Origin of the sequence: Streptomyces sp. NPDC088730 (assembly GCF_044751215.1) — a bacterium.
In the GTDB taxonomy this organism is placed as follows: domain Bacteria; phylum Actinomycetota; class Actinomycetes; order Streptomycetales; family Streptomycetaceae; genus Streptomyces.
In genome coordinates this window covers 189702-305044 of record NZ_JBIVLK010000008.1, presented here as the reverse complement: position 1 = coordinate 305044, position 115343 = coordinate 189702, and the positions used below count along the sequence as shown (strand labels likewise).

Genomic DNA, 115343 nt, shown 5'->3' with positions numbered 1-115343 from the left:
GGGCACCCAGCGCGAGCCGTACGACGTTGACGGCCCGTCCGTAGTCGAAGGCGGCCAGCGTGTCGACCCGTTCGTCGGCGCCGAGGGCGCCGTCCGCGCGGAGCCTGCCCTCGTACGTGACGGCCAGCCGCAGTGCCTCCTGGGCCTCGGCTGCCTCGGCCGGCGCGGGCCGGCGGCGCGTCAGCGCGGCGGACCACTCCGGGACGGTGGGGGTCCGGCCCAGACGCACCGCGAGGGTGCTGCGGACCTGGAGCACAGACTCGTAGGTACGGCCGACGAGCCGGGTGGTCAGCAGTGCTTCGAGAGTCTTCCGGTAGGCCGCGCGGTCCAGCACTCCCCAGGGATTGCGAAGCCGGGCGCGATCCGTCGAGTACCCCTGATAGGTGGCTCCCAGTTCGTTCCAGACGAGGCCGTTGTGTACGGCGAGATGGGCGCCGAGGGCCAGTCCGTGCGCGAGCGGGCCGTGCAGCGGGCCGGCCCCGGGGACCGGCCATGGGCCTTCTGCCACGCCCGGCGACGCCCCGGGCCGGCCGCGACAGTGACGGCATAGGGCGTACCCGGATTGATGACCAGCCACCGCACCCCGTCCGGCCAGCGGCGCCTGAGCCCGTCGAGGTCGATCGTCTCGGACACCCATTCCGGGTGCCAGGACGGCAGCGTGCCGGAGGTATGCGCGGTGACACACATCCGGCCCGGCGTCACGGGATCCGGGTGTGCGGTGAGGAGGGGAGCGTAGCCGGGAATGTCCGCGTGCAGCCGGGCGACGAGCACGTAGAGCGTGCTCCGGGCCAGGGCGTCCAGCATCGCGTCCCGGTCGCCGGCCGCCGCCGTCTCGTGGAGCAGCCGCTCGGTCCCGGTGGGCGGCCCCCACCCGGACAGCCGCACCCCTGCCCCGGGCACCCCGGTCTCCGTCGTTCCCGTTCCCCTCGTCACGTCCGGATCCTACGGAACGCCTCCGGCGGCCGGCGGGGTGAGGTGGGAATTGCCCGCTGCGCGCGGCGGGTTCCGCAGACTCAGTCCCTTGGTCGTGAGCCGGAGCAGCCGCCTCGCCGAGGCCGTGGGGTCGGGGTGATGTTCTGTGGCCATCGCGAAGCCGACGGCCAGTGTGATCAGGTCGGCCGCTGTGACATCCGGGTCCATGGCGCCGTCCCGCGCGGCGTCACCCAGTAGCGGTCCAGCTGCCTCCTGGAGCGTCGTCGAGCAGCTGTTGTCGTGCACGGACCCGTCGTAGGCGAGTGCGACCGCCAGTCCGCGGGCTCGCACGCAGTAGGCGACGACCTCATCGAACCATTCCATCAGAACGGCATACCGGTCGCCGCCGGGGCTGTCCGCCAGCTCGCGGGCGTGCGCCGCGAGGGCGTCGACCCGTTCACGGGAGACCGCCTCCAGCAGCGCCAGGCGTGAGGGGAAGTGCCGGCGCACCGTGGCCGAGCCGACTCCCGCGGTGCGCGCGATCTGCTCGAAGGACGCGTCGGCGCCATGTGCGGCGACCTCCTCCTCCGCCACCGCGAGGATGCGCAGGTAGTTGCGCCGGGCGTCGGCGCGCTGTCCGGGCATGGCGGCGGTCTCCAGATTTCGTTCCACTAAACGGCGGGGTCTGCCATATTGTAGCCAACACGAAACGGCGACCCCCGCCGTTTATCCTCCCGGGAGTGACCATGCCGATCTCATCCGCAGCACCCGTGCTCGTCGCCGGCGCCACCGGCAAACAGGGGGGCGCTACCGCACGCGCCCTGCTCGCCGCGGGAACTCCCGTCCGTGCCCTGGTGCGTGACGCCACGGCGGCGCGGGCCCGAGCGGTCGAGGAGCTGGGGGCCGAACTGGTCACCGGCGACCTCGACGACCGTGCGTCCCTGGCCCGCGCCGCCGCGGGCGCCCGTGCGGTGTTCTCCGTGCAGATGCCCGCCCTGACCGCGGACGGCTTCGACTTCGACGGGGAGGTGACTCAGGCGCGCAACCTCATCGAGGCCTCCCGCGAGGCCGGCGTGCCGCACTTCGTCCACACCTCCGTGACCGGGGCCGGACAGCACGTCGAGACCCCTGGCTGGGCCGAGGGCCGCTGGGCCTCGATGGAGGGGACCCTGGGGGCCAAAGCCGCGATCCAGGAACTGGTCCGGGCGGCGGGCTTCCCGCACTGGACACTCCTCAAGCCGGGCTTCTTCATGGAGAACTTCCTGCCCTCCAGCGCCTTCCTGTTCCCCCGCGGCATCGAAGGGGGCCTGGTCAGCGTCCTGAACCCCGATACCCGCCTGTCCCTGGTCGCGGTCGACGACATCGGAGCCGCGGCCGCGGCAGCCGTCGCCGACCCGGACACCTTCGACAAGGTCGAACTGGAGCTGGCCAGCGACCACCTGTCGATGACACAGATCGCCGGGGTCCTCTCCCGGGCCCTGGGCACGCGCCTGACGGCACCGGACATGACCGAGGCACAGGCCCGGGCGGCCGGGATGCCCGGATCGGGCGCCACTCACGAGTACCTCAACGTGGCCGAACAGCCGGGCCGCCCCCAGTACGCCCGGGACCTCGGCATCCCCCTCACCACCTTCGAGACCTGGGCCCGCACCTACATGAGCCCCACCGCGTAGGTCACGGAACACCCTGTGGCGGATCCGCCCCGAGGTCCGGGCCGCAGCACCTGCCCGGCAGTCCGCGATCGTCGCCTTCCGCCCGGCCGGGACCGGAACGGGCCGTACACGTGGGATTCCTGACGGCAACCCGGAGGAAACACTCCGTCCCTACGGTCTCTCCTACGCCGGTCATGGCTGCGAACGGCCGGCGTGCGTGGAGGGGCTCCGGCCCCCGGCGCTAACCAGCCGTCTTCCGCCGAGCTTTCAGGGAGGAACGATGGCTGTGTCCACGCATGCCGTCGCGCCCGCGCCGCCGGGCCCGCACCCCGTCGATGTCCGGCCGCCGCTGCGCCGGCTGGTGCCGCTGAGCCTGCAGCATCTGCTGGTCGCGTACGCGGGCATGGCGACGATGCCGTTGCTCGTGGGCACCGCGCTCGATCTGCCCGAGGACCGGATACGGCTGCTCATCAGTGCCAATCTGCTGGTGAGCGGGCTCGCCACGCTGTTGCAGTCGCTCGGTGTGATGCGGGTCGGGGCCCGGCTGCCGATCGTGATGGGCTCGACGTTCACGGCGATCACGCCGGCCGTGCTGATCGGCGGGGAACACGGGCTCGCCGCGGTGTTCGGGGCGACGATCGTGTCAGGGCTGGTGACGTTGGCCGTCGCGCCGTGGTTCGGTCGGTGGCTGCACCTGTTTCCGCCGCTGGTGACCGGGACCGTGATCGCCGTGATCGGCTTCTCGCTGGTGCCGTCGGCGGCCGGGCTCGTCGCCGGCGGCCACGGCGCCCCGGGTGGTCGCGGGCTGGCCCTGGCGGCGGTGACCGTGGCTCTCGTGGTGCTGGTGGAGCGGCTCGCGCCGCCCGCCCTGGCCCGGTTCTCCGTGCTCGTCGCCCTGGCCGCGGGGACCGTGCTCGCGGTGCCGCTGGGGCTGTTCGACGGATCGGCCGTCGCGGACGCGCACACGGTGACGGTGCCGGACCCGACCGCCTTCGGAGCGCCCGCGTTCGTCGTCCCGGCGATCGTCGCGATGCTCGTCGTACAGCTCGTGAACATGGTCGAGTCCGTCGGTGACACACTCGCCGTCGGGCAGATCGTCGGACGCGGCGACGACGCGCCCACCGTCGTGCGGGCCCTGCGCGCGGACGGGGTGGCGACCGCGGTGTCGGGAGCGCTGGCCTCGTTCCCTGTCGTGACGTTCGGGCAGTCGGTGGGTCTGGTCAGCGTCACGCGGGTGCGCAGCCGCCATGTCGTCGCGCTGTCGGGCGCGTTGATGGTGGTGCTCGCGTTCGTACCGGTTCTCGGCGCGGCCGTCGCCGCCGTGCCGGGCCCGGTCCTCGGCGGGGTCTCGCTGGTCATGTTCGGCATGGTCGGCGCGGTGGGTCTGCGCGTCCTGGCGCGGGCGGACCTCACAGACTCCCGCAACCTGCTGACCGCGGCGCTCGCCTTCGGGCTCGGGATGATCCCGGTCGGCGCTCCGGACTTCTACGCGCCACTCCCCTCGTTCGCCCGCACGGTCCTGGACAGCGGCATCGCCGTCACCGGCATCGTCGCCTTCGCCCTGAACCTGTTGTTCCACCACACGCCCCGGTTCCGGAAGGACGACACCCGATGACGACATCCGGCATCGACACGATCACCGACGTCACCGTCTTCAGCGAGGGCCGCTGGCGGACCGGCACGGACGTCCACCTGGCCGGGGGGCGGATCAGCGCTCTCGTACCGGCGGGTGAACTCCCCCGGGGGGAGAGGGTTCTGGAGGGGTCCGGCGGACATCTCGTCCCCGGCCTGGTGAACACCCACACACACCTCTTCCAGGCGGGTCTGCGCGGCATCGGCGAGGGACTGCCGCTGCTCGCGTGGCTCAGCGCCCTGGGCGAGGAGGCGGCCCTGCTCACCCCCGAGCGGGCCTACGCGACCGCGGCGGCCGCCGCCGCCGAGGCGCTGCGCAGCGGTACCACCACCCTCGTCGAGCACATGTGGCCGCACCCGTCGCCGGGGGTGCACGACGCGGTCCTGCGGGCGCTGCGCGACAGCGGGATACGGGCCGTGCTGTGCCGGGGCGTCGCGGACCGGGCGGACAGCGGCCGCGCATGGGGCTTCGACCCGCGGCTGATGCAGCCGCTGGAGGAAGCGCTCGCGCACACGGACGAGCTGATCGCGGCGGCGCGTGGCAGCCGGGTCGGGGTGGGTGTCGCCGTACCCAACCCGCGGTGTCTGACGCCCGAGGGGATGGCCGCGGTGCGCGCGTACGCCGACGAGCGCGGCCTGCCCGTCTCGTTGCACCTCCTGGAGACGACGACGGACGACACGATGTGCCGCGAGCACACGGGGGCCGGCGCCGTGGAGTATCTGGAGCGGGCCGGGTTCCTGTGGGACCGGCTGCTCGCCGTGCACTGCGTGGAGCTCGACGCGCCGGGCCGCGCGACGCTCGCCCGGCACGGCGTCGGCGTCTCGTACAACCCGCTCAGCAACATGCGCCTGGGCAGCGGGATCGCTCCGGTGCCGGAGATGCTGGCCGCCGGGCTACGGGTCGGGCTCGGCGTCGACGGCGCCGCGAGCAACGACACCCAGGACATGATGGAGGCCCTGCGCATCGGCGCCTATCTGCAGCGTGCCGCGCACCGCAAGGCGGACCTGCTCGGGTTCCCGGAGATGTTCTCGCTGGCCTGGAACGGGGCGAACCACGTGCTCGGCCTGGAGGAGCGCCCGGACGGCGTGCGCGCCGGCATGCAGGCCGACCTCGTCCTCCACCGCTTCGGCAGGGACTACGCCTGCCTTCCGGTACGTGATCCGGGGGCCACGCTGCTGACGTGTGCGGGCAGCCGGACCGTGGCAGCGGTCATGGTCGACGGCGAGGTCCTGGTGCGGGACGGCGAGCATGTCCGGCTCTCAGCGGCCCAGTTGGCGGCCGGGCTGAGCTTTACGGCGGCGTAACACCGTGGTCCCCGGCGGAAACACCCGCCGGGCAGGCTGAACACATCGCGTGCGGGCCCCGGGGCAACGGGGCCCGCACCAGCCCACGGCGCCGGACCCGCGAAGGGGTCCGCCGCGACCGTGCCCGCGGGCCTCTGAGCGTCCGCGGTGGGGAGTGCAGGGGCGGTGACTGCATCCCGGAAACCCACGATCGCTTCGAGGAGCGACACCGCGATGACTGACACGACTGAGACGGCTGAAGCGACCGCTGAGACAGCAGAGACGACCGCGTCGACGGCGAGGGCCGAACCGGCTGAGACGGCTGAATCGAGCGGGACGGCTGGGACGACCTACAGTCTGGCCGAGCTGTCCAGGGAGACACGCATGGGCGGTGCCGGGACGGAGACCTCCGGCCGGGAGATCCGCAGGATCGACCTCAGCGACTTCGACAGCCGCAAGGCCGAGATCACCGAACAGCTGTGGACCGCCGCCACCGATATCGGCTTCTTCCAGCTCGTGCACCACGGCATCGGACAGGACGCCGTGGAAGGGGCGTTCGCCGATGCCGAGCGGTTCTTTGCCCTGCCGGAGGAGACCAAGGCCCGGCACGCCCTGAAGAAGGGACTCAACTCGGGCTGGGAGTCCATGACCCAGATCCGTCCGTCGGTCGGGACGCCGGACCAGAAGGAGTCGTACCAGCTGACCCGGCCGCACATGGACGGGCTGTGGCCGGACGAGGCGCTGCCCGGCTTCCGGGAGCGCTCGCTCGCCTTCGAGGCGCGGTGCAGGGAACTGGCGATGCGCGTGCTGTCCTGCTTCGCCGACAGGCTGGGCCTGCCCGACGGGTTCTTCACGCGCGCCCACGACCCGGCCAGTGATCAGTACCAGTCGACGCTGCGCATGCTGCACTACTTCGCGGTCCCCGAGGACGTCGTGATCCCGGCGGACGTCTGGCGCGCGGGTGCGCACACGGACTTCGACTGTCTGACGCTGCTGTTCCAGCGCGACGGGCAGGGCGGGCTCCAGGTGTGCCCGGGCAAGGAGGCCGAGGCACAGGAGTGGACGCCGGTCGAACCGGCCGACACCGTGATCACCTGCAACATCGGGGACATGCTGACGCGGTGGAGCGACGACCGGCTGCCGTCCAACTTCCACCGGGTCAAGTCGCCCGGCCCCGGCGACGACCGGTCGGCCCGCCACAGCATCGCGTTCTTCGCGCAGGCCGACCGTGACGTGGTGATCCAGGGGCCCGCGGGCCGCTACCCGGCGATCACCGCCGCGGACTACATCCAGCAGCGCATAGCCGCCAACTTCGCACGCTAGAGGGGAGGGTGACGTGACGGTGTCCACCAGAAGCAGCGGTCCCGGACGGCTCGCGGTGCTCGGTCTGCAACATGTGATCGTGATGTACACCGGGTGTGTGACGGTGCCGCTGGTGTTCGGCGCGGCGGCCGGTCTCGACGCGGCGACGGTCGCCGTGCTGATCAACGCCGACCTGCTCGTCGCGGGCATCGTCACGATCATCCAGGGAGCCGGGGTCGGCCGGATCCTGGGGGTGCGGATGCCGGTGATGGCGGGCGCGGCGTTCACGGCGGTGACGCCGATGATCCTCATAGCCGGGGAGTACGGACTGCAGGCGGTGTACGGGTCGATGCTGGCGGCGGGGGTCTTCGGCCTGCTGGCGGCCTATCCGTTCGCGAAGGCGGTGCGCTTCTTCCCGCCGCTGGTGAGCGGGGTCGTGATCACGGTGGTGGGGCTCGCGCTGATCGGCGTCGGGGTGAACCTGATCGTCGGCGGCGATCCGAAGGCCGCCGACCACGCCGCGCCCTCGCGGCTCGCACTCGCCGCCTTCGTCGTGATCGTGATCCTCCTCGTCGCCCGCTTCGGCCGTGGCTTCCTCGCCCGGACCGGCGTCCTGCTCGGCGTGCTGGCGGGGACGGCGGTCGCGGTGCCGTTCGGCTTGGTGGACGTCTCGGCCGCGCGTACGGCGGACTGGATCGGGGTCAGCGCTCCCTTCCACTTCGGAGCGCCGCGGTTCCCCGCGGTCGCGGTGCTCTCCATGTGCGTCGTGATGCTCGTCCTCTTCGCGGAGTCGACGGCGGATCTCCTCGCGGTCGCGGAGCTGACCGGCAGGAGGCTGACAACCGCGGACATGGCACGCGGCCTGGCGGCGGACGGCCTCTCCGGTGTCCTGGGCGGCGTCATGAACGCCTTTCTGGACACGGTGTTCGCGCAGAACGTCGGGCTGGTGACGATGACGAAGGTCCGCAGCCGGCACGTCGCCACCGTGGCGGGATGCCTGCTGCTGGTGCTCGGGCTGATCCCCAAACTGGGCGCGCTGGTCGCCGGGTTGCCGGAGCCGGTGGTCGGTGCGGCGGGCCTGGTGATGTTCGCGACGGTCGCCACCGTCGGCATCGGCACGCTCCGCGCGGTGGACTTCGACGGCACGCACAACCTGCTGATCGTGGCCGTGTCGATCGGTGCCGGCATGGCCCCGGAGGTGGCCCCCGATCTGTACAGCAGGCTTCCGGAAGGGGTGGGGATCGTGCTGGGCTCGCCGGTGACGAGCGCGACGCTGGTGGCGTTCGGACTGAACCTGGCGTTCAACGGACGGGGACCGGCGCACTTCCGGCGCGCGGAACCGGTCGACGTGCCGGCCTGAATCCGTGCCCGGACCGATGCCGCAATCACCTCGGGCTCCCGCTCGGGCGACCTGCCGCGGCACGGCGAACTCGGCGGCGGTGAACCGGAAACGCACGTCGCCTCCGACCTTTCAGCTGGACCGCCCTGTCGGCCAAGGACTGCGTCGACGTGCGGGTGCGGATGACGACGATCGACGAAGCGCGTGACGGACCGCCGCCGGCCGCGATCGGCTTCCGGTGCCGGCCGGAGCCGTGGAACCGCGTCGAGGTGCCGAACGGCCACCGTTGCCGCGAGCTCGTCTTCGCACCGCCCGTCGGTGCCCGCTCGTGCACCGTCCATCTCCGCCCTCAGCCGGCGGAGCTCAACAGGCCCGGCGGGTCGACCACGCCGAACCCGGCCGCGGGTGGACCGTCCTTGAGCGTCACCCAGTCCGGACGGCGAGCCTTGAGCGTCAGCGCCCCGGCCCGCGGATCGGCAAGGCCGATCTTCTCCGCCCCGCAGGGCGAAGACCCAGGCAGCGACCGCGTCGGCGCGCATGACGTCCACCACAACGGCCACGGAAGGGACTTCGAACAGTCCCGCGGTACGGCGACATGGGCGTCCATCCGTTCATGATCGCGCAGGTATCCGGTCACCGTTCAAAGCACAACATTTCTTGCGTCATCTCCGTCGATATTTTCGCAATGTGCGCGCACTATTGCCGACGCGTAACCGTGTCGTTACGATCCCCGCAGCGGAATCCTGACCCACCGGCTTCCCAACTAGCCCTGGGACAGCTGTAGTTGACCTAGTCGAGGAGATTCCTGATGGGCGTCACACGCCGGACATTCATGCAAGCGGTGATCGCGGTCACGGCCGTGGGCGCGGCAGGGGGCACGCAGACCGCCCTGGCCGGGGCCGCGGTGGCCGCCGGCAGTCCGCCCGGCGACGTGGTGGGGAAGGTCACCGTCGGTTATCAGGGCTGGTTCGCCTGTACCGGCGACGGCGCCCCGATCAACGGCTGGTGGCACTGGACCCAGGACTGGGGCCGGCCGCCGTCCCCGTCGAACACCGGCACCAAGTGCTGGCCCGACATGCGGGAGTACACGCACAGCTACCCCACGGCCTACGCCAACCTCGGCAACGGGCAGCCGGCGGCGCTGTTCTCCTCCTACGACCAGCAGACCGTCGACACCCACTTCCAGTGGATGCGGCAGTACGGCATCGACACGGCCGCGCTGCAGCGTTTCAACCCGACCGGCGGCGAGGGCCCGACCCGCGACGCGATGGCCGTCAAGGTGCGCTCCGCCGCCGAGGCGCACGACGTGAAGTACTACGTGATGTACGACGTCACCGGCTGGACCGGCATGCGGTCGGAGATCAAGGCCGACTGGACCAACAAGATGAAGGCCCACACCGCCTCGCCCCAGTACGCCACCCAGAACGGGCTGCCGGTGGTGTGCATCTGGGGCTTCGGCTTCAACGACGAGAACCACCCGTTCTCCACCGATGCCTGCCTGGACGTCATCAACTGGTTCAAGGCCCAGGGCTGTTACGTCATCGGCGGCGTGCCGCGCGAATGGCGTACGGGTGGCGCGGGAACGCGCACCGGGTACACGGACGTCTACCACGCCTTCCACATGATCTCCCCGTGGATGGTCGGCGCGATCGGCAACGCCGGCGACTCCGACAACGCCTACTCCACCTACACCGTCGGCGACGAGGCGGACTGCGCGGCGCACCACATCGACTACCAGCCGTGCGTGCTGCCCGGCGATGTGTCCGGCCGGCAGCGCGCGCACGGCGACTTCATGTGGCGGCAGTTCTACAACATGTGCCGGGCCGGGGTGCAGGGCATCTACATATCGATGTTCGACGAGTACAACGAGGGCAACCAGATCGCCAAGACCGCCGAGACCCAGGCGTGGGTTCCGACGGGCTCCGGGTTCCTGGCGCTGGACGAGGACGGCACCGCCTGTTCGTCCGACTACTACCTGAGACTGACCGGCGACGGCGGCCGGATGCTGAAGGGCGAGATCGCCCTCACCCCGGTCCGGCCCACCCCGCCGACAACCCCGGGCGGATCCGACACCACCGCGCCCACCGCCCCGGCGAGGCTGCGGGTCACCGACCGCAGCAGCAATTCGGTGACGCTGGCCTGGGACGCGGCGACCGACAACGTCGGTGTCACCGGCTACCGCGTGCTGCGGGTGGACGGCCAGTCGGGCACCCAGGTGGGCGCCGCCACCGGCACCTCGTTCACCGTCACCGGGCTCGCCCCGGCCACGGATTACGTCTTCCACGTGGTCGCGCTCGACGCGGCCGGCGGCGTCTCGCTCCCGTCGAACCGGGTCACCGCCACGACCGCGGCGGGCGGCGGCACCACGGACCTGGCCCTGCGCCGGCCGACCGCGGAGAGCGGTCACACCCAGGGCTACGGCTCCGGCAACGCGGTGGACGATGACCCGAACAGCTACTGGGAGTCCGCGAACAACTCCTTCCCGCAGTGGATCCAGGTCGATCTCGGCGCCGCGACCACCGTCCGGCGGATCGTGCTCACCCTGCCGCCGTCCAGCGCCTGGGGCGCCCGTTCCCAGACGGTCTCGGTCCATGGCGGCATCGACAGCGGCGCCTCCGGTCAACTGCTCGCCGCGGCGGACCACCGCTTCGACCCGGCGAGCGGCAACACCGCGACCCTCACCCTGCCGGCGAGCTCACCCATCCGGTACGTACGGCTGACCTTCACGGCCAACACCGGCTGGCCGGCCGCCCAGCTCTCCGGCCTCAAGGTCTACGCGGCCTGAGCCACCGGGGCGGGGCCCGGGGACCCCTCTACGCTGTACGGGCCGACCACGACCGCGGCCCGTACAGCACCTACTATCGGATCCCATGATCGTATGGCTCAACGGCACCCACGGTGCGGGCAAGACGACGACCAGCGCCCTCGTGCAGCAGCTGATCCCGGACTCACGGGTGTTCGACGCCGAGCAGGTCGGCGGAATGCTCATGGACATCAAACCCGGGCTGCCCTGGACGGGCAACTTCCAGGACTGGCCGCCGTGGCGGCCGCTCGTCGTCGAGACCGCCCGCCACGTGCTCGCATACACCGGCGGCACCCTGGTGGTGCCCATGACGGTCCTGGTCGAGCCGTACTGGCGCGAGATCAGCACGGGCCTCGCCCACCATGGCATTCCGGTAAGGCACTTCGTCCTCCACGCCGATCAGGACACCCTCCGCGGGCGCATCGAGGGCGACGCCCATCTCGGCCCCTCCACCTTCCGCCTCAAGTACCTGGAGCCCTACGCGGAGGCGGCCCGCACGTGGCTCCACAGCGAGGCCGAGGTCGTCGACACCACGCGGCTCACCCCCGCCCAGTCCGCCCAGCAGATCGCGGAGGCCGTCAACGGCTGAGGACAGGCGGCAGGCGGCAGGCGGCAGGCGGCAGGCGGCAGGCGGCAGGCGGCAGGCCATGCGGTCACAACGGGGCGGCAGGGGGCAACGGGCAACGGGCAACGGGCAACGGGCAACGGGCAACAAAATAATTTTGCAGGTTCTGCATTTTTGCCTACTATGCAAGATGTGCCGACCAAGAAGCCCTCCGTCTCCGGGTCTCCCGAGCGCAAGAAGCCGTCCTCGCCGGGGCTCCGGGAGCGCAAGAAGCGGGCGACGCGCAACGCCCTCGCGGAAGCAGCCGTACGCCTGGCCGCCGAGCACGGCGTGGAGAACGTCACGGTCGAGGCGATCAGTGAGGCCGCCGGGGTATCGCCCCGGACGTTCTTCAACTACTTCCCCAGCCACGACGACGCGTTCGTGCTGATCGACGAGGCGGTGGGCGAGCGGATCAGGGAGGCCGTGCGCCTCGCCCCGGCCGATCGTCCGCCGCTCGACGTGATACGCGACGCGCTCACCGACGAGCTCGGCGGGTTCGAGCAGCGCAAGGAGTTCTGGGCCCTCCAGGCCAAGGTCTTCCAGCGTTCCCCCCACCTCATCCAGCGCGGCCTGCAGGCCCAGGTGGCGGACCAACGGGCCCTGGCCGCCGCCATCGCCGACTGGCTCGACACCGGGACCGGGGCCGCCGACGCGGCCCCGGATTCGGCGGGTGCTCCGGCCGGGCCCCGTACGGCGGCCGACAGCCTCTTCCCCCAACTGCTCGCCGCGATCGCCCAGACCGCTGTGCGGGTCGCCATCGAGCACTGGTGCGACCACCCCGGAAAGGTGGAACTCGCGGACACCTTCCAGGAGGTGTTCGTCCAGCTCGCCCAAGGCCTGCCGCGGCCGTCCGGGTAGCCGCCGCGCCTCCCACCGGTACGGCCGCCCCCCTCTCCTCACCATCGACCTCTGTTCTGCCCCAGCACCGAAGAAGGACACCGTGACCGCAATCGAGGCGCCCGAAGAGGCGCCTTCCTCCATGTCCAACCGGCAGATACTCCAAGCGATGTCCGGCCTGATGGCAGGCATGTTCGTCGCCATCCTCGCCGGTACCGTCGTCGCCAACGCGCTGCCGCGCATCATCGCGGACCTCGGCGCCAGCCAGTCCGCGTACACCTGGGTGGTGACGTCCGAACTCCTCGCGATGACGGCGACCGTGCCGCTCTGGGGCAAGCTCGCGGACCTGTTCAACCAGAAGCTGCTGCTCCAGCTCTCGCTCGGCCTGTTCGTGGTCGGTTCGCTGGTGGCCGGATTCTCGCAGGACGTCAACACACTGATCGTCAGCCGTGTCATCCAGGGCATCGGCGCCGGTGGCCTCACCGCGCTCGCCCAGATCGTGATGGCGGCCATCATCCCGCCGCGCAGGCTGGGCAAGTACGCGGGCATCTTCGGCGCCGTCTTCGCCGTCGGCACGGTCGCCGGTCCGCTGATCGGCGGTGTCCTCGTGGACACCTCGTGGCTCGGCTGGCGTTGGTGCTTCTTCGTCGGTGTGCCGTTCGCACTGGCCGGAATCCTGCTGCTCCAGCGCACTCTGAAGCTGCCGACCGTACGCCGCCAGGTCAGGATCGACTGGCTGGGCGCCTTCCTGATCGTCGCCGGCGTCTGCGCGCTGCTGATCTGGACCTCGCTCGCCGGCAACAACTTCGACTGGGCGTCCTGGCAGACCGCCGCCCTGGTGATCACCGGCGTGGTGCTGCTGACCGCCGCGGTCTTCGTGGAGTCGCGGGCGGCCGAGCCGATCATCCCGCTGGAGATCTTCCGCAACCGCACCGTCACCCTGACCACCCTGGGCAGCTTCTTCGTCGGCATCGCGATGTTCGCCGGAACGGTGTTCCTGTCGCAGTACTTCCAGATCTCCCTGGGCAAGTCACCGACCGTCGCGGGCTTCATGAGCCTTCCGCTGATCGGCGGTCTGCTGGTGTCCTCGACCGTCGCCGGGCAGATCATCGCCGCGACCGGCAAGTGGAAGCGGTACCTCGTCGCGGGCGCCGTCATCATGACGGCCGGGCTCGGCATGCTGTCGACCATCGACGCCGACACGCACTTCGGACTCCTCAGCCTCTACATGGCGTTCATGGGCATCGGCGTCGGCATGCTGATGCAGAACCTGGTGCTCGCCGCCCAGAACGACGTACCCGCGCACGAACTGGGCGCGGCCACGTCCGTACTGTCCTTCTTCCGCAGCCTCGGCGGCACCGTCGGGACCAGCGTGCTCGGCGCGGTGCTCGCCAACCGGGTCGCGAGCGAGATGACCAAGGGCCTCGCGGAGAACGGCCTCCCGGCGCCGGCCGGTGGCCACGGCAGTGCCGTACCGGACATGACCACGCTGCCCGAGCCGATGAAGAACATCGTCGAGCACGCCTACGGAGTCGCCACCGGCGACCTCTTCCTCATCGCCACGCCCTTCGCCTTCCTCGGCCTGCTGGCGGTGCTCTTCATCAGGGAGAAGCCCCTCAAGACCACCAGCGGCATGGAGCGGCTGGCCGCGGAGGCGGCCCCCGGTCCCGAGGACCAGGAAGCGCGCCCGCTGCTCCCCGAGCCTCCCGCTCCCCGGCAGGGAGAGGCGGGGGAGCCCGAAACGACCAGGCACTGACGGGGCACCCTGTGCCAGGATGCACGGCATGTCCGGTCGCGCACTGAGCTTCGGAACGATTGCGGAAGCGTACGAACGGTTCCGGCCGGGGTATCCCGTGGAACTGTTCGACGTGGTGATGGCGTACGCCGGTCAGCCGGTCTCCACCGCCCTGGAGATCGGCGCCGGGACCGGCAAGGCGACCCGCGTGCTGGCCCGGCGGGGGGTCTCGGTCACGGCGACCGATCCTGACGCGGCCATGCTCGCCGAGCTGCGCAAGCACGTACCGCCGGGCGTCAGGACGGCACGGGCCGCCTTCGAGGAGCTGCGGCCGGACGGGAGATTCGGACTCGTCTACGCGGCAGCGGCGTTGCACTGGACGGATCCGGCGGGCCGGTGGTCCCGCGTGGCCGGGCTGCTGGAGCCGGGCGGCGTTTTCGCCTCGTTCGGCAGGCCGGTGGGACTGGCCGACCCGGCAGTCGAGGAGGCCGTCCGCGCGGCACGGGCGCCGTTCCTGGAGAGCGACGGTGTCCCGTCCCCGGACGGGACACCTCAGGGGCACGACATGCAGTGGCCGGGCACTGAACTCCAACGGTCCGAGTGGTTCGACGGGGTTCAGCAGTCCGTGCTCGAAAGCCGCCTGACGATGAGTGCGGACGACTTCGTCGGATACCTCTCGACCGTTTCGGCCTACATCGTCCTGCCGCAGCCGCAGCGGGCGCAGGTTTTCCGCCGGATCCTGCGCGTTCTGCCCGGGACGGTCGAGCTCTCCGCCGACATCGTCGTCCATCTCGCCCGTCGGCGGACCGAGGTGTAGCGCGGGGGCTGCGGCGCCGGGAACGGGTCCCCCGCGCCGTAGCCCCCGCGCTCGCGCTCCCGCGCCGCCGCGCGGGACGGGGTGGGCTACTCTCCGGTCCGGGTTCCCCCGGCGTTCACCCGCACCCCGTTGACGGTCAGCGTCCCGTCGTGGTGCGCGGTGACCTTCGCGGTCATCGCACCCGCGAGATCGATCCGCTGCCAGCTGCCCCCGTCGCCCTGCTCGTCCAGGGCCGAGCCCGAGGGGATCTGGGTAGCGGCGAGTACCGTGCGCCGCTGGACGCCGGTGAGCTTCGGGTGCGACGTGCGCAGCAGGTCCTCCGCCCCGTCCGGAACGGCGGGCGGCAGTCCCTCGGCGCCGATGTGCGGGAACCCGTAGGTCATCCGCTGCTTGTACACCTGGAGCGCCTCGTCCGTGGGGAGGTACGGCGTCCCCCGTCCGGCGCACCGTGTGAGCGACTCGCCCGCTCCGGTCTCACGGCACTTCTGTACGAGGACGGCTCGCAGCTCGGTCTTCGCCTGCTCCAGGAGTGTGCGGAACTCCGGGTCGGACCAGCGCAGCTGGGCGGTCTTCTCGCCGACGATCCGTCCTCCCATGATGTCGGTCGGGTAGTGGAAGGACAGCAGGATGCGGTTGTCGCCGTACTCGGAGGCGCGCGCCAGGATCTGCGGTGCCAGTTCGGGCAGCAGGGTGGCGAGGACGATGCCCTGGGCGTAGCCGTGGCTGGTGTGCCCGCTCGGGAAGGAGCCGTCGTCCGCGAGACCGGCGTAGCCGCCGGGGCTGTCCCACGGCTTGATGAGTCCCTGGTCGTCCGTGAACCCCATCCGGACGAAGGGGCGCTTGTACCGGTAGTTGTTCTTGGCTGTCTGGTACCAGTCGGCCGGCGAGTCCGGGGTGTGTTCGACCCGGCCGGACAGCAGCGCCTCGGTCTTGGGGAGTTCGCCGTTCTTCAGCGACTGCTCGTACAGCCGGCCGAGGGTCGTGCCCAGCCCGTCCGCCATGGTCCGGTAGGGACTGTTCGCACCGTCCACGAGTGCCTTGTGGACCTGGGGGTCTGCGGGGCCCGAGGGGGCGTTGTTGATGTCGATGACCGTCCGGTCGTCGATCGCGGTCAGTTCCTCGTACGTCGTTCCCTTGGGCAGGACCTCGTTGGCCCCCATGACCGACGGCTCGTTCCGGGCGGCGTCGAACGAGCGCAGCAGCCAGGTGAAGTAGTCACCGCCGCCGGGTGCGGCGGGCTGGGTGTCGGAGGCGTACGAGGTTCCCAGCTGCTCTTCGGTGAAGGGCAGGGAACCGGTGGTCTGCGTGAGCGGGCCGGGCCCGAAGTAGACGTCCGAGCTGGTGCTGTTGCACTGATGGATCTCGACGGCCAGCGTGTTGGTCCCCGGGCGCAGGGCGGAGGCCGGTACGCCGAAGCGCGCGGTGGCCGGGTCGCCCTCGCCCGGGGTCCCGTCCGGGGTCTCGTACTGGAGGTTCTTCGTGATCTCTCCGTCGCCGTGGCCGGCGATGCGCCTGCCGTTGAGGTAGACGGTGACGGTGTCGTCGTAGACGACCGTGCCGACGAGTCCGCTGATCGCGTCCAGGGAGGCCCGGTCCATCGAGAAGGAGGTACGGAAGAAGTACGCCTCGGTACTGTCACCCGCGTCCTTGCGGAGCCTGAGCTTCGTACGGACTGGGAAGCCGGCCCCGAGGTCGGTGCCGTCGTTCTTCGCGCCGAAGGGACCGGCGGCCGTCTGCCAGGGAACGTCCCCCGCGTCGAAGCCGGTCCGGGTCCACGCCGTGCGGTCCTCGTTGCCGCGCGCAGGGTCGACGTCCGGGGTGTCGAGGTAGCTCCAGCCGGCCGAGGCGTCGACGACGGCCTTGCCGATGCTGACGTCGTCGATCCAGCCCCTGGGCCCGGGGCCCGGCTTGGCGTGCGCGTCGTCGTAGCGGAGCAGGATGTCGCTGACGTGCTTCCCGGCGAGCGCGCCGAGGCCGGCCGAGACGGTGTTCCACTCCCCCGGGGTCAGCTTCCCGTTCGCCGTCCGCACCTCGCGGGTGCGGGGGCGGCGACCGTCCGGATCGGTGTAGCGGACGTCGAGCGCGACGTGGGCGGAGGCGGCGTCGTCCGGGCGGACGGCGTAGCTGAGCCGCGACCCGCGCACCAGGGGGACGTCGAGGCCGGAGCGCAGGACGACGGTGGAGGAGGCCGGTCCGGGGGCGAGGACCCGGCCCGCGTACCGCAGCGCGGCCGAGCCGTCCGCCGCTCCGACGGAGTCGGCGTTCTCGACCGCGACCCCGAGACCGGCGGCCGTGGATCCCGCGGAACTGCGCAGGGTCCAGTCGGCGAGCTGGAGCTTCGAGCGGTCGTCGGTCGAACCCTGGCACCGGTCGGCGCAGTTGTCTGTGACGCGGAGCTGGTAGTGGCGGTACGCGTGCGGGGCGGTGACCGGATAGAAGTCGGTCTGGCCACGGGCGCCGAAGCGCTGTTCCTTCCGCTGGTCCAGGACGTGCCACGAGGAGTCGTCCGCGTCCGTCGCGGCGGAGTCGCTGTCGCTGCCGAGCACGGTCCACGCGGCCGGGTCGCGGGGCGGCGCGTCGTTCGCGGAGGTGAGCGAGTAGCCGGTGACAGCCGCCGGGGCGCGCAGGGTGTAGATCGCGTACACGGGCTCCGCCTCGGTGGGCCGTCCGCTGTCGCGGGCGTACCACTTGGTGCCGGAGTCCTGATCGGAGAGGCTGTTGACGCCTTCCCGCGCGCTCGTGTCGTTGGGGTGGCCGGACCGTACGTCGCGCACGGTGGTGGTGACCTCGGTGGTCTCGCCGCGCAGGTTACGCGCCTGGCCTCGGGCTGGGAAGCCTGCGGGCCGGGGTGTCCCGGGCTCGTAGGAGGTGGCCCAGTAACCGCCCGCCTCCGGGGCCACTTCGGCCGGTCGGGCCGAAGTGGCGGAGGTGGCCGCGGCGGCCGGGCCCGTCCCCGCCACGAGTGACGCCGCCACGAGCACGGCTACGACCACGCCAGCGCCCGCGTCCCGCCCACGTCTGCTGAACACCCGCACGACTCGCCTCTTCTCTGCGGACAACGTTGTCACCTGCCGAGCCTGAGGGTCTGGCAGGAGGCATGTCAACGCTCAGGAGACCGCGTGTCGTGTTCGCACCGCCGGGGTGGAACGGCGGACGGACCGGGCGCCCGCCGCAGACGGTCAGGGCGCGGTACCGGCCGAACCGGCCTGTCCCGGCAGTCGGCCGGAAGCCGCCGTGGCGGTGGCAGATGCCGTGGCCGCGGTGAGCGCGGTACGGCTGGACCAGGTCAGGGCCGCTGTTGCGGTCAGCGCGAGCAGCGGGACGGCGAAGCCGGTTCGTGCGCCCGCACCGTCGACGAGCCGGCCGACCGCCGCCGCGGAGACCGCGATCCCGGCCGCGCACGCGGAGTTCGTCCAGGTAAGGGCCTGGGTGAGGACCGGCCTGTCCATCACCGACTCGACGAGCGTCGCGGAGACGATGACGCACGGAGCGACGCCGGCGCCGGGCAGCAGGAGGGCGAGGCCGAGCTGCCAGGGGGAATCGGCCAGCATCGGCAGCAGCGAGGCGCAGGCCAGGAAGGCCAGGAGCAGGGGCAGCCGGCGGCCGGGCGGGGTGCGCCGGTGGCAGCGCCCGTAGACCAGACCGGCCGGCAGGCTCGCCGCGCTCATCAGCCCGTACAGGAACCCGGCCGCCGAAGCGGCGTGGTGGACGGCGGCGAAGGCACTCACCGAGACCTGCATCGAGCCGAAGAAGACGCCGAGGGCCGTATTGACCGCCAGCAGCGTGCCGAAGTTCCGGGTCCACAGCCGGCCCGGTCCCCGGTCGGCCCCGACGCCCCGGACCGCCCTCGCGGCGGGGGCCGGGGCCGTACGGCGCGTCGCCGCGAAGGCGAGTCCGGCCCCGACGACGAGCGCACCCGCCAGCGCCGTACCCGCGGCGGGGTGCAGCCGGGTCGCCGCCAGCACCGCGAGGGCGGGCCCGAGGAGGAAGGCGGCATCGTTGCTCATCGTTTCGAGTGCGAAGGCCGGGGCGAGTTCGGCTCTGCCGTGCAGCAGGGCCGACCAGCGGGCGGCCGAGAGCGCACCGATCTGCGGGACGGTCGCCCCGGCGGCCAGACCGGCGGCCGTCAGCGGCAGCGCCGGGGCGCCCGTCAGGGCCAGCACGACCAGGGCGGTGATCGCTCCGGCATGGGCGCACAGGAGGGGGACGAGGACGCGCGGCTGTCCGAACCGGTCCATGAGACGGGCCGCCTGCGGACCCACCAGGCTCTCCGCCACGGCGAAGGATCCGGTGACCAGGCCGGCCACCGCGAAGGACCCGGTCTCGGTGTGGACCAGCCAGACGATGCCGAGCCCGGCCATGGCCACCCCGACCCGGGCGGGGGCCGCGGCCAGGAAGAAGGCCGCCGCTCCGGGGGTCCGCAGGGCCGAGCGGTAGGAGGCGGTTCCCGGCCCGGCCGCCCCCCGGTCGTGAAGCGCCCGCACGGGACGGGGGAACCATGTGGTGCGAGGGAATCGTGTGGCGCGGCGGAACCATGCCGCGCGAGGGAAACGAGTGACGCGAGGCAGACAGGCGGGGCGAGGGAAGCGTGTGGTGCGACGACGGAACCAATGCCGCGATGTCACGGCGAACCTTCCGCTGCGCGGTGGGACGGTCCGGGGCAGCGGCACCCTTCGAGGGAACCGTCCCCAGCCGCCAGGAGTCGTCCATGGTGACGCGGACGGGACGGATTCACGGTCCGCGTCGGCGTCGGCTCCAGCGCCGGCAGAAATATGAGTAATGAGATCGGGAAGTGGAGATCGCTCAGCCGATCCCGCACGGCACGACACTAGCCGCGATGCCGGGCGCGGAGAAGACCGCTCGGGGCCGCTGTTGCGCCGCGTGCGTGGTCGGACGACAGCGACCCGTGCGGGATACACATACCGGCGGCGGCGCCGTGGTAGCCCTGGGAGCACCCCCGTGAGGGTGAGACCGGAGGCAGGAGCCCTCCGCGACCGCGGTCCTGACGGAGGATCACCCGCGGGGCCGCCGAGCACAGCAGGGAAGGTTCATGATGCGTACCATCCGGAAGATCGCCGTCACCATCGCCGCCGCCGCACTGTTGGGCGCCACGAGCGGAACATCGGCGCAGGCCACGTCCGTGGCGGCCGCCGGCACCGCACCCTCCGCATGCCGTCCGGCCAACCACCTCGCGAAGATCGTCGGCGCGTCCAGCAGCGCGGGGCACCGCCACTACCGCGTGACCCTCACCGCGCCGCGCGGCTACGACCCGTGCCGGCTCGCGGGTTCGCCCACCGATGTGCGGTTCTCCGACCACGGCGCGGAGAGCGGGATCACCGCCGGCCGCTACGGCAGCCAGCGGACCGCGGTGACCTTCGGTCCGGGGCACCCGGTGCACTTCGACATCCAGGTTCCCAGCAACGACCCCGGCGCCCCCGCGGACGAGGCGTCCTTCACGCTCCGGGCTCCGGACGGGGAGATCCCCGGCACGTCCGTGGCCGACGGCAAGCTCAGGGTGGCGGCCGGCACTCTCGTCGGTCCGGTGCGGAGCGGCGCCTGAGGCCCTTCCCGTGACCTCGGTGCCTGTGCCCTCGCCGCCCGCGGTGAGGGCACAGCTCTTCGCGCCGTCCTCTCCCCCGCCGACGGAGAACCGGCAAGGGGCTGGACCGAGTCGACTCGCGCACCACCCGTGACCAGCGAACGCACCCGCACGGCTCCGCTAGCATGTTCGAACTCGCGACGAGCGTCCCCATCGCTCGCCATTCACCGGACAGTCGGGCTTTTCGGTGTGAAGAGTGACTTACTCAACCAACATCTAACAAATCGGCCAAACAATTGATACCTATAGTATCGCGGGTGTTTTCGCGAATAACGAGCAGAACCACGACTACCCCGTGGCGTCGGCCAAGAGCGATACTGTGGGGCACGGCGGCCGTGGCGACCCTCGGATTCCTGGTCGCGCTGGAGATCGCCGCACGTCATTACGGCCTGCCGGGGCCGATAACCACCCAGGCCCAAGAGGTCATAGTCGCCCCCCAGTCGGGCTTCCTGCTCTACGCCAGCATGGCGTTGATGATGGTGGTGCTCACCTGGCGGGAACGGTTCATCGCGATGGGTACCGCGATAGGAATCGACCTCGTCATCCTGCTGGTGCGTTGGGCGGCCGACGCCAGGGTGACCCATGGCCACCCCTTCGGCAACGGGGCGTTGTGGGTGATCGTGGGTTGCGGAGTCATCGCCGTGACACGCCGCACGGGCCAGGAACGCATCCTGCTGCTGAAGGGCGTCGGCCTCGGTCTGCTGCTGGTGACGGGCCGCAAGACCGGTGACACCTGGCTGCTCATCACTTCGAAGACGCGCCCGGCCGTGCTCGACCAGTACGTCGCGACCGCCGATCACGCACTGGGCAACCCCTCATGGCTGGTGGGCCGGATGGTCCAGGCCACCGGCCCGGTCGGAGACCGCTTCCTCGACTCCGTCTACACCCAGCTCGCGGTCGCCGCGGTCGTCGTCGCGCTCTACCAGCTGCGCAATGTGGCGGCCGACCGCCGCTTCCCCGGCCACCATCTGGTGCGCACCTTCCTGGTCATAGGCCTCCTCGGACCCGGCATATACGTGCTCTTCCCGGTGGTCGGGCCGGTCTTCGCCTACGGTGCCGACGGCGGACACTGGGCGGTGTCCAACCTGTGGCCGAACACGATGCCGCAGATCACCGCGCCGAGCCACATGCCGTTCGACGAGATCACCCCGCGCAACTGCATGCCCAGCCTGCACACGGCTTGGGCCACCTGCATCTTCATCCACTCCCGCAAGGGCCCCCGGGCGCTCCGGTACGCGGGCACGTTCTGGCTGCTCGCCACACTCTGCGCGACGCTGGGCTTCGGATACCACTACGGCGCGGACATCATCGCGGGCGTGGTGTTCACGCTCACGATCGAGGCGGGTCTGCGCACGTTCGACCGCGGCTGGGACCGGTCGGGGGTCAAGCTGGTCGCCTACGGTGTCGCCGTCTTCACCGTGCTCCTGCTGTCGTACCGCTATCTGTCGATGCCGATGGCCCACCATCCCTGGGTGTTCGGCCCGCTTCTCCTCCTGGCGATGGCCTCGGTGATCCACGGCTACGTGCGGACCACCGAACAGTGGGAACCGAAGACCGCCCCGGCGCGGCAGCCCGAGCCAGTGCCGGAACCGGTCTGAGACCGGCGGGCGGTCCGGTGGATTCCGTCCCGGCCGGGACGGAATCCACCGGACCGCCCGCAACGAGGCGCATGCCCCTGCCGCCCGACGCTCCCGGATAGCCTGCGCCCGTGGAGACCGAACTGAACACTGACGACTGGCTGGCGGACACACGGGCGTCCTACGACACCGTGGCCGACAGCTACGCGGACCAGGTGCGGAACCTGCTGGACGACACGCCTGAAGAACGCGCCGTACTGGCGCTGTTCGCCGCCCGGGTGCGCGAGAACGGCGCAGGCCCGGTCGCGGACGTGGGGTGCGGGCCGGGAAGGATCACAGCTCACCTGCACGGACTGGGCGTGGACGCGTTCGGGATCGACCTGTCCCCCGGAATGATCGAGGTGGCCCGGCGTGACCACCCGGGCCTGCGGTTCGAACCCGGGTCCATGACGGAGCTCGGTCTCACCGATCGCTCGGTGGCCGGGCTGATCGCCTGGTACTCGCTCATCCACGTCCCCGACGAGGAGATCGGTCCGGTCCTGGCGCACTTCCACCGCGTACTGAGGCCCGGTGGCCCACTGCTGCTCAGCTTCCACGTCGGAGACGAGCGGAAGCTGAAGACGCAGGGGTACGGCGGCCACCCGATGAAGGTGTACGTCCATCGACGCCGACCGGACCAGCTGGCCGCCCGGCTCGACGACGCCGGATTCGATGTCGAGGCACAGCGCACGCTCACCTCGGCCGAGAGCAGGCTCGGGGGCCTCCTCCTCGCGCGCCGGCGGCCCGGCACCCCGTAGCGGAACTCCCGCAGCTCCGGGCAAGTCGGAAGGATCCGTTGATGGATCAACTCCCCTCCTCTAATGTCTCGTTCAACGACCGGCCGTCCTCGGCCGGGAGTGCGCCACATGGAGCCCAGCCGCCCCGAGGGGCGGCCCGGAGAAGGGAGATCCACCATGGTCAAGCACTACATCAAGTACGCGTTCAGCACGCTCACGGCGGCGATGTTCGCCAGCATGGTCTGACGGATCAGCCCCGGCCTGGACCGGGATTCCAGTCCCGGTCCAGGCGTCAGGAGGCTCACTTGTTCGCGACCGCGCTCAGCCAGCTCCGGTACGGCGCGGCGATTCTGCGCAACCGCCGCATCCGCCCGCACGACCTGGAGCGCATCGCCCGGGACCTGGTCGCGACCCTCGCGGAGTTCGGGGAGCCGGGCGCGGACTCGGCCCTGCTGCCCGGCCAGGCAGGGGCCGTCGACCCCGCCGTGCGGCGGACCGTGACCGAGCGCAGCCTGCGGGCCACGGCGCGGGCCGCGGCCCGGCACACGGCGTACTACCGCCGGACGTTCGACAGCCTGGCGCTCGACCCGGGCACCCTCACGCCGGAGACCTGGGACCAGGTGCCGGTGACACCGAAGGCGGCCCTGCGCGGCCTGCCGGCCGCCTTCGTGTCCGCCGTCTCCGCTCCCGCGCTGATGGCGCTCACCACGGGCACCAGCGGCACCCCCACCACGGTCTGGTACTCCCGGGCCGAGGTGGAGATCGCGGTGGCCATGAGCACGGTCTCGGCCGTCCTCGGCCTGGGCCTGCGCCCTCGCCACACCCTCGCGTACGCGGGGTGCTCCCGGGCCACCCTGCCCCTGCTCAACGTGGAGGAGTCGGTGACCCGGATCGGCGCCTCCTTCGTCCAGATCGGCACCGTGGACCCGGCGGTGGCGCTGGACCGGCTGGCCGCCCCGCTCGGGCTGCGCGGCAAGGCCCCGCAGATCACCCACCTGACCGTCTCCGCGTCGTACCTCTCCGCCCTCGTCGAGGAGGCGGAACGGGGCGGCCGGCTGCCGTCCGACTTCGGCCTGGAGTCCATCGGGGTAGGCGGCGAGGTGCTCTCCGAGCCGCTGAGGGAGCGCGCGTCGGCGGCGCTGGGCGCGAAGATCTCCACCTCGTACATGATGACCGAGACCGTGCCCTCGGGCGGGACACCGTGCACCGAGGGACATCTGCACCACACCACCGAGTTCGGGCATCTGGAGATACTCGACCCCGTGACCCACGCGCCGACGCCACCGGGCGACGTCGGCATCATCGTGCAGACCCCGTACGTGCCCTACCGGGACTGCACCCTGCTCCTGCGGTACGCGACGGGCGACCTGGTCCGCCTCCCCGGGAGCGCGCCGGAGTGCGAACTGGCCCATCTGCCCGCGACCTCGCCGGTGCTCGGCCGCTGGACGGGTCCGCTGAGCCGCGAGATCACCACCTGGTCGGTGCTGAACCTGCTGGAGGCGGAGCCGGACATCCCGCTGCCCGCGCGCTACGCCCTGGTCGACGAGGCCCCGGGCCCGCGACTCCACGTCCTGGTCCGCCGGCTGCCCGCAGCCGGTCTGCTCGGCCGGCTGGAGGACCGGGCCACGGCGGCGGGCCTCGCGCTGGACGCCGTGGTGCTCCACGACGACCCGGCCGCGATGCCACGGACCGGTCCGGTCCGCGCCGATCTGCGTGAGCGCACCTTCGAGTCGGTGCGCCCCGCGGTGCTGCGGGCCGTGAGTCCGGCATGAGCACCGTCGCCCTGGTGGGCCTCAACGTCTGCGTCGCCGCCATCACCGCGGCCGGCGCCGCCTACTTCGGCCGGGTCCGGATGCCCCGCCCGCCGGTCGGCCGGTACGAACTGCCGGACGTCGCGGTGGTGTCCGCCGTGGTCGTGGCCGCTCCCCTGGTCTATCTGGAACTGCCCCGTGCCGCGGTGGCCGTCGTGTTCGGTCTGGTGCTCTGCGCGGCGCTCCAGTTCACCCTCGCGCCCCTCTTCGGCGGGGGCCGGGCCTGGGTGGCCGCGCTGGGCCCGGTCGCGGCCACCGCCGGATGCGCGTTCGCGGACAGGACCCTCGCCGTGCTGGTGCTCACCGATGTGCTGCTCGCGATCGCCGTCGTGGGGGTGGCCAACATGTGGGCGCAGAGCGGCATGCGCTCCGCCCACGCCGCGTGGTTCGCGGGCGCCCTCGCCTGCTACGACCTGGTGGCGACGGGGCTCACCTCGGTCATGGACCGGTTCGCCGTCCAGGTGATGGGGCTGCCGTTCGCCCCGTTGCTGGCCGTCACCCGGGGCGATCCGCCCGTGGCGCTCGGGCTGGGCGACCTGTTGCTCCTGGTGCTCTTCCCACTCGTGGCGCTGAAGGCCTTCGGACGGGCCGCAGGCCTCCTGGCGGCCGGAATCGGCCTGGCGGTGTCGGCGACGGTCAGTGTGCTGTTCGCCCTCGGGACGCTGACCGGGGCGTTTCCCCTGCTCACGGCGCTCGGCCCGCTGATCGTGCTCCAGCATGTGCTGTGGGTACGGGCCCGGGGAGCGGAGCGGACCGTCGCCGAGTGGCGCTCGGGAACCCCGGTGGCGGCGGCCGCCGCCGCGCCCACAGGACCCGACCCGGAATTGCTCAAGGCCCTCGAACCCGCCGATCCGGAGGGGCTGGGGTCCGCCGTGCCCGAAGGCGGCTGGCTCGCGGTCCTCGACGGCCGGGTGGTGGGGGCCGGGGCGTCGCCGGGCCGGGCACGCGGGGACGCACGGCTCCGCGGCTGTGCGTCGGTGCCCGTGGTGCGGCAGAGGTGACCCGGTCCGCTCCGGGCCGCCAGGGGCTGTGGGCTGTGGGCTGTGGGCGGCGCGGGCGGGCGGCCGCGGCCGGTTACGTACTCTTGAGGCATGCGCATGCGCCCCACTCTGAGCTGGGCCCCCACAGAGGACCTGCCGCCCGCCACCACCGACCTGGAGCCGGTCACCGATGCGCTGGGCGCCGGCGGTGTGCTGGTGCTCAGCGGGGCCGGGATCTCCACGGAGTCGGGCATCCCCGACTACCGGGGCGAGGGCGGAAGCCTGAGCCGGCACACCCCGATGACCTACCAGGACTTCACGGCGAGCGCCCAGGCCCGGCGCCGGTACTGGGCCCGCAGCCATCTCGGCTGGCGCACCTTCGGCCGCGCCCGGCCCAACGCCGGGCACCGGGCGGTGGCCGCGTTCGGGCGGCAGGGCCTGCTCTCGGGGGTGATCACCCAGAACGTCGACGGTCTGCACCAGGCCGCCGGCAGCGAGGACGTGGTGGAACTCCACGGCAGCCTGGACCGGGTCGTCTGCCTTTCCTGCAGCACGCTCGGCTCACGCCGCGATCTCGCGCGGCGGCTGGAGGAGGCCAACCCGGGCTTCCGGCCGGTGGCCGCCGCGATCAACCCGGACGGCGACGCCGACCTCACCGACGAGCAGGTCGGGGACTTCCGCGTGGTGCCCTGCACGGTCTGCGGCGGCATCCTCAAACCGGATGTGGTGTTCTTCGGCGAGACCGTGCCGCCCCGCCGGGTCGAGCACTGCCGCGAACTGGTCGGAGCGGCGTCCTCGCTGCTGGTCCTGGGCTCTTCGCTGACGGTGATGTCCGGGCTCCGGTTCGTCCGCCAGGCCGCCCGGGCCGGACTGCCCGTGCTGATCGTCAACCGGGACCCGACCCGGGGCGACCGGCTTGCCGTCACCCGCGTCGCGCTCCCGCTGGGAACGGCCCTCACCGCCGTGGCCGGCCGGCTCGGCGTCCCCGTCGACGACGCCGCGGCGGCCCCTCGCGAACCCGCCACCGAAGGAGACCCATGTCCCGGACGAGCCGCTCCCCCTTCCTCCTCGCCGGACTGATGGCCGGAGCCGGAGCCATCCATCTCGCGGTGCCGAAGGTGTTCGACGGGACCGTTCCGAGGATCCTGCCCGGTGCGCCGCGTGCGTGGACGTACGGGAGCGGGGTGGTCGAGTTCGCGCTCGCCGCCGGGCTCGTCCACCCGCGGACGCGGTCCGTGGCGGCCCGGGCGACCGCCGGGTTCTTCGTCGCCGTCTTCCCCGCCAACGTCCAGATGGCCCTCGACGCGTGGCACTCCCCCGCCCTGCCGAAGGCCGCGGCCCTCGGCCGGTTGCCCCTGCAGATTCCCCTGGTCATGTGGGCCCGCAAGGTCGCCCGTGCCGAGGGCGCTTCATCTCACTGACACAGCCCGGCGGTGCGCCGGATCAGCGGATCTCGGTGACCCGGTGCTCCTTGAGCTTCGCGCAGTTGGAGTTGTCCACCGACACGTACACGTTGCCGATGCTGCCGCTCCAGCTCACGCAGTGGCCCTTGCCGTAGACGTAGGCGGGCCCGGCGTACGAGGTGTAGTTGCCCTCGTCACCGGCCCACTCGTCGGTGTCGGAGACGTAGATGGACGTGGACATGCTTTTCGCCGTGCCCGGGTTGGCGCGGATGGTCGCGACGCAGTTCTTGCCGTTCGCGGAGTTGTACGTCAGGTAGACGGTGCCCTGCGAGCCGATGGGCGCCGAGTTCACGGTCTTGTAGGCACTGCCGCAGACCCCCTGCGGTGTGACGTTCGGCGCGGCCGAGGCGGCCGTGCCGAGCACGACGGTGGTGCCCAGAGTCAGCGTGGCCAACGCCCCGACAGTCGCGACATTACGTACGATTCGCATATATCCCCCTTGTGGTTCCGAGAGCGGATTACTCCCACTTGATGTGACCCTCGAACGACAAGGATGGTTGTGCCGGATGCACCCCGAGATGCCAAAGCACTGGCGACCGGCACCACTTGGAGAAAGTTCCGCCGGGGCCGGGCCGTTTCCGCAGCTCACCGCAGCGCGAATAGGTCTATACCACTAATGAACCGGAAAACTATTTACCAGCCGCACCGCCCTGTGGCTCACTATGTCGTGTTCGCGTCACGTGGACGCGCGTAGATCCTCTGCCTCTCTCCCCCCACCAAGCAGGAGGAATCCATGCTCCCCCGCCGTCTCTCCCTCACATCCGCGCAGCGGAGACTCTCCGTGGCCGGTGTCCTCGGCGTGAGCGCCGCGCTGACGCTCAGCCTGATGTCGGGCACCGCCGCCTCGGCGCCGCTGCCCTCCGACAGCACCGTGCCACTGGGCAAGGGCTACATGGGCGTGGGCTACGTCCAGGACAGCAAGGACTTCAAGCCGGACACCCGGCAGCTGGGCCTCGAAGCGGCACCCGACGCGAACCTCCTGGCGAACCCCGTCGGAATGGACGTCTCCAGCTACCAGGGCAGCATCAACTGGACCTCGGTCCGGGGCGCGGGCATCGAGTTCGCCTGGATGAAGGCGACCGAGGGCACCACCTACAAGGACCCGACGTTCAGCACGAACTACCTGGGCGCGTACAACGCCGGGGTGATCCGGGGCGCGTACCACTACGGGCGGCCCGACGTCTCCGGTGGCGCGGCGCAGGCGAACTTCTTCGCCGACAACGGTGGCGCCTGGTCCCGCGACAACCTGACACTTCCCGGTGTACTGGACATCGAGGGCACCTGCTACGGCAAGACTCCCGCCGCGATGCAGTCCTGGATCCTCGACTTCTACAACACGTACAAGGCCCGCACCGGCCGCGACGTCGTCATCTACACCAGCCCGAGCTGGTGGAACTCGTGCACCGGCGGCTGGAGCGGCATGTCCGCCAGGAGTCCGCTGTGGGTGGCCCACTGGACGTCCGCGGGCAGCCCGAGCATCCCGACGGGCTTCCCCTTCTGGACCGTCTGGCAGTACACGTCGACCGGCTCGGTGAGCGGCATCTCCGGCAACGTGGACCGCGACCGTTTCAGCGGTGACCGCTCCCGCCTGCTGGCCCTGGCCAACAACACCCCGTGACAGCGGGCCCCGGGGCGCGGTGACCGCGGGAACGGTGACCGCCCCCGGGGCCACGGCACGACCGGCACCGGGCGCAACGACATTCCGCGAAGGAGAGATTCATGAGCTCGACACCACGGCCCCTCAGCAGGCGCGGCGCTCTGCTCGCCGGAACGGCGGCCCTGGCCGGCGGGCTGGGGCTGGCGGGCCGTACGGAAGCGGCGGTACGCGTGCCGCAGGGAGCACGCTCCCCCTTCGCCGCCCTGACCCCGGCACAGCGCGCCGGGCAGTGCGTCATCCACTCCTACCCCGGGCTCACCCCTCCGGCCCGGCTGATGGACGCGATCAGCGAGGGGCGCACGGCCGGGGTGATCTTCTTCACGGAGAACATCAAGAGCCTGAGCCAGATCGAGGGCGTCATCCAGGACCTGAACGCGGCGCACGCCGACGCCCCGGTGAGCGCCCCGCTGCTCCTGATGACCGACCAGGAGGGCGGCCTGGTGCGCCGCCTGCCGGGTGAGCCGGTGTGGTCCGCGAAGGACGTCGGTGCCTCGACGGATCCGGAGGGGCAGGCGGAGTTCACCGGGAGCGGGGCGGGCATGAACCTCGCGGGTGTCGGCATGAACGTCAACCTGGCTCCCGTGCTCGACGTGTACCGCACGCCGGGCGACTTCACCGACCGGTACGAGCGGTCCTACAGCGAGGACCCGGAGGCGGTGGCGTCCTGCGGATCGGCCTTCATCACCGCGCAGCAGGCCGCCGGGGTAGCGGCCACCGCCAAGCACTTCCCGGGGCTGGGCCCCGCCTCCGCGAACCAGAACACCGATCTGGGCCCCGTCACCCTCACCACGTCGGCGGCGACGCTCCGGGGCGTCGACGAGGCGCCCTACCGGGCGGCGGTCTCCGCCGGGACCAAGCTCGTCATGCTGTCCTGGGCCGTCTATCCGGCGCTGGACGCGGACCGGCCAGCGGGCCTGTCCCCCACCGTGATCGGCGAACTGCGGACCCGGCTCGGCTTCCGGGGCGTGACCGTCACCGACGCGCTGGAGGCCGGGGCCCTCAAGGCCTACGGCTCCACGGCGGAGCGCAGCGTACTGGCAGCCGCGGCCGGCATGGACCTGATCCTGTGCTCGGCCCGGGACGCCGCTCAGGGGGACGCCGCGGTGACCGCACTGAGCGAGGCGCTGACGGCGGGCACCCTCGACGGGGCAGCCTTCGACGCGGGCGTGAAGCGCGTCAACGCGCTGCGCGGCGGCCTGGCCTGAGCTCCGGCCCGGCGGCGGAAGGCGCGGCCGCTATCGGTTCGATCACGCCAAGGTCCGGCCAGCGACCAGTAATACGGTCACCTGATAGCTTAAGCCGAATCGCAGGCCGGAACGGAGGTACGAGGGGCGGGTCCGACCCCGACCCGGGCAAGGACACCCCTCAGATCACGATGCTGCAAGTACACAAGCTTGAGCGCTACAAGGACGATCAGGGAAACGAGATCGTCTATGACGGTGAGATCCGTGACGCCAAGATCGATATCCGGTTCAAGGGATCGAACAACAGGCTTGTCATCAGCCCCAAGGCTGACGTCAGGGACCTGCTCGTCACCTTCACCGGAGACAACGGCCAGATCGACATCGAGCAGACCACGAAGAAGCGCGCCGGTCTCCGCTTCGAGCTGCGCTGCGGACACGAGTCCCGGATCCGGGTCGGCGAGAACGTGGGCTGTGCCGGCCGCACCTTCCTCTCGGCCGTCGAGGGCGTCTCCGTGACGATCGGTGCCGACGTGATGTTCGCCAAGAACATCGAGGTGCGCGGCGACGACACCCACCCGATCTTCGACGTGCACACCGAGAAGCGGATGAACCCGTCGCAGTCGATCGTGGTGGGCGAGCACGTCTGGATCGCGAAGCACGCGGTCGTGATGGGCGGTGTCACCATCGGCAACGGCTCGGTGATCGGCTTCCGGTCCATCGTCACCTCGTCCATACCCAACAACTGCATCGCGGTGGGAGCACCGGCGCGGGTGGTGCGGCGGGACATCGCCTGGGAGCGTCCCGAGGTCGTCTCGCGCCGCCCGAACGAGCTGTATCCGCGCAAGGGCGAGAAGTCCGCGCAGTACTGGAACCCCACCGTCGAGGACGACGTCCCGGCGAAGCCGGTGATCCGGCAGCAGCCCAAGGCGCAGCGGCGGGGGCTCGCCCGGATCCTTCCGGCTCCGGTGCGACGGCTGGCCAGGAAGTTCCGCTCCGCCTGAGGCGCCGGCCCGAGGCGTCGGGGACACCACGCGAAACGCCTCGGGCCCGGACTTCCGTCCGGGCCCGAGGCGTTTCGCGTACGGGCGATGCCCGGTTTCGCTACTGGGCCGGGGCGCTCGACTCCAGGTGCGTCACCATGCGGTTCAGCCCGGTCGGCAGATCGACCACCGCGCTCCAGCCGAGTGCGGCGAGCCGCGCGCTGTCCAGGCCCTGCTTCTTGGTCAGGCTGTAGGCGCGCGCGTCGGACTCGTTGGTGAACCGGAGCTGCTGCCCGCGCTCCGGGCGCACCTCGGTGAACAGCTCGGCCAGCCGCCGGATCGAGACCAGCCCGGCCGGGTCCGCGACGTTGTAGGCCACCTGGTCGCCACGGAGCAGGGCGTAGAACAGACCCGCGATGGCGTCGGCCACGTAGGTGTAGGTCCGTACGCCGGAGCCGTCGCTGTTGAGCACGATGTCCTTGCCGGCCACCACGTTCGCCGCGAAGTCGGCCTGCACGCGCCCGTCGTCGAGCGCCATCCCCGGACCGTAGACGTGACCGAACCGGACGGCGCGGCTGTCGATGCCGTACTGCGCCTGGTAGGTCGCGCAGATCGTCTCCGCGGCGCGCTTGCCCTCGGCGTAGCAGGCCCTCGGGTTGAGGATGTCGAAGCCGCCGTAGCTCTGCTCGTCGATCAGCTCGGTCTCCGGGGCCTGGGCCCCGTAGACCTCCGCGGAGGACATCAGGACGAATCCGCGGCTGGCCTTCTCCACACAGAGGTCGAGCAGGTTGAAGGTGCCGAGCAGATTCGCCTTGATCGTCATGACCGGCTGGCTGCCGTGCAGGGCGGGCCGCGCCGCGCTCGCACCGTGGATCACGTAGTCGACCGGGCCGGGCAGTTCGAGCGGAACCGACACGTCCTGGACGACCAGGTTGAAGTCCGGGCGGTCCAGTACGTCCGCGAGCAGCCGCCTGGCCTTCTCCTCGTTGCGCACCAGGCCGTGCACGGTGATGCCCGCGCCGTGCCGGTCGTTCAGTGCGAGCAGCGTGTAGACGACGTACGACGGCAGCATGCCGCTCGCGCCGGTGACCAGCACGGTGCGGCCGGACAGCTCACCCCACGGCAGGTCGCGGTCAAGGATCTCGTCGAGGTCGTGCGCCACGACCGGACTGGAAACGGTGGTCAATGGAATCACGTACCTACGATCTGCTGGTTTTCGAGGATCTCGAAGAACGTCCGGCACAGGTAGAAGTCCTCGGACGTCGTGATCTTGATGTTCGAGCGGGGGCCGACGACCCGGTAAATCTTGCGCCCGTAGCGGTGCATGAGGGAGCAGGAGTCGATGGTGTCGTGCTCGCCCTCCTCGACCGCCCGGTCGTACAGCGAGAGGATCTCCCCGAGCCGGAAGCTCTGCGGGGCCTGCGCGGCGTAGATGTGGTCGCGCGGGATCACGTCGTCGATGTGGTCGTACTCACTCGACACCACGGTCTCGTTGAACTTGGTGCAGGTGATGGCCGAGCCGTGCTCACGGACCGTCTCGATGTTGGCGGTGATCAACTTGGCGTCGATCAGCGGCCGCACGCCGTCGTGCACGAGCACGACGGTGTCCGCGGGGCACTCCGCGGCGACGGTCCTGAGCGCGTTGTGCCGCGACTCCTGACCGGTCCGGCCGCCGTCGATGACCCACTTGACCTTCTGGATCTCGTACCGCTTGAGGAGCTTCTCCATCAGTTCGCGGTACTCGGGGAGTATCGCGATGGCTATGGCGTCTATCTCCGGGTGCGCCTCGAAGTGCTCAAGGGTGTGGATGATGATCGGCTTGCCGTGGATCTCCAGGAACTGCTTCGGGAGAGCACGGCTGTTCATCCTCGACCCAATGCCGCCGGCGAAAAGCAGGGCAACGTTCACAGGTCATTCCTCCGACTGGTCGCTGAGCGGCTGGTCGCCCACTGCGGTGTTGTCCGGGACAGTTTCCAGCCACTGGGGGTGGCCGCCCGTTTCGCGGCCTCCGTGATCGCCGACCACAAGCCAGTCGATCACGCGGTCCGCCGAGTTGGTGTCGACGTAGTCGAAGTTCTCCCGCCGGAACTCCTCGACCTTGGAGAGGTCGAAGTCCTCGTCCTGCAGGGCCTTGAGCAGGTCGTCGAAGGTCACGCAGATGGTGCCGGGGGCGACGCTGTCGTAGTCGCGGTGGAACCCGCGGATCACCGAGTACGTGTCCTTGTCGTACGCGTAGAACAGGATCGGCTTGTCGAGCAGGGTGTACTCGTAGATGACCGACGAGTAGTCGGTGATCAGCACGTCGGTCACGTGCAGGAGGTCGTTCGTGTCGGGGAAGGACGCGAAGTCGATCAGCCGGTCCGTGTACTCCTCGGGGATCGGCGGGGCCTCCGAGATGAAGTGGTGCATCCGGAAGAGCACGACGTACTTGTCGCCGCAGACCTCATGGAGCTTCTCGAAGTCGATGCGGTCGTAGTCGTAGTGCGCGTCGCTGATGCTCTTCCCGCGGAAGGTCGGCGCGAACAGCACGATCTTCTTGCCCCGGAACTGCGGGTAGGAGGCGAAGAAGTCGTCCGTGACCTTCTGGGAGTGCTCCTCGTTGAGGAACGTGTCGATGCGGGGAAGGCCGGTCGGCACGACCGCCGACTCCTCGACGCCGAACGCCTCGGCGTACACCGGCACCAGGTGCTTGGACCCGGTGATGACGTAGGTGTACTTGCGGTGGGCGTTGGAAAGCTTCGGCGAGCCGTACTTTCCGAACCGGCTGTAACCGACCGCCTTGAAACCGCTTCCCGCGTGCCAGAGCTGAATTATCTTGGTTTCCGGCGAAATGGTCAGGTTGCCGAGAAGCCCGAAGTAGTCGTCCATCAGGACGGTGTCCGACGTCGCGAGCAGGTAGATGAGGCGGAGCGTGCTCCACTTGTTCGCGGTCGACGGTATTCGGAACGAGTGATTGAACTTGTACTTCTTGTCCAGGTCCCGTTCGATCATCCGGTCGTGGACGCGCGCCAGGTTGCCACCCAGGCCGGTGCGCATCTCGGAGGCGAAGAGAATCTTGTTTCCGCGCGGCGGATTCACCCGGCGAGCTGCCCAGTAGAAACGGTTGGCGAGCTTGCGTCGCCGGGCCCGCGGCAGCACCTTCAGTGCTATTCGCTTGCCCATGGGCTTCTTCGTCTTGCTCTTCTTGCCGCCGCCACCACCGCGGAACAACTGGTACGTCCGCATGAGGAACTCGGGGTTCTCGTCATCGTCGGAAAGACCGAACGAAATCACGTAGACCGAGCGATTGCGGTCGTAGAGGAAGACGCGGGAACTCACATCGAGCCGGTCCGTCGCCTTGAGGTCGAACGTCGCCCCCGGCAGGTGTTCGTCACCGAGCACCGGAACGATCCGCCACGTGCCGTTGGGCACTTGGCGCCGGTTCTCGAAGTTGGTGACGTTGATATCCAAGCGGTGCTGTTCGGCGCCGATTTGCCGAGAGTTAACCGGGAATTCGCGCCCATTGTCAACAATCAGGAAGCTGAGAGCACTAGCATCTCCAGTAAAGTCGGCTACCTCCACAACGAGACTGAGGTGCACACGCTCCCAGGAAATCGTCGCTATTGAGCAACGCGCCATCGTCGTCCTTCCAATTTGTGAACCGTTACGCCTTCTACGAGGCATGTGCGACGGCCACAGAGCCTGCCAGCGCCAGGTGAGACGATTGCCGGAGCATAGCTTACCGAGTCACACGAGCCCCAAGCCGGGACGGGGGCCGTCGCCGGGCGCTTGCGGTCGAGCGCGCCCTTGGGCCCTCCCGCGGAACGTGATCCAGCCGGAGCCAGGAGCGCCGGTAAGCCTGTCTGCCACTCCATGCGAAGCCCCGTCGAACCGGGTGGGCCTGTGGTGCGCACGTACTAGGACGCATGAGCGGCTGGTCCGGTTGCACCAGGAGAGGACGCCGTCGCGGGACGATGACCGGCGGGGCACCGGAGGGAACGGTGGGAAGCGCGCTCGACGACGGATGGTGGCCGCGGCGGCCAGTATCATGATCAGCGTGTTCGCCGGGTTCATCGGGACGAGCAGCCCGGCCGTCCAGACGACGGGCGTCGGCGGCCGCCGACGTGCTCCTGACCGGACGCCTGGCCCGCGCCGCTCCCGGCAGCGGCCTCCCGTGACCGGTGGCGGGCGGCCGGGCTGCCTGAGTGCCCGTCAGCATAGGATGTCCTCCACGAACTGTCCGGACGGGCGAGGGGTGGGGACCGAAGGTGTTCGGGGGCAGGAAGACAGCAGAGGGCGGGCTGCCGAGGATCCCGAGGGGCGTGGATCCACGGCGAGCCCGTGCTCTGGCGGTTCCGGCCGAGGCCCAGGTGGACGCGCGCATGTTCATGCGGGGCGGCGACAGGATGCGGGCGCTCAAGGTGATCGTGGACGCGACGGGCTGCGACCTGCGCGGGGCCCGGGACATCAGGTACGCGCTCGGCTACGACATCGAGGTGCCGACACCGCGCTGAGCGGCGCCCGTGCGGTCAGCCGGCGGCCGGCCGCTCCTGTGGAGCGAGGTGCTGCCACAGGAAGGTGTGCATCAGGGCGCTGTTGTGGGCGGCCTGCTCGTTGTCGCCGGCGCCCGCGTGGCCGCCGCCGGTGTTCTCGTGGAGCAGGACGCGGTGTCCGAGTTCGCGCAGCCGCGCCGCCGCCTTGCGGGCGTGGCCGGGGTGGACGCGGTCGTCTCGGGTCGAGGTCGTCAGGAGCACCGGCGGGTAGGCCCGGTCCGCGCCGAGCCGGTGGTACGGGGAGAGCTCGCGCAGGTGGGGGCGGTCGGCCTCGTCGTCCGGGTCGCCGTACTCGGCGATCCACGACGCGCCGGCGAGCAGCTCGTGGAAGCGGAGCATGTCCAGCAGCGGTACCTGGGCGACGATCGCGCCGAACAGCTGTGGGCTGCGGGTGAGCATCGCGCCCATGAGCAGTCCGCCGTTGCTGCCACCCGCCGCGCCCAGCATGGCCGGGGTGGTGATGCCCCGCGCCACCAGGTCCGCGGCGACGGCCTCGAAGTCCTCGAAGGCCCGTGAGCGGTTCGCGCCGAGTGCGGCCCGGTGCCAGGCGGGTCCGTACTCGCCGCCGCCCCGGATGTTCGCGATCACGTGGGTGCCGCCCCGTTCCAGCCACGCGAGGCCGGTCGACGCGCCGTAGAACGGGGTGAGGGAGACCTCGAAGCCTCCGTATCCGTAGAGCAGGGCGGGGCCGGGGGCCGCGCCGGGGGCCGAGCGGTCGGGGCCGATCACGAAGTACGGCACCCTCGTCCCGTCCTCGGAGACCGCGAAGTACTGCTCCGCCGTGAGGCCCGCCGTGCCGAAGCGGGCCGGGGCCTGCCTGAGGATCTCCGAACCGGCGCCGATCTCGCCGTGGTACAGGGTGGACGGCTGCAGGAATCCCGACACGTCGAGGAAGTACTCGTCGGAGACGTCCGGGTCCGTGTCGACGACGCTGACGGCGGAGAGCGGGGGAACGTCGGCGAGCGGGCCGCGGGCCCAGCCGCCCGGTGCCGGCGTGAGCACCTCGATGCGGGTACTGACGTCGCGCATCGTCTCCAGGATCAGGTGGTGCCTGGTCCAGGAGTGTCCGGCCAGGGCGGTTCGCCCGTCCGGGGTGAACAGCACCTCCGCGGTGCGGTCGCCCGCCAGGAACGCGTCGAAGCCGAACGCCAGCAGGGACCCCGCCGGGTGTCCGAGCCAGCCGGATTTGAGGCTCACGACCAGATACTCGCGATGGGCGTAGGCGTGGGCGTCGTCCGGCACCTCGATCCTGACGAGTGAGCCGTCGGCGGTCAGGAGGTGCGTCTCGCTGTGGTGGAAGTCCAGCGACCGGAAGACGAAGTCCCGCTCGAAGCCGGGGGTGCTGTCGTGCCAGCCCCCGGCCGACACGTCCTGCGGCCGGCCCTCGAACACCGGGGTGGCGTCCTCGGCCGGTGTGCCGCGCCGCCATCTGCGTACCGTCCGCGGATAGCCGGAGTCGGTCAGTGAACCGGGACCGAAGTCGGTTCCGATGAAGACGGTGTCGGCGTCGATCCACCCGATGCGCGTCTTCGCCTCCGCCACCTGGAAGCCGTCCTCGACGAAGGTCCGGGTGGTGAGGTCGAACTCCCGGACCACGACGGCGTCACCGCCGTCGCGCGACAGGCAGACCAGGGCCCGGTCGTATGCGGGGTGCCGGACCCGTGCGCCGGACCACACCCATTTCTCGCCCTCCGCGGCGGCCAGCGCGTCGATGTCGAGGACGGCCTCCCACTCGGGGGCGTCCTTGCGGTACTGCTCCAGCGTCGTACGCCGCCACAGGCCGCGCGGATGCGCGGCGTCCCGCCAGAAGTTGTAGAGGAACGCTCCGCGACGGACGGTGTACGGGATGCGGTCCGAGGCGTCGAGCACCTCCCGCAGCCTCTCCTTCAGGGTGGCGAACCCCGCGTCGGCGGCCAGTGCGGCCGCCGTCTCGGCGTTCCGTTCCGCCACCCACGCGAGCGCGGCCTCGCTCTCGATGTCTTCCAGCCACAGGTACGGGTCTTTTTCGATCACACCCCGAATTGTGCGGGTCCGGGACGTGCGGCGGGACCACATCCCCCGATGCCCCCGGGGATCACCAGTCGTGGACGGTCCCGTCGTGGAGGCGGTTGACCGGCAGATACGCCTGGGCGTACGGGTGGGCCGCCGCCAGTTCCTCGTCCAGCTCGACCCCGATGCCGGGGGTCTCGCCCGGGTGCAGGTGCCCGTCCGCGAAGGTGTAGGCGTGGCGGAACACCTCGTGGGTGAGGGGGGTGTGGCCGGAGTACTCCTGGATGCCGAAGTTGTGGACGGCCAGATCGAGGTGGACGGCGGCGGCCATGCCGACCGGGGAGATGTCCTCCGGTCCGTGCACGGCGCTCTTGATCTGGTACTGGGCGGCGAAGTCGAAGAGCTTGCGCAGCGGTGTGACGCCGCCGAAGTGGGTGACCGCGGACCGCACGTAGTCGATCAGCTGCTCGGTGATCAGTGCCTGGTAGTCGTGCACCGTGTTGAAGACCTCGCCGATGGCCAGGGGCGTGGTGGTGCTGCGGCGCACCAGGCGCAGCGCCTCCTGGTTCTCGGCGGGTGTGCAGTCCTCCAGCCAGAACGGCCGGTAGGGCTCCAGGTCCTTGCCGAGCCGGGCGGCCTGAACCGGGGTGAGGCGGTGGTGGGCGTCGTGCAGGAGCGGCAGTGCGGGGCCGAATTCGGCGCGTACCGCGTCGAAGACGGCGGGCATGTGGCGCAGGTACGCCTCGGTGTCCCAGTCCTCCACCAGGGGGCGCGCCTGCTGGTGGAGGACCTGCGAACCCCTCTCGTCGGTGTCGGTCACTCCGTAGACGGCCTTGAGGCCGGGAATGCCGGACTGGATGCGGATGGCGGGGTAGCCCTCGGCGAGCCTGGCCCGTACGGAGTCGAGGAGTTCGGGGATGTCCCGGCCGTTGGCGTGGCCGTAGGTGCGGACGCGTTCGCGGCTCGCGCCGCCCAGCAGCTGGTAGAGCGGGAGTCCCGCGGCCTTGGCCTTGATGTCCCACAGCGCCACGTCGACGGCGGCGATGGCGGCCATCGTCACCGGTCCCCGGCGCCAGTAGGCACCCCGGTAGAGCGACTGCCAGGTGTCCTCGATCCGGTGCGGGTCGAGGCCGATGAGCAGCGGCGCGACGTGGTCGGTGAGGTAGCTGACGACGGCGAGTTCCCTGCCGTTCAAGGTGGCGTCCCCCAGGCCGGTGAGGCCTTCGTCGGTGGTCAGCTTCAGGGTGACGAAATTGCGGCCTGGGCTGGTGACGACGACCTTGGCGTCGACGATCTTCATGCGTGTGTTCCCTTTCCGGATGCCGGGTCCACCACCTGGACTTGGTGGTCCAACTGGTAGGACCAGTTGGTTCGGACGGGACCGTAACAGCGGGAAGGGCCCATCGGCCAGCCCCTGGAGGAAACCCGTGAGGGAGGCTATGTGCCGGTTCTGCTGCCGTCGCGGCGGCCCTCGGCCTGCCCCAGCAGCGTCTCGATGTGGTTGCGTGCCATGGTGTCGACCCGCAGGTCGAGATCCGCCCCGTAGGTACGCAGCCCGAGCAGCAGGTGTTCCCGCATCCGCGCGCAGGCGAGGTCCACGTCCCGCGCCTCGACCGCTTCGAGGATCTCCGGGTGGTGCGGCACCCCGGGTTCGCCGATCGACGGGTCGGAGTTCGAGCGGAGCATCATCTCGAACATCATCCCGCTGATCGAGGACAGCATGATCCGCAGAACCGGGTTCTTGCTCGCCACCGCGATGGCGTCGTGGAAGTCCATGTCGGCTTGGGCCTTGACGACGACGTCGGCCGCCGCTTCCAGGGCGTCCCGTGCGGACCGCATGGCCGCGAGGTCCTCCTCCGTCGCCCGGCCGGCCGCCAGCCGGACCATCTCCACCTCAAGCGGGATCCGCGCCTCGATGAGCTGCCGGACGGTCGGGCGGCCTGCCCGGTACAGCGCGTCGTACCCCCTGGCCTGCCCGGAGGACTGCTCCCGGACGAAGGAACCCCGCCCCGGGGCCACTTCGATCAGATGCTGGGCCTCCAGCCGCCGCAGCACCTCGCGCACCACGTTCCGGCTGGAGCCGAACTGAGCGGCGAGCTCGCGCTCCGAGGGGAGCTTCGTCCCGACGGCGATCTCTCCGGACCTGATGTCGTGTTCCAGCTGACGGGCGATGCGCTCCGTCAGGAGTCCGCGCCGGGCGGGGTCCGCGGCCGGGCCGGGCCGCTCGGAACCGGACGGGGAGGAGGGGGCGGACGGCTGCATGTCGGCAGCGTACAGGCCGGTCACGGCCCGTACCCGCCCCTTGACCCGGCCGCGTGCGGTGCCGGGCGCACGGCTTCGCGGACGTGTGCGGCGAGCCCGGCCGGGATGCTCAGAAGCCGCCCGCCGCGGTCCGCTCGGCCAGCTTCTGGAACTCGCCCAGGTCGTAGTTGGCCAGGACCGAGTCGAGGTTGGTGAAGGCTCCCAGGCGCTCCACGAAGCCCTGGGGATCGTATTCGATCTGCAGAGCCACCCGGCTCGTCGAGTCGTCCAGCCGGTGGAAGGTGACGACACCGGCGTGGTGGACGCCCTCCGTCGTCTTCCAGGCGATCCGGTCCTCCGGGACGACTTCGGTGAGTTCGGCGACGAAGACCTTGTCGGCCCCGGGCAGCGCCAGCTGCCAGGCGAAGCGGCTCTCGTCCAGCGGATCGACGCGCTGGACATGGCTCAAGAACCTGGGCCACCGCTCCACATCGCGCCACAGGGCCCAGCTGATGGCCACCGGGGCCTTGATGTCGACGGTCTCGACGATCGAGGAGGACATGAGGTCTCCTTAACAGTTTCGGCAGGTCGGCAGGGTGCCGGATCCGTACGTGTGCGGACTCGCGTCCGGACGTCGTCCCAGGTACCCCGGTGCAGCCTCGGCACACCCGGACCGCGCCGGGCCCGCCGGGAATCAGGCGCGTTCCCGCCGTGTTCGCCCAACAGCCCAGCGGCACAACAGCCGGTTGCACGGCCCTGCTTCGTCCGGGAGAGCCCACCCCATGCCAGAACCAGAGATCGACGCCATCGTCTTCGACGTGCTCGGCACGCTCGTCGACGAACCCGCCGGAATCCGCGCGGGCATCCATCGGCTCGACCCGTCGCTGGACGATGCCGGGGCCGAGCGCCTGCTGTCGCTGTGGCAGCGGCACACCGACCGCGAGCAGCGCCGCGTCCTCGACGGCACCGGCCCTATCTGCCCAGCGACGCCCTGGACCGGGAGGCCGCCCGGCTCGTCGCCGGCGCGGCCGGTGTCGATGATCCGGCTGCTGTGGAGGCGCTGGCACTGTCCGGCACCAGACTGCCGCCCTGGCCCGATTCCCTGGCAGCCCTGGCCGGGCTCGCGGAGCGGTACCCGCTGATCGGGCTCTCCAACGCGAGCCGGACGGCCCTGCTCGGACTCAACGCCCATGCGGGACTGCGCTGGCACCAGGCCCTGTCCGCCGAGGAGGCCCGGACCTACAAGCCGGACCCCGAGGTCTACCGGCTGGCCGTCAGCGTCTCCGAACGGGCGCCGGAGCGGCTGCTCATGGTCGCCGCCCACGCGTGGGACCTGCGCGGTGCGCAGGCGCTGGGCCTGCGCACCGCCTATGTCGCCCGTCCCGTCGGCGATCCGCCCGCCGGCTCCGACCGGTTCGATCTGTATGCCGAGGGCCTGGCCGGTCTGGCGGAACAGCTCGGCGTCGGCTGAACGGGCGCCGAGGGCCCGGTGACGGTCCGTACCGGGCGGAGCCGCGTCGGCGCCGGTTCAGCTGCGCTGGAAGAACTCCACCTCCGCCAGAGCCAGGTGTCGGCCCTTGGTCAGGCCGGCCGGCGAGCTCAGCACGAGACGCACCGTCTTCACGTCGCTGATCCCGGTGGACACCTGCTGGGAGCCCGGTTTGTCGCTGAGGGTGATCTGCTTCGTGTGCTTCTCGCCGTCCTGCGTCGTCATCTCCAGGTCCACCCGGAGCGCGCGCCCCTGCCGGGCGTACTCCTCCGGAGACTTGGACGCCCCGTTGGTGATGAGCAGGTCGACCAGCCGGAACGGCTTGCCGAAGGTGTACGTGACCGAGGCCTTGGGGCCGGGTGCGCCCCAGTAGCGGTTGTTCAGCCCGTCCGTGGTGTTCTTCGCCGGGTGCCGGGGAATCTCCGCGCTGGCTGCGATCGCGACCGGGGTCACCGCCTTGGGCTTGCCCATCTTGTCCTTGGTGTCCTCGATCAGGGCGCGGCCGGCCGGCAGCAGCAGGAAGCCGCCCGCGCACAGGGCCAGCAGCACGGCCAGGATCACCAGCCCCCGGACCACCCGGCCCGAACTCGCCCGCGCCCGGCGGCGGAACGGCCAGACGGTCCGCCACCACGGCAGCGGCGCGGGCTTCTCCTCGGGGTGCAGCGGAGCGGCGCAGCGCCGGCAGAACCGGCGGCCCGGCAGGTTGGGCGTTCCGCAGGCCGGGCAGGGCACCCCCGCCGCCTCCTCCGGGGCCGCCACGGGCCGCACGACGGGGCGTGGGGCCACCGGCTTGGCGGGGAGTACGGGCAGCACGGGGTCCTGCGCCGGCGCCTCGGGGGCGGGTGCGGCCGGGGCGGGGCTCGGCGCGGGTGCAGGGGCGGGGGCGGGGGGTGTGGCTGCGGGTGGACGCGTGGCGCTGGGTGCGGGGGCGGGGGGCGAGGGGGTCGCGCCCGGTGCGGCGGCGGTCTGCGCCGGAGTGGGTTCCTCGGGGGCCGGGGCGGTCAGCCGCTCCGGTGGAGCCTGGGTGTTCGCGGGCGGCGTGCTCGGGGCCGGTTCGGTCTCGGACCAGCCCAGGTACGCGCCGCAGTTGCCGCAGAAGTCGTCCGCTGAACCGTTGGACGCCCCGCAGGTGGGACACGCGCGCATGGCGTCACCTTCCTTCATCGGCGGGCGGGCCGGGCAGGACCTCCACCCGGCAGACGGTGTGCACCGGGCACATGGCCCGGACGATCTCGTTGACCCGGTCCACGTCCACCACCGGCTCGCGGCCCGGCCACACCCGGACCAGGATCCCGGCGGAGGGTTCCGGCGGCAGTCCGGCACCGGCGGTGCGCGACCACGTCGCGCCGCCGTCCCCGGTGATCGCGGCATGCACGCCGAGCCCGAGCCGCAGCCCCTCCACCAGGCCGCGTGCGGTACCGCGCCAGCGGTGCAGCTCCACCGCCCGGACCACCGCCTCCCGGCGCAGTTCCACGGGCCAGCGCGGATCGTCGACCGCACCCACCCACGATGCCAGCCAGGCCACGAAGTCGGCCGGGGCCACCCGGGGGTCGAAGTAGGAGGGCAGGTTGTCGAGCGTCGCGAACACCGGGGCGAGCACGGTGTCGAGCCCTTCGGTGAAGCGCTGCGCGAAGTCGTCGTCGGCGTACAGGGCGGGAAGCTGCCCGCCGATCGGATACCTGCTGGGCAGACCGGGTACGGCCGCGCGGCTCATCCCCGTACCTCCGGTTCGATGGCGGTGACGACCACCTGGTGCTGGTACGAGAAGACCAGCGCGCCGGCCGCCACGTCGATGCGGTCGGCGGGCGCACCCCGGCGCCCTGTCGTCGGGTCGGCGGCGAACAGCCGGATCTCCTCCACCAGCGCGTTGCCGGTGGCGCGTTGCAGCACGCCGAACACCTCGCCGTACTGCACCGGACGCCCGAACGGCCACCCCGTGCCGTCGGGACCGCCGTGCAGGGGGTTCAGGAGCCGGAACAGCGCGTCGAGCGCCGCTTCGCGCACCCGGTCGGTGTCGCCCGGCGCCGCCGCGAGCCTGGCCACGACGGTGACGCCCTGGTAGACCGGCGGCTCCACCACGAGGCGGGTGCCGATCAGCCGTCGCTCGTCGAGACTCGCGGTGATCGCCCGGAGTACCTGGTCCGACGGGATCAGCTGCTCGAACCTGAGCCGGTCGCCCTCGTCGGCCACCGCGTCCGGTACGACCAGGACCCGGACCGCGCCCGCGCCGTCCCCTGCCGGCATGCAGCGCACCCGGCGTACCGAGGGCGCCGCCCGGCGGCTGATGATCTCGTAGTCCTCCGCGGTCACCGCGCGTTCCTGCATCCGCAGCGCGTCCGGTGCCCGGAGCTTCGCGTTGGCGACGGTCTCACCGGCGACCCCGCCGCGCGCCGCCTCCCGGTTGGTGACCCGCGCCACGTACGGCACGGAACTGCGCAGCACGGAGATCACGCCGCGTGCGACATTGCCCGCCGGGCCGCCTCCGGTGCGGTAGCGGGCCACCCGCAGCTGGGCGCCCTTGGGCGGTACGGCGCCGCACTGGCGCAGCGTGCCGTCCGGCTCGCGCAGCACCGGGGGGAAGGTGAACTCGCCGGTGGTGGCGTCCACCCGGACGTGCTGGTCGGCGGGGCCGGAGCGGCCGAAGTGCTCGACCACCTCCCAGCGGCGCCACCCCTCGGCGGACGACACCTCCACCACCGGGGGTTCGCCGTCGAGAAGGACCGGCGGGCGGCCGAGCCGGAACGTCTGCCCGGCGACCCCCTCCGAGGTGCCGAGCGGTACGTCGGTCACCGTCTCCGCGTGCTCGGCGTACATGGTGCCGCCCACGGTGAACACCGCCGCCTCGCGCACGGTCGGTGACTCCGAGTAGAACGGCTGGCCCGGTTCGGGCTCGGTGACGCGGCAGCGCAGCCAGCCGGCCCTGGTCCCGCCGATCACCGACGCGGTGTGCCCGGCCGGTACGTGGACGATGACCTCGCCGGGACGGTTCAGTCCGCCGGTGGTGTCCGTGCCGGTCTCGCAGGCGCGCCAGCCGCCGCCGTCCCACGCCTCCCACACCAGCGGGGGCTGGCGCGGGTCCACCCCGATGCCCTCCACCCTGCTGTCCACGCGGACGGCGACCACACAGCGCGGCACCGGCGCCGGCAGGCCGAACAGCAGCGCGTCGCCCGGCTCCGGTGTCGCCTGGAAGCAGGGCACGTCGAGCCCTTCGGCCAGCGTCCTGGTCCGGTCGCTCTGCTCACCGGTCCGGGGCGAGGTGACGAGTTTCATCAACTCGCTCGGGACGATGTGGAGTTCGTCGGTGGTGGTGAACACCACGGCTTCCTCGGTCTCGCCGCGCACGGTGGTCACCTCGGTGCCGGCGGGGAGCGTCACCGTTTCCGGCTGCGGCGCCGACAGCCAGAAGTCGACATCGGCTCCGGCGGCGGCCGGCGGGAACAGGCAGATGCCCAGGAGGTCGAGGAACGCGGTGTAGTTCTTGTCCGGGACGCGGTTCAGCCGGTACAGCAGCTGGTCCACGAGATAGGCGAACGTCTCGATCAGGGTGACGCCCGGGTCGGAGACGTTGTGGTCGGTCCACTCCGGGGCGCGCTGCTGCACGTACCGCTTCGCCTCGTCGACGAGTTGCTGGAACCGCCGGTCGTCCAGGTTGGGGAAGTCCAGAGCCATCAGTCCGCGACCGATTCCTCGGTCTCCTCCTCGGAGGGGATCGTGTAGAAGGGAAAGACCAGGTTGCGCCGGTCGTTGGTGGAACGCACGGTGTAACGCACGTCGATGTAGAGGGTGCCGTCCTCGACGGCGTCGAAGGCGACCACCACGTCGTCCACCGCGATGCGCGGCTCCCACCGTTCGAGGGCCTCGCGGGTCTGCTGCGCGATGCGGCCGGCGGTGGCGCCGTTGCCGGGGGCGAAGACGTAGTCGTGGATGCCGCAGCCGAACTCGGGACGCATGGGACGCTCGCCGGGCGCGGTCCCGAGCACCAGCCGGATCGCCTCCTCGATCTCCCGGTCGCGTTCGACCATGGCGATCCCGCCGGTCGGCCCGACGCGCAGCGGGAACGCCCAGCCGCGCCCGATGAACCGCTCACTCATCACATGCCCCCGATGCGGACGTTCTGGGCGCCGGTCAGGATGTTCCCGGAACACGCCGTGCGGTCCCCCGCCCGCGCGGCCGGCAGCCCGCCGATCAGTACCGTGCCCGTGGCGAGCGCGGCCGGGTCGGGAAGGATGACGTTGGCCGGCCCCAGCAGCGCGTGCGGGGCTATCGGACACGTGTGGAGACTGCCGACGACGGCGGCGGGACGGCCGCCGATCAGCACCCGCATCACCGCGGCGGCGGCTCCGGGCGGCGGAGTGGCGATCACACCGCCGTGGCTGGTGGGGTCGCCGGTACGGGCTGCGGCTGGCATGCAGCACTCCTTGCGGAAGGTCCTGGGCCCGGAGGCCGGTCCCGGATTCGGTCGGGTGGGTCGGGTACTGCGAGTGCGCGAGTGCCGCGGCGGGGCGGGGCATGGGGTGGGCCCTCAGTTGATCCGGATCAGCCGGGCCTTGAGGACGCCCAGCAGACCGCCGTCGACGGTGACATCCGTCGTGCCGTTGACCTGTACGGAACGGCCCCCGATCCGCACTCCGTCGGTGCCGTCGATGTCCACCTGTCTGCCTCGCACGTTCACCTTGCCCAGCTTCGCGTCCAGTGTGATGCCGTCCTTGTCGAGCACCACGGAGGTGAGGGGGCGGCCGCGCCCCGCGTACACGGTCAGCTCGATCCGGTCCCGGCGGTCGTCGAGCCGTACTTCGAGGCGCTCGTCGGCGGTCAGCAGCCGCAGTCCGGACGGGCCCGGCGCCCGCGCGTCCAGCAGTTCCACCCGGTGCCCGGAACGCGACACCACCGAGCGCCGGTTGACCTTTCCACTGGTCCGGTCGATCAGCGGGACATCATGGGGCGACGGCTGGTCCACGCCGTTGTACAGCCCTCCGATGACGTACGGGCTGTCCAGCAGGCCCTGTTCGAACCCGACCAGGACCTCGTCGTTGACCTCCGCGCTCATCACCCCGCCGCCGCCGACGCCGCCCCACTGCACGGCGCGCACCCAGTCGGTGACGTAACTCTCGTCCAGCCAGGGGAACTTCAGCCGGACCGCGCCACGCTCCGCACCGTCCGGCTCGCGCACGTCCGTCACCACGCCGATCGCCAGCCCCGGCATCCGGGGACCACGGTCCGGCCCGCCGGTCACCAGGCCCGTCAGGGAGCGGTCCGGGCCCGCGCCGACCCAGACGGTGGTGCGGTAGCCCTCGTGCGGCTCCAGGACGTGCTGGACGGCGGTCGCCGTGTACCGGCCGGAGAACGCCTGGCCGACGTTGCCGAGGGCCACGGGCTTGCCGGCCCGCAGCCGTGGATTGCCCTCGGCCACCGCCTCCAGTTCCCCGAATCCCGCGCTGACCCTGGCGGCCGTCGCGTCCGCGACCGCCGTCGTCTCGGCCTGGGTACGGTACGGGGTGTCCGTGACGGTCAGTTTCGCCTTGCCGAACCGGGCACTCGCCGACGGGCTCAGCCCCGGCACCGCCGTGTCGCTGATCACCGACGGGTTCCGCGCCACCAAGGGCCGCTTCGTCCTGACGTCCCAGCCGCGCACCTCGACCGATGCCGCGCTGTCCGCCGCCGTCAGCGAGGCCCGCAGCGCGAGGAGGTTCCGGCCGTACTCAAGCACCATCGGGTTCTTGGTCGCCGAGGTCGACGGCGCGGGCGCGCCGGACGCCTTCTGCGGCCGGGTGAACTGGAGCAGGCCCTTGTCGTCGACGCGCACCTGAGCCCCGCTCTCCCCCGCCAGGTACTGCAGGAAGTCCCAGTCGGACACGTTGGCCTGCGAGAGCTGCTGGTAGGTGACCGGCGCGGCCTGCACGGTCCCGCAGGCCAACCCGGCTCCGGCGGCCACCTTGCGGACGATCGCGGCCGCCGTCATGTTCCGGTACGCCACCACCTTGCGGCCCCGTTGCAGCCGGTGCGCCTTGGAGTACCCGCGCACCACCGTGAACGAACCCGTACGGTCCGCGTCCAGCTCCAGGGCCGTCACCTCGCCGTCGAACAGCCGCTCCCGCGCCTGCCCGGAGGCGGTCACCACCGAGACCCGCAGCGGGGTGCCGATGGTGATGCCGGTGGCCTGGAGGAACTCGTGATCGGGGTCCCGGAAGGTGAGCACCGCCGCGTCGGGCAGGCCCACGCTCTCGTCCACCACACAGCTCACCAGCTGGGCGGCCCAGACCTTGGGGAGCTCGGCGGGCGTCTCCACGACGGGGTCCGCCGCGAACGACCGGCTGCCCTGTGCCTCGGTTGTGCTCACCGTTCCTCCTCACTGTCCGTGTCCAGGAGCGCCGGAACCACCAGTTCGGTGCCGGGCGCGAGCGCCATGGGGTCGTCGATTCCGTTCGCCTCCGCGATGACCCGCCAGGCCGTCGGGTCGCCGTACTCCCGCCAGGCCAGCATGGCGAGGCTGTCCCCCGCCACGAGCGTGTGCGTACTGCGGGCGGTGCGCGCGCCGGACGTCGGGTTCTGACCCGCCGTGTCGACGCTCGCCTCCTCGATGGACAGCGCGCAGGTGGCCCGCAGCGGCTTTCCGTCCACATCGAACAGGGTGTAACTCACCGACAGGCTGGACAGCACCCCGTCGAACGCGGTCGTCCGCGCGGTGCCCCATTCGAACCGGACCCACGGACTGGCCGGTTTCTTGCGGCCCAGGCTGGCCGGTGTCGGCACGCACGCCTTCATCAGCTTCTCCACCGCCTGCTCCACCGAGTTGTCATGAGTGGCGGTGGCGTCCAGGAACACTTCGAGGCTCAGCGTGCGGGGTCCGCTCCCGACGAACTCGGGCAGCGCCGACTGCCCGGCCATCCGGGACGGGGAGCGCCGCCACTCGGTGGTCTTGCGCAGCTCCAGGGTGGAGGGGTTGAACTGGAGGTCGAGCTGCGCGACCGTCCCACCGGGTTTCGCGCCGACCGAGGCCGGGGGCTCCTTCAGGGTCAGCTGGGCTCTGGCCCGGCTGGAGCGCACCGCTGGCGACATGCCTGGAGTTCCTTTCCGGTGCGGATACGAGGGTGAGGGCTGGGTCGGAATCCGGGACCGATTCCGGGTCCGAATCCGGGTCCGGAGGCCGGTCGGGGTCAGGAGGGGCGGAGTCCCTGGTGGGCGATCTCCAGGGTCTCCACCGCTGCCTCCGACTTGGCCGGGTCGAAGGACGGTCCCTGCCAGCGGACCGGAACGATCCCGAAGACCTGCCAGCTGATGATCCTGGTCAGGTCCGGTTTCAGCGCCACGATCTCGCCGTCCTTGGGCTCCACCCGGCGCAGAGTCTCGTCGAGCCAGCGGCCGATCTTCGCCGTGTCGGTGGTGACCGGCCTGGTGAGCGTGATGTTCGACCAGCTCACGCGTCCGGGCAGTTGCCAGGTGAAGCCGTTGTTGCCGCCTTCGGCGTAGCTCTCCATCTCCACCTCCGCGCCCATGCCTGAGCAGGTGTGGAAGGCCCCGAGGTCGTTCCCGGCGATCGCGAGCCGGAAGAACACGCTGGTCGCGAAGATGCTGTCTGTCATTGCTCGGTCATCCGTTCCGTGCTCTCAGCGGCGTCCGTCGTAGGGACGGCCCGTTCGGTCCCGGCCACGCCGTAGTTCGGTGCGCAGCAGCCGTGCCATGGGGTCGAGCAGGCGGCGCGCCAGTTCGTCCAGTTCGGTCCCCGAGCCCTGCGGCAGTCCGGCGTGCCCGGCCGCGCCGCTGCCGGTGGCGGATGATCTCGTGCCCGACCTCCGCGACTCCGCCTCGGCCGGGGCAGCATGGGGTGCGGCGGCGTTGGAGGCGGATCCGTTCGGTACGGGGCCGTTGGGAACGGAGCCGTCGCCCGCGCCGGTGACCTCGCGCTGGACCGGGGGCGCCGGGCCCGTCGGCCGGGTGGACCTCGGCCGGACCACGGGGACGGCGCCTGCGGGCGCCCGTGCCGGAGCCGGCGCGCCCGCGGGGCGGCCCGCGAGCGACTGCGCCTGCGGAGCGGTCACCGGCAGGGGCCGTACGGTTACGGGCCGCCCTGCCGGTGCGGCGCTTGCCGGAACCGGGCCCGCCGGTACCGCTTCCCCGGCCGCTCCCCGGCCGAGTGGCGCGGGCCTGACAACCGGGACGCGCTGGACGGACTCCGGAACGGCATTGCTCCGCACGCCGCGCCCCGCCGACCCTGTGCGGGCGCCGCCGGAGCGTCCGGTGGCAGCGCGCTGGACCTGCGGCCCGGCAGGGCCCGTCGCGGACGGAACCCGCGACGGCTGCCCCGAGCCACCGCGATGCGGGGCCGGTGCGCCGGGCCAGCGCGCCGCCACCACGGGACGGCCGCCGGGGCGGGCGGCCACAGGGGCAGCCACTCCTTCCGGTGCCCGGGTGCTCAGGCTGAGCGGGCGCGCGGCGAGCAGCGAGAGGGTGCGGGGCTGTGCCGGGGCGGAATCTGCTCCGGCGCGGGCCGCGGTGAAGGGGGGCGGGCCGATGGTGCTCATGGCCGGGGCCCTTGTGGTTCCCGTGGCTCTTGAGGCTCCTTTGGTTTCTGAGGTTCCTGAGGTTCCTGAGGTGCTCGCGGTGGTGCGCGAGGTGCTTGTAGTGCCCGACGTACTTGTGGGGCTTGCAGTGCCTCTAGGGCTTGTCGAGCTTGTAGGGCTTGTAGTGCTCAGGCCGCCTGCGGCATTTGTGGTGCCTGCGGTGCTCGCGTTACCTGGTGCAGTGGCACGGGCGACGACGACCGGGTCCGGGGCGGCGGGGCCGCTGTCCCCGGGCCGCTGCCGGCCGGAGACCGGGATGCCGGAGCCTGGGGTACCGGGCCCCGCAGTGCCGGACCCGGAACCGCCCGGGGGCGTATCGGAGCGCCGCCCGTTCGCTGCGGAGGCCCCCAGGAGCGGCGCGTCCTCTGTGTGTCCCCGGTTCCCGTCCTCCGTGGGACGCACCGGAGTTGCGCCGGGCCTACTGTCCTGGCGGGCCGGCGCACGCTGGATGCCGGGGCCGGGAGTTGTACGGAGAGAACGGGCACCGGGCCCGGTTGCGCCCGGCAGGCCTGCGGTGGGCGGCAGTTCGGACAACGGCGCGCCCAGACCGCCGCGCGCACGGGCCCCTGGACGAGGCCCCGGAGTCGCACGGTCCGAAGCCGTCCGGCCCGACGTCGAACCGCCCGAAGTCGCACGGTCTGAAGTCGTGCGGCCCGAAGTCGCACGGTCCGGAGTCTCCGCCCGCTTCGTGGGGGCGCTCGGAGTGCTGGGGGCCGGGGTGCCGGCCGCGGTCTCCGCGTGGTGCTGGACCACGGGCAGCGCCGGACCGGGCGTCGAGGCGGTACGGGCGGCCGGCGGAACAGCCTTGGCTTCGGCCGCCAACGGTGTCGCCGTGGAGGGTAGTTCACTCATCGGCGCGCCGAGGGGCGCGCGACTGGCGGCCCGCTGTACGGGCGGCGCCGGGCGTGACCCCGACGCTTCCTGCACGGGTGCGGTGGAGTCGGGTCCCGGCGCGTCGGGGGTGGCCCGGTCACCGGTTCCCTGAGCGGCGACGGGGCGCAGGGCCGGAAGCCGGCGCACCGGTCCGGCCGGGCGCCGGGCGACGGTCGGCAACGGCCCGACAGGGCGGGTGCGTACGGCCTCGCGGGGCACCTCGGCCCTCGGGGCACGGGATGGCTCCGGGGCACGGGATGCCGCCGGCTCGCCGCCTCCCCGCTCGGGCTGGGACCCCGGCGCCCCGGTCGCGGCGCGCTGGACGGCCGGGCCGGACGACGTACGGCTGCCGGAACCGGCGCTCGGCCGGGGAGCGCGCAGCCGGTCGGGCTGTGAGGCACCGGACGGTGTCCGCGAGGCGCGTCCACCGGCAGCGGGCCGGGCCGGGCCGGCGGCCGTACCCGGGACCACGGATACGCGTCGTACCAGTGGGATGTGCGGAGCGGACGCCGCCCGGCCGGTGCCGGTGTCCGTGGGGGTCACGACCGGGCCGGCCGCCGGGTCCACTGCCCGCTGGACCGGCGGGTGCGGCGGAAGGAGCGTGGCGGGGGAATCCGCAGACGTGATGCCACGGGTGGCGCGGGGCGTCCCGCCCGAGCGGCGCCCCCTCGGCCCGCCGTCGCCGCCGGGACGGGCCGCAGCGGGCGCCGGTCCGGAACCCGTCCCCAACGTCCCCGTACCCGTCCCCACCGTTCCCGTCCCCGTCCCCGTTCCCGATGCTGCTCCCGGACGCGTCCGGCGCGAGACCTGCGGTGTCCGGGCGGTGGGCGTCCGCGTACCGCCGTCCGCGCTTCCCGGGTTCGGGGCGTCGGCTCGGGGCGTGACGCTCTCCGCGCTGTTCGGCTCCTGCGTGCGCAGGGCGCGGAGCAGCAGAGGGCCCCGGCCGGTGCGGGTGGGCTGCGGAGCGGCGGGTGGTGTGACTCCGCGCACCAGACCGGCCGGGGCGGTGGGCAGCAGGGCGTGGCCGAGTCCGGCGTCGAACGACGGGTTCTGCCAGGCCGCGAGGCCGTCGCGGAAGGCGAGGCCGTCACTGACCCCGAGCGGGGCGCGGGCCACGGTCAGCTGCGGCGGCGGGGTGCGGCGCCAGCCGCCGTCCCAGTCGCCGGGCACCGAGGGAGCCGGACCGGCGGAGGGAGCCTGACCGCCGGCCGCGCCCCGGTCCCGGCCGTCGCCGGAAGGCCCGCCCGGTCCGGCGCGCTCCGTGGCCGGGGGGCGGCCAGCGGTGTCGGGTCCGGCAGTCCGGCGGCGCAGCCTGTCCCGCCATGCCATGCGCTCAACCGCCTTCGTTCACACGGGTGTTGATACGGGCTATCTCGGATACCCACTCCTGGCGCTCGCCGTGCGTCAGGTCGAGGATCTCCTCGCGTTGCCAGTGGAAGTGGTAGGCGATGTACGCGATCTCCTCCCGGAGCCGGGGAAGGGCGTACGTCACGATTCCCCCAGGCGCCCACCCGAGAGGTCGACCTCGAAGCCGCCCTCGCAGTGCGGGCAGGTCACCGCCGCCCGCGTGTGGCCCTCGCTGTTGACGCGGCGGTAGAAGTCCTGGAGGAACGCCACGTCGGTGGCGTACATCCGCTCCACCACCCCGGCGTGCACATCGGTGATCGCGCCTAGCCGGGTGATCACCTGGCTGAGCAGCACCACGCTCAGGTACGCCGGGTTCTCCTTGACCCGCAGGTCGATCTGGGGCCGCAGCTCGTCACGGGCGGTCGCCAGGCGCATCGAGCCGTGCCGGTGCACCGTGCCCGCCTCGTCCACGTACCCACGCGGGAGCTCGAACTCGAACTCGGTGCGCAGACTGTGGTCCTCCCGGGGCGCCGGGGCCGGAGCGGGGGCGGGAGCTGCCGCCGCCTGCTCCGGCACCGGGGCGGGCTCCGTCGCCTGGAGGATCTCCTCCAGGTTGCCCGCGGACACCGTACGACGCCTCATTCGACGACGATCTCCTCGAAGACGATCGTGACGGACTCGGTGGCCGCGGCGGACTCGCCCGCCTTGAGCGACGGGCCCTCCCACTTCGAGGCCCAGCCCTGCATCAGCTGGATGCGCCGGACCGTGCTGCCCTCGGAGTCCTTGATCTCGATGGTGAGGTTCTGCCGCGCGGCGTCCACGGCACCCTTGTTCAGGGTCTCCTTGATCCACGAGGTGAACTCACTGCTCTGGTCGAGTCCCCGGGTGATCGTGACCTCGCCGGCCTGCCGGGCGCCGGGCTGCTTGCGGATGATCTGCTTGCCCTCCGCGCTGACCTGACGGACCTCGACGACCTCCTCCTCGACGGTCAGCCCGCTGATCTCCTGAATCGACTCGACCAGGTAGCCGCCGAGCTGCACGCCGAAGACGTGGGTGGAAAGAGCATCGCCCTCTGCCATGGCTGTCTGTCACCTTTCTTTGCTGACCCGCGGGTCACTCGTCGATGAGGCTGGTGGTGTCGGAGAACTGGGCCAGCCGGAACACCACGAACTCCGCGGGCTTGACCGGCGAGACGCCGATCTCACAGATGACCCGGCCCTGGTCGATGGATTCCTGCGGGTTGTTGTCGCGGTCGCACCGCACGTAGAAAGCCTCTTCGGCGGTGCGGCCGAACAGCGCGCCCCTGCGCCACTCCTCGGTGAGGAACGCGGTGACGTTGCGCCGGATGCTCGACCACAGCCGGTCGTCGTTCGGCTCGAATACCACCCACTGGGTGCCCAGGAGGATGGACTCCTCCAGGTAGTTGAAGAGCCGGCGCACGTTCAGGTAGCGCCATGCCGGGTCGGAGGAGAGGGTGCGGGCGCCCCACACCCGGACGCCCCGGCCGGAGAAGGCGCGCACGCAGTTCACGCCGATCGGGTTCAGCAGGTCCTGCTCGCCCTTGCTGAGCCGGAGTTCCAGATCCACCGCGCCGCGGACCACCTCGTTGGCGGGCGCCTTGTGCACGCCGCGCTCGGCGTCGCTGCGCGCCCACACACCGGCGATGTGACCGCTGGGCGGGACCGTGGTGTTGCGACCGGCGGCCGGGTCGAAGACCCGCACCCACGGGTAGTAGAGGGTGGCGTAACGGGAGTCGTAGCCCGCCTCGTCGTTGCGCCAGGTGCGCACCTGCTGGGCGGAGAGTCCGGGCGGGGTGTCCAGGATGGCCACCCGGTCGCCCATCTGCTCGCAGTGCGCGATCACGGCGAGCTGTACCGTCCGTACGCCCTCCGCGTCGATGTCGCCGCGCTGGTGGGCGCTCATCAGGTCGGGCACCGAGACCATGGTGATCTCGTCGATGGCCTCCAGGCCGCCGAAGCCGGTACGGGCGGCGGCGTCGCCGACGTACTCGGACGCGTCGAGGCGTGCCACCTCGCCGGAGCCGGACGCGGCGGGCGGGGCCGGGGCGTCGGGCACCGCCAGGGTCTGGGCGGCGGGCTTGCTCTGGGCGGCGTTGCGCTGCTCGGTGACCGCGATCAGGGTGGAGGAACGCGTCTGGGTGACGAGGTATCCCTTGACGTTCTTGCGGGTCGAGGCCTCGTAGGTCTCCGCGACCTTGTCGCCCTGGCGCACCAGGACCTTGAAGCGGTCCTCCGGCGGGTTCTCGCCGTCCGCCTCGGCGATCTCGACCGATACTCCGGAGACGCCCGGCCTGGCCGCGATCAGGAAGCCGCCGAGTTCGACCGGCTCGGCCGCCGCCGGCTGTGACCCCCGGGCGCCGTCGGCCTGGGAGGCGCCCTCGGCGGGTCCGCCGATCCGGACCACGTACGCGGCGCCCCCGCCGTTGGCGAAGTACCCGTAGACCGCGTGGGGCAGGTAGGTGCCCTCCGCGAACCCGCCGAACAGCTGGGTGTACTGGTCCCAGGAGGTCACCAGCGTCGGTGCGTGGAACGGTCCGTTGTGGGCGAACCCCACGAACGCGGCGACGGCGGTGCCGACCCCTTCGATCGGTCGGGCACCGGACTGCACCTCCTCCACGTACACACCCGGGGTGAGGTACGTCGGCATACTCGCTCCTTCGCGTCCTTACGGGTCACCTGTGTCCAGGCCGAGTCTTCGCTGCCGGCCCGGCACTGCGACAGGGACTCGCGGACCTGGCCGGGGGCAAGGCCGCTGCCTTTCCGGGACGCTCCGCGCTGACCGTCCGGGCCAGGTGACAGGCGGTGGGCGGCGACGGCCCCGCCCACCGCCGTACGCGCCTCAGGCGCCGGCGGCCTCGGTCATGTACGGGCCGAACTCGCCCTCCAGGACCAGCCGTCCGAGCTTCCGGTACTCCTGCACGACCGCGGTCACCACCTGGCGCATGGTGAGCGGGCTGCCGGACTCCGCCGCCAGGTACGCCGCGGTCACCGCGCAGGCCCGGATCGAGCCGCCGGCCAGTTCGAAGCGGTCCGCGCAGAAGCCGAGGTCCAGGTCGTCGGCCCGGGGCAGCCGGTCGCCCAGACAGCGGTCCCAGAGGGCGAGGCGCTGGCCGGAGTCGGGCACCGGGAAGTCCGCGACCACGTCCAGCCGGCGGGTGAACGCCTCGTCCAGGTTGGCCCGCAGATTGGTGGTCAGCACGGCGATGCCGTCGAACGACTCCATGCGCTGGAGCAGGTACGCCGACTCGATGTTGGCGTGCCGGTCATGGGCGTCCTTCACCTCGGAGCGCTTGCCGAAGATCGCGTCGGCCTCGTCGAAGAGCAGGACCGCGTTGACTGCGGAGGCCTCGGTGAAGATCCGCTCCAGGTTCTTCTCGGTCTCCCCGACGTACTTGTCGACGACCGTGGACAGGTCCACCACGTACAGGTCCATGCCGAGGTCGGCGGCGACCACCTCGGCGGACATGGTCTTGCCTGTGCCCGACTCGCCCGCGAACAGCGCGATCACGCCGCGCCCCCGGCCGCCGCCGGGCCGCATCCCCCACTGCCCCAGCACCTGCTCCCGGTGGCGGGCGCGCAGCGCGAGTTCGCGCAGCCGCCGGCGGGTGAGCGGCGGGAGGACCAGGTCGTCCCAGCCGACGCCCGGCTCGACCCGGCGGGCCAGCCGGTCGAGCCCCGCGCCGTTCTGGGCGCGTACGGCGCTCTGCAGGTCCTCGGGGCGGACCGGTCCGCCGGCCAGGGCGGCGGTGCGCACCGCCGCGTCCGCGGCGCGGCGCAACTGTCCGGAGTCCAGCCGGTGCGCGGCGACCGCCCTGGCGAGCGCCTCGGCGTCGCCGGTCACGGGGCCTTCGCCGGCGGCCCGGTCCAGGGCGTGCCGCCAGCGCGCGGCCTGCCGTTCGGGAGACGGCGCCGGCACGGTCAGGACGACCGGGGCGTCGGCCGCCCACGCCGGGTCCCAGCCGGTGGCGCCGTGCGTGAACAGCGGGGTTCCCCGCAGCGCCGCACACAACGCCACCAGTGTCCGGGCCCGTTCGGCGGGCTCGGCGGGCAGCGCCTCCACCGGTCCGAGGACGACCCCGGAGCCGGTCAGGCGGGCTTCGCGGGCGATCACCCCGGCGAGTTCCGGCAGTTCGCCGGAGCGCCGGGCGAGCGCCGCCGCGTCCAGGACGAGCGGGCGCAGCCCGGCCGCGCGCAGCGCGGCGGTGGCCAGGCCCTCGGCGTCGCCGCCCCGGCTGCGCAGGTGGACCAGGCCGGTGCCGCTGCCGGCGGCGGCCGCGGCCCGCTGGACCTCCGCGGCTTCCGCGGTCGGGTCCTCAGCGGTCTCACCGAGCACCCCGGCGAGCCGGGCGTCGGGGTGCGCGTTGCCCAGGAGATGCCCGGACACCCGGTCGGGGACCGCCAGGACGCGGGAGAGCGGCGGCCGTTCCGGCTCGGTGACCAGGATCAGGCCGCCCTCGACGAGCGGCGCTCCGGGGGCGAGCCGGAACCGGGCGGCCGCCGCGCCGGCCAGCCCGCACAGCTCCAGGGCGAGCCCGACCGTGGGACGCCGGCGCGTCAGGTCGTCGTTGAGGTAGCCGTAGAACCGTTCGAACCGGGCGTCCAGGTCAGGCGCCACCGCGATCAGGAGCAGGTCCAGGTCCAGCGGGGACAGGCCGAACCGCACGGCGAGGCCTTCGAGCACCGACCCGGGGGCCGGCTGCCAGGGTTCCGGGGCCGGTGGGCCGAGGCCGCCCGGCTCGTCCAGGATGCGGGTGATCGCCTCGGGGGTGAAGTACTGGCCCCGGTACGGGTCGTCGGGATCGGGGTCGGCGGCGCGGCGGTCCTCCACCGCGCGCCGCACCCGCTCCTCGACGAGGCGGAGCCGCGCCCAGAGCTGGGCCTCCTCGGTATCCGGCGGGGCGGCGGGGCGGCCGTCGCGCCGGATGTCCGGCCGGGCGCCGTGGTTCGCGGGCTCGGGGCCGGGCCCGGCGAGGACAGCGGGTTCGGCGGTGTGGGTCACGGCTGGCGGCCCCCTCGGCGGCGGCGCGCGGGGGCGGGCCGCCGTTCGCGCGGTCCGGCGAAGCCGTCCGGTCCGGCCTCGCTCGTCCCGGTATAGCGCAGCCGCCGTCCCGGCACCGCTTCGCCGTCCTCGCTCCGGGCGGCGGAGCGCACCACGAGCCCCTCGGTGACCGGCGGCGCGACGACGGTGCTCACTCCGGCGAGCGGTGCCCGCACCAGTACCCCGAGCGAGGCCTTCAGCTCGCCGCCGAGCGCCGACCACACGTCAGAGGCGGCCGGTGCGTCGAGTCTGCCCCCGGCGGTGTCCAGGCTGACGGTGAGGCCGAGTTCGGCGAGTGTGCCGGTGAGCAGCCGGGCGGGCAGCGTGTCGGTGGCCACCAGGCAGGCGAGCACCTGCGAGAGCAGCCGGTGCTCGTCCTGCGGACGGCTCGCCCACGCCGTGACCAGGTAGGTCAGCTCGAACCAGCGCGGCGGGGTGCGGCGGGCGACCAGGTGCCCGTCCGCGTCGTACACCTCGCCGGCGCCGCTGCCGCGCCGGGTGGCGTCCTCCCTGATGTCGTACAGGAAGACGCAGACGGTGGGGGCGTTGCGGCGTGCCGCCCAGTCGTTGGTGGGGGCGTCGAAGACCACTTCGACGCCCGACGCCTCCAGTCCGGACTCGCCGAGCAGGCGGCGCATCGCCTCGTCGACCTCGTGGATCACCGGCGGGTCATCTCGCCGGGCGGCTGCCAGTTGCCGATGACCACCAGGAAGTCGGTCTTCACGGCTGAGAACCCGGGTCCCCTGGCCGTGATGACGCGCGGTCCGGTCTCGTCCTTGGCGAGGATGAGCAGCTGGCCGATGAACGTGCCGTCGGGCTGCGGGACGGTCGGCGCCGCCGCCGCGGTGATGCCCGGCTTCCAGGTGAACCGCACCGGCGCTCCCGGCGGGAAGTCCTTGCCGCGCACCGAGGTGACGAAGCCGGGCTTGCCGATCGGGGGCACCGCGACGATGCGCGGCTGGAGGATGCGCAGTGGCTGCCTGGCGGTGTTGTCGCTCCTGTCGGCGTCGGTGCCGGTGGTGGTGAGCAGGCCGGTGACGCTGCTCCTCAGGGCCTTGTCGGGACTGAGGACGACGCGGACGACGGTGCTGGCGCCCGGGGTCAGGTCCGGCAGCGCGCACACCCAGGAGCGGTCGCAGCCGGCCGGCGGTCCGCTGTTCGGGATGCCCCGGGGCAGGCCGACCTTCAGCCGCAGCCCGGTCGCCAGCGCCTCACGGCCGTTGCGCACGGTGTACGTCACGACGACGCGTCCGCCGACGTAGCCGGGGTTGGGCTGCGCCGTGACGCGCACCGCGGGTCCGGCGGCGGGCTCGGGCGGCGCCGGGGGCACGGTGGGTGGCCCGGTGGTGGGGGGCGGCTCGGTGGTGGGCGGCTCGGTGGTGGGCGGCGCGCGGGTGGGTGTCGGCGGTTGCGGTGTCGTCGTCGGGGGCGGGGTGTCCTCGCGCACCGGCACCACGGTCCGGACGGCGTTGTCGCTGGGCTGCGGGTCCTGTACGGCGCCGGTGACCGACCAGTCGAACGGCGCGTCGCCGGGGGTGACCCCGACGAGGGTGACACTCACCCGGACCGTGGCACCGGGCCGCACCACTCCGACGTCGCACTGGAGGGAGGCGGCGTCGCAGGTGCCCCCGGGCCAGGTCAGCCCGGTGATCCGGGCACCGGGCGGTGGGGCGATGGTCAGCCGGGTGCCCGGGGAGGCGGCGGGGCCGTTGTTCACCACGTCGACGGGGATCGTCCTGGAGCGGCCGACGGCCACCGCCGGGACGTTGCCGGGTGCGTGCACCGCGAGGTCCACGGACTGCTGGACGCTGGGTTCCTTCTGCCGTCCCGGAAGACCGGTGGTGAGCGGGCTGAGGGCGCAGGTCGCGACGTCCAGGAGGTAGAGCTTCTCCGGGCTGTTGGCCGGGAGCGCCTCACGGGAGCTGATGACCAGGCCCGTGCCGTCGGCCGTCCAGGCCGCGTCGCGCGGCTGGAACGGGCCGGTGAGCGAGGTGTCCGGGAGCTCCTGGCGGCAGCCGTCGGGAACGTTGTGGGCGGCCTCGGGCAGCAGCACCTGGCAGCCGCCGTCGGCGAGGGAGGTCAGCAGGATGCCGTTGCGCTGGTCGGTCAGGCCGCCGCCGTTCTTCCGGTTGAAGGCGATGCCGAGTCCGTCCGGGGAGAACGCCGGGCTGTCGTCGATGACCTCGCAGTCCCCCGGGCAGGCCGTGGCGCTCAGGTCGCGCTGCGCGGCCAGGTCGTTCACCGGGACGGTCCAGATGTGCTTGTTGCCGCCGCCCCCGTTGATCACCTGGTTGCGGGTGAAGGCCAGCGTCGTGCCGTCGGAGGACCAGGTGGGCTGGGCGTCGCCGCCCTGGGGCTGCCCGGCCGGCGCGGTGATCCGGTCGCGGATCTCGCCGCTCGCGACATCCGCGATCAGGATGCTGCTGGGTCCCGCCGCGTCGCCGACGCCGCCCGGCGAAGTCCGGGTGAAGGCCAGGTACTTGCCGTCCGGGGAGAACGTCGGGTCGGTGTCCCAGTCGTCCGGCCCGCGTCCGCCGAGTTTCATGTACGCCTCGTGGGTGCCGTCGGCATCCGCCATCCAGATCCGTTCGATCCGGTGCTCCGGGGGCCCCTCGAAGCGGGTCAGCACGATCCTGCGGCCGTCGGGCGTGTAGTTCTGCCGCTCGGTCCACGGGTCCCCCGTGGCCGGCCGGAAGAGCGGGTCGTGCGTGGGATCGGTGTCGGTGTCGGCGGCCGGGTCCTCGTTGAGGATCGTCAGGCCCAGGTCGCGGGGGTCGGAACCGTCCGACCGGGCGTCCTGGAGCGTCACCTCGTGCGGGCCGGCGGCGGAGATCCGCTCGACCACCACACCGCCGTCCTGGACCGTGCCGGTCCAGGTGGGCGATTCGACCTCGCGGTCCTCGCTGAGCTCCAGTTCGGGTGTGTCGGCGGAGTGCGCGGCCACCCGGAACACGTGGTCCCAGTCGCCCTCGCAGTCGCAGGTGCGGTCCGGGCTCAGGAACAGCACGCCGTCCCCGTCGGGCAGCCACGCTGCCCCGTGGGTACGCCACTGCGCCTGTACACCAGCCAGCAGCGGCCCGTCGGTGCGCCCATCCGTCACCCGCAGCCGGGGTCCCGGCGGTCCGGCGGCGGTGTACGCGATCAGGTCGCGGTGCGCGGGGTCACCGACCGGGTTCCAGGCCGGCTCGGTGGCCGCGCCGTTGGCCGGGTCCGTGACCCGGGTGCCGGCGCCGCCCGCCAGGGGCCGTACGTAGATCTGCATGCCGGCCGCCGGCTCGTTGCCGCCGGAGTACGCCAGGCGCTGCCCGTCCGGGGAGACCGTCGGGCACTCCTCGTCCCAGGGGGTGTCGGTGAGCCGGGTGAGGCCGGTGCCGTCGGTGCGCACCATCCACAGGTCGCGCTGCTTGCCGCCGTCCGCGCCCCCGGGCTCGGCGGAGTCGAACACGACGGACCTGCCGTCCGGGGTCAGCTGGGGGTGCCCGGCGTACCGGCCGCTGGTCAGTTTGCGCACCGAACCGTCGGCAGTCCGCAGGTAGACCTGTGGTGCCTTCTCGTCGCGGCGGCTCGCGAAGACCATCTGGTCCCCGAGCGCGGACGGCTGGAGGTCGAAGTGGGCCGGGCCCTCGCCGAACAGCGGGGCGCTGTGGGTGTCGCTCTCCACCCGGCCGAGGCTGCGGTGCCGGGTGCCGGCGTAGGCGATCCGGGTGGCCGCGGCGTCGGCCGCCTGCGGCCTGGGGTCGGCGCTGCCCTCCCCGGCGGCCGTCGTCACCGCGAGCAGGGGGATCAGGAGCAGCAACGACGCCCCGAGTCTTCCCGGGCGGAACCGCCCACCGGGGCCGGCGGTGCGCATCACGGTCCACCTCGCTGTCTGGTGCGGTTTCGGGCTTTCCCCCGCCACCCTGCCGGGTCCTCGTGCGGTGCGGCAGGGCGGCGGGGACGTACCCGGGGGAAACGTGCGGTGCGCTTTCGGGCAGTTCCGCGGTGCCCGGCCGCCGTCAGATCAGCCCGTTGCGCAGTGCGTAGCCGACCGCGTGGGCCCGGTTGCGCAGTTGCAGCCGCGTGATGATCTCGTGCAGGACGTTCTTGACGGTCCGTTCGGAGTAGGCGGTCTTGCGGGCTATCTCCACGGTGTCCAGGCCTTCCGACACCAGGCGCAGCATGTCCGCCTCGCGCGTGGTCAGCGTGGACAGCGAGAGGCTCCGCGGGTCGAGTGCGGAGCGCTGGAGGCTGCCCACATGGGTGAGCAGCTTGCCCAGCAGGTCTCCGGGGAGCACGCCCTCGCCGTTGGCTATCGCCAGGACCAGGTGGAGAAGCTGGTCCTGGCCGGCGTCGGCGCGCCGCAGCACCGCGGAGACGCCGCACTCTATGACGCGTTGCAGCGCGCCCGCGCCGAGGGTGCCGACCACGAGGCCGGTGCGGGTGGCGGTGTTGTGCCGCAGCCGGTGCAGCAGGGCCGCCACGTCGTCGTCGACGCTGTCGACGACGACCAGCGACACCTGGGCCCGGTCCGCCGCCTCGTCGTCGAGCAGGCTGACCTCCGGCCGTCGGCGTAACTGCTGGACGACGCCGACGTGCAGGACCGGGTCGGCGGCGTACACGGCGACGGTCACCTGGTCCACCCGGTCGGTTGGGGAGGTCCGGTGCACGGCCGGCGCCTGGGCGGAGAGACGTGGTGCGGTGACGGACACGGCCGGACGGTACTGCTCTGGGCAGGTCATGGGCAGGGTTCCTGTTTCATGAGTCCGTGGGCAGAGGGTTCGTGAGGAAAGAGGTCGTTCGGTGAGGGTTCGTGAGCAGAGGAAATGCGGAGGGTTCGTGAGGAGTGCTCCATGGGCAGAAGGACGTGGGAGCGGCGGGACGTGAGAGCGGACCAACAGCCGTCACGGACGCGGGCGGCAGGCCCGCGAGGTAGACCGTACGGATCAACAGCTCACCGGTTCAGTGGAGTTGGTCTTGACCCCCCGGGCAGCGCGACTGCCCGGTTCTTGCCCTCGCGCTCCTCGCGGGTGACGTGCCGCGGTTCTACCGTGACGGTGTGACGCCTTCTGCAGCCCCTTCCGGCCCCAGCGCGCCCGGCCTCGACATCCCGGCGGTGACCGTGGCGCCGGGCAGCACCGCCACCACCAGCCTGACCGTCCGCAACGACAGCGACATCGTCGAGGCGTACAGCCTGGAGGTCGTCGGGGACTGCGCCCCCTGGGCCACCGTGGAACCCCCACGGGTCTCCCTCTATCCGGGCACGTCCGAGACGGTGACGATCCGACTGGATCCGCCGCGTTCGCCGGAGACCCGGCCCGGTGACATTCCGCTCGGCGTGCGCGTGCTGCCGGCCGAGCACCCCGAGTCGGTGCGGGTGCCGGAAACCACCGTGCACGTCGAGGAGTTCCGCGAGCTGCACACCGAGCTGGCGCCGCGGCGGCGCCGGGGCTGGCTGCGCGGCCGCTACCGGCTCGCGGTCCGCAACCTGGGCAACGCCCCGGCGCAGGTGGGCTTCGCCCCGGGCCAGGCGGGCGAGGAGCTGCGGTTCACGTTCACCCCCGCGAAGCCGAAGCTGGAGCCCGGCGAGACGGCGGAGATCCGGCTGCGGGTCCGCACGGGCAAGCCGGTGTGGTTCGGCTCCCCGGTGGTGTGGCCGTTCACCGTGGACGCGGCGGAGACCGCGGAGACCGCCGACGCCGCGCCCCAGGCGGAGGTACGGCGCGACGAGACCGCCCTCCGGCCGCCCCTGAACGCCGAGTTCGTCCAGATCCCGATTTTCCCGAAGTGGCTGCTGGCCGTGCTCGCGGCACTGCTCGCGCTGCTCCTCGCCTGGTTCACCCTGGTCCGTCCGGCGGTGCGCAGCGCGGCGAAGGAGGCCGCCACGAAGGAGGTCCAGGCGCGCCCCAATCCGGGCGGGGCGCAGGACAGCCAGTCGCCGGGCACCGGCTCGGGCGGCGAGAAGGGCGATCCGTCCGGCGGCGGCCAGGGTGCGCAGCCGGGGGCGAGCCCCGGGGCCACGCCGGGCGCGGGCGGCGACGGGACCTCGGCGGGCGGAGGCGGCGGCCAGCAGAGTTCGGCCACCATCGACCTGAAGACATCCGGCGGGACGAGCAACGCCGGTACGTACAAGGTGCCCGAGGACCATGTCTTCGGGATCACGGACATCGTCGTCGCCAACTTCCAGGGCGACGAGGGGGTGCTCACGATTACGTTCGGCAAGCGGAAGATCACCACGATCGCGCTGGAGACCTTCCGCAACCAGGACTACCACTGGGTCACCCCTATCAAGATCACCGAGAACGAGACCGTGACCGTCAACGTGACCTGTGCGAAGCCGGGCACTCCGGCCACCGGGCGTCGGGCGCAGGAGTGCCACGAAGTCCTGAACGTGAGCGGTGTGCTCAGCCCCGTCAAGCAATGAAACAGGCCTTCCGGGACAATATCGACCAGTGCGATGCCGTTCGAAACGGTAGATTTATCGTTTCGTCTGAAAATCGACACCGCGCCTGGCCGAAGACCGCGGGTCTCCGGGAGGCCGGGACGGCGTCGCGGGACGACGTAAGCAGTGGCCATCCGCTCGCTGCCACCCGTCACCGCACATGATCCGTTCCTCGGCGGGCGGTGCCGGTGCCTCGGTATCCCGCACCCGGAACGACCTGTGCGGATCGCAAACTGGCCGACTTTCGCCGTGACATCGCGTGCGTCCCGGGCCGGAGACCGGGAGCGGGAACGCAAGCGCTTCGACTCCGCGGGTCCGGCGCGTCGAGATGATTCGGCTCGCCGGCAACGGGCAGGCGCTCCGCACGGCGTGGCTGATGGCCCGCGGCCGGACGGACCGGGATATGTGCGTGCCCCTCGGCCGGCCGTCCGCGCCGCCCTCACGCGGCACGAGGGCGGCGCGCCCGCTCACCGCGCCGTGCACCGCGATCCCGATGAAGGCAGAGGAAGAGAAATGCCCCGGTCACTGCCACAGAACCTTTACCTGCTCTGCTACACCGTGGACGACGAGAAGTTCGAGCTCACCAACCTCCAGGGGCGCGGCCAGCTGCTGCGCGCCGGTGCGCTCACCCAGCTGGCCCTCGACGGGCTGCTCAACGCCGAGGGAGGGAAGGTCGTCCGGCGGGCCGCGACGCCGCCGGGCGATCTCTTCCTCGCCGGGGTGTGGCGCGACCTGCCCACGGAGAAGCCGAAGCGCTGGCTCCAGTACGTGCACAACAAGGCTCACACCGCCGAGAAGCCGGTCCGCGAGCAGCTTGCCGGGACGGGCGCCGTCACGGTCCACCACGAGAAGCGGCTGGGCCTGGTGCCCGTCGACCGCGTCGTCGTCAACGAACCGCAGCAGGTGCGCGCCCTTCAGGAGCGGGTTCGCGACGCCGTACTGCTCGGCGTCGATCCGGTGTCGGTCCCGGTGGACGAGCTGACCATGGCCGTGTTCGCGGCCGAGGCCGAGGTGTCCACCGTGTTCACCGGCAAGGAGCGCCGCGAGCACAAGCAGGCGCTCAAGCGGTTCGCCGCGCAGTACGACGGCATCGTTCCCGGCTTGCGCGCGGCACTGCGGGACTCGTACCTGTCGAGCCGGGCGGTCGGCGGCGGCTGGGGAAGCTGAGCGCCGCAACCCCGGGTGGGTGCGGTCTGCCGGCTGCAGGCACCGGCAGACCGCCGGTCCAGCTCCGGCTCACGCATGGAGGTTGTCGAGCCGGCACGGGACCCGCGCAGCGGACGACGGGGCCACCGAAGGAGTTCCGGCTCCTCGGCCCGCTGTCCGAATCCGATGGTCTCGGCTCCGGACGGCGGTCCCGTGCGGTGGCTGGGTCCCGTTGACGGGTCCGGTGCACGTGTGGGGGTGACGCACGCTCGGGGCCGGATCCCGCTGGATCGCCGGCCCGGCCCCGAGCGGCTGAGGCGGACCTCTCGCCGTGAGCCCCGCTCCGTCAGTCATTCGGAGCCGCGGGGCCGCCGGATTGGAACCGGCGCGGACCGGGCACCGGCCTACCCGGAAGGCCGGGGCCGGTGCCCGGCCACCCGCGCGTCCTACGCGTGCCCGTGGGTGCCGGTGAGCGTGGCGTACACGACTACGTTGTCGGAGTAGTGGCTGTCGTCCTCGGAGTAGTCGCCGCCACAGGTGATCAGGCGGAGCCCGGCGTGGTCGAGGTTGCGGTAGACCTCGACGGTGGGGAAGCGGTCCTTGGGGTAGAGAGCGGTCCGGTCGACGGTGAAATCGGCGGTCCGCCCGTCCGCGCGCCGGACGCTGATCCGGTCGCCGGGGCCGAGCCTGCCGAGCCCGAAGAACACCCCCGGGGCCCCGTTCCAGGTGACATGCCCCGCGATCACGGCGGGCCCCACGGCCCCGGGAGTGGCCCCTGGCCGGTACCAGCCGGCCCTGTCCGGGTCCCGGGGGGTCTCCATGGCCCGGTCCTCGCCGAGCCCGAGCTCCTCCAGGGTGGAGGTCACCTTGAGCGAGGGGATCGTGATGCTGACGGGCCGGGACGCGGGCAGCGCCGCGGTGTGCGGTTTCCCGGACGGTGCCGCGCTCTCTGCCCCCTCCCGCCTCGCCGGGGGCTGTTGGGCGGTGACCGGACCCCCCTTCTCCGCGGCAGGGGGTGGAGCGGGCTGCTGCCGGCTGGTTCCCAGGGCCAGCAGCAGCCCACCGGTCAGCAGCAGGGCGGCGGCGAGGGCGACGAGCGTGACGTCGCGCCGCCGGGCCCTCGTGCGGCGCGCGCCTTCGTCCGGTGTCCCGTCCATCGCTTCACCTGTCCCTGCGTCCGGCCGTTACGGGGCGTCCGGCGGAGCGTCCGCCGGTGCGGAACACCTCAGCTGCCGTGCCGGGCGTCCGCCGTGCGCGTGCGGCGCCGTACGACGAACAGTCCGCCCGCCGCGAGAACGGCCGCGCCGCCCGCCGCGAACAGGCCGGGCGACTCCACGCCCGCCGTGCTCCCGCCACCGGTCTCGACGCCACCCGCCGGCATGGAGCCGACGGCGGCGCCCTCGACCATGCCGCAGCTCGCCGGAGCGGTGGCCTCCTGCGGCAGCTTCGGGTCGAGTTCGCTCTTCCCCTTTCCGAAGTCGTACTTGGCGTTGCCGTTCGGGTCGATGCCGTGCTGGACGACGTGCAGGTCCTTGATGTGCTCGACGACGGCGTGCGAGACGGGGATCGTCCGGGAGTAGCTCAGCTTCCCGTCCTTGTCCGCGACGGGCATCCGGTCGACGGCGAGGCCACTGTCCTTGGACGTGTCGCCCTTGGTGGTCAGGGAGATGTTGATGTCCCCGTACACCGGCAGTCCCTCGGCCGTGCTGACGATGCCGTCACCGTCCTTGTCCGCGCTCATGTCGGGGCAGCTGAAGTCGTGGCCGTCGGTAGAACCATGGATGTGCTGCGCGTGCGGCTGACCGGGCACCAGCCCCTCGGCCTCGATCTTCACGGTGAGCTTGTCGCCCTCCACGCTCACCAGGGCCGTGCCGCTCGCGCCGGAGTTGTTCAACTGGTTCAGATCGATCTGGTACGTGTCACCGCCGGCGGCTTTCGTCGTGCTGCCGGCGGCATGGCCGTCGTGCGCCAGGGCGGGCACGGCAGCGCAGAGCGTGAGCGCGGCGGGCACGGCCAGCAGGGCGGTGAGACGGGTTGAACGGCGGGCATTCACGAAGACGCATCCCCTTCCGGCGGTTCCGGTCGGAACCGAAACCGCGTTCGGTCGCTGATGTCGTCTATTCGGTGCCGTCGGAGTAGCGGATTGGTCCGGGCCGTCGCCCGTGGCCGAACCGCCGGCGATCACCGCCAATGATCCGGCACATCGAACGTGTTATCGACACATGGGGGTGTCGAACGCGGGCACACGGGCTGCACCCGCACTTCACCCAATCGAAAAGGGAGTCCCGACCATGCTGGGAATCGTCGCAGCCGTGCTCTTCTTCATCGCCTTCCTGATCAACGCCGCCGACATCGCGACGAACGACGTCTTCTCCTCGGTGAATGTGATGCTGCTCGGCCTCACGGCCCTGGCCCTGCACGTGGGCGGCATCGGCACCGGATGGGGGCGTGGCAGTTCGCGCAGGCGTTGACGCGAGGGCCGGGATCGTCACGGGCTGACCGCGCCGGAGCTCCGGCCGCCGGCGCGGTCAGCCCGTGACGATCCCGGCGACGAGGTTGATGGTCGTGGCCAGGATGCAGGCTCCGAAGACGTACGACAGCAGGCAGTGCCGGAGGGCGACCGCGCGGATCCGGGAACTGGAGACGTCGGTGTCGGAGACCTGGTACGTCATACCGAGGTGGTAACTGAAGTAGAGGAAGTCGCTGTACCGCGGCGGGTCGTCGGTGTTGAAGTCGATCCCGCCCTCCGGCGCCAGGTAGTAGATGCAGGCGTACCGGGTGGTGTACATCAGGTGCAGCGCCGCCCAGGCCATGAACACTCCGCAGAGCGCCGTGAAAGCTGCGGCATGGTTCAGACCCGGGTCGCCCACCAGAAGCAGCGCCACGATGCCGACGAGACCGGACACGGACGACCCGACGACCGCGAGTTCCTCGACGACGGGCCGGAACTCCTCGCGCCGGGCGTTGTGACGGGTGGCCGCGGCCGTCATGGGCCACAGGGCGATCCACCCCGCCACCACGAAGGCCGTCTCCGCCGCCGCGATCGCGGCGAGGACGCCGAGCTGCGCATGGGTCAGTACGGCTGTGACCACGCCGGCCGCCGCTCCGACGACCGCCGCCCCGGCGAGCCGGGGAACGGCGGAAAGCACCAGCCGATCGCTCATGGGGACCTCGGGAGGGCTGCCTCGGCAGCGCGGTCAAGGGGGCTCTTTTGAGGCTATCCGCGTCTGAGCCGGGCGGCGGACCGACAGACCCGGCGAATCCGGCAACCGCCCCGGACGCCGGGTGGCGCGCCCTTGCCGGCCCGCATACTTTGCCCATAAGTAATGTTCTGCACCTGTTTGCCCGAATGGCGGAAGGTCAATAGTCATGAGCCCCCACCGTGACGGTCCGGAACGCCTGGAGCCCGGCATGGGCCCCGCCCCCGAAGCGGCTCCGGCATTCCGCCCCTACCGCCACCCCGCCGCCGGCTGGGGAGCGGCGAAGAGCGTGAGCCAGTTGCTGCTGCGCGAGGGAGCGCTCGTGGACGGCCCGCGGGCGATCAAGCGGATGAACCATGAGGACGGCGGGTTCGACTGCCCGGGATGCGCCTGGCCCGACGACACCAAAGGCCTGCATCTGGACATCTGCGAGAACGGGATCAAGCACGTCACCTGGGAAATGACCCGCAAGCGGGTCGGGCGCGAGTTCTTCGCCGCCCATTCGGTGACCGAGCTCTCCGAGTGGAGCGACCACGACCTGGAGAACCAGGGCCGGCTCACCGAGCCGATGGTCTACGACCCCGGGACGGACCACTACGTCCCGATCAGCTGGCAGGACGCGTTCGAGGTCGTCGGCAGTGCCCTGCGCGGGCTGGACGACCCCGACCAGGCCTCGTTCTACACCTCCGGCCGCCTCGGCAACGAGGCCACGTTCCTCTACCAGCTCATGGCCCGTGAACTGGGCACGAACAACCTGCCGGACTGTTCCAACATGTGTCACGAAGCCAGCGGACGCGCCCTGCACGCCTCGCTCGGCACGGGCAAGGGGACCGTCGACCTCCAGGACTGGGAGAGCGCCGACGCCCTGTTCATCCTCGGGGTCAACGCGGCCTCCAACGCGCCCAGGATGCTCACCGCACTGGCCGGGGCCTACCGCCGCGGCGCCCAGATCGTACACGTCAACCCGATGGTCGAGGCCGCCGCCACCCGGACCATCGTGCCCCACGACTTCAAGGACATGGCCCTCTTCAAGGCGACCCGGACCAGCACCCTGAACCTGCAGCCCCGCATCGGCGGCGACATGGCTCTCCTGCGGGGCATGGCGAAGGCGGTCCTGGAGCAGTCCGCATCCGACCCCAGGGCGCTGGACCGGGTGTTCATCGACCGCCACACCACCGGCTTCGAGGACTACCGCGCCCTGTGCGAGGCCACGCCGTGGAGCGAGATCGAAGACCAGTCCGGGCTGGGCCGCGCCGAGATCCTGAAGGCCGCACGCGTGTACAGCGAGGCCGACCGCTCCATCGTCAGCTGGTGTCTCGGGCTGACCCAGCACGAACACGGCGTCGACACCGTCCGGGAGATCGTCAACCTCCTTCTGCTGCGGGGCAATCTGGGGCGCGAGGGCGCCGGCCCCTCCCCCGTGCGGGGCCACAGCAATGTCCAGGGCAATCGCACCTGCGGGATCGATCACCGCCCCACCGACGCGTTCCTCGACCGCCTCGCGGCGGCCTGCGGCATCGAACCGCCCCGTGAGCACGGCCTGGACACCGTCCGCACCATCCCGGCGATGCACAGCGGTGACGTGAAGGTGTTCGTCGCCATGGGCGGCAACTTCGCCCTCGCCGCACCGGACACCCCCTACACCTGCGCGGCCCTGCGCTCCTGCGAGCTGACCGTGCAGGTGAGCACCAAACTGAACCGCAGCCACGTCGTCCACGGCCGGCGAGCCCTCATCCTCCCGTGCCTCGGCCGCACCGAGAAGGACCACCAGCGCAAGGGCGTCCAGAGCACATCCGTCGAGGACTCGATGAGCATGGTCCACCTGTCGGTCGGCATGAAGCGCCCCGCCTCACCGCACCTGCTCTCCGAACCGGCCATCGTCGCCGGCATGGCGCGCGCGGCCCTCCCGGACAGCGCCACGCCCTGGGAGTGGTACATCGAGGACTACGACCGCATCCGGGACACCATGGCCGAGGCGCTCGAAGGCTTCGAGGACTTCAACCGCCGGGTGCGGCTGCCCCTCGGATTCCGGATCATGCAGCCCGCCCGCGAGCTGGTCTTCCTCACGCCGTCCGGACGCGCCGAGTTCTCCACCGCCGCCCTGCCCGACGTCATCCCCGCCCCCGGCACCCTGGCGCTCGGCACGATGCGGTCCCACGACCAGTGGAACACCACGGTCTACTCCGACGACGACCGCTACCGCGGGGTCAAGAACCTGCGCACGCTCGTCTTCATGAACCGGGCCGACATGCGCGAACGCGGGATCGCGGACATGGGCCCGGTGGACATCGCCAGCACCGCCAGGGACGGCGGCAGGCGGACCCTCAACGGCTACCTCGCCATCCCCTACGACATCCCACGCGGCTGCGCGGCCGGCTACATGCCCGAGATGAACGTGCTCTGCGCACTCAGCGACTACAGCACCCAGAGCGATCAGCCGATCATGAAACACGTCAAGGTCACCATCGAGCCCGCGGCCTGAGCGAGGTCGTGGGCGTCTCCCCCACCGGGCCCGCCGTCAGCGGCCGCGACGGCTCCGTCCCGGACCGCGCGACCACGGAGGCCGCCACCCGCGAGGCGAACGTCAGCATCTCCGCGGCCCTGTCGCGCGACAGCCGTACGGCGCCGCCGGCTCGGAACGCCCCGGCCTCGCCGAGCCAGTTGAGCATCCCGGCCATGAACGCGTCGCCCGCGCCGATCGTGTTGACCACTTCGACCCGCACCGCGGACACCGACACCCGCCCCACGTCCGGGACGAACGCGGTGCTGCCCGCCGCGCCCCGGGTGAGGACCACCAGCCGGTTCTCCGCGGCCAGCAGGCCGCAGGTCTCCTCCGGGGACGCGCCGGGCCAGAGCGCGGCCACGTCCTCGTCGCTGACCTTCAGGATCCGGGCCCGTCCGCACAGCTCCCGCAGCCGGCGCACGGCGGACGCGCGGTCGAGCGTCCGGTCCTCGCGCACGTTCGGATCGACCACCAGGACGGAGTGCTCGGCCCCGGCCCGCGCGGTCGCGGCCACCGCCCCGGCGGCGGGCGCGACGACCGCGGCGAGCCCGCCCGCGTACACGGCGCCGAATCGGCCCGCCTCCGCCGTACGGTCCGGCAGCCGGAAGGTGGCGGTGTCCGCCAGGTGGAAGTGGTAGCCGGTGCCGTCGGGGCCCGGGTCCGCCACGGCAAGCGCGGTGGGCAGCTCCGAGCGGGCGCACAGATCCAGTCGCGTACCCGCGGAGACCAGCCGGTCCTCGATCAACCGGGCGAATCCGTCGCCGCCGAGCCCGCCGGCGAACCAGCTGGGGGTGCCGAGCAGGGCCAGCCCGGCGGCGACGTTGGCGGGTGCGCCGCCGGGCTGGGCCCGGTGCGTCCGCGGATCGTCCGCGGACGGCACCAGGTCGATGAGGGCCTCGCCCATCACCAGGACGGCATCGGGGCCACCGGTCACGGCTCGACCACGATCTTGCGGCCCAGGCCCGCCTTGAACCGCTCCAGCGCCTCCGGGTACTGCTCCAGCGGCAGCCGGTCGCTGATGAAGACCGCCGGGTCGATGACTCCCCCGGCGAACAGTGCGGCGGCGCGCTCGTAGCTGTGCAGCACGGCCATCGAGCCGGTGATCGTGATCTCCTGGTTGTAGATCCGGTACGGCTCGATGACGGCTTTCGTCGCGTAGTCCGCGACGCCGAACTGGAGGAAGGTGCCGCCCTTGGCGACCCGGCCGAGGCCGTCCTGGATGGCGCCCGCGTTCCCGGTGGCGTCGACGACCACGTCCCAGCCCCGCACCGTCTCCAGTTCGTCCGCCGAGGCGGCGGAGCGTGAGACACCGAGCCTGACGGCGGTGGTCAGCCGGTCCGGGTTGACGTCCAGGATGTCGACGGAGGCCGCGCCGGTGCGTTTGGCGAGCTCCAGCATCATCAGTCCCATGGTGCCGGAGCCGTAGATGAGCACCTTGGCTCCCAGCGTGGAGCTGAGCACGTCGTAACCGCGTACGGCGCAGGAGAGCGGTTCGATCAGCGCCGCGGTGGCCACGTCGACGTGGTCCGGGAGCTTCACGCAGTTCGCCACGGGAGCGACGGCGAACTCGGCGGCACCGCCGGGCTTGCTGACCCCGATCGCGTTCCAGTTGTCGCAGAGGTTTCCGCGCCCGCTGCGGCAGTAGTGGCACTCGTGGCAGTGCAGCGACGGATCGACGGCGACCTTGTCGCCGACGGCCAGCTCGGTCACCTCGGAGCCGGTCTCCACGATCTCGCCGGCGAACTCGTGGCCGGGGATGATCGGCAGCGCGGGTGCGAACTCGCCCTGAAGGATGTGCAGATCGGTGCCGCAGAGTCCGCAGGCCCGGACGGCGACGACGACGTCCCGGGGACCGGGGGTAGGGTCGGGGACGGTCTCGACCGACACCTTGCCGATGGACTCGATGATCGCAGCCCTCATTTGACAGCTCCAAGAGAAAGGCCCTGGACGAGCTTGTCCTGGGCGGCGAAGCCGGCGGCGAGCACCGGCAGGGACACGACGACGGAGGCGGCGCACAGCTGGGCGAGGAAGAGCCCCTGGCTGGTGACGAGGCTCGTCAGGAAGACGGGTGCGGTCTGGGCCGTCACCCCGGTGAGCACCCGGGCGAAGAGCAGCTCGTTCCAGCTGAAGATGAAGCAGATGAGGGAGGTGGCCGCGATTCCGGGTGCGGCGACCGGCGCCACCACCCTGGTCAGCACGGTCGGCAGCCGGGCACCGTCGACCTGGGCGGCCTCGATGATGGAGACCGGCACGTCCGCCAGGAAGGACTGCATCATCCATACCGCGATCGGGAGGTTCATCGACGTGTAGAGGATGACGAGGAACCAGATGTTGTCCAGCATGCCGGTGTTCTTCGCGAACAGGTACACCGGCAGCAGCCCGGCGACGACCGGCAGCATCTTCGTGGACAGGAAGAAGAACATCACGTCCGTCCACTTCTCCACTCGCTTGATGGAGAGCGCGTACGCGGCGGGGAGCGCGAGTACGAGCACGAAGAGCGTGGAGAAGACCGATGCCGTCACGGAGTTGATCAGCGGCGGCCAGGGGCTCGCCCCACCGCCGGCGCCGAAGAACACCCGGTAGCCGTCGAGGGTGAGGGGCGCGGCGAGCGACGGCGGGTTGGTCGCGGCGTCGGCCTCCGAGTGGAAGGAGGTGAGCAGCATCCAGAGCGCGGGTGCGCAGAAGACGATGCCGACGATCCAGGCGACGAGTCCGAGGGCGGTGGAGCGCCGCCTGCCCCGGCGCGCCGTGCGCGCGTGCTCCGCGCGGCCCGGCCGGGCGGTGGGCGCGGCGGTCAGGGTGCTGCTCATGTCCGGTTCGCCTCCTCGCTGAAGAGGGACGAGACCACACGCAGGGCGAAGGTGGCGACGACGATGGTGCCGATCACCACGACCACGCCCGCGGCGGACGCCAGTCCGTATTCATGGGCTTGGTAGAAGGTCTGGTAGATCGTGTAGGGGAGGTTGGCCGTGCCGAGTCCGCCGGCGGTGATGGTGAACACCGCGTCGAAGTTCTGCACGATATAGATCGAGCCGAGCAGTACGCCGAGTTCCAGGTAGCGGCGCAGGTGCGGCAGGGTCAGGAAGCAGAACATCTGCCAGGCGTTCGCGCCGTCCAGCCGGGCGGCCTCCAGCTGTTCGGCGGACCGGCTCTGCAGCCCGGCGAGCAGGATGAGCATCATGAACGGGGTCCACTGCCAGACGAGCGCGGTGGCGACCGCGGCCAGCGGCATGTCGGAGATCCAGTCGGGCTGCGCGGGGCTGTCGGCGCCGAACAGTCCGGTGAACCAGGCCCAGGCCCCGTTCAGCAGCCCGTACTCCGGGTTGTACAGGACGTGTTTCCACATCAGCGCCGCCGAGACGGGCACCAGCAGGAAGGGCGTGATCAGCAGGGTCCGGACGAATCCCCGGCCGGTGAACCTGCGGTCGAGCAGCAGGGCGAGAAGGAGTCCGAGCACGACACTGACGATCACCACACTCGCCGTGAGCAGGATGGTGGTGACCACCGAGTCGCGCAGGCTCGGGTCGCTGAACACCTCCTTGTAGTTGGCGAACGCGCTGAAGCTGCGCTGGTCGGGCGAGAGCGAGTTCCAGTCGAAGAACGAGACCACCACGGTTGCCACGAAGGGCAGTTGGGTCACGGCGATCAGGAAGACCAGGGCGGGGAGCAGCGGGGCGCGGGTGGCCCAGACGCGCGCCCGGCCGGGGGGCTTCCCGGTCCTGCGGGGCGGGGCGGCGGCGTCCGGCGCGCCGGGGAGTGAGCTGTCCGGGGTGGATACGGAGGCGCTCACCGCTGCTCCTTGCCGACCTTCTCGGCAAGCGTCTGCGAGGTCTTGAGGGCGTCGGACACCGACTGGCGGCCGGCGATGGCGGCGCTGATCTCCTGCGAGACCTTGGTGCCGAGGTCGGTGAACTCCGGGATGTCGACGAACTGGATGCCGACGGTCGGCCTCGGCTGGGTGCCGGGGTCGCGGGGGTTCGCGCCGGCGATGGCCTGCCGGGTGACGCTCGCGAACGCCGCGGCGTCCTTCAGGTAGTCCTGGTTGGAGTACGTGGAGGCGCGCTTGCCGGCGGGCACGTCGGGCCAGCCGACCTTCTCGCCGACGAGGTTCTCGTACCCCTTGCCGGAGGCCCAGGAGATGAACTTCCAGGCGCTGTCGGTCTTCTTGGAGGCCTTCTGCATGCCCCAGGCCCAGGTGTAGAGCCAGCCCGAGGTGTCGGTCTTCTCGACGGGCGCGGCCACGTATCCGACCTTGCCCCTGACCGGGGAGCCGGAGGCCTCCAGTGATCCGGCGCCCGCGGTGGCGTCGTACCACATGGCCGTCTTGCCCTGCGTCATGTTGTTGAGGCACTCGGCGTAGCCGGACTGGGGCGCACCCGCCTCGCCGTGCTTTCTCACCAGGTCGACGTAGAACTGGACGGCCTTCTTGAACTCGGGTGTGTCAAGCTTCGCGTTCCAGTCCTTGTCGAACCAGGTACCGCCCATGGTGTTGACGACGGTGGTGAGCGGGGCGATGACCTCGCCCCAGCCCGGCAGACCGCGCAGGCAGATGCCCTTCATGCCGCTCCTGGCGCCGTCCGCCTTGGCCGCCAGGTCCGCGACCTGCTGCCAGGTGGGCTTGGCGGGCATCTTCAGGTTCTTCTCCGCGAAGACGTCCTTGCGGTACATGAGGAAGGACGACTCGCCGTAGAACGGCTCCGCGTAGAGCTTGCCGTCCTCCGCGGTGAGTGATTCCCGGAGCGGCTTGAGGATGTCTCCCTGGTCGAACGCCTTGTCCTTGGACGCGTACGAGTCGAGCGGGTGCAGCCAGCCGTTCTTCGCGTAGAACGGCACTTCGAAGTTGCTGATGGTGGCCACGTCGTACTGGCCCGCCTGGTTGGAGAAGTCCTGGGTGATCTTGTCGCGTACGTCGTTCTCCGGCAGCACCGTGAAGTGGACCTCGATGCCGGTCTCCTTCGTGAAGTTGGCCGCGGTGAGCTTCTGCAGCTGGACCATCTGCGGGTTGTTCACCATGAGTACGTTGATCGACTCGCTGTCGCCGGACGAGCTGCCGCCGCCCGCGCCGCTGCACCCGGCGAGCAGCGCCGTGAGGGCGGCGCCCGTACCCAGACGCACGCTCAGCCTGCTTCGGTGTTGCTGGAGGTGGGGCATGTGGTTCTCCTGATCACTCGTCATCGAGGGACTGCTTGCAATGTGTAAGGGGCATGTCAGCCATCGCGGCTGACGGACGCCGGGCGGGGCGGTCGGGCCGGGCCGGAGGGTCCGTCAGGCGCGGATGACCTGCGGGCCGAGACGCGAGTAGCGCTGCGCCTCCGCCGAGGCCAGCCCCGTATCGGTGACGATGGACTCGAAGTCACCGACCTCGGCGAAACGGCAGAAGCTCACGGCGCCGAACTTGGTGTGGATTCCGGCGAAGACCCGGCGCCGGCTGCTGCGCATGGCCTGGGCCTTCACCTCGCTCACGGCCGGGTCGGGCGTGGTCAGCCCGTACTCGCGGGAGATCCCGTTCGCCCCGACGTACGCCAGGTCGATGACGAATCCCGCGAGCATCCGGGTCGTCCAGTGGTCGACGGTGGCCATCGTGGAACCGCGCAGCCGGCCGCCGAGGAGCAGCACGGTGGTCTTCTCCGCGTCCGCGAGGGCGGTCGCCACGGCGAGGGACGCGGTGACCACGGTCAGGGGCCGGTCCCTGGGCAGTGCCTCGGCGACGAGCATGGGGGTGTAGCCCTCGTCGACGAAGACCGTCTCCGCGTCACCGAGCAGGTCGGCCGCGGCCGCCGCGATCCTGGACTTCTGGGGCACCAGACGGCTGGTACGGGCGGCCAGCGTCGTCTCGAAGCCCGCGCTCTCCACCGGGTAGGCGCCGCCGTGGGTCCGGCGCACCAGACCGTGTTCCTCCAGGATGTGCAGATCACGCCGGACGGTCTCCTTGGCCACCTGAAGCGTGCCGGCCAGTGCGGTGACGTCCACCGACCCTTCGCGTCTGGCAATCTTGAGGATCTCTCGTCGGCGCTCGTCGGTGTCCACGACACACTTCCCTGCGTTCGCTGCGACTCAGGCCCCGTTCGGGCTCATGAGACGTTTGTACAAGCAAGGGACCCACGGCGACCAGGCTCTTCACCACCTCACCTGTGCCCGTTCGTGCCCGTTTCGCCGAGGCCGTACCGGCTGGTCAGACCGCACGGACCGGCCGCCCCCGGCCGGACTGCTGCCCGATCGAGGTCCGGCGCGCGCCCGAACGGCGCCCGTGGCGGTCGGCACTCCCTCGCCGGGACCCCGGGCCGCTGCCCGTTTCCCTCGGCGGGGCACGCTGCCCGGTCCGGGAACGGTCAGAGGACCGGAGGACGGCCCAGCCGCGTCATGCGCCACACGGTGCGCCACTTCATCGGCTCGCGCGGCCCGCACGGTGTCCGCAGCCCCTCGGCGAAACCGCCCCACCAGGCCCGCAGACCGGCGGCCGAGCGCGTTCGTGCCATGGTCAGGGTGATCCAGACCCCGAGGTAGACGGGGATCAGCGTGGCCGGGAGACGGCGCCGGGCCAGCCACACCCGGTTGCGGGCGGTGAAGCGGTAGTGGGTCGCGTGCCGGGCCGGGGAGGTCCTCGGATGCTGGAGAACGAGTGCGGGCTCGTACCGGATCGTCCAGCCCGCGTCGAGGGCGCGCCAGGCGAGGTCGGACTCCTCGTGGCCGAAGAAGAACTCCGCCGGCCAGTGGCCGATCCCGTCGAGCATCGGCATCGAGAAGGCGTGTCCGCCGCCGAGGAAGGCGGTCACCGGACCGCCCCTCATCGGGTCGTCGGCGCGCAGCCGGGGCACCCAGCGACGCTCCGTCACCCCGTTCTCGTCGGCGACCCGGAACCCGACGACGCCGAGCCCGGGGTCGTTCGCGAACAGCTGCTGGACCCGGCGGAACACGTCTGCGGCGATGAGCAGCCCGTCGTCGTCCAGTTCGATGACGACGTCCACGTCTCCCGACTCGCTCAACGCCCTGAGCCCGACGTTGCGGCCACCGGGGCAGCCCAGGTTCTCCTCCAGCGGGATCCTGGTCACGTCCGCCGTGATGCCGGTGAGGGGCGTCGCGTTGCCGACCAGGACCACTCTCGCCGCGGGCACGTCCTGCTTCTCCACCGAGGCGAGCAGGGCGGCCAGCTCGATGGGGCGAGTGCCCATCGTGACGACGACGACTCCGAGGCGCGGCATTGGCATGGCGGTCTGCTCCAGCGGTCGATGAGGATGCCGATGCTAGTGCCGGGCCGGGCAGGACGCGGACGGCCGGCTACCCGAGCGCCCCGATGGCGCCGAGCGCGGTCTTCGCGGCCGCGGCGATCAGGGCGTCGTCGCGTTCGGCGTCCTTCGCGTCGCGGCGGGAGAGGACGGCCAGGGTGATGGGGGCGGCGCCGGGGGGCCAGATAACGGCGATGTCGTTCCGGGTGCCGTAGCCGCCCGTGCCCGTCTTGTCGCCCACCTGCCAGTGGTCCGGCACACCCGCCCGGATGGTGTTGTCGCCTGTGGTGTTGCGCCTGAGCAGGTCGGTCAGTACGGCCCGCCTGTCCGCGGGGAGGGTGTCGCCGAGCACGTACGCGCGCAGCCCGGTGGCGAGGGCGCGGGGTGTGCTGGTGTCCCGGAGGTCGCCCGGGGTGGCGTCGCTGAGCGCGGTCTCGTAGCGGTCGCAGCGGGTGACGTCGTCACCGAGTGCGCGGAGGGCGTCCTGGAGGGCGCGGGGGGAACCCAGCTCGTGGAAGAGGAGGTTGGCCGCGGTGTTGTCGCTGTACCGGATGGCCGCGTCGGACAGCTCGCGCAGGGTCATCCCGGTGGCGACGTGCCGCTCGGTGACCGGTGAGGCGCTGACGAGATCGTCCCGGCCGTAGCGCACGAGCCGGTCCATCTGCCGGAGCGAGTTCTTGTCCAGTACGGCGCCGACGAGCAGCGCCTTGCAGGTGGACGCGTAGGCGAATCGCTCATCGGGCCGGTGGGTGACGGTCCGGCCGGTGCCCGTGTCGAGCGCGTGGACGCCGAGGCGGGCGTCGAACTTCCGCTCCAGGTCGCGGAAGGCCCGCGCGGTACGGGGATCGGCCGGGGGCGACGACGAGACCGACGACCTGGCGGAGCCGGACGGCTTCGGTGAGGCCTCCGGGCCGTTCGTGCAGCCGACGAGGGGCAGGGCGGCCAGTCCGGTCAGAACGGCACGGCGGGACAGCGAAGTTCGAGTGTGCATGGCATACGGGCTCTCTGTTCCGATGGGACGTGTCCGTCCCGAATTCAAATCCGCCGCCGCACCGCATGTCGAATACCATCTCGGCATCGCCCCCATTCACATGCCATATCACCGCACGCCAGGAGGTACGGAGTGCTCACCGAACGGCACCTGGAAATCTTCGTGGCCCTGGCGGAGGAGGAGCACTTCGGTGCCGCGGCCCAGCGCGTGGGCATGACCCAGCCGCCGCTGTCGCAGGGCCTGCGCAGGCTTGAGGCGCTGCTCGGGGTCCGCCTCTTCGACCGTGAGCGAGGGGTGTTCCTCACCGAGGAGGGGGCCCTGCTGCTTCCGCACGCCCGCCGCGCTCTGGCGGCGTTCGCGGAGCTCCGTGAGACCGGTGCCCGTCAGCGGGCCGATGGCCGGCGGCTGCGGATCGGGCTGGCCCCGGAGGTGCCCGCGCCGCTGGCCGCGGAGGTGGCGGCGGCGCCGGTCCGGGCAGGCGAGCGCGCCAGGATCGGCATGGTGACGGCGTCAACGGCCGCGCTGCTCGGTGACGTCGCGGCCGGACGGGTCGACATCGCCGTGATCCGGCACCCGTCCGTGCTGCACGGCCTCGCCGCGGGCCGGGTGATCCTGCTGCCGACCTGGGTGCTGTCCCCCGCCGGGGCGGGCGGAACCGGCGGGACGGCGGCGTCACGTCTGCCGGTCGCGGTGCGCCCGCGGTCCGAGGCGCCCGCCGCCCATGACCTGTTCATCGACACCTTGGCCAGCCGGGGCCGCCGCGTGGAGACCGTGGTGGTGTCCGACGAGCGCGCCGGGCTCGCCCTCGTGGCGGCGGGTCAGGCGGTGCTTGTGACGGCGGACGACGCGCTGACGGCGTCCGGTGTGGAGCGCCGCACGGCGACAGACCCGCCGCTCCCCCTGCGGCTGCGGGTGGCGTGGGATCCGCGGCGCCCGGGTGCGCGGGAGACCGCCGGGACGGCGCAGCTGCTGGAGGACGCCCTGGCCCGGAAGGTGGCACCGTGAGCCGGCCCCGGCACGGCGGTGGTGTGGAGCGCGCCCTCCGCGAGATGTTCGACGACGCGGGCGTCCGGGGCTGGCTGCACGTGGCGGAACTGCACCGCCCGTCGTCCCGCGTGGTCATCGATCCCGGCGAACAGCTGCCGCTGGGCTCGGTCTACAAGGTGCCGCTGATGGCCGCCTTCTGCCGCCTCGCGGACACGGGACGGATCGACCCGCGCCACCGGGTGACCCTGGACTCCGCCGACCGGGTCCCCGGCCCCACCGGCATCTCCGTCCTGAACGACCCCGTCACCATGTCACTGCGCGATCTGGTGACGCTGATGATGACCGTCTCCGACAACACCGCGGCCGCGGCCGTCCTGCGGGCGGTCGGCGCCGAGGTGGTGGACGCCGTCTGCCGCGACCTGGGCATGCCGGACACCCGTGTCCACGGCGGTGTCGTCGCCACGTTCAGCAGGCTCGTCGCGGAGACGGGGGCGCCTTCCCTGGACGCGGCCCTGGCCCGTGTGGCGGACAACGACACCGTGGTGCCGGCAGGTGTGTACGACCCGGCCTTCAAGGCGTCCGGCACACCGGCGGACATGGCCCGGCTCCTGCGGGCGATCTGGACGGACCGGGCCGCTTCCGCCGAAGGGTGCGCGTTCATGCGCGAGGTCATGCGCAGGCAGCCGTGGACGCACCGGCTCGCCTCCGGCTTTCCCTACGACGACGTCACCGTCTACGGCAAGACCGGCACCTTCGGCTCGCTCCGCCACGAAGCCGGCGTCGTCGAACTCGCCGACGGCAGCACCTACACCGCGGTGGTGTTCACCCAGGCGGCGAGGGCAGACAGCAGGCTGCCGCGCGCCGACGCCGTGATCGGTGCCGCGGCACGGGCCGCCGTGGAGGAACTACGGGGGCATCAGGGCACCTGACGGCGGCTGCCGGCGCCGGCTCTCACCTCTTGCGCCATTCCTCGGCCAGCAGCTCGTACGAGCGCACCCGGTCCGCGTGTCCGTGGGTGATCGTGGTGATCAGCAACTCGTCGGCCCCGGTGGCCTCCTGAAGCTGTGCCAACTGGTCCGCGACCCGGTCCGGGGAGCCGACGAACTGGGTGTCGAGGCGGTCCTGGACCAGGGCACGGTCCGCCTCCGTCCAGATGTGGGCGCGGGCCTCGTCCGGCGTGGGGAACTCGATGGCACCCTCGGCCGAACGGATGCTGCGGACCCAGGCACCGTAGCCGGTGGCCAGTTCGCGGGCGGTCCCGTCGTCCTCCGCGACCACGACGTCGGCGGACACGCTGACGTAGGGCTCGGCGAGGACGTCGGAGGGCCGGAACGCGGCGCGGTACCCCTCTGTCGCCTCCAGCACGGTGGCGGGGCTGACGTGGTAGTTGGCCGCGAACCGCAGCCCGGACCGGCCCGCGACCTGGGCGCTCTGCCCGCCGCTGCTGCCCAGGATCCACAGCTCCACCTCGGCGCCCTCCCCCGGAACGGCATGGGCCTCGATGCCGTCCTCGGAACGGTAGGTGCCCGCCAGCAGTGCCAGGATGTCGTCGATCTGCTCGCCGTAGTCCTGCGATTCGGCGTGCGGCTGCTGGAGCAGCTTGCGCTGGAGCGCGACGCGGGGTGAGCCGAGCAGGTGCTCGAAGGAGAACCGGGGCGGGATCCGGAGGCCGTTGGGCGTGCGTCCGCCGGCCACCGGGGTCGCGGACGGCCGCGGGGCGGCGCCGCCGGGCGGGCGTCCGCCGGAGCGGCCGAGGCCCAGGTCCAGCCGGCCGGGATGCAGCGCGTCGATCAGGCCGAACTCCTCGACCGTGGACAGGGCGGTGCGGTGGCCGAGCTGGACGGCGCCCGCTCCGAGCCGGATCGACGTGGTGGCGGAGGCCGTGAGGGCGAGGACGACCGCGGGCGAGGTACCGGCCACGCCCGGGTTGAGGTGGTGCTCGGCGAACCAGTACCGGGCGTACCCGAGGCTCTCGGCCCGCCGGGCCAGGTTGATGGAGTTCCGGAGTGCCTCGGAGGCGGTGGACCCGGAGGAGACGGGGACCAGGTCGAGGACCCCGAGGGGAATGTCGGACATGACGCGAAGGCTCCTCAGCGGTCGGCGGGAACGGGTGCGGGCTCGTCCAGGACGGGGCCCCAGGCGAACGGCGGATCGGGGATGTCCCGGCGCAGCACGGGTGCGACGTCCGACTGGAAGAGCGCGAGCGAGTCACGGTGCTGAGCGTCCGTCAGCCCGCCCGCGTCCGCGTGCAGGTGGAGGACCGTGTGGCCGAACTGCTCGTGGTAGCGGTGCACCTTCTCGATGATCTGCTGCGGACTGCCGATCAGCGCCGAGCTGCGCTCCACGAAGTCCTCCAGGGTGGTGAACACCGGTTCCAGGCCCAGCTGTTTCTGGAAGGCGAGGTTTCCCTCGAACACCGGCCGGTAGGCGGCGAGCGCCTCCTGCGAGGTCCGGGCCGCATAGATGCCGGCCGTTCCCGCGCCCACCGCGATGTCCGCCGGATCGTGACCGTGGTGCTCCCATCGTTCGCGGTAGTAGCGGATCAACTCGGCGTAGGGCTCTATGGTGTTGGTGACGTTGGCGGAGAAGAGCGGATCGCCGTAGCGGGCGGCGAGATCGACCGACTCCCGGCTGGTCGCGCTGCCGTGCCAGACCCGGACCGGCTGCTGAAGCGGCCGGGGCCAGACCTCCGCGTCCTTGAGTTCCGGACGGAAGCGGGTGGCGGCGGTGACCTTGTCCTGGCGCCAGATCTGCCGGAACACCTCGTAGCTCTCGGCGTTGCGGTCCCACTGGTCCTCGGGGGTGACCTGGAACAGGTCCCGCTGGGCGGCGCCGTTGCCCTTGCCGATGATCAGTTCAAGCCGTCCGCCGGAGAGATGGTCCAGCGTCGCGTAGTCCTCGTAGGCGCGCACCGGGTCGAGGAGGCTGAGCGTCGTGACGGCCGTGAACAGCCGGATCCGGGAGGTGAGGGCGGCTATGTGACTGAGCACGACCGGTGGCGAGGACGAGATGAAGGGCCGCTCGTGCCGCTCCCCCACGCCGAAGCCGTCGAAGCCCAGTTCCTCCGCGAGGAGCGCGTTGTCGAGCACTTCGCGGAAGCGCTCGGCGGTCGGCTTCCGCACGCCGGTCACCGGGTGCGGGCCGTGCACGATCAGGGTGATGGCGAGGAACTTCATGACGCCTCACGCCCCTCGCGGGCCTCGTCGGGGTGGTCCAGGCCGAGGTGGTCGCGCAGGGTGGTGCCCTCGTACTCCGTCCGGTACACGCCCCGTTCCTGGAGCAGGGGGACCACCTGGTCGGTGAACGCGTCCAGGCCGCCCGGAGTGATGTGCGGGGCGAGGATGAAGCCGTCGGAGACGTCGGCCTGGACGAAGTCGTTGATCGTGGTGGCGACGGTGGCCGGGGAGCCGACGAAGGACTGGCGGTTGCCGGTCTCGATGACCAGGTCGCGGATGGACCACTTGTTGGCGGCCGCGCGCTCCCGCCACTCGCGGGCGGTGGCCAGCGGGTCGCGGTACATCCGTACCTGGGCGCGGCCGCGGGCGACGGTGTGCTCGCCCGGGTCGGGGTCGATGTCGGGGAGGGGGCCGTCCGGGTCGTACCCGGACAGGTCCCGGTTCCAGACGAATTCGAGGTGTTTGATGGCGGTGGCGCCGCTGACCTGGCTGCGGCGCACCTCGCGGGCCTGTTCCTCGGCTTCGGCGTCGGTGTCGCCGAGGACGAAGGTGGCCGCCGGGAGGATCAGCAGCTGGTCCGGCCGGCGTCCGTACCGGGCGAGGCGGCCCTTGACGTCCGTGTAGAACGCCTGCCCCTCCTTGCGGGTGGCGTACCGGCTGAAGATCGCGTCCGCGCTCGACGCGGCGAAGTCACGGCCCTCCTCCGAGTCACCCGCCTGGAAGATCACCGGCCGGCCCTGCGGGGAGCGCGGCACGTTGAACTGTCCCTCGATGTCGAAGTGCTGCCCCTTGTGCACGAAGGCCCCGGCCTTCGCGTCGCTCAGGAACGTGCCCGTCTGCCGGTCCGCGACGATCTCGTCGCCGTGCCAGGAGTCGAAGAGTTCGTTCGTGGTGGCCAGGAACTCCCTGGCCCGGGAGTAGCGCTCCTGCTGCGGCAGGAATCCGCCGCGCCGGAAGTTCTCGCCGGTGAACGCGTCCCAGGAGGTCACCACGTTCCAGGCGGCGCGCCCGCCCGAGAGGTGGTCGAGGCTGGCGAACTGGCGGGCCACCTCGTACGGCTCGTTGAACGTCGAGTTGATCGTTCCGGTCAGGCCCAGGTGTTCGGTGACGGCGGCCAGCGCGGCGAGGACGGTGAAGGTGTCGGGCCGCCCCACGACGTCCAGGTCGTAGATCTCGCCGCCCTGTTCACGCAGCCGCAGGCCCTCGGCGAGGAAGAGGAAGTCGAACTTCGCGCGCTCGGAGGTCCGGGCGAAGTGCGCGAAGGAGCTGAACTCGATGTGGCTGCCGGCCTCCGGATCACTCCACACGGTGGTGTTGTTGACTCCGGGGAAGTGGGCCGCAAGATGGATCTGCTTGAGTGGCTTGCTCATGATCGGGGGTCCTTCCGGCTCAGGCGGTCGCGGTGGCGGCGTAGCGGTTGGCGGGGCGGGTGAGCCCCAGCAGCCCGCGCAGGGTGCCGGCCTCGTACTTCCGGCGGAAGGCGTCACGGCGCTGGAGCTCGGGGACCAGGCCCCGGGTGATCGCCGGAAGGTCGTGGCCGGCCACGGCGGGGCGCAGCCGGAATCCGGTCAGTCCGGCCGCCGCCAGCTCCTGGAGCAGATCGGCGAGCCCGGCGGGCGTTCCGGTGAAGACCGGGGCGTCGCTGGTGTACCGCTCACCGGCGACGTCGTCCAGCCGCTCCCGGCGGGCGGCGGCCGTCGCGGGGTCTTCGTCCAGGAAGACCACCAGGTCACCGAAGATGTGCAGGGTCTCGTCGGCGCGGCCGGCCGCTGCCTGCTCGGTGCGGATCTCCTCGACGACGGCACGGGCCTCGCCGGCGTCGTGCGGGGTGACGTAGCCGATGTCGGCGGAGCGGGCCACCAGCCGGTACGGGACGGTGGCGTGCGCCAGCGCGCTGACGATCGGCTGGCCCTGGGGCGGCCGGGGGGTGATCGAGGGGCCCTTGACCCGGAAGTGCGTGCCCTCGAAGTCGATGTAGTGCAGCTTCGCGCGGTCGATGAAGCGTCCGGTGGCGACGTCCCGGATCTCGGCGTCGTCCTCCCAGCTGTCCCAGAGCCGTCGCACGACCTCGACGTAGTCGGCGGCCTCCTCGAACAGGCCGTTCACCAGCTCCTGGCCGGCGGGCGTGCGGTAGTCCTCGACGCCGAAGGGCGGGAAGGTCCGGCGGCCGAAGTGCGCGGCCTCGTGCTGCCGGGCCGTGACCTGGAGGCGCAGCCCCGCGCGACCGGTGCTCACGTAGTCGAGAGTGGCGATGGCCTTGGATATGTGGAAGGGCTCCGTGTGGGTGGCGACCACCGTCGGGACCACACCGATGTGGCGGGTCAGCGGGGCGATTCGCGCGGCGATGAGGACGGCGTCCAGCCGGCCGCGGACCTGGTCGGTGCGCCCGTCGGGCTCGGTGGAGGACGAGGACTGGAGGCCGAGCGCGTCCTCGATGGTCACGAGGTCGAGCAGTCCGCGTTCGGCCTCCGCGACCAGCTCGGCCCAGTAGGCGGCGGTGAGGAGTTCACCGGGGCGGGCGACGGGTTCGCGCCAGGCGGCAGGGTGCCAGCCGGCGCCGTCCAGGGCCACGGCGAGATGCAGGGAAGAGGGTGAAGAGGACACGGGAACGGTGCCTTCCTGATCGACCGTACGGGGGAGCCGGGCCCCGGCGCGGGGTGCGGCTGCGAGGGCAACAGGTCAGGGACGACAGAGCGCGCCGGCGACGCGCAGGAGGTCGATGTACTGCCGCGGGTACTGGAGCCGGCGGTCCGGCATGACGAGGTTCGCGGCCGGGCCGCGGGGCGCGGGACGCGACTGCCTCACCCTCGCTCCCCCGGGGCTCGGACGAGCAGGAACCGGGTGCGGCGGCGCAGGGTGAATCCGATCGACTCGTAGAGCCGGATCGCTCGGGTGTTGCTCGCGGCCGCGTGGAGGAAGGGGGTGTCACCGCGCTCCCTGATGCCCGCCGCGACCGCGCGCACCAGCCGGGTGGCCAGGCCCCGGCCCCGGTGGTCCGGGTGGGTGCAGACGGCGCTGATCTCCGTCCAGCCCGGCGGGTGCAGGCGCTCCCCGGCGAGGGCGATCAGGCGTCCTCGGTCCCGGATGCCCAGGTAGCTGCCCAGTTCGATGGTGCGAGGCAGGAAGGGGCCCGGCTGGGTGAGGGCGATCAGGCCGAGGATCTCGGGCACGTCGGCGGGCCCCAGCTGTTCCGCCTCGGGTGCGGGTTCGGCGTACAGCGCGGTGTCGACCAGCTGGACGCCGTCGCCGCCGCTTTCGACGGTCCAGCCGTCGGGCACCGTGCGCGCCCCGGAGACGGGGGTGGCGGCGCCGGGTCCGACCAGGGCGGCCAGATCGTCCCAGGCCCGCGGGTCGGCGGGGTCCTCAAGGGCGCTGAACGGTGAGACGTCCGTGGGGTAGCGGGCGGCCCGGCCGACCCGCTCGGCGAGGTGGGCGTGCGGACCGGTCAGCGCGGCCCAGGCGGCGTTGTCCAGGATGTGCGGCGGTACCGCTCTCGATGGCGGGGCGTGATGGACGCTGGTGGACATGGTGGCGCGGGGTCTCCGTATCTGGGGCGTGGGCGGGAGGAGTCCGGGTCCGGCCGGAGCGGGGCGCGGGCGTGGGTCAGGAGTTGTCGAGCGGCAGTCCGGGCGGGTCGATCAGGGAGGTCGGCACAGCCTCGTTGGAGAGGTTCCAGGCGGCGAGCCACTTGGCGTACTGGCCGTTCTTGATCAGGTGGTTGATCGCGTCGGCGAGCGGCTTCGCCAGTCCGCTGTCCTTCTTCGCGGTTGCCGCGATCAGCCCCTGGAGGGTTGCGCCCGCACCGGAGTACTTGCCCGCGTTGCGGGTCGGGTTGGGGGTCTTCGCGGTCTGCCTGATGTGGTACGCGATGCCGGGGTTGGGCCCGAAGGAGAGGTCGATCTTCCCGCTGGCCAGGGCCAGGGCCGTGGCGTTGTTGTCCTGGTAGTACTTGACGTCGAGCTTGCGGCCCTGCTTCGCCAGCTTCGCCTTCCACTCCAGGAGGATCCGCTCCTGGTTGGTGCCGGCGCTGACGGCGACGGTCCGCCCGGCCAGGTTGCGGTAGTCGCCGTCGAAGTTCCAGGTGTTCTTCTTCAGCGCCTCGAAGGCGAGGTTGTCCTGCCGGTAGGAGGCGAACTCGTACTTCTTCTTGCGCTCCTCGGTGTCCGTGACGTTCGACAGGGCCACGTCGACCTTGCCGCTGTCGATGCCGACGAACATGTTCTCCCAGGTCGAGTTCTTCAGCTCGGGCTCCAGTCCGAGGACCGCCGCGACCAGCCGGCCGAGATCGGGTTCGGCTCCGGTGAGGGTCTTCTGGTCCTCGCCCACGTACGCGAGAGGCGGGAATCCGGCGGGCAGCGCGCCCACGCCGATCACCAGCTTGCCGCGGTCGGCCACCGACTCGGGCAGTTCGGCGCTGATCGACTTCACCTCCGGCACCTTGAGTCCGGTCTCCTCGGCGGCGCCGTTGGACAGCGCGCCGATGGTGACCGTTCCGGCCGGCGCACTGCCGGTCCTGGTCGCGGCGTCGCCGTCACCGCCGCACGCGGCGAGGCCGGCGGCGAGCGAGGCGAAGGCGGCGGAGGCGGCGACACCTCGGCGGAATCTGCTGCGGAGGATGGGGGTGCGCATGGTGGCTGTCCTTGTCGGATGCGGTGGGGGTGTACGGGGACGGAGTGGGCGCCGGACGCTGCCCGGCGGGTGGAAGAGGGACGGCCGGCGGGCGGGACGGCCGCCGGGTTCAGAGCACCTTGCTCAGGAAGTCCCTGGTCCGCTCGTGCCGCGGATGGTCCAGCACCTGCTCGGGCGGGCCCTGTTCGACGATCCGGCCGGCGTCCATGAAGACCACCCGGTCGGCGACCTCGCGGGCGAAGCCGATCTCGTGCGTGACGACCAGCAGGGTGGTGCCGCTGCCGGCCAGGTCCTTGATCACGGCCAGTACCTCGCCGACCAGTTCGGGGTCGAGCGCGGAGGTCGGCTCGTCGAAGAGGATGACCCCGGGCCGCAGGGCGAGGGCCCGTGCGATGGCCACGCGCTGCTGCTGCCCGCCGGACAGCTGGCGCGGATAGGCGGCTGCCCGGTCCCCGAGACCCACCCGGCCGAGCAGGTCGCGGGCCAGCTCCCGGGACTCGGGCTTGGTGAGTTTCCCGGTCGCGACCGGGGCGGCGGCCACGTTGTCCAGCACGGTGAGGTGCGGGAAGAGGTTGAAGTTCTGGAAGACGAATCCGATCCGGCCGCGCTGCGCCAGGATGGCGCGCTCGCTCAGCTCCTTGAGCCGCCCCCGGTGCCTGCGGACGCCGATCAGCTCGCCGTTCACACTGACATGGCCGATCTCCGGCTTCTCCAGGTGGTTGATCACCCGCAGGAGGGTGGACTTCCCCGAGCCGGACGGTCCGAGGACGACCGTGACCTCCCCGGGCCGCACGGTGAGCGCCACGCCGTCCAGAACGCGCTGGGATCCGTACCACTTGTGCACGTCGTGCACCTCGACCGCGGCGGGGCGCACCGGGGGCGCCGCGACGGCGCCGGCCTGCCCCGGTGTCCCGGCCGCTTCCGCTCTTCCGGTCGTCGTCTCCGCGGTCATATCGCCGTCACCTTCCGGACCCGTGCCCGCAGATCGCCCAGGCCGGTCCGCAGCCTCTGCAGCGGCGTGGGCGGCAGGGTGCGCAGCGCGCCCCGCGAGTAGTACCGCTCGACGTAGAACTGGATGACGGACACCACGCTGGTGAGGATCAGGTACCAGGCGGTGGCGACCAGCAGCAGCGGCACGATGTCGCCGGGGTAGGTGCTGCCCATGCTCTGCACGGAGCCGAAGAGATCGAGCAGCGAGACGTAGAAGACCAGCGAGGTGCCCTTGATCAGGCCGATCAGCTGGTTGACGTAGTTCGGGGTGATGGAGCGCAGGGCCTGCGGGAAGACGATCTTCGCGAACCGGTACCGCTTCGGCAGGCCGAGGGCGGCTGCCGCCTCGTGCTGGCCCTGGTCGACGGAGAGGATGCCGCCGCGCACCACTTCGGAGGCGTACGCCGCCTCGTTCAGGCTGAGGCCGATGACGGCCACGGTCATGTCGGTGGCGAGGCGTGACTCGTCGAAGCTGAAGAACGCCGGGCCGAACGGCACTCCCACGCTCAGCGTCCGGTAGAGCGCGCTGAAGTTGTAGAGGAACAGCAGGATCACGATCAGCGGGACCGACCGGAACAGCCAGGTGTAGACCCAGCTGACCGCGCGCAGCACAGGGCTCGGGGAGAGCCGGGCCAGGGCCAGCAGCACACCGCCGAGCAGCCCCAGCACGGCGCTGAGCAGGGCGACTTCGAGCGTGACGAGCAGGCCGTCAAGGATGGTGGGCCGCAGGAACCAGTACTGGAACCGGTCCCACTGGTAGAAGGGGTTGGCCACCAGTCCGTGGACGATCTGGGCGACCAGCACCAGCACGACGACGGTGACGATCCAGCGGCCGGGCCGCAGGAGCGGGCGGACCCGCTGCGGGACCTGCGGCTTCGGCACGAGGGGTGGCCCGGGGCGGGGGGCCGCCTCGGCGGGCGGCGCTGACCCGGAGGACACAGCGACGCCGGGGGATTCACTCACGGAGGGCTCCAGCGGATGCGGACGGCCCGGACCACGGACGGCAGCGCCTCGCCGCGCCGGTCGTCGGGGACGACGCGGCGGGGCGCGGGCGGCACAGCGCGGAGCAGGGGGCCGGGCGGGGAGAGGACGCACCGCGGCAGCGGTGGACGTCAGGGAGTCAGAAGGCCGTCAGCCTTGACAGAGAGCGCGACAAGCGGCGGTACACAGGGCGCTGTTGACACGCTGGAGGTCGACGGAGCGGTCCGCGCAGAGCAGAACGCGGCCTCGGGACCGCCAGGCAGCCATCCCCTCAGCTGCGTGCATCGCCCTCACCGTCACCGATCCGCCCCGCGGGGCCTCGCGCCTGCCGGACACCGTCCGGTCTCAACTGCGGCACCCCCGCGGTCTGCTGGGATGCCGGCCGGCGATCCGGGGCGTATCGCTGCCAACCGGGACCGTTCCGCGCCGCAAGTTATGCATGCGCCGACAGGAATGTCAACGCGGGTGACCAACAGGCGAGATGGCCCCTGTGGCCTCCTTGACGGCGTCACCCGGCGCACCGAAACTGGCGTGGACGGTCACGATTGTCAGCGCCCCCGTGCGGGATCCGTCCTGCTCACGGGGTTCATCGGCCCCGGCCCGCTGGCAGGCAACCCTTCCACCGCGACGGGGTGCCCCGGGTGACGACCGGGTCCCGCCGGCGTGGCGGGGCAAGCGTGGTCCCGCGTCTCGCGGGCCCCGGAGTCGGGACGGGTGGGATTTGTCCAGGAACGGCTTGACGAGGCGCCTGCACATCGACCTGCTGCGTGTCTCCAGCGCGTACTAGCCCGGAACACCGGACGCGCGCAGGTCCGCACGGTCGCGATGACGCACACGGGTCCGCGCTGCCGTGACTCGGACCGGTGCGCAGGCGCAGCCGTTCCCCATCCGGCCGCTGGTGCCCACAAGGCGGCGGTGGCTTCCTCGTTCCCACAGGGATCTCCACAGGAGAGTCATGCCCGAGACAGCTTCGCGCAGTTCCAGCACAGGCAACTCCATCACGTGCGGCTCGGTCTCATCCGGTCCGAGTCCGTGCGCCAGCCATCCCCGTCCCAAGATCGCCGTGCCGTCCTCCCGTATCCACAGCCGGATCGGGGTCGGTCTGGCCGGCGGCTTCTATCCCGCTCCGCACCGCTACGAGCTGTTCCTGTCGGCGAGTTGTCCGCGCTCGCTGCGCATCTCGATCACCCTCGGCCTGCTCGGGCTCCGGGACTCGGTCGCCACCACGTTCCTGGGGCACCCCGCCGGAACACCCGAGGCGTACGCCTCGCTGCGCGGCGCGTACGAGGCCACGCTGCACCACTACGACGGGCCGCTGACGGCGCCCGCGCTGTGCGACCGGTGGAGCGGGCGCATCGTCAGCAACCACACCCCCGACATACTCCGCGATCTGGCCGGCCTGCTCTCCGGCCATGACGAGGCCCGCCCCTCGGCGCTGCGCCCGCCGGAGCTCGCCGACCGCATCGAGACGCTGCGCGAGCTGCTGGACCGGGACGTCACCCCGCAGGCGGGGTCCTCCGAGCGGTCGGCGGCCCTGGACCTGCTGGACCGGTCCCTCGCCCGGCAGCCCTACGCCCTGGGCGAGCAGCTGACGGCCGGGGACGTGGACCTGTGGGTGGCGCTCGTCCGTCTCGGCCCGGTCGCCGCCCTCGGCGACCGTCCCCGGCTCAAGGAGTACGTGCGCCGTCTCTGCGGCCACCCCGCCTTCCCGGATACACCGGAGCTGCCGGGGACTCCGGACGTGCCGGGCGGGGCGGCCGCGGCTGACTCACTGCCTCAGGCTCCCACGTAGGCCGCGAGGTGCTCGCCGGTGAGGGTGGAGCGGTCCGCGACCAGGTCGTCGGGGGTGCCCTCGAAGACGAGCCTGCCGCCGTCGTGCCCGGCGCCGGGGCCCAGGTCGACGATCCAGTCGGCGTGCGCCATGACCGCCTGGTGGTGCTCGACCACGATGACGGACTTCCCTGAGTCCACCAGCCGGTCGAGCAGGCCGAGCAGCTGCTCGATGTCTGCGAGGTGAAGGCCGGTGGTCGGTTCGTCGAGGACGTAGACCCCGCCCTTCTCGCCCATGTGCGTGGCCAGCTTGAGCCGCTGCCGCTCACCGCCGGACAGGGTGGTGAGCGGCTGGCCCAGGCTGAGGTAGCCGAGCCCGACGTCGGCCAGCCTGTCGAGGATGCGGTGTGCGGCCGGCGTGTGTGCCTCGCCGCTGCCGAAGAACTCCTCGGCCTCGGTCACCGGCATCGCCAGCACCTCGCTGATGTCACGTCCGCCGAGGCGGTATTCGAGCACCGATGCCAGGAACCGCTTCCCCTCGCACTCCTCGCAGACGGTGGCGACGCCCGCCATCATCGCGAGGTCCGTGTAGACGACCCCGACGCCGTTGCAGCCGGGGCAGGCGCCCTCGGAGTTGGCGCTGAACAGGGCCGGCTTCACGTCGTTGGCCTTGGCGAACGCCTTGCGGATCGGGTCGAGCAGCCCGGTGTAGGTGGCGGGGTTGCTCCGTCGCGAGCCGCGGATCGCGCCCTGGTCGATCGACACCACCCCGTCCAGTCCCGAGACCGAGCCGTGGATCAGTGAGCTCTTGCCGGAGCCGGCGACGCCGGTGATCACGGTGAGGACGCCGAGCGGGATGTCGACGTCGACGTCGCGCAGGTTGTTCGCGTCCGCGCCCCGGATCTCCAGCGCGCCGGTGGGCTTGCGCGGGGTGTCCTTGAGGGTGGCCCGGTCGTCGAAGTGACGGCCCGTGACGGTGTCCCCGGCCCGCAGTCCCCCGACGGTGCCCTCGAAGCAGACGGTTCCGCCCGCCGTGCCGGCGCCGGGGCCGAGGTCGACGACGTGGTCCGCGATCGCGATCGTCTCCGGCTTGTGCTCCACGACGAGCACCGTGTTGCCCTTGTCGCGCAGGCGCAGCAGCAGCCTGTTCATCCGCTGGATGTCGTGGGGGTGCAGCCCGGCGGTGGGCTCGTCGAAGACATAGGTGACGTCGGTGAGGGAGGAGCCCAGGTGGCGGATCATCTTGACGCGCTGCGCCTCGCCGCCGGACAGCGTGCCCGTCGGCCGGTCGAGCGCGAGGTAGCCGAGCCCGATCTCCACGAACGAGTCGAGGGTCTGCCGCAGCGCGGTGAGCAGCGGTGCTACGGAGGGCTCGTCGAGACCGCGGACCCAGGCGGCCAGGTCGCTGGTCTGCATCGCGCAGGCGTCGGCGATGCTGATCCGTTTGATCTTCGAGGACCGGGCGCCCTCGCTGAGCCGGGTGCCGTCGCACTCGGGGCAGGTGGTGAAGGTGACCGCGCGCTCCACGAACGCGCGGATGTGCGGCTGCAGCGCTTCCTTGTCCTTGGACAGGAACGACTTCTGGATCTTGGGGATCAGCCCCTCGTAGGTGAGGTTCACGCCCTCGACCTTGACCTTGACCGGCTCCCGGTAGAGGAAGTCGTGCGTCTCCTTCTCGGTGAACTCGCGGATCGGCTTGTGGGGGTCCAGCAGGCCCGATTCGGCGTAGACCCGGACGGTCCAGAAGCTGTCGGACTTCCAGCCGGGGATGGTGAAGGCGCCCTCGGCGAGCGATTTGGAGTCGTCGTAGAGCTGGGTGAGGTCGATGTCGGAGACGGTGCCCCGGCCCTCGCAGCGGGTGCACATGCCGCCGGTGCGGTTGAAGGTCGCCTTCACCGCCTTCTTCGCGCCGCGCTCGACGGTGATGGCGCCGCTCGCCCGGACCGAGGGGACGTTGAAGGCGTACGCGCCGGGCGGCCCGATGTGCGGCTTTCCGAGGCGGCTGAAGAGGATCCGCAGCATCGCGTTGGCGTCGGTGGCCGTGCCGACCGTGGAACGCGGGTCGGCGCCCAGTTTCTGCTGGTCGACGATGATCGCGGTGGTGAGCCCGTCCAGGACGTCGACCTCGGGCCGCGCCGGCGTCGGCATGAAGCCCTGGACGAAGGCGCTGTACGTCTCGTTGATCAGCCGCTGCGACTCCGCGGCGATCGTGTTGAACACCAGCGAGGTCTTGCCCGAGCCGGAGACCCCGGTGAAGACCGTGAGCCGCCGCTTCGGGATCTCGATGCTGACGTCCCTGAGGTTGTTCACGCGCGCGCCGTGCACGCGGATCACATCGTGGATGTCCGCAGCGTGCGGCGCGGACGGAGCCGCGTCCCTTCTGGTGGCCATGCTTATCGGTTCTCCATCTGTCTGTCTATCTGCCGGCCGGCCGGGCCATGATGACGCGGTCGCGGCACCCCTCGGCACCATCCGGCCCGATCCGGCGGGCCGGGGGCGGTACGCATGGTTGTACGTGGCCGGCGCGGCCGTGGCAACGCTCCACCGCCCGGATTCTCCCGTGCCGGGGCGCCGGCCACGGCACTCGCGGCTCAGCTGTCCTGGAGCAGCCCGAGCACGTTGCCGTCGGGGTCGGTGAAGGTGGCCACCAGACGTCCGCCGCCGACGTCGTGCGCGGGCTCCTTCACGGTGGCGCCCGCGGCCGTCACCTCGGCCAGCTTCGCCTCGATGTCGGGCACCTCCCAGTAGGTCACGGGCGAGCCCGTGACCTGTCCTCCCCCGTCCGGCACCAGCCCGATGTGCTGGCCCCCGGCCTCGTAGCCGACGTAATAGGGCGCGTCCGCCGTCGGGGCCACGCCGAGCAGGGCCGTGTACACCGCCTTGGCGGCCGCAAGATCGGACACGGGGTGCAGGACGGTCTTGATTCCCTGAGTGGCAGAGCCGGTCATGGTCGCTCCTGTGGTTCGTGGGACTCATCGGCCCCGTACGGGCGGCCGAGGCCTGGGTACGGGACCGGCGGTCGCGGTCGGCGCCCGGTGTCCGGGCGCCCGGTGTCTGGCCAACACGCTAGTTGCGGCGCGGTGACCGCGCTTCTCCGTTCCTGACCGGTCCGGCCGGCCGTCCCGGACCGGCGCCCGCCCTTCGTCCCGTCCGGCCGCGCCCCAGGTCAGGGCCGTACTCAGGACGTATTGCCGCCCTCCGGCACCGGGTCCATGCTTATGGGCATGGGTGACGAGGCCGGCCCCGAGCTCATCGCGTACGTCGGGCGTGCCCTGCGGGTGATGGAGGCGGCAGGGGCGCACTCCTCTGATGTCCCCGTGCCGCAGCTGGCCCGGGAGGCGGGTCTGCCGGTGGCCACGGTCGAGCGGCTGCTGAGGGTGCTCGCGCGGGACGGCTATCTGACCGAGCAGGCCGACGGGGCCTTCGCCCTCCCCTCGGAACGCTTGTCGCCGGGCGCCGGGTGCGGGCTGCCGGACCGTATCCGGCCCGTCCTGAAGACCTTGCGGGACGACCTCTCGGCCGCGGTCTACCTGACGCTGTACGAGGAGGGCGAGATCCGGGTGATGGAGATCGCCGACAGCGACCGCGCGCCCCGCGTGGACCTCTGGGTCGGGTTCCAGGACGCCGGGCACGCCACGGCTCTCGGGAAGAGCGTGCTGCGGGAACTGGACGGGACGGCGCGCGCCGAGTACTTCTCCCGGCACTCGCTGACCGACCTCACGCCCCGCACCATCACGCGCAGGGAGGAACTGCTGCGGCAGCTCGACTCCACACCGGCGGCGCCGGTCGTCATGGACCGGGAGGAGTACGCACTCGGTACGACCTGCATAGCCGTGCCCGTGTACAGCGGTGACCAGATCGGTTCGCTCGGCATCTCCTTCCGGTCGGACCGGATGTACCGGGCCACCCAGGTGCGGGCCGGGCTGCTGTCCACGGCGATGCGCGTCACGATGGGCCTGTCGCTGCCCGACTGAGCCCCACTGAGCGGAAGTCCGAGAGAAATCCGTGGCGGTTCGCTGTTGCGGCCGATACGCTCACCGCGATGATGACTCACTCTGTTCACAGATTGGGGGACCCGTCCGCGCAAGGTGAGTGCTGATGCTCACCGAGACCGCGAACCGGGATTCCCGTACTTCGTACTGGCTGCGCGTGCGCGAGTTCGCCGTGCCGCCCTCCATGATCGAGACTGCCACCGCCCGCCGTTCCACCGGCGACTGGGCAGGGGCGTGTGCCGCCGCGGGCATCGACGTCGATCTGGACCTGCGTTCCGCGGCGCGCGCCCACGGCCGTGAGCTCGCCGCCCGGATCCGGGCCGACCTGCGCCATCTGGCACCCGACCTGCTGCGCTGGCATCTGCCGAGAATCGCTCCCGACGGACTGCTGCGTCCGGGACTGACCATGGCCCTGGCCCGGTACGACGCCGGGGGCCCGGACGGTCCGTGCCCGCCGCAGCTCGTGATCCGGACCCCGCCGGCCTGGGCGGACGGCGGTCAGCGGATCAGCCTCGCGCTGTGGGACGGTTCCCTCTCCGGTGCGGGTGCGCGCCGGCACCCGCATCCCCACCCCAACCGGCGGTTCCGGCTCGACCTGCACCGCCACCTGTGGGACGCCCGCCGGACCGGTGAGCTGCGGAGCCGTTCCGGGGCCGGTCACCCGCCCGCCGACGGGCCTCCCGGACCGGAGCCGCGACCGCCTGGGCCGATGCCGCGGCTGGACCGTTTCGCCGTGAGCCGGTGGGCGGACGAGGCAGGGATTCTGCTCCGTGCCGAGGGGCTGCCCGCCGGTCCCGTCACCGTGCGGTGCGGGGCCCGGCACCGGCTGCTCCTGGTCCCGCTCGTGGAAGGGGACGGCCCGCCCGCGCTGCGGATCTCGGCGTCGTCCTCGGACGGGGCCGCCGCCGCGCTGCCGGTCCTGCCCGACGCGGCGGTCTGGGTGCCGCCCGACCTGGAGCTGCTCCGTGCCGGTGCGATCGAGGCCGGGCGGCTGCACCCGCTGGTCGCCTCCGCCCTGGCGCCGGACCACGCGCCGGCGAGCGAACGCCGTGACCCGGACCCGGCGGGCGGGCCGCACCTCGTCGAGTGCCGGGGCGCCCGGCACCGGATCGGCCTGGTCAACGGGGTGCTGGCGCCGCTCGACCACGATCCGGACGAGATCCGCCGCGAGGAGCTGCTGGTCGCCCTGACCGGTACCCCGCTCCCCTGTCTGCGGGCCATCGACGAGGCGCACCGCCGTCCGCACTGCCTCAGCGGTGTCCGGGAACGGCTCGTCCACGGCGACGTCACCGGAGCGCTGGCCGTCGTCGAGGGGCTGCTGGGCCCCGGCGCGGTGCTGCGCAACGGCGCTCTGCGGGACGAGCTGGAGGCGGCCGCGCGGCGGCGGGTCGCCCACGGACTGTTCAGGGCCGGCCTGAGCGGGGGCGGGCCCGGTTCCGCGCCCGGCCGCGTCTACCCGGACCGTCCGCGTTCCCGTTCCGGTGACCACACCTCGCGCCCGCGCCAGGCGACCTTCCGCTGACCCCGGGGCCCCGCCCCGCCCGTACGCCCCGGCCGCACCCTCCGTGCGCTCACTCCGCCCGCGCACCTCGTACACGCGCGCTCCGTAACGAACCGACAGCCCACAACCCACAGAGGTGATCATTCATGCCCGCATACGCACCCTTCGCGACCCCCGGCGCCCCGGCCGGACCTCTCACCACCCATGTCACCCAGCTCGACGTCGCCGCTGATCTGCTCGACCGGCTGCGCGACACCGGCACCGAACCGCGCCCCGACACCCAGCTGGAGGCCCTGACCCTGGCCGTGGCCGCCGACCTGCCGGTGATCCTCTGGGGCGAGCCGGGTATCGGCAAGACCGCTGCCCTCACCCAGCTCGCCGCCTCCCTGGACCTGCCGCTGACCACCGTCATCGCCAGCGTGCACGAGCCGTCCGACTTCTCCGGGCTGCCCATCGTCGGGGACGACCCCGCGGAACAGGGAGTTCCGATGGCCCCGCCGGACTGGGCCGTTCGGCTCGTACGGGCGGGCCGGGGGCTGCTGTTCCTGGACGAACTGTCCACCGCGGCCCCGGCCGTCCAGGCCGCCCTGCTCCGCCTCGTGCTCGAACGGCGGGTAGGGTCCCTGCGACTGCCCCCGGAGGTACGGATCGTGGCGGCCGCCAATCCGCGGTCCTCGGCCGCCGACGGCTGGGAGCTGAGCCCGCCCCTGGCCAACCGGTTCGTCCACCTCCGCTGGGCCCATGACCACGAGGTCGTGGTGCGCGGCCTGGGCGGGACCTGGCCCCGTGCGACGCTGCCGCGGCTCTCCCCCGACGGGCTGCCGCAGGCGGTGGACTTCGCCCGCCGCGCCGTGTGCGGGCTGCTGTCCGCCCGCCCCGCGCTGGTGCACCGGCTGCCCGGCAACGAGGCCGGCCGGGGCGGTCCCTGGCCCTCGCCTCGTACCTGGGACATGACGCTGTCACTGATCGCCTTCGCGACCGCGGCCGGCTCCTCCCGGGACGTGCTCTCCGCACTGGTGCGGGGCACGGTGGGCGACGGTCCGGGGCTGGAGCTCCTGGCGAGCCTGGACCGGATGGACCTCCCCGATCCCGAGACCCTGCTCGCCGACCCCGTCCGGGCCGTGCTGCCCGAGCGGGGGGACCTGCGGCAGGCCGTGCTCGACGGAGTGGTGGCCGCGGTCCGCGGCCGCCCTACGAGGCCCCGCTGGGACGCGGCGTGGGAGCTCCTGGTCCGGGCGCTGGAGAGCGGGGCCCCGGATCTGGTGGTCGTCCCCGCGACCACCCTCGCCTCGCTGCGCCAGGACGACTGGGACGTCCCCGCCTCCATCGAGCAGCTGGCCGGGGTCGTCTCGCTGTCCCGCCGGGCTGACCGGGCGGCGGTCCGGACGGCGGCCGCAGAGCGGGCCCGCCGATGACGCCCCGGACGCCGGGAACTCCCGGAACGCCCGCCGCGCCGGTCCCGCTGGACCTCGACAAGCTCTTCGCGGCCCGGCTGCACGCCGCCCGGGTGCGCCCCTACCTGGCGACGGCGCTGTTCGCGCTGCACACCGTCGGATCGCGGCGGGTGCCGACGATGGCCGTCGACCGGCACTGGCGGTGCTACGTCTCCCCGGCGTTCGTGGCCGCGACCCCGGTGGAGGAGCTGGCCGGGGTGTGGGTGCACGAGATCTCGCACCTGCTGCGCGACCATCACGGGCGCGGCGACCGGGTCGCTCGGGAGCGCGGGCTGACCGGCCCCGGGGAGCGGCTGCGGATGAACATCGCCGCGGACTGCGAGATCAACGACGACGTGTTCGGCGAGGGGCTGGCCCGGCCGGAAGGCGCGGTCAGCCCGCAGACCCTCGGGCTCCCCGAGGGGGAACTGATGGAGGACTACCTCCGGCAGTTCCGGCTCGGGCCGCACATCGAGAGCCTGGCCTGGCTGGACTGCGGCAGCGGGGCGGACGGGCTGGAGCGGGAGTGGGACCTCGGCCCGGACGGCGCGCACGGACTCAGCGCCCAGGAACGGGACGCGGTCCGGTTCCGGGTGGCCCAGGGCATCACCGGCCGCCCGGGGGACGCTCCGAAGGGGTGGCAGCGGTGGGCGGAGGAGGCCTTCCACCCGCCACAGGCGTGGCGGGAGTTGCTGGGGGCTGCCGTACGCTCGGCGGCCTCCGGCCCCGGTACGGGTCAGGACTACACCTACGGCCGCCCGTCCCGGCGCTCGGCCGGGGTGCCCGGCGCGGTGCTGCCGAGCCTGCGTCGCCGGCCACCGCGGGTCACCGTGGTCATCGACACCTCCGGTTCGGTCAGCGACGCCGAACTGGGCACCGCCCTCCTGGAGGTCGCCGCCATCTCCCGCAGCGTCGGCGGCCGCCGGGACCTGGTCAGCGTCCTGTCGTGCGACGCGGCCGCCGGGGTCGCCCACCCGCTGTGCCGCGCCGAGGGCATTCCCCTGGTGGGCGGCGGGGGCACGGATCTGCGCTCGGGCTTCACCAGGGCGCTGCGGGCGCGGCCCCGTCCGGACGTCGTGGTGGTTCTCACTGACGGGCAGACGCCGTGGCCCGCCGCGCGGCCCACCTGCCGCACGGTGGTGGGGCTGTTCCCCCGGCAGCACTCCCGCGGGTCGTGGCGCGAGGACGATCCCGACTACGTGCCGGACTCTCCGCCCGGGTGGGCACGCACGGTCGTCATCGGTTCCTCTTCCGGCCCCCGGTGAGCGTCGGGTGTACCCGCCCCGGACGGGGCGGCCGGCGTTGCCCGAGAGACCCGGTGGCGACCGCCTGCTAGGGTGATCACGCTGTTCAGCGTGTACGGAGGAGATCAGACATGGCGGGTGACGACGACATCTCCGGGTGATACCCGGAGCTGACGGCCACCGGCGGGCGCCCAGGAGCGCAGCCGAAGTGGCCATGTCGTTGTTCCCTCTGTCCATCGCCCCGGGGCCGCACTCCGTGCTGTCCGGGATCACCCGCGAGGTCTCCCGCATGTCCGACACATCCATCATCTGCTCCGGCCTCTCCTTCTCCTGGCCCGACGACACCCCCGTCTTCCACGACCTGTCCTTCGCCATGGGGAGCGGCCGCACGGGTCTCGTCGCCCCCAACGGGTCCGGAAAGAGCACCCTGCTCAAGCTGATCGCCGGTGAACTCCGCCCCACCGCGGGCTCCGTCTCGGTGGGCGGCACCCTCGGTTACCTGCCGCAGAGCCTGCCCCTGACCGGTGATCTGACGGTGGCCGAGGTCCTGGGGATCGACGCAGTGATCCGTGCCCTCGACGCCGTCGAATCCGGCGATGTGGGCGAGGACCACTTCGCGGTCATCGGTGACGACTGGGACGTCGAGGAGCGCACCCGCGCCCAACTGGACCGGCTCGGCCTGACCGGCATCGCCCTCGACCGGAACATCGGCACGCTCAGCGGCGGCCAGGTCGTCTCCCTCGGCCTGGCGGCCCAGTTGCTGAAGCGGCCCGATGTCCTGTTGCTCGACGAGCCGACCAACAATCTGGACCTCGAAGCCCGGCACTCGCTCCATGACGCGCTCGACGCGTGGGGCGGCACCCTGCTGCTCGTCAGCCACGACCGTGCGCTGCTCGGCCGCATGGACCGCATCGCCGAACTCGGCAGCGACGAACTGCGCTTCTACGGGGGCGACTTCACCGCCTACGAGGAGGCCGTGCGGGCCGAACGGGAGGTGGCGGAGAAGAACGTGCGCAACGCCGAGCAGGAACTGAAGCGGGAGAAGCGGGAAATGCAGCAGGCCCGCGAACGCGCGGAGCGCCGGGCGAGCAACGCGGCCCGCAATCTCAAGAACGCCGGACTCCCGCGCATCTTCGCGGGGAACATGAAGCGCGGCGCCCAGGAGTCCGCGGGCCGGGCCGGACAGACCCATTCCGCCCGGGTCGGTGAGGCCAGGGCGCGGCTGGACGAGGCCGGCCGCGCGGTACGCGACGAGCAGCGCATCACCCTCGAACTGCCGGACACCGTCGTCCCCGCCGGACGCACCGTGCTGCTCGCCGAGCGGGTGCGGGTACGCCTCGGCGGACGGGAGCAGTTCACCGGCGAGGGCGTCGATCTGACGATCCGCGGCCCCGAGCGCATCGCGCTGACCGGTCCCAACGGGGCGGGGAAGAGCACCCTGTTGCGGCTGATCGACGGGGAACTCCAGCCGGAGGGAGGCGAGATCAGGAGGTCCGGAGGACGGATCGCCTATCTGTCGCAGCGGCTCGACCTGCTCGACCTCGACCGCACGGTGGCGGAGAACTTCGCCGCGTCCGCCCCGCACCGGCCTGAGGCGGAGCGGATGAACCTGCTCGCGCGCTTCCTCTTCCGGGGCGACAGCGCCCACCTCCCCGTCAGGTCGCTGTCCGGTGGCGAACGCCTGCGGGCCACCCTGGCCTGCGTCCTGTGCGGCGAACCGGCCCCGCAGCTGCTGCTCCTGGACGAGCCGACCAACAACCTCGACCTGACGAGCGCCGAGCAGCTTGAGGGCGCGCTCAGCTCGTACCGGGGAGCGTTCGTGGTCGTCAGCCACGACGAGCCCTTCCTCAGCAGGATCGGGGTGGACCGGTGGCTGAGGCTGGCGGACGGCGAGCTGCTGGAGACCGGGGCTCCGCGGATGTGAACCGCTGACGTGCCGTCCTGGCCCGCGCCCGAGGCCGACCGCCCGGCGGGCCGCGAACCGATCACGTTGGATGGGACCACCATGAACGCACCCGCACTGCTCGCACACGACCTCGTGCGCACCCTCGGCTCGAAGCGCGTACTCGACGGGGTGTCACTCACCGCCGCGCCCGGCCACCGCATCGGCCTGATCGGGGAGAACGGTGTCGGCAAGTCGACTCTGCTGCGCCTGCTCGCCGGTACGGACGAACCCGACGGCGGCAGTGTCACCCGGCCCGCCGACGTCGGCTTCCTGCACCAGGAGATGGCTTTCGACGCCACGGCGACGATCGCCGACGTGCTGGACGACGCCCTGCGCGAGGCCCGGGAGGACCTCGCGGCCATCGACCGGCTCACCGAGGAGCTGGCCCGCACTCCCCAGGACTCCCCCGGCTACCCCGAACTGCTGGCGGCGTACGGCCGGCGGCTGGAACTGGCGGAGGAGCGGCAGACCTGGGACGCCGACCGGCGCGCCGCCGTCCTGCTCACCGGGCTCGGACTCTCGGCCCTGCCGTACGAACGCACCCTCGGATCGATCTCCGGTGGCGAGCGCGGCCGGCTGTCGCTGGCGGCGCTGCTGGTGCGGCGCCCTTCGGCCCTCCTGCTGGACGAGCCGACCAACCACCTCGACGACGAGGCCGCCGCCTTCGTGGAGGAGCAGCTGCGCGGGATGCCGGGGCCCGTCGTGATCGCCAGTCACGACCGGGCCTTCCTGGACGCGGTCTGCACGGATCTGATCGACCTGGATCCGGCCGTCGACGGTCCCGTGCGGTACGGCGGCGGCTACAGCGCCTACCTGGCCGTGAAGCGGGCGGAGCGGGCGCGCTGGGAGCGGCGTCACGCCGAGGAGCAGGAGGAGATCGAGGCGCTGCGCCGCTCGGCGGACGTGACGGCGCGGCAGGTGGCGCCGGACCGGGGTCCGCGCGACAGCGAGAAGATGGGGTACGGCCTGCGGGCGGGCCGGGTGCAGAGCCAGATCGCGCGCCGGGTCCGCAATGCCTCGCGCCGGCTGGCGGAGCTGGAGCGCCGACGGACCGGAGAGCCTCCGCAGCCGTTGCGGTTCCGGCACTCGGGGCTCGCGGACGCGTCCGCCGAAGGCACCCTCGTGTCCCTGCGCGGGGTGCGGGTGCCGGGCCGCCTGGCGGTCGACCGGCTCGATGTGGCGGCGGCCGAACGGCTGCTGGTCACGGGCGGCAACGGCGCGGGGAAGTCGACGCTGCTCGCCGTGCTCGCGGGACGGCTGGCCCCGGAGGGCGAGGTGAGCAGGCGGCCGGGGCTGACGGTCGGGCTGCTCGCGCAGGACACCCGGTTCGCCCGGCCGGACCGTACCGTCCGTGAGACGTACGAACGCGCCCTGGGCGTGGACCGGGCGGAGGAGGTGCCGCTCACCTCGCTCGGCCTGATGCACGAGGGGGATCTGGACAAGCAGGTGGGGCGGCTGTCGGCCGGTCAGCGCCGCAGGCTCGCACTGGCCCTCCTGACGGCCCGGCCTCCGCGGCTCCTGCTGCTCGACGAGCCGACCAACCATCTGTCCCCGCGGCTCTGCGACGAGTTGGAGGAGGCGCTGGGCACGGGCCCCGGCGCCGTCGTGCTGGCCAGTCACGACCGCTGGCTGCGCGAGCGCTGGCAGGGCCGCGGCCTCCGGCTTCACCCGGAGCGGGCCGTCGGGTAGCGCACGAAGAGGATGCCGTGCACGTCGGTCTCCGGTGCGCGGTAGATGTGGGGCACGTCGGCCCGCCACTGCGCGGACGCACCGGGGCCGACCGTCCTGGTGTCGTGCGGCGGGCCGACGACCGCGGTGCCCGCCAGCACCATCAGGCTCTCCCCCGTGCCCGGGACGTGCGCCTCGGACTCCTGGGTGGCGCCCGCCCGGATGATCACCCGGAAGACATCGGTGACCGCCGCCGCGTCCTCGTACCGCTCCAGCAGAACCGCGGTGACGGCGCTGCCCGCGACCCCGGGAAGGCTGCCATCGGGGCCGGCGCCGAAGACCGCACCGGCCTCCGGTCCCGGACCGGGGCGCCCCTTCGGCGCCGGATCACTGAGCAGCGCGCTGAGCGGCCGGCCGAGCGCGGTGGCGAGTGCGTACAGGGTTTCCAGGGTCGCGTTGCGCCGGCCGCTCTCCAGCTCGGAGAGCGTGCCCTTTCCGACCCGCGAGCGCCGGGACAACTCCGAGAGGGACAGGTCCTGTTGGTGCCGCAGCGCCCGCAGTCTGCGCCCCACGTCCTCGTTCAGCCCCATCGGCGTCCACCCACCCCCGTTCCCGGTTGACGTGCGTCAGCCCGCCTCTCTAGTGTTCCACAAACAGAACGTTCCGTATACGGAACACGCTCGCGGCACACCGGTCCCGCTGCTGGTCAACGGCGTCCCGCACCGCTCAGGGGAAGTGGCTCACTCATGTACGTGATCGCCCGCATTCGCTCGGCCGCGCCGCCCTCGGCCGTCGCCGCCGGACTGATCGCCGTCATGGTCGGGGTCACCAGCTCCGCGGCCCTGGTCTTCACGGCGGCGAAGGCGGCCGGAGCGGACTCACGGCAGATCTCCTCCTGGATGCTCGCGCTCGGCGTCGGGCTGGCCTGCACCTGCGTCGGGCTGTCGCTGCGCTACCGGGCCCCCGTCGTCACCGCGTGGTCGACCCCCGGAGCGGCGCTCCTCGCGACCGGCCTGAGTGGTGTCTCCATGGCCCAGGCGATCGGCGCGTTCGTCTTCTCCGGGCTGCTCATCCTCCTGAGCGGGGTGACCGGCTGGTTCAGCCGCGCCATGGGCCGGATTCCGGTGCCGCTGGCGGCCGCACTGCTGGCGGGGGTCCTGCTGCGGTTCGGCACCGGCCTGTTCAGCACGATGCACGGCAGCTTCGCGGTCGCCTTCCCGATGTTCGTGCTCTACCTGCTGGGGCGGCGCCTGCTCCCCCGCTACGCGGTGCTGCTGGCGCTCGGCGCCGGGGTGGTGGCCACCCTGTTCACCGGCGGCTGGCAGCCGGACAAGGTCCGGTTCGCCCTGGCCACCCCGGTGTTCGTCACCCCGGAGTTCGACTGGAAGGTGCTCATCAGCGTCGGCGCCCCGCTGTTCGTGGTCACCATGGCGTCCCAGAACCTGCCTGGGGTGGCGGTGATCCGGGGCGCCGGCTACGACGTACCGGTGTCCCCGCTGATGACGTGGACCGGGGCGGCCAACGCCGTACTCGCGCCGTTCGGCGCGTTCGGCCTCAACCTCGCCGCCATCACGGCCGCCATCTGCACGGGCGAGGAGGCCCATCCGGACCGCGACAAGCGCTACCTGGCAGCGGTCTGGGCCGGCGTCTTCTACCTCTGCGTGGGCCTGCTCGGCGCGACCGTCGCCTCGCTCCTGACCGCGATGCCGCACGCACTGGTCCTGGCGATCGCCGGAATCGGCCTGCTCGCCACCATCGAGTCCTCCCTGTCCACGGCCCTGGCCGACAAGTCGTCCAGGGAGGCGGCTGTCGTGACCTTCCTCGCCACGGCCTCCGGGGTGACGCTCCTGGGCATCGGCTCGGCCTTCTGGGGGCTGCTGGCGGGCCTGATCACCAGCGCGATCGCCTCGTGGGGGCGGGCCGGCCGCGACACGCCCGCCCCTGTCCCCGAGCCGGAACCGTCACCGCGCGAACTCCGCGTCCCGTAAGCCCGGCCGGGGCCGGTATCCGGCAGACCGGCCGGGTGCACGGCGGTTCCTGTCCTGTCCGTGGAACGGAGTTGCCGCGCACGGCGTGAGCACGGTGGGATGGACTCCATGCCGAAAGCGCTTGCGCCCGTCTCCGCCGAATCCCTGGCCCCCTTCGACCACCTGGACCACCGCTACCGCGGTGAGAACCCGGTACGCACCCTCGGTCATCTGCTCCACCCGGACCGCGGCCGGCTGGCACTCGCGGTGCTCGTCTTCGTCGTGAAGCACAGCCCCATCTGGCTGCTTCCGCTGATCACCGCGACCGTCCTCGACGTGGTCGTCCAGCACGGCCCGGAGTCCGGACTCTGGGAGTCCACCGGCATCCTGCTGTTCATCCTCGTCATCAACTACCCGCTCCACCAGTGGTACGTACGGCTCCTCGGCGGCAGCATCCGCCGGATGGGCATCACCCTGCGCTCCGCGCTGTGCCGCCGGATGCAGCAGCTGTCCATCGGCTACCACGCCAGGGTCAGTTCGAGCGTGCTGCAGGCCAAGGTCGTCCGCGACGTGGAGTCCGTGGAACAGATGATGCAGCAGAGCGCGGACATGGGCCTCGGCGCCGTGGTGACCCTGGTCGGCGGCCTTGTCGTCATCGGCGTGCGGGTACCGGCGTTCCTGCCCGTCTTCCTCGTGGTGGTGCCGGCCGCCGGGTTCCTGGTGATGAAGCTCCGCGCGCGGCTGCGCGACCACAACGAGTCCTTCCGCCGCGAGGTCGAGCAACTCTCCTCCCGGGTCGGCGAGATGACCACGCTCATCCCCATCACCCGCGCCCACGGCCTGGAGCGGACCGCGCTGGGCCGGGTCGACGGCTCGCTCCGCCAGGTGTTCGTGGCCGGGCTTCGCCTGGACACGGTCAACGGCCGGTTCGGCTCGCTCGCCTGGGTCATCCTCAACACGCTCGGGGTGCTGTGCCTGACGGGCTCCGCCCTGGTCGCCTATCACGGGTGGATGCCGGTCACCGCGGGCGACGTGGTGATGCTCAGCTCCTTCTTCACCGTGCTGACCGGCTCCGTGACCACGCTGCTCGGCCTGGCCCCCGTGCTCACCAAGGGACTGGAGTCGGTGCGTTCGGCCGGCGAGGTGCTCCAGGCCCCGGATCTGGAACAGAACGCCGGCAAGGCGCAGGTGGAGTCGGTCACCGGCCATATCGACTTCGAGGACGTCGGCTTCGCCTACGACGAGGCGGACCCCGCGGTCGACGGATTCACCCTCTCCGCCCGGCCGGGCGAGACGATCGCGCTGGTGGGCGCCTCCGGCGCGGGCAAGTCGACCGTCCTCAACCTGCTCATCGGCTTCATCCGGCCCACCTCCGGCCGCATCCTGCTCGACGGCGTCGACATGGCCGGGCTCGACCTGCGCAGCTACCGGCGCTTCCTCTCTGTGGTGCCGCAGGAGTCGATCCTGTTCGAGGGCAGCATCCGCGACAACGTGACGTACGGGATGGGCGACACGGACGAGGCCACACTGACGCGCGCCCTGGCGGACGCCAACGCCCTGGAGTTCGTACGGGAGCTGCCGCTCGGCCTGGACACGGTCGTCGGCCAGCGGGGCGCACGGCTCTCGGGCGGGCAGCGGCAGCGGCTCGCGATCGCCAGGGCACTGATCCGCGACCCCCGGGTGCTGGTGCTCGACGAGGCGACCTCCGCGCTCGACAACCGCTCGGAGGCCCTCGTCCAGGAGGCGCTCTCCCGTCTGGTGCACGGGCGGACCGTCTTCGTCGTCGCCCACCGCCTCTCGACGATCCGGAACGCGGACCGCATCGTGGCGATGGAGGGCGGCCGGATCGCGGAGGTCGGTTCGCACAGCGAACTGCTGGACAGCGGCGGCGTGTACGCGGGACTCCAGCCGGCCCGCCCGTGACGCGCGCCTGAAGTCCCTCGTCCGGACCACGCCGGACGAGGCGTGCGGGCCTGGCAGCCCGGGAGGTCCGTGGACCTCCCGGGCTGCCGGGCCAGGGACGCCGAGGACCAGCCCGCCCGGTGGCCCTCCTTCGCCGGGATTCCCGCCGGATGGCGGGCCATGTACGGACCCGCCGGCCGCGCCGCGTGCCTGGGCTACGTCGAGGTGCACCGGACGGGTCTGACGCCCAGAAGCGCCCGCGTCGCCATGGCCTGACCCCAGAGCGGGGCGTGGCCCGTCGCGCACGCGCTGCCGTACGCGCTGTGCTGTGCCGGGGCCGTGGTCGCCGTGTTCGTGGCGCTCTCGCCCGCCCGCTTCCGGCGGATCACGCGCGGCTGACTACCAGGGGCCGGCCGCCGCCCTCAGGGTCAGGAGGGCTCCGACGGCCAGCACCAGCGAGGCGGACGCGGCGGGACCGATGCCGGCGAGCCGGACGAACGGGGCGCGCAGACGCGCGTACTTCTCCGCGCGCGCCTCGAACCCGTCCCGCAGCCGCACCAGCAACAGGCCAGCCAGGGTGAGCGTCACGGCCATGCCCAGGCCGTACCCGAGAACGAGCAGCACACCGAAGGCGGTCCGCCCGAGGGCGACCGCGCCGAGCAGGACGACCAGGGCGGAGGGGCTGGGCACGAGGCCTCCCGCGATCCCCATCCCGATCAGCCCGGTGCGGGAGGTCCGGGCCGAACGAGGGCCGCCGGCCGGCTCCGGGTCGGGGGCGTGGCTGTGGGGGCGGCTTCGGGCCGGGGCGAGGACGGTGCCGCCGCGCCCGGCCGTGAGAGCCGCTTCCGGGACGTGTTCGTGACGACGGTGATGGTCGTCGTGGTCGTGGTCGTGCTGGTGCTCCTGGTCCTGCGGACCGGACGCCGGATCGTCACCGTGGCTGTGACCGTGGTGATGACCGTGGGCGTGGTGGTGCCCGTGGGACGGGCGTTTCGTCAGCGCGGCGCGCAGGAGCCAGAGGCCGATCCCGGTCACCATCAGCCCGCTGACGAGGCCGAGCCCGGCCAGCACGGTCTCCCCCGCCAACGACGTCGCGAGCGGCAGGGCGAGACCGAGCGCCAGCACCCCCGCGGTATGGGTGAAGGTGACGGTGACCCCGACGGTGACGGCGTCCCGCGGAGAACCGCGGCGGCCCGCCAGGTACGCGGCCATGATGGTCTTCCCGTGGCCGGGCAGAGCGGCGTGCGAGGCACCGAGCACGAGGGCGAGCAGCAGGGCCAGCAGCCCGGCGGGAACGGTCAGTTCACGTCGCCCCACGAGTCCGTCGAAGACTCCGGAGACCCTGTCCAGCGCCGCGGTCACCGGGCCCGCTCCCGGCAGCACCGTTCGCGCCACGGTGGCGGAGCGGCCCTCGCCCGGTTCGGTGCGCAGCCGGGCCGACCGCTGGTCCAGGGGGGTGGCCAGCGGGTCCTTGGGGTAGTGGCGGAGTTCGCCGGTGGGAGAGGTGGTGGGCAGCGTCGACCGGGTGAGCGTGACGCCCTGTCCGCGTGCGGTCATCTCCTGCCAGCCGATGCGCCGTTCGTCGTACTCCGTGCGCACGTCGATGTCCGCCGGCCCGCCCAGCTCCGCGCGGGCGTCGAGGGTGCAGCTGAGCCTGCTGGTCCGCAGGCCTCCCTCGCCAGGCCGGAACGTGAACGTGCTGCTCACGTTCTTCCAGCGCACCGCCGTACCGGCGATGTCCAGACGCAGCTGCCGGGTGAGCAGGGCGCAGTCCGCGGCGGCGAAGGACCGTGCCTCCGCGGCGCCGACGGCGCCGTCGTGGTCCCGGTCGATGCGCGGGCGTAGCTGGGCGGTGGCGATCTCCGCGCGGTCCACCACGATCAGGGCGCCGACGGCGTCCGGCCGGAAGGTCAGCCCGGTGTGGTGGTTGACCGTGAAGTTGCCGAGGGGGTGGGCGTGCGCCGTGGTGGCCGTGCCGGTCAGGAGCACGGTCAGCGTTCCCGTGAGGGTCAGCGAGGAGAGGACGCGGCAGAGCTGTCGGTTCATCGGACGGTTTCGATTCTGCTGAGCTCGGTGCGGGCCCGGGGGGCGTCCACCGGATGGAAGTGGGGATCGGTCGCCAGGGCCCGGCGGAGGTCCGTGCGGGCGGCCCCGGTCCGGCCGAGGGCCTGGTTGATGAGTGCCCGGTGGTACCGGAACGGGGCGCTCACGGTGCCGAGTGCGAGTGCGAGATCGGCCTGTCCGACTGCCTCGGTATCGCGTCCGGCCCGGTGCAGGGCCCAGGCGTACGCGTCGTGGACCGCGATGAAGGGCCGTTGCCGCAGTGCGGCGCGCCCCATCGCGACCGCGGTCTCCGGACTGCCGTGATCGGCCTCGAAGAGCACCGCGTCCGCGTCCGGTACCCCGCCGCTCGCCCTCCTCAGCCTCTCCTGCGCCCTGAGTACGTCGTACTGCTCCTCGGCCTCCGCACGGTGTCCGAGCGACCGCTGCAGGTCGCCGAGGCCGAGGAGGTACTGCGGCAGGGGCGCGGCGGCGACGGCGGCGGTGAAGTCGGTGACGGCCTGCCGGGTGTCGCCGAGCGCGGTGCGGGCGCGTGCCCGTGCCTCCAGAAGGGCGGCGTCGCCGGGCAGTGCGGCGAGCCCGGCACCGGCCAGCCGGAGCGCGGCGCGGGGGTCTCCGGTCTCCAGGGCGAGGGTGGCGAGGTGGGTCAGGGCGAACGCCTTGTCGGCCGGAGTGCCCGCCGCCTGGAGGGACCTGTTCATCAGCTCGCGCGCCCGCACCGTGTCGCCCCGCAGTTCCCAGCTGTACGAGGCGCGAGCGAGGGCGCTGCTGTCGGGCCTGAGGTCGGTCATGCGCTGCACCGCCGCGTAGGACTCCTCGTAGCGGCCGAGCTGGGTGAGCGCGTCGGCCAGGACCCCCTGGGCGGGTGCGCTGTAGGGGTTGTCGGTGGTGGCACGCCGCGCCCAGGTCAGGGCTTCGGCGAAGTGGTGGCGGGCGGATTCGAGGGCTCCCATCCCGGTCTCCGCCGCGGAGTTGCCGGCCGGCTGGAGGGCGAGCGACTTGCGCAGGGCGGTCCGGGCCCGGTCGTAGGTGGCCGCGTCCGCGGTGCTGCGGGCCTGTTGCACGTAGGCCATGCCGAGGGACGACCAGCCGCCGGGGTCGGCGGGCAGTCTGCGTACACGGGCCCGCAGGGCTTCGGTCGCGTCCTTGGCGCGGGGTGCGTCCGGGCCGGACGCGACGGTGGGCGCTGGCGTCTGCCGGGGAGCCAGGCCCAGTGCCCCGACCGTGAACAGGACGGACCCCAGGGCGAGGGTGACCGCGGTGCTGCGCAGTCGTCGTCTGCCGCCTCTGGCGGCGGGCTCGGGGACTTCGTCGGTCGGGGCTGGCACTGGTTCTCCCGGTGGTGTGGGGCGGGCGGAGGCGGTGTCCGGACCGGCCGGTCCGGTCCGGACACCGATGTGACCCGGTCTCGCCCCTGGAGCAGGGGCGGCCGGTCAGCTCGTGGCGCGGCGCCGGCGCAGGCGCAGACCTCCGACACCCAGCAGGGCGACGCCCGCGGTGCCGATCGCGGCGGCGCTCGACGGTGTCATCGCCGACTGGCCGGCGCGACCGGACGGACCGCTGTTGACGCTCTTGGTGTGCGGGAGCGCCAGGTACGGGAAGCGCGTGCCGAAGGGCACCTCGTTGGCATCGACCTTGTCGCCGTCCGCGAGCGCGGGGACGAGCTTGCCCGTCTGGGCGGCTCCTTCGACCGCCTGGAGGGAGATGTCGATGACGTCGTCGGTGAGCCGGCGTCCGTTCGGGAAGCCGGCCAGGTCCCCGGCGAGGACGCCGAGCCGGTTGGGCTTCGCGGTCGGCGGAACGGCCATGTTCAGCCGCAGTTCCTCGGCCGGGACGATCTTCTTGAGCGGGGCGTCCTTGTTCAGCCGGTGCGCGTTCAGGTCGGCCTTGACCGGTCCGCAGACCTTGCAGATGCCGGTGAGGTAGATCTCCGCGAGGTCCTTGCGCGGGGGCTTCGGCGCGGGTACGCCGTACACCTTCTGGATCAGCTTCGGCAGGATCGGGTCCAGTACCTTGTCCACGACCGGCTGGACGGTGCGGTCCTGGCTGGGGTTGAGGGTGTTGAAGGCGTCCTTGTACTTGAGCGGTACGACGACCTCGTTGACGAGCGGGTTGCCGAGGCGGGAGACCTGCTTCCAGCCGGTCGTGGCGCCCGCGGTCCGGGAGTCCGTGACCTGGACGCCGCGGCGCTCGGTGGTCGACCAGATCCCGACGACGGGGTTACGGGTGGCGTTGCCCCGCAGTGCCAGGTCCTTCTTGGGGATCTGGAGGGCGACCGAGTTGACGTTGTACCCGGCGAGGGTGTCCTGCCCGCGTTCGCTGAGGTCCCCGCCGTAGAGCAGGTCGAAGACGCGCAGATCGGCGAAGAACGGGTCCTCCGCCTGCCCGGCGAACGCCTTGCGGCCACCCGTGGCGTTGCGGACCGCCTGCGCGCGCAGGGTGGCGTAGTTCGGCATGGACGCCTTGCCCGCGTTCGACGGCGCCACGGGGGCCCCGCGCAGCACGGTCGAGGTGCCGCGGGAGGTGGTCACCGTGAGGTCGTAGACCTGCCGGATGTTGAGGTCCGGGTCGTTGAGCGAGGTGACCGGGCCGGTGTTGTAGAGGAACTGGCCGCCCGCGTCCCGGGTCAGGGTGCGGAACCGCCAGGTGTACGTGACGTCGGCGTTGCCGTCGCCGGTGTTGTCGATCTTGATGTTGTACCGGGCGTCGTCCGCGAACTGGTAGAAGTTCGGGCCCCCGTTGGGCTCCTCGAACGGGATCCAGTTGGCGGCGAGCGTCACCGTGTCGGAGCGGTCGGGGCTGGTGAACGCGTACACATCGGTGTTGTCCGCCCGCGGGTCACCGGCGATCAGCGGAGCCTCGCGGTGGCTGGAGGCGGCGCTGATTCCGGGTGCGAGCGTGAGAACGGCGAGCCCTGTGGCCAGCGCACCGGCACCGAGGACGAGGAGGGAGTGGTCGAGGACGCGCCGGCTGCGCGGCCTCTGAGTGGGGGACGTCAAGACTGGTCCTCTCGACAACGGATCTCCGCCGCAGCACCTGGCCGGGGGCACAGGTGGTACGGCGTGATCCATGGGATGGGCGGAACAGGCCGACGACGCCGTGCACGGGAAGAATTCCGTGCGCCTTTCGCGGGGGCTGTGCCCGCACCGGTCGTCGGGGCGACAGCGAACCACATTTCTCCGACATTGATTCACACATTTCCCGAGGAATGATTTCGGCGGCGCACCCTTGTTCCCGCATCACCGCAGATGAAGGCATGGATGCGACCTCCCGGGCGCACGTCAGTTTCACGGAGAAACACGCCGCCCCGCCTAGGCCATAAGTGACACCACCCGCTTATTGCGAACCTGTCGCATCAAGCAACGGCCGGTCATTCGTCACAGCAGTACGAACATTCACCCGCATGGGCCGTCGTGAAGTGCTTAAATCACCTCAACGCCATGAGATTTCGGGGGATCTTGACCAATTTCGCCCGAACGGCAATCCATGGCCGTCGCGGCTACGGATCACTGACGAACGGCCGGAAGAACGGCATCCGTGACGACTTCGGAGAAGAATTCAGACAGGCCAGCCAATTTTCTGTCGATGCGTTTCCGGTTATCGATAATTCGGGTGACGAAGAGTCGGTACCGCAGTTCGGCGATGCCTTTTTCCATGCCACCCACACGCAGCCGCTCATCCGTCCCGCAAGCACAGGAGGAAATGGTGTCCGACGTTCATATGCTGACCGGTGCGTACGCACTGGACGCGCTGGAGGGGCGGGAGCGCACTGCCGTGGAGGCCCACTGCGCGGGGTGTCCCGCGTGCCTTCGCGAGTGCGAGGAGTTCCGGGCGACCGCCGCCCGTCTGGGGATGGCCTCAACGGCGATCCCGCCCGCGGCACTGAAGAGACGGGTACTCGACATCGTCCGCGCCACACCCAGGCCACCGCCGTGGCGGCTCAGGCTGAGCGGCCTGGGGCGGCGGCTCGGCCATCGGGCGGCCGTCCGGCTGCTGAGCCGCACCCTCCACTGAACGGGGTACGGACAGCCTCCCGGGCGCACCGGCGGGAGCACGGCGCGAAAAGCCCCGCCGCGGACCGGGGCCGGGGGGCTGATTCCGGCCGGTTCCGCAGCGGGGCGGCTCTGTCTGGGCTTCGCCCGCGACTACTTGGGCATCAGGACCGTGTCGATGATGTAGACCGTCGCGTTGGCCGTGGGCACGTTGCCGCACACCACCTTGGCGCTGTCGTTGACCTTGTAGGACTCACCGGATCCGGCGGTGGTGAGCTTGGACTTCTCCAGGGTGTCGAAGCTGCCGTTCTCCAGCTGCTTCGGCGTGAGCTTCTGGCCCACGACGTGGTAGGTCAGGATCTTGGTGAGCGTCGCCTTGTCGCTGAGGACCTTGTCCAGGTCGGCCTTCGGGATCTTGGCGAAGGCCTCGTTGGTGGGTGCGAACACGGTGATGTTCTTGGCGTTGTTGAGCGTGTCGACCAGTCCGGCCTTCTTGACGGCGGTCACCAGGGTGGACAGGTCGGGGTTGTGGGAGGCGGCCGTGGCGACCGGGTCCTTCGACATCCCGTCAAAGCTGCCCGCGCCTTCCTTCGGGACACCGGCGCAGGCCGGGCCGAACGGCTTGTCCATCGAGGCGGAGTCGGCCGTGGCCGGCTCCGAGGCGTCCGGAGCGGCCGCGGCGGCACTGGACTTGCTGTCCGACGCCTTGTCGGAGCTGTCGTCCGAGCACGCGGTCAGCGCCAGCGGAAGAACGGCGGCTGCGGCGACGGCGACGGCTGCACGACGGTAGCGAAGGGCGTTCATGGTGTTCTCCTTGATGAATACGGGTTGCGTAGTGCGGGTTGCGCAATACGGGCTGGGAGACGGAGGTCGCAGTCGGCGGCTGCGTCTGCGACGGGTGCCGGGCGGCAGCGGCCGGTCAGGACGGCCTGGTACTGAGCGCTCGCACCGGCGGGAAGGGCAGTGGCGGGCGTCCGGCCCGGACGCCACCGGCCCGGCCGATGGCTCGGGCAGCGGGCACGGTACGAATCGGGGTGGTCCGGAGCATCGTCACGCAACTGGTTCGGTGCCGACGGCCCGGCGGATTGGTCGATCACTCGATCAGGAGAAGTCTTCGCGAAACGGGGACAGTCGAGGCCGGTGAGGGTATGGCAGCGCTGTCCCGGTAGGCGCCGTGGTACCGGTACGCGCCCCCGCGCCGCATACCGCCTCGCCGGGCGGCCGATCATATGGTGACGTATGTGATCGTTCGTGAGCATGCGCTGAACACAAGTGGTAGCCGGCACCCGGGCTATCCGGCTGCGGCGGTGGTGTTCGCCATCGGGATGGCCGGTACCACCCTGCCCACGCCGCTGTACGGGCTCTACCAGCGGCAGATCGGCTTCTCCGAGCTGATGGTGACCGTCGTCTTCGCCGTCTACGCCTTCGCGGTCATCACCGTGCTGCTGCTGGCGGGCAATTACTCGGACATGGCCGGCCGCAGACCCGTACTCCTGTGCGCGATGGCCCTGTCGGCCGCGAGCGCCGGTTGCTTCCTGCTGGAGCGCGGCCTGCCGCTGCTCTTCGCGGGACGGCTGCTGTCCGGTTTCGCCGCGGGGCTGCTGAGCGGCGCCGCGACGGCGGCTGTCATCGAACTGGCCGGGCCCGCGCGGAAGGCGCGGGCCGGCTTCGCCGCCACGGCCGCGAACATGGGAGGCCTGGGCTGCGGACCGCTGCTGTCCGGGCTCCTCGCGCAGTACACGCCCTGGCCGCTGGCGCTGCCGTTCTGGGTCCATCTGGGGCTGGTGGCCGTGGCGTCCGGGATCACCTGGTTCCTTCCGGAGACCGTGGCCGGGCCGCAGCGGTGGCCGCGCCCGGCGCCCCAGGGCGTGGCGGTGCCGCCCGGGGTAAGGAGCGTGTTCGTGCCCGCCTCCGTGGCGGCCTTCGCCGGCTTCGCGCTGCTCGGGCTGTTCACGGCGGTCGCACCGAGCTTCGCCTCGCAGACGCTGGGGGTGCACAACACGGCCGTCATCGGGGCCGTGGTCTTCTCGGTGTTCCTGGCCTCGACGTTCGGGCAGTCCCTGACGCAGCGTTTCGGCGCCCGCCGCGCACTCCCGGCCGGCTGCGGCATCCTCATGGCCGGCCTGGTGCTGGTGGCGTCGTCGCTCATCGCGGAGTCCCTGCTCCTGCTGGTCCTGGGAGCGCTGTGCGGAGGCACCGGCCAGGGCCTCGCCTTTCGCGCGGCGCTCACCCTGGTCAGCGGTGCGTCCCCGGCCGAGCACCGCGGCGGCACCATCTCGGCCTTCTTCGTCGTCGCGTACACCGGCATCTCGGTACCGGTCGTCGGGGTCGGCGCCATCGCCACCTGGATCGGGCTGCGCGACGCCGGACTCGTCTTCACGGGCTGCGTGCTGCTGCTGGCGGCCGGAGCGGGAGCGTACGCCGCGCTCAGACCGCCTCCGGGCGCGTGAGCGCCGCACCGCCGACTGAGCGGCGGGCCGGGCCCGGCCCGCCGCTCAGTCGGCGGTGCGGCACAGGACCGTCAGTCGGCGGTGCGGCACAGGACCGTCAGTCGGCGGTGCGGCACAGGACCGTCAGTCGGCGGTGCGGC

96 protein-coding genes, 2 pseudogenes and 1 riboswitch (1 of these 99 only partly in view) are annotated in these 115343 nt (G+C 72.0%); of the genes and pseudogenes, 40 read left to right on the top strand and 58 right to left on the bottom strand.

Annotated features, from left to right (window positions below; all coding sequences use genetic code 11):
* Together ACIP89_RS24750 and ACIP89_RS24745 are read right to left on the bottom strand one after the other, a co-directional pair.
* Positions 1–508 carry the 5' portion of a DUF1266 domain-containing protein gene (locus tag ACIP89_RS24750; protein WP_402116745.1) on the bottom strand. It extends 227 nt beyond the left edge of the window, so 508 of the gene's 735 nt are visible here — the first part of the coding sequence; its start codon is at positions 506–508; its stop codon lies beyond the left edge, outside the window.
* A gap of 434 nt (positions 509–942) precedes the next feature.
* The gene (locus ACIP89_RS24745; protein ID WP_401924176.1) at positions 943–1557 is read right to left on the bottom strand and encodes a TetR/AcrR family transcriptional regulator; all 615 of its coding nucleotides are present in this window, start codon (positions 1555–1557) and stop codon (positions 943–945) included.
* 101 nt (positions 1558–1658) lie between these two features.
* On the opposite strand from ACIP89_RS24745, the gene ACIP89_RS24740 reads away from it, so the two are divergent.
* From ACIP89_RS24740 to ACIP89_RS24720, 5 genes are all read left to right on the top strand, one after another.
* Positions 1659–2585 carry an NmrA family NAD(P)-binding protein gene (locus ACIP89_RS24740; protein WP_402116743.1) on the top strand — a complete coding sequence of 309 codons (927 nt, stop codon included), beginning with the start codon at positions 1659–1661 and terminating at the stop codon, positions 2583–2585.
* Positions 2586–2844: 259 nt separating this feature from the next.
* Positions 2845–4179, top strand: a complete 1335-nt coding sequence (locus ACIP89_RS24735) for a uracil-xanthine permease family protein (RefSeq protein WP_401926183.1) — start codon at positions 2845–2847, stop codon at positions 4177–4179.
* Complete coding sequence (locus ACIP89_RS24730) at positions 4176–5501, top strand: amidohydrolase family protein (RefSeq protein WP_401926186.1); 1326 nt, start codon at positions 4176–4178, stop codon at positions 5499–5501. Before ACIP89_RS24735 ends, ACIP89_RS24730 begins: the two co-directional genes overlap by 4 nt.
* 363 nt (positions 5502–5864) lie before the next feature.
* Positions 5865–6803, top strand: coding sequence for an isopenicillin N synthase family dioxygenase (locus tag ACIP89_RS24725; RefSeq protein ID WP_402116742.1), 939 nt, complete (start codon positions 5865–5867; stop codon positions 6801–6803).
* A 19-nt stretch (positions 6804–6822) separates the two neighbouring features.
* On the top strand, positions 6823–8142 hold the full coding sequence (locus tag ACIP89_RS24720) for a nucleobase:cation symporter-2 family protein (RefSeq protein ID WP_402116740.1): 1320 nt from the start codon (positions 6823–6825) through the stop codon (positions 8140–8142).
* Between the two features lie 337 nt (positions 8143–8479).
* Here the strand turns inward: ACIP89_RS24720 and ACIP89_RS24715 are convergent.
* Positions 8480–8699: pseudogene (locus ACIP89_RS24715) on the bottom strand (2-phosphosulfolactate phosphatase); the annotation flags it as partial.
* A gap of 230 nt (positions 8700–8929) precedes the next feature.
* Here ACIP89_RS24715 and ACIP89_RS24710 point away from each other — a divergent pair.
* The 5 genes from ACIP89_RS24710 (at position 8930) to ACIP89_RS24690 (ending at position 14920) form a co-directional block, all read left to right on the top strand.
* Positions 8930–10906, top strand: coding sequence for a discoidin domain-containing protein (locus ACIP89_RS24710; RefSeq protein ID WP_402116738.1), 1977 nt, complete (start codon positions 8930–8932; stop codon positions 10904–10906).
* Positions 10907–10991: 85 nt separating this feature from the next.
* Positions 10992–11513 (top strand): ATP-binding protein, encoded by a 522-nt coding sequence (locus ACIP89_RS24705; protein WP_401924196.1) that lies wholly within the window; start codon positions 10992–10994, stop codon positions 11511–11513.
* Between the two features lie 168 nt (positions 11514–11681).
* Positions 11682–12389: a TetR/AcrR family transcriptional regulator gene (locus tag ACIP89_RS24700; RefSeq protein ID WP_402116737.1), complete on the top strand. Its 708-nt coding sequence runs from the start codon at positions 11682–11684 to the stop codon at positions 12387–12389.
* A 121-nt stretch (positions 12390–12510) separates the two neighbouring features.
* Complete coding sequence (locus ACIP89_RS24695; RefSeq protein ID WP_401925542.1) at positions 12511–14124, top strand: MDR family MFS transporter; 1614 nt, start codon at positions 12511–12513, stop codon at positions 14122–14124.
* Between the two features lie 97 nt (positions 14125–14221).
* Positions 14222–14920, top strand: coding sequence for a class I SAM-dependent methyltransferase (locus ACIP89_RS24690; RefSeq protein ID WP_402116736.1), 699 nt, complete (start codon positions 14222–14224; stop codon positions 14918–14920).
* Positions 14921–15006: 86 nt separating this feature from the next.
* Here ACIP89_RS24690 and ACIP89_RS24685 read toward each other — a convergent pair whose 3' ends face one another.
* The gene (locus ACIP89_RS24685; protein ID WP_402116837.1) at positions 15007–17913 is read right to left on the bottom strand and encodes a phosphatase PAP2 family protein; all 2907 of its coding nucleotides are present in this window, start codon (positions 17911–17913) and stop codon (positions 15007–15009) included.
* Positions 17914–18099: 186 nt separating this feature from the next.
* Complete coding sequence (locus ACIP89_RS24680; protein WP_402116734.1) at positions 18100–19404, bottom strand: MFS transporter; 1305 nt, start codon at positions 19402–19404, stop codon at positions 18100–18102.
* Between the two features lie 566 nt (positions 19405–19970).
* On the opposite strand from ACIP89_RS24680, the gene ACIP89_RS24675 reads away from it, so the two are divergent.
* The 7 genes from ACIP89_RS24675 (at position 19971) to ACIP89_RS24645 (ending at position 27084) form a co-directional block, all read left to right on the top strand.
* On the top strand, positions 19971–20480 hold the full coding sequence (locus ACIP89_RS24675; RefSeq protein WP_402116732.1) for a DUF4232 domain-containing protein: 510 nt from the start codon (positions 19971–19973) through the stop codon (positions 20478–20480).
* 374 nt (positions 20481–20854) lie between these two features.
* Entirely contained in the window at positions 20855–22117 is a 1263-nt protein-coding gene (locus ACIP89_RS24670; protein WP_401924207.1) for a phosphatase PAP2 family protein, read from the top strand.
* A gap of 122 nt (positions 22118–22239) precedes the next feature.
* The gene (locus ACIP89_RS24665; RefSeq protein ID WP_401925550.1) at positions 22240–22893 is read left to right on the top strand and encodes a class I SAM-dependent DNA methyltransferase; all 654 of its coding nucleotides are present in this window, start codon (positions 22240–22242) and stop codon (positions 22891–22893) included.
* Between the two features lie 284 nt (positions 22894–23177).
* Positions 23178–24644 carry a phenylacetate--CoA ligase family protein gene (locus ACIP89_RS24660; protein WP_401926203.1) on the top strand — a complete coding sequence of 489 codons (1467 nt, stop codon included), beginning with the start codon at positions 23178–23180 and terminating at the stop codon, positions 24642–24644.
* Complete coding sequence (locus tag ACIP89_RS24655) at positions 24641–25684, top strand: hypothetical protein (protein WP_402116730.1); 1044 nt, start codon at positions 24641–24643, stop codon at positions 25682–25684. Before ACIP89_RS24660 ends, ACIP89_RS24655 begins: the two co-directional genes overlap by 4 nt.
* A gap of 90 nt (positions 25685–25774) precedes the next feature.
* A complete protein-coding gene (locus tag ACIP89_RS24650; protein ID WP_402116728.1) occupies positions 25775–26743 on the top strand; it encodes an NAD-dependent protein deacetylase in 969 nt (322 codons plus the stop codon).
* Positions 26701–27084 carry a hypothetical protein gene (locus tag ACIP89_RS24645; RefSeq protein WP_402116726.1) on the top strand — a complete coding sequence of 128 codons (384 nt, stop codon included), beginning with the start codon at positions 26701–26703 and terminating at the stop codon, positions 27082–27084. The genes ACIP89_RS24650 and ACIP89_RS24645 overlap by 43 nt, the downstream gene beginning before the upstream one ends.
* Before the next feature lie 22 nt (positions 27085–27106).
* Here the strand turns inward: ACIP89_RS24645 and ACIP89_RS24640 are convergent, their stop codons facing one another.
* Positions 27107–27556: a spore-associated protein gene (locus ACIP89_RS24640; RefSeq protein ID WP_401924218.1), complete on the bottom strand. Its 450-nt coding sequence runs from the start codon at positions 27554–27556 to the stop codon at positions 27107–27109.
* A 303-nt stretch (positions 27557–27859) separates the two neighbouring features.
* On the opposite strand from ACIP89_RS24640, the gene ACIP89_RS24635 reads away from it, so the two are divergent.
* The 3 genes from ACIP89_RS24635 (at position 27860) to ACIP89_RS24625 (ending at position 30968) form a co-directional block, all read left to right on the top strand.
* Positions 27860–28744 carry a GH25 family lysozyme gene (locus ACIP89_RS24635; protein ID WP_401924220.1) on the top strand — a complete coding sequence of 295 codons (885 nt, stop codon included), beginning with the start codon at positions 27860–27862 and terminating at the stop codon, positions 28742–28744.
* Between the two features lie 101 nt (positions 28745–28845).
* The gene (locus ACIP89_RS24630; protein ID WP_401924222.1) at positions 28846–29988 is read left to right on the top strand and encodes a glycoside hydrolase family 3 N-terminal domain-containing protein; all 1143 of its coding nucleotides are present in this window, start codon (positions 28846–28848) and stop codon (positions 29986–29988) included.
* Between the two features lie 170 nt (positions 29989–30158).
* Entirely contained in the window at positions 30159–30968 is an 810-nt protein-coding gene (locus tag ACIP89_RS24625) for an acyltransferase (protein ID WP_401924224.1), read from the top strand.
* A gap of 100 nt (positions 30969–31068) precedes the next feature.
* On the opposite strand, the gene ACIP89_RS24620 is transcribed toward ACIP89_RS24625, so the two are convergent.
* Genes ACIP89_RS24620 through ACIP89_RS24610 form a run of 3 tightly spaced genes read right to left on the bottom strand, consistent with a single transcriptional unit; the run spans position 31069 to position 34397 of the window.
* Positions 31069–32142 (bottom strand): NAD-dependent epimerase/dehydratase family protein, encoded by a 1074-nt coding sequence (locus tag ACIP89_RS24620; RefSeq protein ID WP_401926209.1) that lies wholly within the window; start codon positions 32140–32142, stop codon positions 31069–31071.
* A complete protein-coding gene (locus tag ACIP89_RS24615) occupies positions 32139–32855 on the bottom strand; it encodes a 2-C-methyl-D-erythritol 4-phosphate cytidylyltransferase (protein WP_401924228.1) in 717 nt (238 codons plus the stop codon). The genes ACIP89_RS24620 and ACIP89_RS24615 overlap by 4 nt, the downstream gene beginning before the upstream one ends.
* A gap of 3 nt (positions 32856–32858) precedes the next feature.
* Entirely contained in the window at positions 32859–34397 is a 1539-nt protein-coding gene (locus tag ACIP89_RS24610) for a CDP-glycerol glycerophosphotransferase family protein (protein WP_401924230.1), read from the bottom strand.
* 851 nt (positions 34398–35248) lie between these two features.
* On the opposite strand from ACIP89_RS24610, the gene ACIP89_RS24605 reads away from it, so the two are divergent.
* Positions 35249–35440 carry a hypothetical protein gene (locus ACIP89_RS24605; protein WP_401924233.1) on the top strand — a complete coding sequence of 64 codons (192 nt, stop codon included), beginning with the start codon at positions 35249–35251 and terminating at the stop codon, positions 35438–35440.
* Between the two features lie 15 nt (positions 35441–35455).
* On the opposite strand, the gene ACIP89_RS24600 is transcribed toward ACIP89_RS24605, so the two are convergent.
* From ACIP89_RS24600 to ACIP89_RS24585, 4 genes are all read right to left on the bottom strand, one after another.
* Complete coding sequence (locus ACIP89_RS24600) at positions 35456–37534, bottom strand: prolyl oligopeptidase family protein (RefSeq protein ID WP_402116725.1); 2079 nt, start codon at positions 37532–37534, stop codon at positions 35456–35458.
* A gap of 19 nt (positions 37535–37553) precedes the next feature.
* A complete protein-coding gene (gene manD, locus ACIP89_RS24595; RefSeq protein WP_401926216.1) occupies positions 37554–38768 on the bottom strand; it encodes a D-mannonate dehydratase ManD in 1215 nt (404 codons plus the stop codon).
* A 137-nt stretch (positions 38769–38905) separates the two neighbouring features.
* On the bottom strand, positions 38906–39730 hold the full coding sequence (locus tag ACIP89_RS24590; protein WP_402116723.1) for a FadR/GntR family transcriptional regulator: 825 nt from the start codon (positions 39728–39730) through the stop codon (positions 38906–38908).
* 109 nt (positions 39731–39839) lie between these two features.
* Complete coding sequence (locus tag ACIP89_RS24585; RefSeq protein ID WP_401924242.1) at positions 39840–40271, bottom strand: SRPBCC family protein; 432 nt, start codon at positions 40269–40271, stop codon at positions 39840–39842.
* Between the two features lie 220 nt (positions 40272–40491).
* On the opposite strand from ACIP89_RS24585, the pseudogene ACIP89_RS24580 reads away from it, so the two are divergent.
* A pseudogene (locus ACIP89_RS24580) lies at positions 40492–41180 on the top strand (haloacid dehalogenase type II).
* 57 nt (positions 41181–41237) lie between these two features.
* Here ACIP89_RS24580 and ACIP89_RS24575 read toward each other — a convergent pair.
* The 17 genes from ACIP89_RS24575 to ACIP89_RS24495 all read right to left on the bottom strand — a co-directional run bounded on the left by ACIP89_RS24575 (position 41238) and on the right by ACIP89_RS24495 (position 61752).
* On the bottom strand, positions 41238–42344 hold the full coding sequence (locus ACIP89_RS24575) for an NADase-type glycan-binding domain-containing protein (RefSeq protein ID WP_402116722.1): 1107 nt from the start codon (positions 42342–42344) through the stop codon (positions 41238–41240).
* Positions 42345–42348: 4 nt separating this feature from the next.
* Positions 42349–42912, bottom strand: coding sequence for a phage tail protein (locus ACIP89_RS24570; protein WP_401924249.1), 564 nt, complete (start codon positions 42910–42912; stop codon positions 42349–42351).
* On the bottom strand, positions 42909–44867 hold the full coding sequence (locus ACIP89_RS24565; RefSeq protein ID WP_402116720.1) for a putative baseplate assembly protein: 1959 nt from the start codon (positions 44865–44867) through the stop codon (positions 42909–42911). The genes ACIP89_RS24570 and ACIP89_RS24565 overlap by 4 nt, the downstream gene beginning before the upstream one ends.
* Positions 44867–45289 (bottom strand): GPW/gp25 family protein, encoded by a 423-nt coding sequence (locus ACIP89_RS24560; protein WP_401924254.1) that lies wholly within the window; start codon positions 45287–45289, stop codon positions 44867–44869. The genes ACIP89_RS24565 and ACIP89_RS24560 overlap by 1 nt, the downstream gene beginning before the upstream one ends.
* On the bottom strand, positions 45289–45606 hold the full coding sequence (locus ACIP89_RS24555; RefSeq protein WP_401924257.1) for a PAAR domain-containing protein: 318 nt from the start codon (positions 45604–45606) through the stop codon (positions 45289–45291). The genes ACIP89_RS24560 and ACIP89_RS24555 overlap by 1 nt, the downstream gene beginning before the upstream one ends.
* Positions 45607–45720: 114 nt before the next feature.
* A complete protein-coding gene (locus tag ACIP89_RS24550; RefSeq protein WP_401926231.1) occupies positions 45721–47535 on the bottom strand; it encodes a VgrG-related protein in 1815 nt (604 codons plus the stop codon).
* The gene (locus ACIP89_RS24545) at positions 47532–48254 is read right to left on the bottom strand and encodes a LysM peptidoglycan-binding domain-containing protein (RefSeq protein ID WP_401924263.1); all 723 of its coding nucleotides are present in this window, start codon (positions 48252–48254) and stop codon (positions 47532–47534) included. Before ACIP89_RS24545 ends, ACIP89_RS24550 begins: the two co-directional genes overlap by 4 nt.
* Before the next feature lie 98 nt (positions 48255–48352).
* On the bottom strand, positions 48353–48778 hold the full coding sequence (locus tag ACIP89_RS24540; RefSeq protein WP_401924266.1) for a phage tail protein: 426 nt from the start codon (positions 48776–48778) through the stop codon (positions 48353–48355).
* Between the two features lie 24 nt (positions 48779–48802).
* Entirely contained in the window at positions 48803–49234 is a 432-nt protein-coding gene (locus tag ACIP89_RS24535; protein WP_402116718.1) for a hypothetical protein, read from the bottom strand.
* Between the two features lie 2728 nt (positions 49235–51962).
* Complete coding sequence (locus ACIP89_RS24530; protein WP_185092612.1) at positions 51963–52121, bottom strand: DUF6760 family protein; 159 nt, start codon at positions 52119–52121, stop codon at positions 51963–51965.
* Positions 52118–52618, bottom strand: coding sequence for a hypothetical protein (locus ACIP89_RS24525; RefSeq protein WP_401924273.1), 501 nt, complete (start codon positions 52616–52618; stop codon positions 52118–52120). The genes ACIP89_RS24530 and ACIP89_RS24525 overlap by 4 nt, the downstream gene beginning before the upstream one ends.
* Positions 52615–53055 (bottom strand): phage tail protein, encoded by a 441-nt coding sequence (locus ACIP89_RS24520; RefSeq protein ID WP_024494932.1) that lies wholly within the window; start codon positions 53053–53055, stop codon positions 52615–52617. The genes ACIP89_RS24525 and ACIP89_RS24520 overlap by 4 nt, the downstream gene beginning before the upstream one ends.
* A 34-nt stretch (positions 53056–53089) precedes the next feature.
* On the bottom strand, positions 53090–54643 hold the full coding sequence (locus tag ACIP89_RS24515) for a phage tail sheath family protein (protein ID WP_402116716.1): 1554 nt from the start codon (positions 54641–54643) through the stop codon (positions 53090–53092).
* A 192-nt stretch (positions 54644–54835) separates the two neighbouring features.
* Complete coding sequence (locus ACIP89_RS24510) at positions 54836–56920, bottom strand: ATP-binding protein (RefSeq protein ID WP_402116836.1); 2085 nt, start codon at positions 56918–56920, stop codon at positions 54836–54838.
* Positions 56921–56991: 71 nt separating this feature from the next.
* On the bottom strand, positions 56992–57696 hold the full coding sequence (locus ACIP89_RS24505) for a DUF4255 domain-containing protein (protein WP_402116715.1): 705 nt from the start codon (positions 57694–57696) through the stop codon (positions 56992–56994).
* A complete protein-coding gene (locus ACIP89_RS24500) occupies positions 57693–60884 on the bottom strand; it encodes a hypothetical protein (RefSeq protein WP_402116713.1) in 3192 nt (1063 codons plus the stop codon). Before ACIP89_RS24500 ends, ACIP89_RS24505 begins: the two co-directional genes overlap by 4 nt.
* Before the next feature lie 145 nt (positions 60885–61029).
* Complete coding sequence (locus tag ACIP89_RS24495; protein ID WP_402116712.1) at positions 61030–61752, bottom strand: LuxR C-terminal-related transcriptional regulator; 723 nt, start codon at positions 61750–61752, stop codon at positions 61030–61032.
* A gap of 317 nt (positions 61753–62069) precedes the next feature.
* Here ACIP89_RS24495 and ACIP89_RS24490 point away from each other — a divergent pair, with 317 nt between their 5' ends.
* Both ACIP89_RS24490 and ACIP89_RS24485 read left to right on the top strand, forming a co-directional pair.
* Positions 62070–63434: a hydrolytic protein gene (locus tag ACIP89_RS24490; protein WP_402116711.1), complete on the top strand. Its 1365-nt coding sequence runs from the start codon at positions 62070–62072 to the stop codon at positions 63432–63434.
* A 531-nt stretch (positions 63435–63965) separates the two neighbouring features.
* The gene (locus tag ACIP89_RS24485; protein WP_401926244.1) at positions 63966–64619 is read left to right on the top strand and encodes a GPP34 family phosphoprotein; all 654 of its coding nucleotides are present in this window, start codon (positions 63966–63968) and stop codon (positions 64617–64619) included.
* Between the two features lie 425 nt (positions 64620–65044).
* On the opposite strand, the gene ACIP89_RS24480 is transcribed toward ACIP89_RS24485, so the two are convergent.
* Positions 65045–65755 (bottom strand): class F sortase, encoded by a 711-nt coding sequence (locus tag ACIP89_RS24480; RefSeq protein WP_402116709.1) that lies wholly within the window; start codon positions 65753–65755, stop codon positions 65045–65047.
* Between the two features lie 68 nt (positions 65756–65823).
* On the bottom strand, positions 65824–66651 hold the full coding sequence (locus tag ACIP89_RS24475; protein WP_401924289.1) for a hypothetical protein: 828 nt from the start codon (positions 66649–66651) through the stop codon (positions 65824–65826).
* Positions 66652–66889: 238 nt separating this feature from the next.
* Here ACIP89_RS24475 and ACIP89_RS24470 point away from each other — a divergent pair, with 238 nt between their 5' ends.
* Positions 66890–67069 (top strand): hypothetical protein, encoded by a 180-nt coding sequence (locus ACIP89_RS24470; protein WP_024489218.1) that lies wholly within the window; start codon positions 66890–66892, stop codon positions 67067–67069.
* 57 nt (positions 67070–67126) lie between these two features.
* On the opposite strand, the gene ACIP89_RS24465 is transcribed toward ACIP89_RS24470, so the two are convergent.
* Positions 67127–67762, bottom strand: coding sequence for a DUF1345 domain-containing protein (locus ACIP89_RS24465; protein ID WP_402116708.1), 636 nt, complete (start codon positions 67760–67762; stop codon positions 67127–67129).
* 205 nt (positions 67763–67967) lie between these two features.
* On the opposite strand from ACIP89_RS24465, the gene ACIP89_RS24460 reads away from it, so the two are divergent.
* Entirely contained in the window at positions 67968–70280 is a 2313-nt protein-coding gene (locus ACIP89_RS24460) for an FdhF/YdeP family oxidoreductase (protein WP_402116707.1), read from the top strand.
* Here the strand turns inward: ACIP89_RS24460 and ACIP89_RS24455 are convergent.
* From ACIP89_RS24455 to bla, 8 genes are all read right to left on the bottom strand, one after another.
* Positions 70258–71235 (bottom strand): PfkB family carbohydrate kinase, encoded by a 978-nt coding sequence (locus ACIP89_RS24455; RefSeq protein WP_402116705.1) that lies wholly within the window; start codon positions 71233–71235, stop codon positions 70258–70260. The genes ACIP89_RS24460 and ACIP89_RS24455 overlap by 23 nt on opposite strands.
* Positions 71232–72221 carry a zinc-dependent alcohol dehydrogenase family protein gene (locus tag ACIP89_RS24450; RefSeq protein WP_401924299.1) on the bottom strand — a complete coding sequence of 330 codons (990 nt, stop codon included), beginning with the start codon at positions 72219–72221 and terminating at the stop codon, positions 71232–71234. Before ACIP89_RS24450 ends, ACIP89_RS24455 begins: the two co-directional genes overlap by 4 nt.
* Positions 72218–73111 (bottom strand): carbohydrate ABC transporter permease, encoded by an 894-nt coding sequence (locus tag ACIP89_RS24445; RefSeq protein WP_401926261.1) that lies wholly within the window; start codon positions 73109–73111, stop codon positions 72218–72220. Before ACIP89_RS24445 ends, ACIP89_RS24450 begins: the two co-directional genes overlap by 4 nt.
* Positions 73108–74091 (bottom strand): carbohydrate ABC transporter permease, encoded by a 984-nt coding sequence (locus tag ACIP89_RS24440; protein WP_402116703.1) that lies wholly within the window; start codon positions 74089–74091, stop codon positions 73108–73110. Before ACIP89_RS24440 ends, ACIP89_RS24445 begins: the two co-directional genes overlap by 4 nt.
* Positions 74088–75452 carry an ABC transporter substrate-binding protein gene (locus tag ACIP89_RS24435; protein ID WP_401925556.1) on the bottom strand — a complete coding sequence of 455 codons (1365 nt, stop codon included), beginning with the start codon at positions 75450–75452 and terminating at the stop codon, positions 74088–74090. The genes ACIP89_RS24440 and ACIP89_RS24435 overlap by 4 nt, the downstream gene beginning before the upstream one ends.
* A 114-nt stretch (positions 75453–75566) precedes the next feature.
* Entirely contained in the window at positions 75567–76328 is a 762-nt protein-coding gene (locus tag ACIP89_RS24430) for a DeoR/GlpR family DNA-binding transcription regulator (RefSeq protein ID WP_073733958.1), read from the bottom strand.
* 302 nt (positions 76329–76630) lie between these two features.
* Positions 76631–77506, bottom strand: coding sequence for a glycosyltransferase family 2 protein (locus tag ACIP89_RS24425; protein ID WP_402116702.1), 876 nt, complete (start codon positions 77504–77506; stop codon positions 76631–76633).
* A 70-nt stretch (positions 77507–77576) separates the two neighbouring features.
* The gene (gene bla, locus ACIP89_RS24420) at positions 77577–78515 is read right to left on the bottom strand and encodes a class A beta-lactamase (protein WP_402116700.1); all 939 of its coding nucleotides are present in this window, start codon (positions 78513–78515) and stop codon (positions 77577–77579) included.
* A gap of 132 nt (positions 78516–78647) precedes the next feature.
* Here bla and ACIP89_RS24415 point away from each other — a divergent pair, with 132 nt between their 5' ends.
* Positions 78648–79520, top strand: a complete 873-nt coding sequence (locus ACIP89_RS24415; RefSeq protein WP_402116699.1) for a LysR family transcriptional regulator — start codon at positions 78648–78650, stop codon at positions 79518–79520.
* Positions 79517–80431, top strand: coding sequence for a serine hydrolase (locus ACIP89_RS24410; RefSeq protein ID WP_401924312.1), 915 nt, complete (start codon positions 79517–79519; stop codon positions 80429–80431). The genes ACIP89_RS24415 and ACIP89_RS24410 overlap by 4 nt, the downstream gene beginning before the upstream one ends.
* Before the next feature lie 22 nt (positions 80432–80453).
* Here the strand turns inward: ACIP89_RS24410 and ACIP89_RS24405 are convergent, their stop codons facing one another.
* The 9 genes from ACIP89_RS24405 to ACIP89_RS24365 form a co-directional block, all read right to left on the bottom strand.
* The gene (locus tag ACIP89_RS24405; protein ID WP_402116697.1) at positions 80454–81578 is read right to left on the bottom strand and encodes an MsnO8 family LLM class oxidoreductase; all 1125 of its coding nucleotides are present in this window, start codon (positions 81576–81578) and stop codon (positions 80454–80456) included.
* Between the two features lie 14 nt (positions 81579–81592).
* Positions 81593–82678, bottom strand: a complete 1086-nt coding sequence (locus ACIP89_RS24400; RefSeq protein ID WP_402116696.1) for an LLM class flavin-dependent oxidoreductase — start codon at positions 82676–82678, stop codon at positions 81593–81595.
* Positions 82675–84048 carry an NtaA/DmoA family FMN-dependent monooxygenase gene (locus ACIP89_RS24395; protein WP_401924319.1) on the bottom strand — a complete coding sequence of 458 codons (1374 nt, stop codon included), beginning with the start codon at positions 84046–84048 and terminating at the stop codon, positions 82675–82677. The genes ACIP89_RS24400 and ACIP89_RS24395 overlap by 4 nt, the downstream gene beginning before the upstream one ends.
* A 19-nt stretch (positions 84049–84067) precedes the next feature.
* On the bottom strand, positions 84068–85282 hold the full coding sequence (locus tag ACIP89_RS24390) for an LLM class flavin-dependent oxidoreductase (protein WP_401926269.1): 1215 nt from the start codon (positions 85280–85282) through the stop codon (positions 84068–84070).
* A gap of 75 nt (positions 85283–85357) precedes the next feature.
* The gene (locus ACIP89_RS24385) at positions 85358–85483 is read right to left on the bottom strand and encodes a hypothetical protein (RefSeq protein WP_402116694.1); all 126 of its coding nucleotides are present in this window, start codon (positions 85481–85483) and stop codon (positions 85358–85360) included.
* Entirely contained in the window at positions 85480–86205 is a 726-nt protein-coding gene (locus tag ACIP89_RS24380) for a GNAT family N-acetyltransferase (protein ID WP_401924327.1), read from the bottom strand. Before ACIP89_RS24380 ends, ACIP89_RS24385 begins: the two co-directional genes overlap by 4 nt.
* Before the next feature lie 76 nt (positions 86206–86281).
* On the bottom strand, positions 86282–87307 hold the full coding sequence (locus ACIP89_RS24375; protein WP_401924329.1) for an ABC transporter substrate-binding protein: 1026 nt from the start codon (positions 87305–87307) through the stop codon (positions 86282–86284).
* A gap of 109 nt (positions 87308–87416) precedes the next feature.
* Positions 87417–88181, bottom strand: coding sequence for an amino acid ABC transporter ATP-binding protein (locus ACIP89_RS24370; RefSeq protein ID WP_401925558.1), 765 nt, complete (start codon positions 88179–88181; stop codon positions 87417–87419).
* A 74-nt stretch (positions 88182–88255) separates the two neighbouring features.
* The gene (locus tag ACIP89_RS24365) at positions 88256–89260 is read right to left on the bottom strand and encodes an amino acid ABC transporter permease (protein ID WP_402116693.1); all 1005 of its coding nucleotides are present in this window, start codon (positions 89258–89260) and stop codon (positions 88256–88258) included.
* A gap of 555 nt (positions 89261–89815) precedes the next feature.
* Positions 89816–89962, top strand: a riboswitch (SAM riboswitch).
* Between the two features lie 379 nt (positions 89963–90341).
* On the opposite strand from ACIP89_RS24365, the gene ACIP89_RS24360 reads away from it, so the two are divergent.
* Positions 90342–91070, top strand: a complete 729-nt coding sequence (locus ACIP89_RS24360) for a glutathione S-transferase C-terminal domain-containing protein (protein WP_402116692.1) — start codon at positions 90342–90344, stop codon at positions 91068–91070.
* On the opposite strand, the gene ACIP89_RS24355 is transcribed toward ACIP89_RS24360, so the two are convergent.
* Positions 91055–93439, bottom strand: a complete 2385-nt coding sequence (locus ACIP89_RS24355; protein ID WP_402116690.1) for an ATP-binding cassette domain-containing protein — start codon at positions 93437–93439, stop codon at positions 91055–91057. The genes ACIP89_RS24360 and ACIP89_RS24355 overlap by 16 nt on opposite strands.
* 200 nt (positions 93440–93639) lie before the next feature.
* Positions 93640–93996, bottom strand: coding sequence for a VOC family protein (locus ACIP89_RS24350; RefSeq protein WP_402116688.1), 357 nt, complete (start codon positions 93994–93996; stop codon positions 93640–93642).
* Between the two features lie 276 nt (positions 93997–94272).
* On the opposite strand from ACIP89_RS24350, the gene ACIP89_RS24345 reads away from it, so the two are divergent.
* From ACIP89_RS24345 to ACIP89_RS24320, 6 genes are all read left to right on the top strand, one after another.
* Entirely contained in the window at positions 94273–95022 is a 750-nt protein-coding gene (locus ACIP89_RS24345) for an IclR family transcriptional regulator (protein ID WP_402116686.1), read from the top strand.
* 124 nt (positions 95023–95146) lie between these two features.
* Entirely contained in the window at positions 95147–96562 is a 1416-nt protein-coding gene (locus ACIP89_RS24340) for a hypothetical protein (protein ID WP_402116684.1), read from the top strand.
* Between the two features lie 125 nt (positions 96563–96687).
* Entirely contained in the window at positions 96688–97956 is a 1269-nt protein-coding gene (locus ACIP89_RS24335; protein ID WP_402116683.1) for an AAA family ATPase, read from the top strand.
* Complete coding sequence (locus ACIP89_RS24330; protein ID WP_402116681.1) at positions 97953–99239, top strand: VWA-like domain-containing protein; 1287 nt, start codon at positions 97953–97955, stop codon at positions 99237–99239. The genes ACIP89_RS24335 and ACIP89_RS24330 overlap by 4 nt, the downstream gene beginning before the upstream one ends.
* A gap of 268 nt (positions 99240–99507) precedes the next feature.
* Complete coding sequence (gene abc-f / locus ACIP89_RS24325; RefSeq protein WP_401926289.1) at positions 99508–101142, top strand: ribosomal protection-like ABC-F family protein; 1635 nt, start codon at positions 99508–99510, stop codon at positions 101140–101142.
* Positions 101143–101223: 81 nt separating this feature from the next.
* Complete coding sequence (locus ACIP89_RS24320) at positions 101224–102852, top strand: ABC-F family ATP-binding cassette domain-containing protein (RefSeq protein ID WP_402116680.1); 1629 nt, start codon at positions 101224–101226, stop codon at positions 102850–102852.
* On the opposite strand, the gene ACIP89_RS24315 is transcribed toward ACIP89_RS24320, so the two are convergent.
* A complete protein-coding gene (locus tag ACIP89_RS24315) occupies positions 102828–103421 on the bottom strand; it encodes a helix-turn-helix domain-containing protein (protein WP_401924355.1) in 594 nt (197 codons plus the stop codon). The genes ACIP89_RS24320 and ACIP89_RS24315 overlap by 25 nt on opposite strands.
* A 156-nt stretch (positions 103422–103577) precedes the next feature.
* Here ACIP89_RS24315 and ACIP89_RS24310 point away from each other — a divergent pair, with 156 nt between their 5' ends.
* The 3 genes from ACIP89_RS24310 to ACIP89_RS24300 all read left to right on the top strand — a co-directional run bounded on the left by ACIP89_RS24310 (position 103578) and on the right by ACIP89_RS24300 (position 106976).
* Positions 103578–104819 (top strand): benzoate/H(+) symporter BenE family transporter, encoded by a 1242-nt coding sequence (locus tag ACIP89_RS24310; RefSeq protein ID WP_402116678.1) that lies wholly within the window; start codon positions 103578–103580, stop codon positions 104817–104819.
* Positions 104820–104927: 108 nt separating this feature from the next.
* A complete protein-coding gene (locus ACIP89_RS24305) occupies positions 104928–106721 on the top strand; it encodes an ABC transporter ATP-binding protein (RefSeq protein ID WP_402116676.1) in 1794 nt (597 codons plus the stop codon).
* Positions 106722–106790: 69 nt separating this feature from the next.
* Positions 106791–106976, top strand: a complete 186-nt coding sequence (locus ACIP89_RS24300) for an MbtH family NRPS accessory protein (protein ID WP_402116675.1) — start codon at positions 106791–106793, stop codon at positions 106974–106976.
* A gap of 123 nt (positions 106977–107099) precedes the next feature.
* On the opposite strand, the gene ACIP89_RS24295 is transcribed toward ACIP89_RS24300, so the two are convergent.
* The 4 genes from ACIP89_RS24295 to ACIP89_RS24280 all read right to left on the bottom strand — a co-directional run bounded on the left by ACIP89_RS24295 (position 107100) and on the right by ACIP89_RS24280 (position 112426).
* Positions 107100–108746, bottom strand: a complete 1647-nt coding sequence (locus ACIP89_RS24295) for a nickel/cobalt transporter (RefSeq protein ID WP_402116673.1) — start codon at positions 108744–108746, stop codon at positions 107100–107102.
* Positions 108743–110089, bottom strand: a complete 1347-nt coding sequence (locus tag ACIP89_RS24290) for a tetratricopeptide repeat protein (RefSeq protein ID WP_402116672.1) — start codon at positions 110087–110089, stop codon at positions 108743–108745. Before ACIP89_RS24290 ends, ACIP89_RS24295 begins: the two co-directional genes overlap by 4 nt.
* A 105-nt stretch (positions 110090–110194) precedes the next feature.
* Positions 110195–111760, bottom strand: coding sequence for a DUF4331 domain-containing protein (locus tag ACIP89_RS24285; RefSeq protein ID WP_402116671.1), 1566 nt, complete (start codon positions 111758–111760; stop codon positions 110195–110197).
* 507 nt (positions 111761–112267) lie between these two features.
* Entirely contained in the window at positions 112268–112426 is a 159-nt protein-coding gene (locus tag ACIP89_RS24280) for a hypothetical protein (RefSeq protein WP_402116669.1), read from the bottom strand.
* Positions 112427–112466: 40 nt separating this feature from the next.
* Between ACIP89_RS24280 and ACIP89_RS24275 the strand changes: the two genes are divergently transcribed.
* Positions 112467–112775 carry a zf-HC2 domain-containing protein gene (locus ACIP89_RS24275; protein WP_402116667.1) on the top strand — a complete coding sequence of 103 codons (309 nt, stop codon included), beginning with the start codon at positions 112467–112469 and terminating at the stop codon, positions 112773–112775.
* A 131-nt stretch (positions 112776–112906) separates the two neighbouring features.
* Here the strand turns inward: ACIP89_RS24275 and ACIP89_RS24270 are convergent, their stop codons facing one another.
* On the bottom strand, positions 112907–113557 hold the full coding sequence (locus ACIP89_RS24270) for a fasciclin domain-containing protein (RefSeq protein ID WP_402116666.1): 651 nt from the start codon (positions 113555–113557) through the stop codon (positions 112907–112909).
* A gap of 521 nt (positions 113558–114078) precedes the next feature.
* On the opposite strand from ACIP89_RS24270, the gene ACIP89_RS24265 reads away from it, so the two are divergent.
* Positions 114079–115203: an MFS transporter gene (locus ACIP89_RS24265; protein ID WP_402116834.1), complete on the top strand. Its 1125-nt coding sequence runs from the start codon at positions 114079–114081 to the stop codon at positions 115201–115203.
* The last annotated feature ends 140 nt before the right edge of the window (positions 115204–115343 follow it).

Bases quoted from the DNA above. Each gene is read 5' to 3' on its own strand.
- ACIP89_RS24745 (WP_401924176.1), bottom strand. From the start codon at position 1,557: ATGCCCGGACAGCGCGCCGACGCCCGGCGCAACTACCTGCGCATCCTC.
- ACIP89_RS24740 (WP_402116743.1), top strand. From the start codon at position 1,659: ATGCCGATCTCATCCGCAGCACCCGTGCTCGTCGCCGGCGCCACCGGC.
- ACIP89_RS24735 (WP_401926183.1), top strand. From the start codon at position 2,845: ATGGCTGTGTCCACGCATGCCGTCGCGCCCGCGCCGCCGGGCCCGCAC.
- ACIP89_RS24730 (WP_401926186.1), top strand. From the start codon at position 4,176: ATGACGACATCCGGCATCGACACGATCACCGACGTCACCGTCTTCAGC.
- ACIP89_RS24725 (WP_402116742.1), top strand. From the start codon at position 5,865: ATGGGCGGTGCCGGGACGGAGACCTCCGGCCGGGAGATCCGCAGGATC.
- ACIP89_RS24710 (WP_402116738.1), top strand. From the start codon at position 8,930: ATGGGCGTCACACGCCGGACATTCATGCAAGCGGTGATCGCGGTCACG.
- ACIP89_RS24705 (WP_401924196.1), top strand. From the start codon at position 10,992: ATGATCGTATGGCTCAACGGCACCCACGGTGCGGGCAAGACGACGACC.
- ACIP89_RS24695 (WP_401925542.1), top strand. From the start codon at position 12,511: ATGTCCAACCGGCAGATACTCCAAGCGATGTCCGGCCTGATGGCAGGC.
- ACIP89_RS24675 (WP_402116732.1), top strand. From the start codon at position 19,971: ATGATGCGTACCATCCGGAAGATCGCCGTCACCATCGCCGCCGCCGCA.
- ACIP89_RS24655 (WP_402116730.1), top strand. From the start codon at position 24,641: ATGAGCACCGTCGCCCTGGTGGGCCTCAACGTCTGCGTCGCCGCCATC.
- ACIP89_RS24650 (WP_402116728.1), top strand. From the start codon at position 25,775: ATGCGCATGCGCCCCACTCTGAGCTGGGCCCCCACAGAGGACCTGCCG.
- ACIP89_RS24645 (WP_402116726.1), top strand. From the start codon at position 26,701: ATGTCCCGGACGAGCCGCTCCCCCTTCCTCCTCGCCGGACTGATGGCC.
- ACIP89_RS24640 (WP_401924218.1), bottom strand. From the start codon at position 27,556: ATGCGAATCGTACGTAATGTCGCGACTGTCGGGGCGTTGGCCACGCTG.
- ACIP89_RS24635 (WP_401924220.1), top strand. From the start codon at position 27,860: ATGCTCCCCCGCCGTCTCTCCCTCACATCCGCGCAGCGGAGACTCTCC.
- ACIP89_RS24630 (WP_401924222.1), top strand. From the start codon at position 28,846: ATGAGCTCGACACCACGGCCCCTCAGCAGGCGCGGCGCTCTGCTCGCC.
- ACIP89_RS24625 (WP_401924224.1), top strand. From the start codon at position 30,159: ATGCTGCAAGTACACAAGCTTGAGCGCTACAAGGACGATCAGGGAAAC.
- ACIP89_RS24600 (WP_402116725.1), bottom strand. From the start codon at position 37,534: ATGTGGTCCCGCCGCACGTCCCGGACCCGCACAATTCGGGGTGTGATC.
- manD (WP_401926216.1), bottom strand. From the start codon at position 38,768: ATGAAGATCGTCGACGCCAAGGTCGTCGTCACCAGCCCAGGCCGCAAT.
- ACIP89_RS24590 (WP_402116723.1), bottom strand. From the start codon at position 39,730: ATGCAGCCGTCCGCCCCCTCCTCCCCGTCCGGTTCCGAGCGGCCCGGC.
- ACIP89_RS24585 (WP_401924242.1), bottom strand. From the start codon at position 40,271: ATGTCCTCCTCGATCGTCGAGACCGTCGACATCAAGGCCCCGGTGGCC.
- ACIP89_RS24575 (WP_402116722.1), bottom strand. From the start codon at position 42,344: ATGCGCGCGTGTCCCACCTGCGGGGCGTCCAACGGTTCAGCGGACGAC.
- ACIP89_RS24570 (WP_401924249.1), bottom strand. From the start codon at position 42,912: ATGAGCCGCGCGGCCGTACCCGGTCTGCCCAGCAGGTATCCGATCGGC.
- ACIP89_RS24565 (WP_402116720.1), bottom strand. From the start codon at position 44,867: ATGGCTCTGGACTTCCCCAACCTGGACGACCGGCGGTTCCAGCAACTC.
- ACIP89_RS24560 (WP_401924254.1), bottom strand. From the start codon at position 45,289: ATGAGTGAGCGGTTCATCGGGCGCGGCTGGGCGTTCCCGCTGCGCGTC.
- ACIP89_RS24555 (WP_401924257.1), bottom strand. From the start codon at position 45,606: ATGCCAGCCGCAGCCCGTACCGGCGACCCCACCAGCCACGGCGGTGTG.
- ACIP89_RS24545 (WP_401924263.1), bottom strand. From the start codon at position 48,254: ATGTCGCCAGCGGTGCGCTCCAGCCGGGCCAGAGCCCAGCTGACCCTG.
- ACIP89_RS24540 (WP_401924266.1), bottom strand. From the start codon at position 48,778: ATGACAGACAGCATCTTCGCGACCAGCGTGTTCTTCCGGCTCGCGATC.
- ACIP89_RS24525 (WP_401924273.1), bottom strand. From the start codon at position 52,618: ATGAGGCGTCGTACGGTGTCCGCGGGCAACCTGGAGGAGATCCTCCAG.
- ACIP89_RS24520 (WP_024494932.1), bottom strand. From the start codon at position 53,055: ATGGCAGAGGGCGATGCTCTTTCCACCCACGTCTTCGGCGTGCAGCTC.
- ACIP89_RS24515 (WP_402116716.1), bottom strand. From the start codon at position 54,643: ATGCCGACGTACCTCACCCCGGGTGTGTACGTGGAGGAGGTGCAGTCC.
- ACIP89_RS24500 (WP_402116713.1), bottom strand. From the start codon at position 60,884: ATGCGCACCGCCGGCCCCGGTGGGCGGTTCCGCCCGGGAAGACTCGGG.
- ACIP89_RS24495 (WP_402116712.1), bottom strand. From the start codon at position 61,752: ATGACCTGCCCAGAGCAGTACCGTCCGGCCGTGTCCGTCACCGCACCA.
- ACIP89_RS24485 (WP_401926244.1), top strand. From the start codon at position 63,966: ATGCCCCGGTCACTGCCACAGAACCTTTACCTGCTCTGCTACACCGTG.
- ACIP89_RS24480 (WP_402116709.1), bottom strand. From the start codon at position 65,755: ATGGACGGGACACCGGACGAAGGCGCGCGCCGCACGAGGGCCCGGCGG.
- ACIP89_RS24470 (WP_024489218.1), top strand. From the start codon at position 66,890: ATGCTGGGAATCGTCGCAGCCGTGCTCTTCTTCATCGCCTTCCTGATC.
- ACIP89_RS24465 (WP_402116708.1), bottom strand. From the start codon at position 67,762: ATGAGCGATCGGCTGGTGCTTTCCGCCGTTCCCCGGCTCGCCGGGGCG.
- ACIP89_RS24460 (WP_402116707.1), top strand. From the start codon at position 67,968: ATGAGCCCCCACCGTGACGGTCCGGAACGCCTGGAGCCCGGCATGGGC.
- ACIP89_RS24450 (WP_401924299.1), bottom strand. From the start codon at position 72,221: ATGAGGGCTGCGATCATCGAGTCCATCGGCAAGGTGTCGGTCGAGACC.
- ACIP89_RS24445 (WP_401926261.1), bottom strand. From the start codon at position 73,111: ATGAGCAGCACCCTGACCGCCGCGCCCACCGCCCGGCCGGGCCGCGCG.
- ACIP89_RS24435 (WP_401925556.1), bottom strand. From the start codon at position 75,452: ATGCCCCACCTCCAGCAACACCGAAGCAGGCTGAGCGTGCGTCTGGGT.
- ACIP89_RS24425 (WP_402116702.1), bottom strand. From the start codon at position 77,506: ATGCCAATGCCGCGCCTCGGAGTCGTCGTCGTCACGATGGGCACTCGC.
- bla (WP_402116700.1), bottom strand. From the start codon at position 78,515: ATGCACACTCGAACTTCGCTGTCCCGCCGTGCCGTTCTGACCGGACTG.
- ACIP89_RS24405 (WP_402116697.1), bottom strand. From the start codon at position 81,578: ATGTCCGACATTCCCCTCGGGGTCCTCGACCTGGTCCCCGTCTCCTCC.
- ACIP89_RS24400 (WP_402116696.1), bottom strand. From the start codon at position 82,678: ATGAAGTTCCTCGCCATCACCCTGATCGTGCACGGCCCGCACCCGGTG.
- ACIP89_RS24395 (WP_401924319.1), bottom strand. From the start codon at position 84,048: ATGAGCAAGCCACTCAAGCAGATCCATCTTGCGGCCCACTTCCCCGGA.
- ACIP89_RS24380 (WP_401924327.1), bottom strand. From the start codon at position 86,205: ATGTCCACCAGCGTCCATCACGCCCCGCCATCGAGAGCGGTACCGCCG.
- ACIP89_RS24375 (WP_401924329.1), bottom strand. From the start codon at position 87,307: ATGCGCACCCCCATCCTCCGCAGCAGATTCCGCCGAGGTGTCGCCGCC.
- ACIP89_RS24355 (WP_402116690.1), bottom strand. From the start codon at position 93,439: ATGGCCACCAGAAGGGACGCGGCTCCGTCCGCGCCGCACGCTGCGGAC.
- ACIP89_RS24350 (WP_402116688.1), bottom strand. From the start codon at position 93,996: ATGACCGGCTCTGCCACTCAGGGAATCAAGACCGTCCTGCACCCCGTG.
- ACIP89_RS24345 (WP_402116686.1), top strand. From the start codon at position 94,273: ATGGGTGACGAGGCCGGCCCCGAGCTCATCGCGTACGTCGGGCGTGCC.
- ACIP89_RS24340 (WP_402116684.1), top strand. From the start codon at position 95,147: ATGCTCACCGAGACCGCGAACCGGGATTCCCGTACTTCGTACTGGCTG.
- ACIP89_RS24335 (WP_402116683.1), top strand. From the start codon at position 96,688: ATGCCCGCATACGCACCCTTCGCGACCCCCGGCGCCCCGGCCGGACCT.
- ACIP89_RS24330 (WP_402116681.1), top strand. From the start codon at position 97,953: ATGACGCCCCGGACGCCGGGAACTCCCGGAACGCCCGCCGCGCCGGTC.
- abc-f (WP_401926289.1), top strand. From the start codon at position 99,508: ATGTCCGACACATCCATCATCTGCTCCGGCCTCTCCTTCTCCTGGCCC.
- ACIP89_RS24320 (WP_402116680.1), top strand. From the start codon at position 101,224: ATGAACGCACCCGCACTGCTCGCACACGACCTCGTGCGCACCCTCGGC.
- ACIP89_RS24315 (WP_401924355.1), bottom strand. From the start codon at position 103,421: ATGGGGCTGAACGAGGACGTGGGGCGCAGACTGCGGGCGCTGCGGCAC.
- ACIP89_RS24310 (WP_402116678.1), top strand. From the start codon at position 103,578: ATGTACGTGATCGCCCGCATTCGCTCGGCCGCGCCGCCCTCGGCCGTC.
- ACIP89_RS24305 (WP_402116676.1), top strand. From the start codon at position 104,928: ATGCCGAAAGCGCTTGCGCCCGTCTCCGCCGAATCCCTGGCCCCCTTC.
- ACIP89_RS24295 (WP_402116673.1), bottom strand. From the start codon at position 108,746: ATGAACCGACAGCTCTGCCGCGTCCTCTCCTCGCTGACCCTCACGGGA.
- ACIP89_RS24270 (WP_402116666.1), bottom strand. From the start codon at position 113,557: ATGAACGCCCTTCGCTACCGTCGTGCAGCCGTCGCCGTCGCCGCAGCC.
- ACIP89_RS24265 (WP_402116834.1), top strand. From the start codon at position 114,079: ATGGCCGGTACCACCCTGCCCACGCCGCTGTACGGGCTCTACCAGCGG.